114 protein-coding genes, 1 pseudogene and 2 riboswitches (2 of these 117 cut by a window edge) are annotated in these 110,492 nt (G+C 72.0%); of the genes and pseudogenes, 45 read left to right on the forward strand and 70 right to left on the reverse strand.

All coding sequences use genetic code 11. From position 1 onward, the window contains the following. The 11 genes from ftsW to O3S82_RS10315 form a co-directional block, all read right to left on the reverse strand. A protein-coding gene (ftsW, locus tag O3S82_RS10265) for a putative lipid II flippase FtsW (RefSeq protein WP_179424102.1) crosses the window boundary here: on the reverse strand, positions 1 to 246 show its start. Its footprint begins 972 nt before the window's first position; only the first 246 of its 1,218 coding nucleotides appear in the window; the start codon lies at positions 244 to 246; the stop codon falls past the left edge of the window. A gap of 232 nt (positions 247 to 478) precedes the next feature. Further along, a complete protein-coding gene (gene murD, locus O3S82_RS10270; RefSeq protein ID WP_269302623.1) occupies positions 479 to 1,927 on the reverse strand; it encodes a UDP-N-acetylmuramoyl-L-alanine--D-glutamate ligase in 1,449 nt (482 codons plus the stop codon). Continuing rightward, the gene (mraY, locus tag O3S82_RS10275; protein ID WP_179424101.1) at positions 1,917 to 2,984 is read right to left on the reverse strand and encodes a phospho-N-acetylmuramoyl-pentapeptide-transferase; all 1,068 of its coding nucleotides are present in this window, start codon (positions 2,982 to 2,984) and stop codon (positions 1,917 to 1,919) included. Before mraY ends, murD begins: the two co-directional genes overlap by 11 nt. Positions 2,985 to 3,011: 27 nt before the next feature. Further along, complete coding sequence (locus O3S82_RS10280) at positions 3,012 to 4,370, reverse strand: UDP-N-acetylmuramoyl-tripeptide--D-alanyl-D-alanine ligase (RefSeq protein WP_269302626.1); 1,359 nt, start codon at positions 4,368 to 4,370, stop codon at positions 3,012 to 3,014. Beyond that, positions 4,367 to 5,851 carry a UDP-N-acetylmuramoyl-L-alanyl-D-glutamate--2,6-diaminopimelate ligase gene (locus tag O3S82_RS10285; RefSeq protein ID WP_269307054.1) on the reverse strand — a complete coding sequence of 495 codons (1,485 nt, stop codon included), beginning with the start codon at positions 5,849 to 5,851 and terminating at the stop codon, positions 4,367 to 4,369. The genes O3S82_RS10280 and O3S82_RS10285 overlap by 4 nt, the downstream gene beginning before the upstream one ends. Before the next feature lie 38 nt (positions 5,852 to 5,889). Then, positions 5,890 to 7,632 carry a peptidoglycan D,D-transpeptidase FtsI family protein gene (locus O3S82_RS10290; RefSeq protein ID WP_179424099.1) on the reverse strand — a complete coding sequence of 581 codons (1,743 nt, stop codon included), beginning with the start codon at positions 7,630 to 7,632 and terminating at the stop codon, positions 5,890 to 5,892. Then, positions 7,632 to 8,093 (reverse strand): hypothetical protein, encoded by a 462-nt coding sequence (locus O3S82_RS10295; RefSeq protein WP_179424098.1) that lies wholly within the window; start codon positions 8,091 to 8,093, stop codon positions 7,632 to 7,634. The genes O3S82_RS10290 and O3S82_RS10295 overlap by 1 nt, the downstream gene beginning before the upstream one ends. Positions 8,094 to 8,115: 22 nt before the next feature. Next, the gene (rsmH, locus tag O3S82_RS10300; RefSeq protein WP_269302629.1) at positions 8,116 to 9,063 is read right to left on the reverse strand and encodes a 16S rRNA (cytosine(1402)-N(4))-methyltransferase RsmH; all 948 of its coding nucleotides are present in this window, start codon (positions 9,061 to 9,063) and stop codon (positions 8,116 to 8,118) included. Between the two features lie 121 nt (positions 9,064 to 9,184). Further along, positions 9,185 to 9,637, reverse strand: coding sequence for a division/cell wall cluster transcriptional repressor MraZ (mraZ, locus tag O3S82_RS10305; protein WP_179424096.1), 453 nt, complete (start codon positions 9,635 to 9,637; stop codon positions 9,185 to 9,187). Positions 9,638 to 9,919: 282 nt separating this feature from the next. Further along, positions 9,920 to 10,300 carry a DUF3040 domain-containing protein gene (locus O3S82_RS10310; protein ID WP_269302632.1) on the reverse strand — a complete coding sequence of 127 codons (381 nt, stop codon included), beginning with the start codon at positions 10,298 to 10,300 and terminating at the stop codon, positions 9,920 to 9,922. Positions 10,301 to 10,313: 13 nt separating this feature from the next. Beyond that, positions 10,314 to 11,063: a class I SAM-dependent methyltransferase gene (locus O3S82_RS10315; protein ID WP_179424094.1), complete on the reverse strand. Its 750-nt coding sequence runs from the start codon at positions 11,061 to 11,063 to the stop codon at positions 10,314 to 10,316. A 54-nt stretch (positions 11,064 to 11,117) separates the two neighbouring features. On the opposite strand from O3S82_RS10315, the gene O3S82_RS10320 reads away from it, so the two are divergent. Beyond that, positions 11,118 to 11,693 (forward strand): DUF4126 domain-containing protein, encoded by a 576-nt coding sequence (locus O3S82_RS10320; RefSeq protein ID WP_269302634.1) that lies wholly within the window; start codon positions 11,118 to 11,120, stop codon positions 11,691 to 11,693. A 2-nt stretch (positions 11,694 to 11,695) separates the two neighbouring features. Continuing rightward, positions 11,696 to 12,871: an FAD-dependent oxidoreductase gene (locus O3S82_RS10325; RefSeq protein ID WP_269302636.1), complete on the forward strand. Its 1,176-nt coding sequence runs from the start codon at positions 11,696 to 11,698 to the stop codon at positions 12,869 to 12,871. A gap of 87 nt (positions 12,872 to 12,958) precedes the next feature. Here O3S82_RS10325 and metF read toward each other — a convergent pair whose 3' ends face one another. Further along, on the reverse strand, positions 12,959 to 13,867 hold the full coding sequence (metF, locus tag O3S82_RS10330) for a methylenetetrahydrofolate reductase [NAD(P)H] (protein ID WP_179424091.1): 909 nt from the start codon (positions 13,865 to 13,867) through the stop codon (positions 12,959 to 12,961). 24 nt (positions 13,868 to 13,891) lie between these two features. On the opposite strand from metF, the gene O3S82_RS10335 reads away from it, so the two are divergent. Further along, a complete protein-coding gene (locus O3S82_RS10335; RefSeq protein WP_269302638.1) occupies positions 13,892 to 14,920 on the forward strand; it encodes a polyprenyl synthetase family protein in 1,029 nt (342 codons plus the stop codon). Positions 14,921 to 14,982: 62 nt separating this feature from the next. Beyond that, on the forward strand, positions 14,983 to 16,959 hold the full coding sequence (gene pknB / locus O3S82_RS10340; RefSeq protein WP_269302640.1) for a Stk1 family PASTA domain-containing Ser/Thr kinase: 1,977 nt from the start codon (positions 14,983 to 14,985) through the stop codon (positions 16,957 to 16,959). A 33-nt stretch (positions 16,960 to 16,992) separates the two neighbouring features. Here pknB and O3S82_RS10345 read toward each other — a convergent pair whose 3' ends face one another. Both O3S82_RS10345 and O3S82_RS10350 read right to left on the reverse strand, forming a co-directional pair. Next, positions 16,993 to 18,330 carry a class II 3-deoxy-7-phosphoheptulonate synthase gene (locus O3S82_RS10345; protein ID WP_395487640.1) on the reverse strand — a complete coding sequence of 446 codons (1,338 nt, stop codon included), beginning with the start codon at positions 18,328 to 18,330 and terminating at the stop codon, positions 16,993 to 16,995. A gap of 64 nt (positions 18,331 to 18,394) precedes the next feature. Continuing rightward, on the reverse strand, positions 18,395 to 19,186 hold the full coding sequence (locus O3S82_RS10350; RefSeq protein ID WP_179424087.1) for a lysophospholipid acyltransferase family protein: 792 nt from the start codon (positions 19,184 to 19,186) through the stop codon (positions 18,395 to 18,397). A 16-nt stretch (positions 19,187 to 19,202) separates the two neighbouring features. Here O3S82_RS10350 and O3S82_RS10355 point away from each other — a divergent pair, with 16 nt between their 5' ends. Then, the gene (locus O3S82_RS10355) at positions 19,203 to 19,982 is read left to right on the forward strand and encodes an alpha/beta hydrolase (RefSeq protein WP_269302643.1); all 780 of its coding nucleotides are present in this window, start codon (positions 19,203 to 19,205) and stop codon (positions 19,980 to 19,982) included. A gap of 28 nt (positions 19,983 to 20,010) precedes the next feature. Continuing rightward, entirely contained in the window at positions 20,011 to 20,433 is a 423-nt protein-coding gene (locus tag O3S82_RS10360; RefSeq protein ID WP_269302645.1) for a hypothetical protein, read from the forward strand. On the opposite strand, the gene O3S82_RS10365 is transcribed toward O3S82_RS10360, so the two are convergent. After that, positions 20,336 to 21,373, reverse strand: coding sequence for an ROK family glucokinase (locus O3S82_RS10365; protein ID WP_179424084.1), 1,038 nt, complete (start codon positions 21,371 to 21,373; stop codon positions 20,336 to 20,338). The genes O3S82_RS10360 and O3S82_RS10365 overlap by 98 nt on opposite strands. Next, complete coding sequence (locus O3S82_RS10370; protein ID WP_269302648.1) at positions 21,366 to 21,815, reverse strand: SRPBCC family protein; 450 nt, start codon at positions 21,813 to 21,815, stop codon at positions 21,366 to 21,368. Before O3S82_RS10370 ends, O3S82_RS10365 begins: the two co-directional genes overlap by 8 nt. A gap of 72 nt (positions 21,816 to 21,887) precedes the next feature. Between O3S82_RS10370 and O3S82_RS10375 the strand changes: the two genes are divergently transcribed. Further along, positions 21,888 to 23,630, forward strand: a complete 1,743-nt coding sequence (locus tag O3S82_RS10375) for an AMP-dependent synthetase/ligase (RefSeq protein WP_269302649.1) — start codon at positions 21,888 to 21,890, stop codon at positions 23,628 to 23,630. A 61-nt stretch (positions 23,631 to 23,691) separates the two neighbouring features. Here the strand turns inward: O3S82_RS10375 and O3S82_RS10380 are convergent, their stop codons facing one another. Continuing rightward, on the reverse strand, positions 23,692 to 24,648 hold the full coding sequence (locus O3S82_RS10380) for a C40 family peptidase (RefSeq protein WP_269302651.1): 957 nt from the start codon (positions 24,646 to 24,648) through the stop codon (positions 23,692 to 23,694). Positions 24,649 to 24,658: 10 nt separating this feature from the next. Continuing rightward, a riboswitch (cyclic di-AMP (ydaO/yuaA leader) is annotated at positions 24,659 to 24,806 on the reverse strand. 42 nt (positions 24,807 to 24,848) lie between these two features. Continuing rightward, the gene (locus O3S82_RS10385) at positions 24,849 to 25,085 is read right to left on the reverse strand and encodes a hypothetical protein (protein ID WP_179424082.1); all 237 of its coding nucleotides are present in this window, start codon (positions 25,083 to 25,085) and stop codon (positions 24,849 to 24,851) included. Between the two features lie 89 nt (positions 25,086 to 25,174). On the opposite strand from O3S82_RS10385, the gene O3S82_RS10390 reads away from it, so the two are divergent. After that, positions 25,175 to 26,893, forward strand: a complete 1,719-nt coding sequence (locus O3S82_RS10390) for a DEDD exonuclease domain-containing protein (RefSeq protein ID WP_269302653.1) — start codon at positions 25,175 to 25,177, stop codon at positions 26,891 to 26,893. Positions 26,894 to 26,914: 21 nt separating this feature from the next. Next, positions 26,915 to 27,193 carry an Lrp/AsnC family transcriptional regulator gene (locus tag O3S82_RS10395; protein WP_179424080.1) on the forward strand — a complete coding sequence of 93 codons (279 nt, stop codon included), beginning with the start codon at positions 26,915 to 26,917 and terminating at the stop codon, positions 27,191 to 27,193. 146 nt (positions 27,194 to 27,339) lie between these two features. On the opposite strand, the gene O3S82_RS10400 is transcribed toward O3S82_RS10395, so the two are convergent. The 3 genes from O3S82_RS10400 to O3S82_RS10410 are packed head-to-tail and all read right to left on the reverse strand — an operon-like array spanning position 27,340 to position 29,499. Then, entirely contained in the window at positions 27,340 to 28,002 is a 663-nt protein-coding gene (locus tag O3S82_RS10400; RefSeq protein WP_269302654.1) for a GOLPH3/VPS74 family protein, read from the reverse strand. A 34-nt stretch (positions 28,003 to 28,036) separates the two neighbouring features. Continuing rightward, the gene (gene trpD, locus O3S82_RS10405; RefSeq protein WP_269302655.1) at positions 28,037 to 29,089 is read right to left on the reverse strand and encodes an anthranilate phosphoribosyltransferase; all 1,053 of its coding nucleotides are present in this window, start codon (positions 29,087 to 29,089) and stop codon (positions 28,037 to 28,039) included. Then, on the reverse strand, positions 29,086 to 29,499 hold the full coding sequence (locus tag O3S82_RS10410) for a hypothetical protein (RefSeq protein WP_269302656.1): 414 nt from the start codon (positions 29,497 to 29,499) through the stop codon (positions 29,086 to 29,088). Before O3S82_RS10410 ends, trpD begins: the two co-directional genes overlap by 4 nt. A 24-nt stretch (positions 29,500 to 29,523) precedes the next feature. Between O3S82_RS10410 and ctaE the strand changes: the two genes are divergently transcribed. The 4 genes from ctaE (at position 29,524) to qcrB (ending at position 33,913) form a co-directional block, all read left to right on the forward strand. Further along, on the forward strand, positions 29,524 to 30,129 hold the full coding sequence (gene ctaE, locus O3S82_RS10415) for an aa3-type cytochrome oxidase subunit III (protein ID WP_078700705.1): 606 nt from the start codon (positions 29,524 to 29,526) through the stop codon (positions 30,127 to 30,129). Between the two features lie 153 nt (positions 30,130 to 30,282). Next, positions 30,283 to 31,122, forward strand: a complete 840-nt coding sequence (gene qcrC / locus O3S82_RS10420; RefSeq protein ID WP_179424077.1) for a cytochrome bc1 complex diheme cytochrome c subunit — start codon at positions 30,283 to 30,285, stop codon at positions 31,120 to 31,122. Next, the gene (qcrA, locus tag O3S82_RS10425; protein WP_179424076.1) at positions 31,119 to 32,210 is read left to right on the forward strand and encodes a cytochrome bc1 complex Rieske iron-sulfur subunit; all 1,092 of its coding nucleotides are present in this window, start codon (positions 31,119 to 31,121) and stop codon (positions 32,208 to 32,210) included. Before qcrC ends, qcrA begins: the two co-directional genes overlap by 4 nt. Then, positions 32,207 to 33,913 (forward strand): cytochrome bc1 complex cytochrome b subunit, encoded by a 1,707-nt coding sequence (gene qcrB, locus O3S82_RS10430; RefSeq protein ID WP_269302658.1) that lies wholly within the window; start codon positions 32,207 to 32,209, stop codon positions 33,911 to 33,913. The genes qcrA and qcrB overlap by 4 nt, the downstream gene beginning before the upstream one ends. A 165-nt stretch (positions 33,914 to 34,078) precedes the next feature. Here the strand turns inward: qcrB and O3S82_RS10435 are convergent, their stop codons facing one another. Further along, positions 34,079 to 34,861, reverse strand: a complete 783-nt coding sequence (locus O3S82_RS10435) for an alpha/beta fold hydrolase (RefSeq protein ID WP_269302660.1) — start codon at positions 34,859 to 34,861, stop codon at positions 34,079 to 34,081. Positions 34,862 to 34,908: 47 nt separating this feature from the next. Here O3S82_RS10435 and O3S82_RS10440 point away from each other — a divergent pair, with 47 nt between their 5' ends. Then, positions 34,909 to 36,216, forward strand: coding sequence for a condensation domain-containing protein (locus O3S82_RS10440; RefSeq protein ID WP_269302662.1), 1,308 nt, complete (start codon positions 34,909 to 34,911; stop codon positions 36,214 to 36,216). Between the two features lie 7 nt (positions 36,217 to 36,223). Here O3S82_RS10440 and O3S82_RS10445 read toward each other — a convergent pair whose 3' ends face one another. The 8 genes from O3S82_RS10445 to pstC all read right to left on the reverse strand — a co-directional run bounded on the left by O3S82_RS10445 (position 36,224) and on the right by pstC (position 46,975). Beyond that, the gene (locus tag O3S82_RS10445) at positions 36,224 to 36,973 is read right to left on the reverse strand and encodes a lytic murein transglycosylase (RefSeq protein ID WP_269302664.1); all 750 of its coding nucleotides are present in this window, start codon (positions 36,971 to 36,973) and stop codon (positions 36,224 to 36,226) included. Then, on the reverse strand, positions 36,970 to 37,767 hold the full coding sequence (locus tag O3S82_RS10450) for a phosphate ABC transporter ATP-binding protein (RefSeq protein WP_269307056.1): 798 nt from the start codon (positions 37,765 to 37,767) through the stop codon (positions 36,970 to 36,972). Before O3S82_RS10450 ends, O3S82_RS10445 begins: the two co-directional genes overlap by 4 nt. 128 nt (positions 37,768 to 37,895) lie before the next feature. Next, positions 37,896 to 39,743, reverse strand: coding sequence for an Ig-like domain repeat protein (locus tag O3S82_RS10455; RefSeq protein WP_269302666.1), 1,848 nt, complete (start codon positions 39,741 to 39,743; stop codon positions 37,896 to 37,898). A gap of 123 nt (positions 39,744 to 39,866) precedes the next feature. Then, a complete protein-coding gene (locus tag O3S82_RS10460) occupies positions 39,867 to 40,772 on the reverse strand; it encodes a sortase domain-containing protein (RefSeq protein ID WP_269302668.1) in 906 nt (301 codons plus the stop codon). After that, the gene (locus O3S82_RS10465; protein WP_269302670.1) at positions 40,769 to 43,279 is read right to left on the reverse strand and encodes a hypothetical protein; all 2,511 of its coding nucleotides are present in this window, start codon (positions 43,277 to 43,279) and stop codon (positions 40,769 to 40,771) included. The genes O3S82_RS10460 and O3S82_RS10465 overlap by 4 nt, the downstream gene beginning before the upstream one ends. Continuing rightward, positions 43,276 to 44,880: a substrate-binding domain-containing protein gene (locus tag O3S82_RS10470; RefSeq protein WP_269302672.1), complete on the reverse strand. Its 1,605-nt coding sequence runs from the start codon at positions 44,878 to 44,880 to the stop codon at positions 43,276 to 43,278. The genes O3S82_RS10465 and O3S82_RS10470 overlap by 4 nt, the downstream gene beginning before the upstream one ends. Next, positions 44,877 to 45,965: a phosphate ABC transporter permease PstA gene (gene pstA / locus O3S82_RS10475; protein WP_269302674.1), complete on the reverse strand. Its 1,089-nt coding sequence runs from the start codon at positions 45,963 to 45,965 to the stop codon at positions 44,877 to 44,879. Before pstA ends, O3S82_RS10470 begins: the two co-directional genes overlap by 4 nt. Beyond that, positions 45,962 to 46,975, reverse strand: a complete 1,014-nt coding sequence (gene pstC / locus O3S82_RS10480) for a phosphate ABC transporter permease subunit PstC (RefSeq protein WP_269302676.1) — start codon at positions 46,973 to 46,975, stop codon at positions 45,962 to 45,964. The genes pstA and pstC overlap by 4 nt, the downstream gene beginning before the upstream one ends. Positions 46,976 to 47,108: 133 nt before the next feature. Here pstC and O3S82_RS10485 point away from each other — a divergent pair, with 133 nt between their 5' ends. After that, a complete protein-coding gene (locus tag O3S82_RS10485; protein ID WP_269302678.1) occupies positions 47,109 to 47,675 on the forward strand; it encodes an HhH-GPD-type base excision DNA repair protein in 567 nt (188 codons plus the stop codon). Between the two features lie 3 nt (positions 47,676 to 47,678). Here O3S82_RS10485 and O3S82_RS10490 read toward each other — a convergent pair whose 3' ends face one another. From O3S82_RS10490 to O3S82_RS10525, 8 genes are all read right to left on the reverse strand, one after another. Then, positions 47,679 to 48,869 carry a L,D-transpeptidase gene (locus O3S82_RS10490; RefSeq protein ID WP_269302680.1) on the reverse strand — a complete coding sequence of 397 codons (1,191 nt, stop codon included), beginning with the start codon at positions 48,867 to 48,869 and terminating at the stop codon, positions 47,679 to 47,681. A gap of 92 nt (positions 48,870 to 48,961) precedes the next feature. After that, the gene (locus O3S82_RS10495) at positions 48,962 to 49,357 is read right to left on the reverse strand and encodes a cytochrome c oxidase subunit 4 (RefSeq protein WP_179424065.1); all 396 of its coding nucleotides are present in this window, start codon (positions 49,355 to 49,357) and stop codon (positions 48,962 to 48,964) included. A gap of 3 nt (positions 49,358 to 49,360) precedes the next feature. Beyond that, on the reverse strand, positions 49,361 to 51,109 hold the full coding sequence (gene ctaD / locus O3S82_RS10500; RefSeq protein WP_269302682.1) for an aa3-type cytochrome oxidase subunit I: 1,749 nt from the start codon (positions 51,107 to 51,109) through the stop codon (positions 49,361 to 49,363). Further along, positions 51,109 to 51,942 (reverse strand): aa3-type cytochrome oxidase subunit II, encoded by an 834-nt coding sequence (gene ctaC / locus O3S82_RS10505; RefSeq protein ID WP_269302684.1) that lies wholly within the window; start codon positions 51,940 to 51,942, stop codon positions 51,109 to 51,111. Before ctaC ends, ctaD begins: the two co-directional genes overlap by 1 nt. A 106-nt stretch (positions 51,943 to 52,048) precedes the next feature. Continuing rightward, positions 52,049 to 53,053 (reverse strand): carbohydrate kinase family protein, encoded by a 1,005-nt coding sequence (locus O3S82_RS10510; RefSeq protein ID WP_269302687.1) that lies wholly within the window; start codon positions 53,051 to 53,053, stop codon positions 52,049 to 52,051. Between the two features lie 79 nt (positions 53,054 to 53,132). Then, entirely contained in the window at positions 53,133 to 53,498 is a 366-nt protein-coding gene (locus O3S82_RS10515; protein WP_179424062.1) for a HesB/IscA family protein, read from the reverse strand. 124 nt (positions 53,499 to 53,622) lie between these two features. Beyond that, positions 53,623 to 54,732, reverse strand: coding sequence for a glycerate kinase family protein (locus tag O3S82_RS10520; protein ID WP_269302690.1), 1,110 nt, complete (start codon positions 54,730 to 54,732; stop codon positions 53,623 to 53,625). 1 nt (position 54,733) lies between these two features. Beyond that, positions 54,734 to 55,999 (reverse strand): aminotransferase class I/II-fold pyridoxal phosphate-dependent enzyme, encoded by a 1,266-nt coding sequence (locus O3S82_RS10525; protein WP_179424060.1) that lies wholly within the window; start codon positions 55,997 to 55,999, stop codon positions 54,734 to 54,736. 77 nt (positions 56,000 to 56,076) lie between these two features. On the opposite strand from O3S82_RS10525, the gene O3S82_RS10530 reads away from it, so the two are divergent. The 3 genes from O3S82_RS10530 to O3S82_RS10540 are packed head-to-tail and all read left to right on the forward strand — an operon-like array spanning position 56,077 to position 57,970. Next, complete coding sequence (locus O3S82_RS10530; protein ID WP_269302693.1) at positions 56,077 to 56,721, forward strand: hypothetical protein; 645 nt, start codon at positions 56,077 to 56,079, stop codon at positions 56,719 to 56,721. Continuing rightward, a complete protein-coding gene (locus tag O3S82_RS10535) occupies positions 56,718 to 57,326 on the forward strand; it encodes a hypothetical protein (protein ID WP_179424058.1) in 609 nt (202 codons plus the stop codon). The genes O3S82_RS10530 and O3S82_RS10535 overlap by 4 nt, the downstream gene beginning before the upstream one ends. Beyond that, positions 57,323 to 57,970: a hypothetical protein gene (locus tag O3S82_RS10540; protein WP_179424057.1), complete on the forward strand. Its 648-nt coding sequence runs from the start codon at positions 57,323 to 57,325 to the stop codon at positions 57,968 to 57,970. The genes O3S82_RS10535 and O3S82_RS10540 overlap by 4 nt, the downstream gene beginning before the upstream one ends. Here O3S82_RS10540 and O3S82_RS10545 read toward each other — a convergent pair. From O3S82_RS10545 to O3S82_RS10560, 4 genes are read right to left on the reverse strand one after another with little or no spacing between them, the layout of a single operon-like run. Next, on the reverse strand, positions 57,934 to 59,235 hold the full coding sequence (locus tag O3S82_RS10545; protein WP_269302696.1) for a hypothetical protein: 1,302 nt from the start codon (positions 59,233 to 59,235) through the stop codon (positions 57,934 to 57,936). The two genes, O3S82_RS10540 and O3S82_RS10545, sit on opposite strands and share 37 nt — an antisense overlap. Before the next feature lie 25 nt (positions 59,236 to 59,260). Then, positions 59,261 to 59,830: a PspA-associated protein PspAB gene (gene pspAB, locus O3S82_RS10550; RefSeq protein WP_269302698.1), complete on the reverse strand. Its 570-nt coding sequence runs from the start codon at positions 59,828 to 59,830 to the stop codon at positions 59,261 to 59,263. A 2-nt stretch (positions 59,831 to 59,832) separates the two neighbouring features. Next, positions 59,833 to 60,726: a zinc metalloprotease HtpX gene (gene htpX / locus O3S82_RS10555; RefSeq protein WP_179424054.1), complete on the reverse strand. Its 894-nt coding sequence runs from the start codon at positions 60,724 to 60,726 to the stop codon at positions 59,833 to 59,835. Next, entirely contained in the window at positions 60,701 to 61,426 is a 726-nt protein-coding gene (locus O3S82_RS10560; RefSeq protein ID WP_269302700.1) for a PspA/IM30 family protein, read from the reverse strand. Before O3S82_RS10560 ends, htpX begins: the two co-directional genes overlap by 26 nt. A 56-nt stretch (positions 61,427 to 61,482) precedes the next feature. Between O3S82_RS10560 and O3S82_RS10565 the strand changes: the two genes are divergently transcribed. Beyond that, the gene (locus O3S82_RS10565) at positions 61,483 to 62,031 is read left to right on the forward strand and encodes a DUF3043 domain-containing protein (RefSeq protein WP_179424052.1); all 549 of its coding nucleotides are present in this window, start codon (positions 61,483 to 61,485) and stop codon (positions 62,029 to 62,031) included. A gap of 9 nt (positions 62,032 to 62,040) precedes the next feature. Here the strand turns inward: O3S82_RS10565 and O3S82_RS10570 are convergent, their stop codons facing one another. Together O3S82_RS10570 and gcvT are read right to left on the reverse strand one after the other, a co-directional pair. Further along, positions 62,041 to 62,235, reverse strand: a complete 195-nt coding sequence (locus O3S82_RS10570; protein ID WP_179424051.1) for a hypothetical protein — start codon at positions 62,233 to 62,235, stop codon at positions 62,041 to 62,043. A gap of 1 nt (position 62,236) precedes the next feature. Next, a complete protein-coding gene (gene gcvT / locus O3S82_RS10575) occupies positions 62,237 to 63,337 on the reverse strand; it encodes a glycine cleavage system aminomethyltransferase GcvT (protein WP_179424050.1) in 1,101 nt (366 codons plus the stop codon). A gap of 33 nt (positions 63,338 to 63,370) precedes the next feature. On the opposite strand from gcvT, the gene O3S82_RS10580 reads away from it, so the two are divergent. After that, on the forward strand, positions 63,371 to 64,786 hold the full coding sequence (locus O3S82_RS10580) for a leucyl aminopeptidase (protein WP_269302703.1): 1,416 nt from the start codon (positions 63,371 to 63,373) through the stop codon (positions 64,784 to 64,786). Positions 64,787 to 64,791: 5 nt separating this feature from the next. Continuing rightward, on the forward strand, positions 64,792 to 66,102 hold the full coding sequence (locus O3S82_RS10585) for a serine hydrolase domain-containing protein (RefSeq protein ID WP_269302705.1): 1,311 nt from the start codon (positions 64,792 to 64,794) through the stop codon (positions 66,100 to 66,102). 110 nt (positions 66,103 to 66,212) lie between these two features. Here O3S82_RS10585 and O3S82_RS10590 read toward each other — a convergent pair whose 3' ends face one another. Beyond that, positions 66,213 to 66,761 carry a hypothetical protein gene (locus O3S82_RS10590; RefSeq protein ID WP_218845736.1) on the reverse strand — a complete coding sequence of 183 codons (549 nt, stop codon included), beginning with the start codon at positions 66,759 to 66,761 and terminating at the stop codon, positions 66,213 to 66,215. A gap of 145 nt (positions 66,762 to 66,906) precedes the next feature. Here O3S82_RS10590 and lpdA point away from each other — a divergent pair, with 145 nt between their 5' ends. From lpdA to O3S82_RS10605, 3 genes are read left to right on the forward strand one after another with little or no spacing between them, the layout of a single operon-like run. After that, on the forward strand, positions 66,907 to 68,283 hold the full coding sequence (lpdA, locus tag O3S82_RS10595; RefSeq protein WP_179424047.1) for a dihydrolipoyl dehydrogenase: 1,377 nt from the start codon (positions 66,907 to 66,909) through the stop codon (positions 68,281 to 68,283). Between the two features lie 20 nt (positions 68,284 to 68,303). Beyond that, positions 68,304 to 70,061, forward strand: coding sequence for a 2-oxoglutarate dehydrogenase, E2 component, dihydrolipoamide succinyltransferase (sucB, locus tag O3S82_RS10600; protein WP_269302708.1), 1,758 nt, complete (start codon positions 68,304 to 68,306; stop codon positions 70,059 to 70,061). 2 nt (positions 70,062 to 70,063) lie between these two features. Continuing rightward, positions 70,064 to 70,957: a TIGR01777 family oxidoreductase gene (locus O3S82_RS10605; RefSeq protein WP_269302710.1), complete on the forward strand. Its 894-nt coding sequence runs from the start codon at positions 70,064 to 70,066 to the stop codon at positions 70,955 to 70,957. A gap of 1 nt (position 70,958) precedes the next feature. Here the strand turns inward: O3S82_RS10605 and O3S82_RS10610 are convergent, their stop codons facing one another. Further along, positions 70,959 to 71,354: a hypothetical protein gene (locus tag O3S82_RS10610; protein WP_269302712.1), complete on the reverse strand. Its 396-nt coding sequence runs from the start codon at positions 71,352 to 71,354 to the stop codon at positions 70,959 to 70,961. A gap of 68 nt (positions 71,355 to 71,422) precedes the next feature. Between O3S82_RS10610 and O3S82_RS10615 the strand changes: the two genes are divergently transcribed. The 4 genes from O3S82_RS10615 to O3S82_RS10630 all read left to right on the forward strand — a co-directional run bounded on the left by O3S82_RS10615 (position 71,423) and on the right by O3S82_RS10630 (position 74,320). Then, the gene (locus O3S82_RS10615) at positions 71,423 to 71,920 is read left to right on the forward strand and encodes a GNAT family N-acetyltransferase (RefSeq protein WP_269302713.1); all 498 of its coding nucleotides are present in this window, start codon (positions 71,423 to 71,425) and stop codon (positions 71,918 to 71,920) included. Positions 71,921 to 71,925: 5 nt separating this feature from the next. Continuing rightward, complete coding sequence (gene lipB, locus O3S82_RS10620) at positions 71,926 to 72,624, forward strand: lipoyl(octanoyl) transferase LipB (protein ID WP_425545977.1); 699 nt, start codon at positions 71,926 to 71,928, stop codon at positions 72,622 to 72,624. A gap of 76 nt (positions 72,625 to 72,700) precedes the next feature. Next, positions 72,701 to 73,597 (forward strand): lipoyl synthase, encoded by an 897-nt coding sequence (gene lipA / locus O3S82_RS10625; RefSeq protein WP_179428015.1) that lies wholly within the window; start codon positions 72,701 to 72,703, stop codon positions 73,595 to 73,597. Positions 73,598 to 73,612: 15 nt separating this feature from the next. Then, positions 73,613 to 74,320: a DUF4191 domain-containing protein gene (locus tag O3S82_RS10630; RefSeq protein WP_179424043.1), complete on the forward strand. Its 708-nt coding sequence runs from the start codon at positions 73,613 to 73,615 to the stop codon at positions 74,318 to 74,320. Positions 74,321 to 74,405: 85 nt separating this feature from the next. On the opposite strand, the gene O3S82_RS10635 is transcribed toward O3S82_RS10630, so the two are convergent. The 9 genes from O3S82_RS10635 to O3S82_RS10675 all read right to left on the reverse strand — a co-directional run bounded on the left by O3S82_RS10635 (position 74,406) and on the right by O3S82_RS10675 (position 79,742). After that, the gene (locus tag O3S82_RS10635; protein ID WP_179424042.1) at positions 74,406 to 74,789 is read right to left on the reverse strand and encodes an RDD family protein; all 384 of its coding nucleotides are present in this window, start codon (positions 74,787 to 74,789) and stop codon (positions 74,406 to 74,408) included. Between the two features lie 50 nt (positions 74,790 to 74,839). Beyond that, the gene (locus tag O3S82_RS10640; RefSeq protein ID WP_269302717.1) at positions 74,840 to 75,295 is read right to left on the reverse strand and encodes a hypothetical protein; all 456 of its coding nucleotides are present in this window, start codon (positions 75,293 to 75,295) and stop codon (positions 74,840 to 74,842) included. A gap of 132 nt (positions 75,296 to 75,427) precedes the next feature. Beyond that, positions 75,428 to 75,829, reverse strand: coding sequence for a pilus assembly protein TadG-related protein (locus O3S82_RS10645; RefSeq protein WP_269302719.1), 402 nt, complete (start codon positions 75,827 to 75,829; stop codon positions 75,428 to 75,430). Beyond that, entirely contained in the window at positions 75,826 to 76,242 is a 417-nt protein-coding gene (locus O3S82_RS10650; RefSeq protein ID WP_269302721.1) for a hypothetical protein, read from the reverse strand. The genes O3S82_RS10645 and O3S82_RS10650 overlap by 4 nt, the downstream gene beginning before the upstream one ends. After that, entirely contained in the window at positions 76,239 to 76,622 is a 384-nt protein-coding gene (locus O3S82_RS10655; RefSeq protein WP_269302723.1) for a TadE/TadG family type IV pilus assembly protein, read from the reverse strand. The genes O3S82_RS10650 and O3S82_RS10655 overlap by 4 nt, the downstream gene beginning before the upstream one ends. 2 nt (positions 76,623 to 76,624) lie before the next feature. After that, the gene (locus O3S82_RS10660) at positions 76,625 to 76,798 is read right to left on the reverse strand and encodes a hypothetical protein (RefSeq protein WP_269302725.1); all 174 of its coding nucleotides are present in this window, start codon (positions 76,796 to 76,798) and stop codon (positions 76,625 to 76,627) included. A 15-nt stretch (positions 76,799 to 76,813) separates the two neighbouring features. Beyond that, positions 76,814 to 77,725 (reverse strand): type II secretion system F family protein, encoded by a 912-nt coding sequence (locus O3S82_RS10665; RefSeq protein ID WP_269302727.1) that lies wholly within the window; start codon positions 77,723 to 77,725, stop codon positions 76,814 to 76,816. Further along, a complete protein-coding gene (locus tag O3S82_RS10670) occupies positions 77,722 to 78,576 on the reverse strand; it encodes a type II secretion system F family protein (protein WP_269302729.1) in 855 nt (284 codons plus the stop codon). The genes O3S82_RS10665 and O3S82_RS10670 overlap by 4 nt, the downstream gene beginning before the upstream one ends. Continuing rightward, complete coding sequence (locus O3S82_RS10675; protein WP_269302731.1) at positions 78,564 to 79,742, reverse strand: CpaF family protein; 1,179 nt, start codon at positions 79,740 to 79,742, stop codon at positions 78,564 to 78,566. The genes O3S82_RS10670 and O3S82_RS10675 overlap by 13 nt, the downstream gene beginning before the upstream one ends. A 223-nt stretch (positions 79,743 to 79,965) precedes the next feature. Here O3S82_RS10675 and O3S82_RS10680 point away from each other — a divergent pair, with 223 nt between their 5' ends. The 8 genes from O3S82_RS10680 (at position 79,966) to O3S82_RS10715 (ending at position 89,585) form a co-directional block, all read left to right on the forward strand. Continuing rightward, positions 79,966 to 81,300, forward strand: coding sequence for a CHAP domain-containing protein (locus O3S82_RS10680; RefSeq protein ID WP_269302734.1), 1,335 nt, complete (start codon positions 79,966 to 79,968; stop codon positions 81,298 to 81,300). A gap of 225 nt (positions 81,301 to 81,525) precedes the next feature. Beyond that, complete coding sequence (glnA, locus tag O3S82_RS10685) at positions 81,526 to 82,947, forward strand: type I glutamate--ammonia ligase (RefSeq protein WP_179424031.1); 1,422 nt, start codon at positions 81,526 to 81,528, stop codon at positions 82,945 to 82,947. 150 nt (positions 82,948 to 83,097) lie between these two features. Next, a complete protein-coding gene (locus tag O3S82_RS10690) occupies positions 83,098 to 83,736 on the forward strand; it encodes a M23 family metallopeptidase (protein ID WP_269302737.1) in 639 nt (212 codons plus the stop codon). Further along, positions 83,733 to 84,599, forward strand: a complete 867-nt coding sequence (locus O3S82_RS10695; protein ID WP_269302738.1) for a PhzF family phenazine biosynthesis protein — start codon at positions 83,733 to 83,735, stop codon at positions 84,597 to 84,599. The genes O3S82_RS10690 and O3S82_RS10695 overlap by 4 nt, the downstream gene beginning before the upstream one ends. Before the next feature lie 44 nt (positions 84,600 to 84,643). Continuing rightward, positions 84,644 to 86,209: a peptide chain release factor 3 gene (locus tag O3S82_RS10700; protein WP_269302741.1), complete on the forward strand. Its 1,566-nt coding sequence runs from the start codon at positions 84,644 to 84,646 to the stop codon at positions 86,207 to 86,209. A 64-nt stretch (positions 86,210 to 86,273) separates the two neighbouring features. Further along, positions 86,274 to 87,839, forward strand: coding sequence for a hypothetical protein (locus O3S82_RS10705; protein WP_269302743.1), 1,566 nt, complete (start codon positions 86,274 to 86,276; stop codon positions 87,837 to 87,839). Positions 87,840 to 87,918: 79 nt separating this feature from the next. After that, positions 87,919 to 89,460 (forward strand): sodium-dependent transporter, encoded by a 1,542-nt coding sequence (locus O3S82_RS10710; RefSeq protein WP_269302745.1) that lies wholly within the window; start codon positions 87,919 to 87,921, stop codon positions 89,458 to 89,460. After that, positions 89,457 to 89,585 (forward strand): methionine/alanine import family NSS transporter small subunit, encoded by a 129-nt coding sequence (locus tag O3S82_RS10715; RefSeq protein ID WP_179424019.1) that lies wholly within the window; start codon positions 89,457 to 89,459, stop codon positions 89,583 to 89,585. The genes O3S82_RS10710 and O3S82_RS10715 overlap by 4 nt, the downstream gene beginning before the upstream one ends. 26 nt (positions 89,586 to 89,611) lie before the next feature. Here O3S82_RS10715 and O3S82_RS10720 read toward each other — a convergent pair whose 3' ends face one another. After that, entirely contained in the window at positions 89,612 to 90,190 is a 579-nt protein-coding gene (locus O3S82_RS10720) for a dihydrofolate reductase family protein (RefSeq protein ID WP_269302748.1), read from the reverse strand. A gap of 183 nt (positions 90,191 to 90,373) precedes the next feature. Between O3S82_RS10720 and O3S82_RS10725 the strand changes: the two genes are divergently transcribed. Both O3S82_RS10725 and O3S82_RS10730 read left to right on the forward strand, forming a co-directional pair. Then, on the forward strand, positions 90,374 to 90,664 hold the full coding sequence (locus O3S82_RS10725; protein ID WP_179424017.1) for a hypothetical protein: 291 nt from the start codon (positions 90,374 to 90,376) through the stop codon (positions 90,662 to 90,664). A gap of 13 nt (positions 90,665 to 90,677) precedes the next feature. Further along, positions 90,678 to 91,679, forward strand: coding sequence for a 5'-3' exonuclease (locus O3S82_RS10730; protein ID WP_269302750.1), 1,002 nt, complete (start codon positions 90,678 to 90,680; stop codon positions 91,677 to 91,679). On the opposite strand, the gene O3S82_RS10735 is transcribed toward O3S82_RS10730, so the two are convergent. The 5 genes from O3S82_RS10735 to O3S82_RS10755 are packed head-to-tail and all read right to left on the reverse strand — an operon-like array spanning position 91,676 to position 97,728. Continuing rightward, entirely contained in the window at positions 91,676 to 92,416 is a 741-nt protein-coding gene (locus tag O3S82_RS10735) for an NUDIX hydrolase (protein WP_269302752.1), read from the reverse strand. The two genes, O3S82_RS10730 and O3S82_RS10735, sit on opposite strands and share 4 nt — an antisense overlap. A gap of 17 nt (positions 92,417 to 92,433) precedes the next feature. Further along, entirely contained in the window at positions 92,434 to 93,231 is a 798-nt protein-coding gene (locus tag O3S82_RS10740; RefSeq protein WP_269302755.1) for a DUF1295 domain-containing protein, read from the reverse strand. Then, positions 93,225 to 94,493 carry an SAM-dependent methyltransferase gene (locus tag O3S82_RS10745; protein ID WP_179424013.1) on the reverse strand — a complete coding sequence of 423 codons (1,269 nt, stop codon included), beginning with the start codon at positions 94,491 to 94,493 and terminating at the stop codon, positions 93,225 to 93,227. The genes O3S82_RS10740 and O3S82_RS10745 overlap by 7 nt, the downstream gene beginning before the upstream one ends. Then, the gene (locus O3S82_RS10750) at positions 94,490 to 95,737 is read right to left on the reverse strand and encodes an SAM-dependent methyltransferase (protein WP_269302757.1); all 1,248 of its coding nucleotides are present in this window, start codon (positions 95,735 to 95,737) and stop codon (positions 94,490 to 94,492) included. The genes O3S82_RS10745 and O3S82_RS10750 overlap by 4 nt, the downstream gene beginning before the upstream one ends. Continuing rightward, complete coding sequence (locus tag O3S82_RS10755) at positions 95,734 to 97,728, reverse strand: FAD-dependent oxidoreductase (protein WP_269302760.1); 1,995 nt, start codon at positions 97,726 to 97,728, stop codon at positions 95,734 to 95,736. Before O3S82_RS10755 ends, O3S82_RS10750 begins: the two co-directional genes overlap by 4 nt. On the opposite strand from O3S82_RS10755, the gene O3S82_RS10760 reads away from it, so the two are divergent. After that, positions 97,727 to 97,945, forward strand: a complete 219-nt coding sequence (locus O3S82_RS10760) for a hypothetical protein (RefSeq protein ID WP_269302762.1) — start codon at positions 97,727 to 97,729, stop codon at positions 97,943 to 97,945. The two genes, O3S82_RS10755 and O3S82_RS10760, sit on opposite strands and share 2 nt — an antisense overlap. Here O3S82_RS10760 and O3S82_RS10765 read toward each other — a convergent pair. The 3 genes from O3S82_RS10765 to thiM all read right to left on the reverse strand — a co-directional run bounded on the left by O3S82_RS10765 (position 97,942) and on the right by thiM (position 100,867). Further along, a complete protein-coding gene (locus O3S82_RS10765) occupies positions 97,942 to 99,414 on the reverse strand; it encodes a bifunctional hydroxymethylpyrimidine kinase/phosphomethylpyrimidine kinase (protein ID WP_269302764.1) in 1,473 nt (490 codons plus the stop codon). The genes O3S82_RS10760 and O3S82_RS10765 overlap by 4 nt on opposite strands. Further along, positions 99,411 to 100,061: a thiamine phosphate synthase gene (thiE, locus tag O3S82_RS10770; RefSeq protein ID WP_269302766.1), complete on the reverse strand. Its 651-nt coding sequence runs from the start codon at positions 100,059 to 100,061 to the stop codon at positions 99,411 to 99,413. Before thiE ends, O3S82_RS10765 begins: the two co-directional genes overlap by 4 nt. Beyond that, positions 100,058 to 100,867, reverse strand: a complete 810-nt coding sequence (gene thiM, locus O3S82_RS10775; protein WP_269302768.1) for a hydroxyethylthiazole kinase — start codon at positions 100,865 to 100,867, stop codon at positions 100,058 to 100,060. Before thiM ends, thiE begins: the two co-directional genes overlap by 4 nt. After that, positions 100,858 to 100,951: riboswitch (TPP riboswitch) on the reverse strand. It overlaps the preceding gene by 10 nt. A 55-nt stretch (positions 100,952 to 101,006) precedes the next feature. On the opposite strand from thiM, the gene O3S82_RS10780 reads away from it, so the two are divergent. Then, positions 101,007 to 102,047, forward strand: a complete 1,041-nt coding sequence (locus O3S82_RS10780; protein WP_269302771.1) for a hypothetical protein — start codon at positions 101,007 to 101,009, stop codon at positions 102,045 to 102,047. A gap of 3 nt (positions 102,048 to 102,050) precedes the next feature. On the opposite strand, the gene O3S82_RS10785 is transcribed toward O3S82_RS10780, so the two are convergent. The 3 genes from O3S82_RS10785 to O3S82_RS10795 all read right to left on the reverse strand — a co-directional run bounded on the left by O3S82_RS10785 (position 102,051) and on the right by O3S82_RS10795 (position 104,819). Beyond that, the gene (locus O3S82_RS10785) at positions 102,051 to 102,698 is read right to left on the reverse strand and encodes a response regulator (protein WP_269302773.1); all 648 of its coding nucleotides are present in this window, start codon (positions 102,696 to 102,698) and stop codon (positions 102,051 to 102,053) included. Between the two features lie 47 nt (positions 102,699 to 102,745). Continuing rightward, complete coding sequence (locus O3S82_RS10790; protein WP_269302775.1) at positions 102,746 to 104,032, reverse strand: sensor histidine kinase; 1,287 nt, start codon at positions 104,030 to 104,032, stop codon at positions 102,746 to 102,748. Positions 104,033 to 104,180: 148 nt separating this feature from the next. Further along, positions 104,181 to 104,819, reverse strand: coding sequence for an alpha/beta hydrolase family protein (locus O3S82_RS10795; protein WP_269302777.1), 639 nt, complete (start codon positions 104,817 to 104,819; stop codon positions 104,181 to 104,183). A gap of 81 nt (positions 104,820 to 104,900) precedes the next feature. Between O3S82_RS10795 and O3S82_RS10800 the strand changes: the two genes are divergently transcribed. From O3S82_RS10800 to O3S82_RS10815, 4 genes are all read left to right on the forward strand, one after another. Further along, complete coding sequence (locus O3S82_RS10800) at positions 104,901 to 105,863, forward strand: alcohol dehydrogenase catalytic domain-containing protein (protein WP_269302778.1); 963 nt, start codon at positions 104,901 to 104,903, stop codon at positions 105,861 to 105,863. 46 nt (positions 105,864 to 105,909) lie between these two features. Then, positions 105,910 to 106,959, forward strand: a complete 1,050-nt coding sequence (locus O3S82_RS10805) for an FUSC family protein (protein ID WP_179424001.1) — start codon at positions 105,910 to 105,912, stop codon at positions 106,957 to 106,959. Between the two features lie 107 nt (positions 106,960 to 107,066). Next, positions 107,067 to 107,414, forward strand: a complete 348-nt coding sequence (locus O3S82_RS10810) for an STAS domain-containing protein (protein WP_269302781.1) — start codon at positions 107,067 to 107,069, stop codon at positions 107,412 to 107,414. After that, on the forward strand, positions 107,411 to 108,148 hold the full coding sequence (locus O3S82_RS10815; RefSeq protein ID WP_218845733.1) for an ANTAR domain-containing protein: 738 nt from the start codon (positions 107,411 to 107,413) through the stop codon (positions 108,146 to 108,148). Before O3S82_RS10810 ends, O3S82_RS10815 begins: the two co-directional genes overlap by 4 nt. Positions 108,149 to 108,232: 84 nt before the next feature. Here the strand turns inward: O3S82_RS10815 and O3S82_RS17355 are convergent. The 3 genes and pseudogenes from O3S82_RS17355 to O3S82_RS10825 form a co-directional block, all read right to left on the reverse strand. Next, positions 108,233 to 108,451: pseudogene (locus O3S82_RS17355) on the reverse strand (uracil-DNA glycosylase family protein); the annotation flags it as partial. Positions 108,452 to 108,527: 76 nt separating this feature from the next. After that, positions 108,528 to 109,217 carry a DUF981 domain-containing protein gene (locus tag O3S82_RS10820; RefSeq protein WP_269307057.1) on the reverse strand — a complete coding sequence of 230 codons (690 nt, stop codon included), beginning with the start codon at positions 109,215 to 109,217 and terminating at the stop codon, positions 108,528 to 108,530. A gap of 139 nt (positions 109,218 to 109,356) precedes the next feature. Further along, positions 109,357 to 110,190, reverse strand: a complete 834-nt coding sequence (locus O3S82_RS10825; RefSeq protein WP_269302784.1) for a sulfurtransferase — start codon at positions 110,188 to 110,190, stop codon at positions 109,357 to 109,359. A gap of 70 nt (positions 110,191 to 110,260) precedes the next feature. Between O3S82_RS10825 and O3S82_RS10830 the strand changes: the two genes are divergently transcribed. Further along, positions 110,261 to 110,492, forward strand: the 5' portion of a protein-coding gene (locus O3S82_RS10830; protein ID WP_269302786.1) for an MBL fold metallo-hydrolase. It continues 557 nt past the right edge of the window; 232 of the gene's 789 nt are visible here — the first part of the coding sequence; its start codon is at positions 110,261 to 110,263; its stop codon lies off the right edge, out of view.

Here is a 110,492-nt window from a genome sequence, read left to right on the forward strand (position 1 = left end):
CATCGCGATGACCATGCCCACGAGCCCGACGACCGCGAAGATCGCCTGGCGGCTGAAGATCTCGAAGGAGTTGCCGTAGACGCGCAGCGCGAACACCGAGCTGGCGCTGAGGACCATGATGAGGCCGAGCCCGAGCAGCAGGCCGGTCGTGCCGAGCACGAGCTGGTACGACGCGAGCGGTCGCTCCAGCAGGTTCCGCACGGTCTCGAGCGTGCTCGACGACCGCCGAGAAGCGGTGGTACTCATGGCGTTCCTTCGGGGAAGAAAGGGAAACTGCTCCCCAGTGTGGCCCGTGGGACGGCGTGCCGCGTGGACCTCCGGGCGCGTGTCGCCGCGTCGGCCGCGGGAGCGGTGAGCGGGGAACCGAACCCGGGGTGGGGCGGTGAGCCCTCAACCTGAACGGAGCCCCGAAGGGTTGACCGGTCACCGGCGGTCACCGGGAGTGGTTGACCACTCACCGCCTCCGAGCGGACCGGGGTCAGCCGAGGCGGTCGACGGCCTGCGCGAACGCGTCGCCGCGGTGGGCGTAGTCGCGGAACTGGTCCATCGAGGCGGCGGCGGGGGCGAGGAGGACGGTGTCGCCCGGACGGGTGTGGCGCCGGGCAGCAGTCGCGACGGCGTCCATCAGCGCGTCGGCGTCGTCGCCGTCGGCGAGCTCGACCGGCACGTCGGGCGCCTGGGCGGCCAGCTCGGCGGCGATGAGGTCGCGGTCGGCGCCGATGAGCACGGCGGCCCGCAGGTGCTCGCGGACGTCGCGGACCAGGTCGCCGTACGTGGCGCCCTTCGCCAGTCCCCCGGCGACCCAGACCACGTGGTCGAAGGCGCGCAGCGAGGCGCGAGCGGCGTGCGGGTTGGTGGCCTTGGAGTCGTCGACCCAGCGGACGCCGTCGCGCTCGGCGACCGTGCTGATCCGGTGAGGTCCGAGGCGGAAGGCGCGGAGGCCGTCGCGGACCGCGACCGGGGCGACCCCGTGGGCCCGCGCGAGCGCGGCGGCCGCGAGCGCGTTCTGCACGTTGTGCGGCGAGTCGTCGTCGAGGTCGGAGATCGAGGCCATCTCGGCGGCGCTCGTGGCGCGGGAGTCCACGAAGGCCCGATCGACCAGCAGGTCGTCGACGATGCCGACCATGCCGGGCTCGGGGATGCCCAGGGTGAACCCGATGGCGCGGGCGCCCTCGACCACGTCGGCCTCCTCGACCAGGTGCCTCGTGGCCTCGTCGGCCACGTTGTAGACGCACGCGCGCCGGACCTGCTCGTAGACCTTGCCCTTCGCGGCCGCGTAGGCCTGCGCCCCGCCGTGCCAGTCGTAGTGGTCGGGTGCGAGGTTCAGCACGGCGGCGGACTCGGCCGCCATCGACCGCGTCCAGTGCAGCTGGAAGCTGGAGAGCTCGACGGCCAGCACGTCGCGGCCCTCGGGGTCCATCACGGCCTCGAGGATCGGGGTGCCGACGTTGCCGACGGCCTGGGCGCGCAGCCCCGCCGCCTGCAGGATCGCCTCGAGCATCTGCACCGTGGTGGTCTTGCCGTTGGTGCCCGTGACGGCCAGCCAGGGCGCGGGATCGGCGCCCCGCAGGCGCCAGGCCAGCTCGACCTCGCCCCAGACCGGGATGCCCCGGCCGGCGGCCTCGGCCAGCAGCGGCACGGTGGGGCGCCAGCCGGGTGACGTGATCACGAGGTCGACGTCCCGCGGCAGCTCGGCGGTGGTGCCGGGGCCCAGGCGCACGTCGGCGCCCAGGACCTCGAGCAGCTGCGCCTGCTCCTGCCGGTGGGCGTCGCCCTCGGACTCGTCGAGCACGACGACGCTCGCACCGAGGTGGTTCAGCGTGTCGGCGGCCGCGAAGCCGCTGACGCCGAAGCCGGCGACGACGGCGCGGACGCCCTCCCACGAGGAGTCGCGGTGCAGCGACGAGACGTCGCGCTCAGAAGGCACCGACGACCCATTCCCAGTAGAAGAGGCCGATGCCGGAGATCACGCAGATGCCGCTGATGATCCAGAACCGGACCACGATCGTGATCTCGGCCCAGCCCTTGAGCTCGAAGTGGTGCTGCAGCGGCGCCATCCGGAAGATGCGCTTGCCGCCGGAGAGCTTGAAGTACCCGACCTGCAGGATCACCGAGAAGGTGATGATGACGAACAGGCCGCCCAGCACGATGAGCAGCAGCTCGGTGCGGGTCATCAGCGCGAAGCCGGCCATGAGGCCGCCGAGGGAGAGCGAGCCGGTGTCGCCCATGAAGATCTTGGCGGGCGAGGCGTTCCACCACAGGAAGCCGAAGCACGCGCCGGTGACGGCCGAGGCGACCACCGCGAGGTCGAGCGGGTCGCGCACCTCGTAGCACTTCGGGCCGGGGTCGAGCATGAAGCAGCTCTGGTTGGACTGCCAGACGTTGATGAGGATGAACGCGCCGAAGACCATCACGGCGGCGCCGGTGGCCAGGCCGTCGAGGCCGTCGGTGAGGTTCACGCCGTTGCTGGCACCCGCGATCATCAGCAGCACCCACACGATCAGCAGCACCGTGGGCAGCTCCCACGACAGGTCGCGCGTGAACGAGATCGCGTGGGTGATCGGAGTCTGGCCGTTGTCGTTCTCCCAGCCGATCGCCAGGACGGCGAACACGAGGCCGACGAGGATCTGGCCCACCATCTTGGCCTTGCTGCGCAGACCCAGGTTGCGCTGCTTCGCGACCTTGATCCAGTCGTCGAGGAAGCCGATGGCGCCGAGGCCGACGAACAGGAAGAGCAGCAGCACCGCCGAGGCGCTGGGCTCGTAGCCGGTGACCAGCTTGGCGATGGCGTAGCCCAGCACCGTGCTGATGATGATGACGAGGCCGCCCATGGTGGGCGTGCCGCGCTTGACGTGGTGCGAGGTCGGACCGTCGTCGCGGATGAGCTGTCCGTAGCCCTTGGCCACGAGCACGGAGATCGCGAAACGGGTGCCGACGAGTGTGCCGACGAGTCCCACGACCCCTGCGATCAGTACGGCCAGCATCGCTTCCGTTCGTTCCTTCCGTGCGTGTCAGTTGCGCAGCAGCGCTTCGACGACCCGCTCCAGGCGGGCGCCCCTCGATGCTTTCACAAGCACCACGTCACCGGCATCCAGGCTCGCGGAGAGTGCGTCCACCGCTGCCTCGACATCGTCCACCTGGAGACCCGCCGACCCGGCTCCCCGGGCGATCTCGGCGGCTCCGGCACCGACCGCGATGACCCGGGCGATGCCGAGGTCGGCGGCGAGCCGGCCGATCCTGTGGTGCTGCGCGGGCGAGTCCTCGCCCAGCTCAAGCATCTCACCGAGCACGGCGACGCCGCGTCCCGGGGCCAGTCCTGCGAGGGTGCGCAGGGCCGCCGCCATGGACTCGGGGTTGGCGTTGTACGCGTCGTTGACGACGACGACTCCCCCGGCCGTCTCGTGGCGCTCCATCCGCATGGGCGAGGTGGCCGTCGCGGTGGTCAGCGCGTGCACGGCGGCCTCGACGGGCACGCCCAGGGCGGAGGTCGCGGCGACGGCCGCGACGGCGTTGATCGCGTGGTGCGCGCCCAGCTGCGGGACCGTGGCGTCGAGCGTGAGGCCGTCGGCCTCGACGACGAAGCGCGGGTGCCCGGCGTCGTCGAGGGTGACGTCGCCGACGAGGCGGACCTGCCCGGCCCGCCCGAAGGTCAGGACGCGACCGCGCGTGCGCGACGCCATCGCCGCGACGCGCTCGTCGTCGGCGTTGAGGACGGCCGTGCCGTGCTCGTCCAGCGCCTCGACGAGCTCGCCCTTGGCCTGGGCCGTGCGGTCGAGACCGCCGAACTCGCCCGCGTGGGCCGTGCCGACGTTCAGGACGACGGAGACGTCGGGCGGCGCGATCTCGCACAGCGTGGCGATGTGGCCGATCCCGCGGGCTCCCATCTCGAGCACGAGGTGGCGCGTGCCGGCGTCGGCGCGCAGCACGGTGAGCGGCACGCCGAGCTCGTTGTTGAACGAGCCCTCGGGCGCGACCGTGGCGCCATCGGTCCGGAGGACGTGCGCGACGAGGTCCTTGACCGAGGTCTTGCCCTGCGAGCCGGTGATGGCCACCACCTGCAGGTCGGTCTCGGACCTCAGCGACGCGAGCCGGTCGGCGGCGAGCCGGCCGAGCGCCCGGACGGGGTCGTCCACGATCACGTGGGGACCCGGCACCGCGCGCGTGGCGAGCGTGGCCACGGCTCCGGCGTCGAGGGAGGCCTCGACGTAGTCGTGCCCGTCCACGTGCTCGCCCGGGATCGCCACGAAGAGGCAGCCGGGCGTCACCCGGCGGGAGTCGATGACGACCGGGCCCTCGACCGAGAGCGCGTCGTCGCCCTCGACGCGGCCGTCGGTGGCGACGGCGACCTGGGCCAGGGTGGTGGGGGTCACGAGGCGCCTCCGATCAGCTCGACGAGGACCTCGCGGTCGTCGAACGGGTGGACCACGTCGCCGACCTGCTGGCCGCGCTCGTGGCCCTTGCCCGCGACGACGACCGTGTCGCCGGTGCGCGCCTGTCCGACGGCCACCGCGATCGCCTCGCGTCGGTCGCCCACCTCGAGCACCTCGGCGGTGCCCCGCTCGGCGCCGGCCAGGACCTCGGCGCGGATCCGCGCCGGCTCTTCGCTGCGCGGGTTGTCGTCCGTGACGACCACCAGGTCGGCGAGCCGCGCCGCGACCTCGCCCATCAGCGGTCGCTTGCCGCGGTCGCGGTCGCCGCCGGCGCCGATCACGACGATCAACCGACCCGCGGTGACGGGTCGCAGCGCGGCCAGGACGGCCTCGACCGCCTCGGGCTTGTGGGCGTAGTCGACGACGGCCGTGAAGGGCTGGCCCGCGTCGACGCGCTCCATCCGGCCCGGCACGCCCCGCGCGGAGGCGACGCCGCGGACGAGCTCACGCAGGTCGTGGCCCTCCCCCGCCAGCGCCACGATCGCGGCGACGGCGTTGGAGACGTTGAAGGCGCCGGCCAGCGGCACGGACAGCTCGGTCTCGGTGCCGTCGGGCGAGATCAGCGTGACGTCGCTGCCGAGGCGGTGCGACCGCACGTTCACCGCACGCCAGTCGGCGGGCGCCCCCTCGGTGGAGAAGGTCGTGACCGGGAGCACGGTCTGCTGCGCGAGCCGGCGCCCGTGCGCGTCGTCGAGGTTGATCACGGCGCGGCGGGCGTGCTCGGGCGTGAAGAGCTCGGCCTTCGCGGCGAAGTACGACTCGAGGTCGTGGTGGAAGTCCAGGTGGTCGCGACCGAGGTTGAGGAACACCGCGGCGTCGAGCACGAAGCCGTCGACGCGTCCCTGCACGATGGCGTGGCTCGAGACCTCCATCGCGCACGCGGCGACCTGCTCCTCGGCCATGACGGCGAACAGCGCCTGCAGGGCGGGGGCCTCGGGGGTGGTCAGGCTGCTGGCCGCCGGGCGTCCCGCGATGCGGGTGCCGATCGTGCCGATGACGGCCGAGCGCGACTCCCCCAGCGCGGCCTCGGCGAGGTACGTGGTCGTGGTCTTGCCCTGCGTGCCCGTGACGCCGACGGTGGTGAACCGGCTGCTGGGCCGGTCGTAGAACCGCGCGGCGAACGCGGCGAGGCCGCGTCGCGGCTCCTCGACGACGACCCGCGGGACGTCGCCCGGCAGCGACGCGGCGCCCTCGGCGTCGGTGAGGATCGCCACGGCCCCGGCCTCGAGCGCCTGGGGCGCGAACCGGGCGCCGTGCGTGCTGGCACCGGGCAGCGCGGCGAACAGGTCGCCGGCCACGACGTCGCGGGTGGAGAGGCTGATCCCGGTGACGCTCGCATCGCCTTCGGCCTTCGCCCCGGACCACGCCGCGGCCACCTCGGCGAGGGACCACGTGGGCGTGTCGAACGGCCTGACCCTCATCTCGTCCACCCGCCCCAACCTACCGGGCGGCACGACGGCTACCAGTCCTGCTTGATCTTGGGCGGCTTGGCGCCCGTGGGCGTCACGCCGAAGCGCTCCAGGGCCATCGACATGATGTCGTGGAACACCGGGCCGGCCATCGAGCCACCACCGGCGTTGCGCGGGGGCTTGTCGATCACGACGTAGGTGATGAAGCGCGGGTTGTCCGCCGGCGCGAAGCCCATGAACGAGATCGTGTTCTGGCCCCGCACGTACTTGCCCGTGGTGGGGTTGACGCGCCAGGCGGTGCCGGTCTTGCCGGCCACGCGGTAGCCCTCGATCTGCGCGGCGGGCGCCGTGCCGTCGTCGGCCGTGACGGCCTCCATCATGCGGGTGACCTCGGACGCGGCCTCGCGGGAGACGACCCGGCGCGACTCGCCCGGATCGGTCTTCTCGACCGAGCCGTCGGCCTTGGTCAGCGAGTCCACGACCCGCGGCGTGCACATGACGCCGCCGTTGGCGATCGCACCGACCGCGCGGATCATCTGGATCGCGTTGACCGAGACGCCCTGTCCGAACGAGGTCGTGGCGTGCTTGGCCTTCGTCCAGTCGCGCGCCGGGGAGACGATGCCCACCGACTCCTCGGGCAGGTCGATGCCGCTGTGGGCGCCGAAGCCGAACTTGCGCAGGTAGGAGTAGAACGTCGAGTCCGACATCTGCTCGGCCGCGACGATCGTGCCGAGGTTCGAGGACTTCGCGATGACGCCCGCAGCCGTCAGCCGGATCGCGCCGTGCTGCCAGTAGTCGCCGATCGGGAAGCCGTCGATGACCATGCCCGACGGCACCTTGATCCTGGTGTCGGCGGTGACCTTGCCCTGGTCGGCCAGCGCCGCCATGGTGATCGTCTTCATGACCGAGCCGGGCTCGAAGACGTTCGACACCGCGCGGTTGACGAGCGTGCCGTCGTTGACGCCGGCGCGACTGTCGGGGTTGAACGTGGGCGCCTGCGAGAGCTGCACGATCTGGCACGTGCGGACGTCCATCGTGATCGCCAGGCCGTAGTCGGCACCGGCGGAGCTGACGACGTCGCGCAGGCGCTGGTCGGCGTACCACTGCAGGTCACGGTCGATCGTGGTGTTGACGTTCGCGCCCGGCACCATCTCCTCGACCGTGGAGTCGGCCATCGGGATGCGCTGGCCGGTCGTGGAGACCTCGTACGTCGACGAGCCGTCCTTGCCGGTGAGCTGCTGGTCGTACTGCATCTCGAGGCCGGCGATGCCCTTGCCGTTCTCCTCGGTGATGCCCAGGACGTTCGCCGCGAGCGAGCCGCCCGGGTAGCTGCGCAGGCTCTCCGTCTCGGTGAACACGCCGGTGTAGCCGGCCTCGGCGACGGCCTTCACCGCCTTGCGGGCCTCGTACGCCGGCAGGTCCTTCGCGAGGAAGACGTAGCGCGACTTCGGCGTGCGCAGCTTCTGGATCGTGTCGAAGTAGTCGATCTCGTCGCCGAGCTTCTCGTGCAGGATGCGCGCGATCTCGGGGGCCTTCTCGGCCGTCATCGACGGATCGCCCGTGATCGTGAGTCCGTCGGTGCTGGTGACCAGCTCCTCGCCGTTGCGGTCGACGATGTCGCCTCGGGGCGCGGGCACGACGGCCTTGCGCGTGCCGGCCTCGACGGCCATCGCCGCGTATGCCTTCGAGTCGACCGCCTGGATCTGGAACAGGCGGCCGGCGAACAGCAGGAAGAGGCCGAGCACGCAGACCACGAGGACCCGCAGCCGGTTCCGGGTGACCGAGACGGGCATCAGCCGGCCCTCCTGACGTTCGTGTCGGGCTCGGCCGGGACCGGCTCGCCGATGACCTTGCCGTCGGCGAGGCGCAGGAAGACGGGGTTGGCGTTGGGGACCATGCCCTCGCTCAGGGCGCGGTCGGCCAGGCCCGAGGGGCTCTGCATGCGGTCCACCTCGGCGGCGAGCTGCTCCTTCTGCGCCTGCAGGAGGGTGGCGCGCTGCTGCAGGTCGTCGATCTTGAACGACTGGGCCTGCATGGCGGTGCTCAGCAGGATCAGGCCGACGAGGCCCGCGGCCAGGACGGACAGCACGACGACGACGAAGGGCGCCCGGCGCGCGCGGACGCGGACCGGGCCGACCAGCTTCAGCCCGACGTCACGCGCGTCACGACCGCGCGCGGCGATGCCGGACGCGAGCGCGGACGATCGCGCGGCGGCCGTGCGACTGAGGGCACGGGGGGAGGTGGCGGTGCTCATCGGGTCTCTCGCTGGGCGTCGTTCATGCGGCGATCCGTTCGACAGCGCGCATCCGGACCGAACGCGCGCGGGGGTTGTCGGTGATCTCGTCCTCGCCGGCCAGCTCGGCTCCCCGGGTCAGGGAGCGGAAGCGGGCCTGCATGGACTCGGGCACCACGGGAAGGTCCCGCGGAGCCGTGCTCGTGGTGGCGGAGGTGAACACGCGCTTGGTGATCCGGTCCTCCAGGGAGTGGTACGACAGGACGACGACGCGCCCGCCGACCGAGAGCAGGTCCAGCGCCGCCGGCAGCGCCCGCCGGTAGACGCCGAGTTCGTCGTTGACCTCGATCCGCAGCGCCTGGAACGTGCGCTTGGCGGGGTTGCCGCCCGTGCGCCGCGCCGGGGCCGGGATGCAGCGGCGGATCAGCTCGACGAGCTGCTCGCTGCGCTCGAACGGACGCTGCTCGCGCTCGGCGACGATCTCCCTGGCGATGCGGCGGGCGAACTTCTCCTCGCCGTACTCGCGCAGGATCCGCGCCAGGTCGTCCTCGGCGTAGGTGTTGAGCACGCCGGCCGCCGTGAGGTCGTCCTCGGAGTTCATCCGCATGTCCAGCGGCGCGTCCTGCGCGTAGGCGAAGCCGCGGTCCGCCAGGTCGAGCTGCATCGAGGAGACGCCGAGGTCGAACAGGACCCCGTCGACGCTCGTGCGGCCCGAGTCGTGCACGACCTCGGCGATCTCGTCGTAGACCGCGTGCGCGGCCTCGAAGCGGTCACCGAACGGAGCCAGTCGCTCCCCCGCACGGCGCAGGGCCTCGGGGTCACGATCGATGCCGATGACGTGCAGGCTCGGGTAGCGGTTCAGGAGCGCCTCGGTGTGCCCGCCCAGTCCGAGCGTGGTGTCGACGACGACCGGCCGGTCACGTCCCTCCACGACGGGGGCGAACTCCGACACGACGCGGTCCAGCATCACCGGGACGTGCCGCGCGCTCATGCCAGCGTCCCGGTCACCGACGGCGCGCCGATGGGGCCCGATCCCCGCCTGCAGAGTTCTGACGCCGGGGAAGTGACGTCAGAACCCCTCAGGCGGGCATCGCGCCCCACCGCGGGAGTGCTCAGAAGATCCCGGGGAAGATCTCCTCCGACAGGTCGGCGAAGCCCTCCTCGTGCTCGTCGGAGAAGTCGTTCCACTTCGCCGAGTCCCAGATCTCGAACCGCTCGCCCGTGCCCACGACCGTGCAGTCGCGGTCCAGGCCGGCCCAGTCGCGCAGCAGCTGCGACACGGGCACGCGTCCCTGCTTGTCCGGCGTCTCGTGCGCCGCACCGCCGAAGAGCATGCGGATGAAGTTGCGCGCCTGTCGGTTCGTGAACGACGCCTGCCGCGCCCGCTCGGAGAACTCGTCGAATGCCTCGGGCGTCCAGCCGTAGATGCAGTGCTCCTGACCACGCGTCAGCACCACGCCGTCCGTCAGCAGCGGTCGGAACTTCGCCGGCAGGAAGAGCCTGCCCTTCTCGTCGAGGCGAGGCGTGAACGTGCCGAAGAAGTGCGTCGATGCCGGTGCGGCCATCGCGTCCTCCCTGCTCCACGTCGCTCTCCCTCGAGGTCGAAGTCCGGTGTTTCCACCACTACGCCCCACCTTAACCCACAACGCTCCACCATCCACCCTGATTTCGTCAAGAGTCAGGCGTGTCGCGTGGGACGAGAGCGCAAAAGACCCGCCATCTCAGCGATGGCGGGTCGGTGGAGGGAAGTGGGGGAGTTCAGCCGCTGGTGGAGCGAAGGGGGGCGAGAACGACGAAGACCCCGCCGATCGGCGGGGTCTCGTGGACGGTGGGGCGCGGTGGAGCGATCAGATGCCGTCGTCCTGACGGCGCTGCCAGCGCTCCTCCATGCGCTCGACGAACGAGCCGGAGCCCTTCGGCGAGCTGGCCGCGGGGCCGCTGGGCTCCTGGGCGCCGCTGATCCCGCGTCGCCAGGCACGGACGAAGAAGTAGGCGGCCGCCACCATGGCGACGAAGCCGAGTGCGCCGACCCAGGTCATCTTGGACACGGCTCCGCCCAGCAGCATGGCGATGCCGGCGAGGAAGCCCACGACACAGATGGCCGCGACACGACGGTTGTGCGCGATCAACTTGGAGCCGCGCAGCGTGGACGCGAACTCGGGATCCTCTGCGGCCAGCGACTGCTCCAACTGGGCGAGCAGCCGGGCCTCTTCGTCCGACAGTGGCACGGTGACTCCTTGGTCAGGGGTGTGAGGTCGATTCTAGGCGGGCCATGGTCTGCAAACCAGCCGAACGTCCAGCGAACTGCGGAATCCGGCGGATCGAGCGCTCGAGGGCGAAGAGCTCCTCGCGGGCACCGGCCGATCCGTCGACCACGACCCCCGGCACGTCGTCGCTCAGGGCCCGCACGCCCTGGCTCAGGACCGGGGTCAGTCCGTGGTCGACGAGCAGGTCCTCGAGCTCCTCGGCGAACCAGCGCCGCGGGCCGAGCCCTGCGAGGTCCCACGAGGCGTCGGGAGCGGCCTCGACGAGGGCGGTGGCACCGGCGAAGTCGCCCGCCGCGGCTCGCGCCGCGACCGCCGCGACGCGTCCGGGGACGATCACGCTCAGCCAGCCGCCGGGGCGCAGCACCTCGCGCGCCGCGGCCACGGCCTGGCCGGGATCGTCGACGTGCTCCAGCACGCCGTGACAGATCACGACGTCGACACTGGCGGCCGCGACGTGCTCCGCCAGGTCGGCGGAGTCGCCGAGTCGGCCCTCGACCTCGACGCCGGCCTCGGCTGCGCGGCGGGCGGAGGCGGCCAGGGCGTCGGGGCTGGGATCGACCACGACGACGCGATGACCGAGCGCGGCGACGCGCACGGCGTCCGAGCCGGTGCCGCCACCGAGGTCGAGCACGTCGAGGGATCCGGAGCCGTCAGGGGCCGCGCCGGCCTGCACCAGCGCGTCGAGCACGGACTGCCACGCCAGCACGCCACGGATCGGACCCATGACGTCACCTTCCCACAGGGCAGGTGGCGCAGCGCCTCGCGGTACGGTCGCGGCATGGATCTGGCGGCCCTCGTCTTCGCCACGGGATGGGCCAGCGGCGTCAACGCCTGGGCCACCGTGGCGGTGCTCGGGATCGTGGCGCGCGCCGGCGGCTCGGAGTGGGTGCCGGCCGGATTCGGCGACTGGTGGGTCATCGGGCTGAGCCTGGGCATGTTCGCGATCGAGTTCGTCGTGGACAAGGTGCCGTGGCTCGACTCGGCCTGGGACGGCGTCTCCACGATCGTCCGTCCGGCGATCGGCGCGGTCGTGGCGTGGAAGCTGGCCGAGCACGGCGGCACGCTCGACCCGGCGCTGCTCGCGGCGCTCGGCGGCGGCACCGCGCTGGCCTCCCACGGAGTGAAGGCCGGCGTGCGCGCGGCGGCGAACACCTCCCCCGAGCCGTTCTCCAACGCCGCGCTGAGCACCGGCGAGGACCTGAGCGCCGTGGCCGTCGTGCTGCTGGCGCTCGCGCACCCGTGGGTCGCCCTCGTCGTCACGGCGGTCGCGCTGGTCCTCGGCGTCTCCCTCTTCCTGTGGCTGTGGCGCGCGATCAGGCGCTCCCGCGCCCGGCGGCGCGAGCGGAGGGGCTGAGCGTGGCCCGGATCATCGTCGTCGGCAGCGGCTTCGCCGGACTGTCCGCCGCCGCCCGGCTGGCGAAGCTGCGGCACCAGGTCACCGTGCTCGAGCGCGACGGCGAGGCGGGCGGGCTGCTGCTCGGCCGCCCGATCGGCGGCGCCCGGTGGGCCGCCGGGCCCGACGGCGTGACGCTGCCCGGCGTCTTCCGCGATCTCTTCCGCAAGTCCGGCCGACCGATGGACGCCCTCATCGCGATCTCCCCCACGGGACCGCGCCGTCACGTCGTGGCCGGCCGCTGGCCCGGCCGGGGCCTCGAGCTCGACCTGCCCTTCGGTACCCGGGGCGCCCAGCACGACGCGGTGACCACGGCGCTCGGCTCGGACCTTTGGTCACCGTGGGTGGACGAGCTCGCCGACCCGTGGGACGCCGTCCGCCGCACCGTGTTCGAGGCGGCGCACCCGTTCGGCGCGCCCGCCCCGGAGGTGCCGCTCGCGGACGTCTCCCTCGAGCGGCTGGTCCGTCCCGTGCGCGACGCACGGCTGCGTCGCGTGGGTGCCGAGCTCGGGTGGGTCGAGCCGTCGGGCCCGTCGGTGCTGGCGGTCTGGCACTACGTCGAGCGCAACTTCGGCCGGTGGCGGTTCGACGGCGGCAGCGCCGGACTCGCGGCCGCGCTGTTGAAGCGGCTCGGTGAGCGACGGGTCACCGTCGAGACCGGCGTCGAGGTGGTCGAGCCCGCGGCGGCCTCCGGTGTCGTCGACGGCGTCGTGCTCGCCGACGGATCCGTGCGCGAGGCCGACCTGGTCGTGTGGGCCGCCGGCTCCGAGACCTCCGGCGCGCGCACCCTCACCGCCGTGCGGCTCGACGGGGCCGTGGCGGCCGACGACCTCGTCGTGCACGGTCGCGACGTGGTGCGCGGCTGGCGCTCGGGCGACGACGGCTGGGTGCTCGAGGCGCCGACCGGCACGGACCCGCTCGAGGTGCTCGCCCGGCACGGCCACGACCTGCGGCCCCACGTGACATGGCGCGAGAGCGTGCCCGCTCCCCCGGCCGTCTCCGACCTGCCCCTCCCGGCCCGCAGCCCGCGCGAAGGCCTGTGGCTCGTCGGCGCGGCGGCCGCGCCCGGCGCCGGCCTCGAGATCACCGGCATGGGCACCGCCGCCCTGGCGGCCCACCTCGGCGCCGTGCCGCGCTAGGCGAGGATTCCCCGGTCAACCGGGGAATCCATCACCTTGCGGGGAGAACTTCCCCCGCATCGTGACGGGAAACCCCGCTCGGTCGGCTCAGACGAGGCCGTCGGCGCGGAGCTGCTCGAAGATCTCGCGCGTCGCGGGCGAGCGGTTGAGCGTCATGAAGTGCAGTCCGGGGGCGCCGCCGGCGAGCAGATCGCGGCACAGCTGGGTGGCCAGCTCGATGCCCTTGGCGCGCACGGCGGCGCGGTCGTCGGCGATCGGCTCGATCTGGTCGAGCACCTCGCGCGGCATGTCGGCGCCGGAGAGCTCGGCCATGCGGGCCACCTGGCCGAAGTTCAGGATCGGCATGATGCCCGGCACGATCGGCAGGTCGCAGCCGCGGTCGCGCACGCGGCGGACGAGGCCGAAGTAATCGTCGGCGCGGAAGAACAGCTGCGAGATCGCGAAGGACGCGCCGGCGCGGGACTTGGCCACGAGCACGTCGGCGTCCTCGTCGAGGCCGCCACAGTCGGGGTGACCCTCGGGGAACGCCGCCACGCCGACGGAGAGGCCGCCGACCTCGCGCACGAGGTCGACCAGCTCGATCGCGTGGCTCATGCCGTCGGGATGCGGCTCCCACGGAGCGCGCGGGCCGCCGGCCGGATCGCCGCGCAGGGCCAGCACGTGCTGGACGCCCGCCGCGACGTACTGCTTGAGCACCGTCTCGATCTCGCCGCGGCTCTGCCCCACGAGCGTGAGGTGACCGACGGGCGGCATCGACGCCTCGCGGGCGATCCGCTCGGTGATCCGCACGGTGCGGTCCTGGCTGGTGCCGCCGGCGCCGTAGGTGACCGAGACGAACGTCGGCTCGAGCGGCGAGAGGTCGTCGATCGTGCGCCACAGCTGCGCCTCGCCCTCGTCGTCCTTCGGCGGGAAGAACTCGAACGACACGGCCGGCCGGTCCGAGGCGAGCGCCTGCAGGATCGGGTCGTGGGACGCGGCGTCGGGGGAAGCGGGCATGGTCCCAACGGTATCGTCACGGACGTGAACAGCCCGGCAGCCGATTCCACCTTTCGGACAGCTGTCGCTCGACAGCTGGACTCCTTCGTCGGCGAGCAGCGGCGACTGCTGACCGATCTCGATCCCGCGGTGGGCGACCTCGTCGACGCCGCCGTCGACTTCACCGCCGGTGGCAAGCTGCTCCGGCCCACCTTCTGCCACGCCGGCTGGCTCCTCGCCGGCGGCGCCCCCTCGGACGAGCGCATCGCCGCGGCGGGCGCGGCGTTCGAGTGGCTCCAGGGCAGCGCGCTGGTCCACGACGACCTGATGGACGGCTCCGACACCCGGCGCGGCCGCCCCAGCGTGCACCGCGACTTCGAGGCGCGGCACGTCGCGGCCGGCGGTCACGGCGAGGCCCACGAGTACGGGGCCCGCGTGGCGATCCTCGTCGGCGACCTCATGCTGTCGTGGGCCGACGAGCACCTGCGTCGAGCCGAGCCCGACGCCCGCGCCGCGCGACTGTGGGACGCGTGCAAGTCCGAGGTCGTCTCGGGCCAGTTCCTCGACGTCCTCGCGCAGACCCGCGACCGGCTCGACGTCGCCAGCGCGATGCACGTGATCCGCTTCAAGTCCGCCAAGTACACGATCGAGCGGCCCCTCCACGTGGGCGCGGCGCTGGCCGGCGGCGACGATGACCTGCTGGGCCGGCTGACCGAGGTCGCGCTGCCGCTCGGCGAGGCGTTCCAGCTGCGCGACGACGTCCTGGGCGTCTTCGGCGACCCGGCCGACACCGGCAAGCCGATCGGCGACGACCTGCGCGAGGGCAAGCGCACCGTCCTGGTCGCCCGCACCGCTGACGCGGTCGGCCACGAGCGCGTCCTGGCGCTCCTCGGCACCGAGGAGGGCGTCGCCGAGCTGCACGACCTCATCGAGTCCAGCGGGGCCCTCGAGCAGGTCGAGGCCGACATCGACCGGCTCGTCGAGCAGTCGCTGCGCGCCATCGCCCGGATCGGCCCGTCGGCCGGTCCGGTGCTCGAGCCGCTGGTCGACGCGGCCATCCGACGCGTCCGCTGATCCGAGGGAGCACGGGTGCTGGGGGCCCAGCCCTTAGAATCGAGGTGTCCCAGGAGGCGAGCATGACGGTCACGGACGACGACGCACTGGTCGGGCGCACGCTCGACCAGCGTTACGTGATCCATGAGCGCATCGCCCGGGGCGGCATGGCGAGCGTCTTCCGCGCCACCGATCTGCGGCTCGACCGGATCGTCGCGGTCAAGATCATGCACCCCGACACCGACCTCGAGGACACCCCCGAGCGGTTCGTGCGCGAGGCCCAGTCGGCGGCGAAGCTCAACCACCGCGGCATCGTCTCGGTCTACGACCAGGGTGTCGACGGCGAGACGATCTACCTCGTCATGGAGTACGTCCCGGGTCGCACCCTGCGCGACGTGCTGCGCGAGGAGGCGCCGATGGCGCCACGGCGGGCGCTGTCCTACCTCGAGCCCGTGCTGATGGCGCTCTCGGCGGCCCACGACGCCGGCCTGATCCACCGCGACATCAAGCCCGAGAACGTGCTGATCTCCACCACCGGCGAGGTCAAGCTGGCCGACTTCGGGCTGGCCCGCGCGATCTCCAACGACTCGACCTTCGACGGCGTCCTCGTCGGCACCGTGTCCTACCTGGCGCCCGAGGTCATCACCCACCAGGGCGCCGACGCCCGCACCGACGTCTACGCGTGCGGCGCGATGCTCTTCGAGATGCTCACGGGCTCCAAGCCCCACACGGGCGACTCGCCGCTGGCCGTGGCCCACCAGCACGTCAACGAGGACGTCGCGCCGCCCTCCACGCTGCAGCCGGGCATCCCGCCCTACCTCGACGCTCTGGTGCGTCGCGCCATGACGCGCGACCGCGAGCGCCGCTCCCCCGACGCCCGCGTCCTGCTGCACCAGCTGCGCCAGGTCCAGCGCGCCCTGGCCGCCGGTCTCGCCGACGATCCCGAGCTGACGCAGGACCTGCTCCCGGGCTCGGGGCCCACGCCGGTCGTCGCGCCCGTCCTCGACGGCCCACCCGCGGACGTCGAGATGACCGCGCCGGTCACCTCGCTGTGGGACGTCGGCCAGGACCAGCCCACCACCGCCGTCACCGAGCCCACCACCACGTTCGGCGGTCCGGTCGCGCCTGCCGCGGTCGACCGTCCTTCCGAGGCCGAGCCCGCCCCGGCGGGCCGGCGTCGTCGCGGTCCGGTCCTGCTCCTCGTGGCGCTCGCCGCGCTGGCCGCCACCGCCCTGCTCGGCTGGTACCTGGCGATCGGCCGCTACGAGACCGTGCCGAACCTCGTCTCGCTCGACCAGGCCGAGGCCGTCAAGACCGCCGAGGCCGCCGGCTTCACCACCGAGCTGGGCGAGCCCGCCTTCTCCGAGGTCGTCGAGAAGGGCGCCGTGGTCTCGTCGGACCCCGACGCCGGGTCGCGTGCCCTGCCCGACGACGTGATCACGCTCGTCGTCAGCAAGGGCAAGGAGCGCTACGAGATCCCGAACATCCAAGGCCGCTCCCTGTCCGAGGCCGAGACCATCCTCGGCTCGCTGAACCTGCGCGTCGGCGAGGTCACCCAGGCCTTCAGCGACAAGGTCCCCACCGACGGGATCATCAAGTCCTCGAGCCACAAGGTCGGCGACCAGGTGAAGCGCGACACCGCCGTCGACCTCGTCGTCAGCAAGGGCCCCAAGCCCATCACGATCACCGACTACACCGGCCGGGCGGCCGACGACGCCTCCGCCGCCCTCGAGGACGCCGGCTTCGTCGTCCGCGAGGTCGAGCAGTTCAGCGACAGCGTCAAGAAGGGCGTGGTCATCTCGCAGACCCCGTCGGCAGGCACTGGGGTGCGCGGCGACACGATCGCGCTCACGGTCTCCAAGGGACCCGAGCTCGTCGCGGTGCCCGACCTGCGCGGCATGACCGAGGACGAGGCCCGCGCGGCCGTCACCGCGCTCGGCCTGAAGCTGAACGCCGCGAAGAACCCGTTCTCGGGCGACGACGCCCGCGTCCAGTACCAGATGACGACCGTGGGCAAGAAGGTCAAGCCCGGCTCGACCGTCACCGTGTTCCTCTCCTGACCTCGCGCCGGGGCGCGAGGTCAGGAGCGAGGATCAGGAGCGGCCGGCGAGCATCTCGGCGACGAGGAAGGCCAGCTCCAGCGACTGCGCCCGGTTCAGGCGCGGGTCGCACAGCGTCTCGTAGCGGTGCTCCAGGTCCTGGGCCGACAGGCGCATGCCGCCGCCGAGGCACTCGGTGACGTCGTCGCCGGTGAGCTCGACATGCAGGCCGCCGGGCCACGTGCCGAGGGCGCGGTGGACCTCGAAGAAGCCCCGGACCTCGTCGATGACGGCGTCGAACTCACGCGTCTTGTAGCCGTTGTCGGTGGCGAACGTGTTGCCGTGCATGGGATCGGTGACCCACGCGACCTGCGCGCCCGCGGCCGTGACCTTCTCCACGAGCGTGGGCAGCAGGTCACGGATCTTCTCGGCGCCGAAGCGGGTGATGAACGTGATCTTGCCCGGCACGTGGTCGGGGTTGAGCTTCTCGTAGAGCGCGAGCGCGTCGTCGGCCGTGCTGGTGGGACCGAGCTTCACGCCGATCGGGTTGGCGATGCGGCTCAGCAGCTCGACGTGGGCTCCGTCCAGCTGGCGCGTGCGCTCGCCGATCCACACGAAGTGGCCCGAGACGTCGTACGGGCGGTCGGTGCGCGAGTCGATGCGCGTCAGCGCGTGCTCGTACTCCAGCACGAGGGCCTCGTGGGAGGAGTAGAAGTCCACGGTGTGCAGCTCGTCGGGATCGGCGCCGATGGCCTCCATGAAGGCCAGGGCGCGGTCGATCTCGTCGCCGATGCGCTCGTAGCGCTCGCGCACGGGGCTGTTGCGCACGAAGTCCGTGTTCCACGAGTGCATCTGGCGCAGGTCGGCGTAGCCGCCGGTGGTGAAGGCGCGCGCGAGGTTCAGCGTGGCGCTCGAGGCGTGGTAGACGTCGAGCAGGCGCTGCGGATCGGGGTGACGCGCCTCGGGGGTGAAGTCGAACCCGTTGACCGCGTCGCCGCGGTAGGCCGGCAGCGTGACGCCGTCGCGCGTCTCGGTGTCGCTCGAGCGCGGCTTGGCGTACTGGCCGGCCAGGCGGCCGACCTTCACGACCGGGACGCTCGCGGCGTAGGTCAGGACGACGGCCATCGACAGCAGCACGCGCAGCTTGTTGCGCACGTTCTCGGCGGTGACGCCCTCGAACGTCTCGGCGCAGTCGCCGCCCTGGAGCAGAAAGGCCTCGCCGCGTGCCACGGCCGCCATCTTGTCGCGCAGCGAGTCGCACTCGCCCGCAAAGACCAGCGGGGGCATCTTCCGCAGCTTCTCGACGGCGGCGTCGCGCGCATCGAGATCGGGGTACGTGGGCTGCTGCGCAGCACCGATCGCACGCAGTTCTTCAAGGCTGGGAATGCTCACCAAGAAAGGATACGCGACCGGTTCCCGCGCCCCCGACGACGTCCGCATGCAGGACGGGACCGCCCTACTCGGCGATCTCCTCCCAGACCTCGTCGGCCTCGGCGCGGTCGCGCTCCTTGGCGGCCTGGCGCTCCAGCTCCTTGTCGCGCTTCTTCGCGTCGGGCGCGTAGAGGTCGACGTACTCCTGGCCCGAGAGGTTCATGATCTCGTAGAGGATCTCGTCGGTGATCGCGCGCAGGATGTAGCGGTCGTCCTGCATGCCCTCGTAGCGGCTGAAGTCCAGCGGCTTGCCGAAGCGCACCCCGGGCCGGGCGTAGCGCCCCACGATCTTCCCGGGAGGCGCGACGACGTCGGTGTTGATGACGGCGACGGGGATGACCGGGACCTTGGCCTCGAGGGCGAGGCGGGCCACGCCGGTGCGGCCGCGGTAGAGCTTGCCGTCGTGCGACCGGGTGCCCTCGGGGTAGATGCCGCAGACCTCGCCCTCGGCGAGCAGGCGCAGCTGGGTGCGGATCGCGCCGGCGGCGGCGCTGCCGCTGCTGCGGTCGATCGGGACCTGGCCCGAGCCGGAGAAGAAGGAGCGCTGCAGGAAGCCCTTGAGACCGGTGCCCTCGAAGTACTCGGCCTTGGCCACGAAGGTGACGCGGCGCGGGATCACCAGCGGCATGAACAGCCAGTCGCTGTACGACAGGTGGTTGCTGGCCAAGATCACCGCGCCCTCGCGCGGGACGTTCTCGGTGCCCTCGGCCCACGGCCTGAAGATCAGCTTGAGCACCGGACCCAGAGCCAGGAACTTGAGGAACCAGTAGAACACGCACGAGACATTACCGCGCCGCTGTCCGACCGGACGTGACATGGGGCACCATGGCGTCATGTCCGAGTCCCTCGCCCCCGGCACGTCACCCGTCCGTCCCGGTGCCGAAGCGTTCTTCTCCCCCGGCGGCCGTGTGGGCGTCCTGCTGAGCCACGGCTTCACCGGCTCGCCCGCGTCGATGACGCCGTGGGGCCGGCTGCTGGCCGAGGCCGGACACACGGTGTCGGTGCCGCGGCTGCCCGGGCACGGCACCACGTGGCAGGAGATGAACACGACGACGTGGCGTGACTGGTACGGCGAGGTCGACACCGCGCTGACCGACCTGCGCGAGCAGTGCGACTGGGTGGCGGTGTGCGGGCTGTCGATGGGTGGCGCGCTGGCGCTGCGGCTGGCCGAGCAGCGACCCGACGAGGTCGACGCGCTCGTGCTGGTGAACCCCGCGATCGCGCTCAAGCGTCTCGACCTCAAGCTGGTGCCCCTGCTGAGCCGCGTGCTGCCGTCGATCGGCGGCGTGTCCAACGACATCAAGAAGCCGGGCCAGGACGAGATCGCCTACAGCCGCACGCCGCTGAAGGCGCTCGCCTCGCAGCTGCAGCTGTGGCGCGACGTGCGCGAGAACCTCGACCGCGTCACCGCTCCCCTGCTGGTGTTCCGGTCCGCCGACGACCACGTGGTCGACGAGACCACCGTCGGCCTGGTCATGGAGGGCGTCTCCTCCGGCGAGCGCGAGCTGGTCGAGCTGAACGACAGCTTCCACGTCGCGACGCTCGATCACGATGCGGAGTTCATCATGGAGAGGTCGGCACAGTTCATCGCCGACCACGCGCCCGGCGCGTGAGCCGCTCCACCGTCCCGAGGAGGTCGCCATGACCGACCCCGCATCACCGCGCGACGACTTCGACCGGATCGTCGAAGGCCTCGAGCTCGACCTCAGCGGACTCGACGACTTCGACCGCTCGGCCGCGCGGGCCGCCGCGGCACGCGAGCGCGAGGAGCTCGAGGACGAGCAGCGGCGCGCCGCCGAGCCCGAGGAGCAGGACGACCAGTTCTACCGCGACGTCGGTCCGGCGGACCTGCCCACCGACAAGCGCACCAAGACGGCCTGGCTCGTCATCATCGGCGGCCCGGCACTGCTGATCCTGGCGCGCCTCGCCGACATGACCCCGCCGCCCGTGCTGGTGGCGGCCGTGGTCATCGCCGCGGTCTGCGCCGTCGCCTACCTGATCGCGCGACTGCCGGACCGCGGACCGAGTAACCCGGACTGGCCGGACGACGGCGCCGCGCTCTGAGCCGGGCGAGGTCGGCCGCCCCGACGAGGCCGGCGTCGTTGCCCAGGTGGGCCGCGACGATGCGCGCCTCGGAACGGTAGCCGCGTCCCGTCAGGTGGTCGTGGAAGGCGAACCGGGCCGGCCGCAGCAGCGTCTCGCCCGTCTGGCTGACCCCGCCGCCGATGACGAAGATCGCGGGGTCCAGCGAGGCCGCCAGGTTGGCCAGCCCGATGCCCAGCCAGCGGCCGACGTCGCCGACCCAGGCCTGGGCCTCCTCGTGGCCGTCGGCCGACAGGCGTCCGACCGTGGCGCCGTCGACGCGGTCGGCTCCCCCGGCCGCCTCGACCAGGGCCCGGCCGATGTCCGATCCCTCGGCCACCGCGGCCTGCGCCCGGCGCTCGAGGACACGGCCACTGGCGTACTGCTCCCAGCACCCCCGGTTGCCGCACTCGCAGGGGCGGCCGTCGTCGACGACCCGCTGGTGGCCGAACTCGCCGGCCATGCCGGAGTGGCCGCGGTAGAGCTTGCCGTCGAGCACCATCGCGCCGCCGATGCCCGTGCCGAGGTTCACCAGGACGACGTCGGGCAGGTTCTGCGCCGCGCCGAAGCGCCACTCGGCCCAGCCGGCGGCGTTCGCGTCGTTGTCCACCAGGACCGGCAGGCCCGTGCGGCGGACCACCGCGTCGCGCAGCGGCTCGTTGCGCCACGCCAGGTGCGGCGAGAACACGACGGTGGAGCCCGTGACGTCGACGTAGCCGGCCGCGCCCACGCCGACGGCGCGGACGACGTACTGGTCGCGGAACTCCTCGACCAGGTCGGCGATCGCGTCGAGCACGGCGGACGGGTCGGTGCTGGGAGTGGCGCGACGCGACCGCGCCAGGATCCGGCCGTCCTCGTCGACGACGCCCCCGGCGATCTTCGTGCCGCCGACGTCGATCCCGACGGCGAGGCGCTCAGCCACCGGCGTGGCCCTCGACGCGGCGCTTGAGTCCCTTGAGCGCCGTGTCGACGATGACCTTCTCCGCCTTGCGCTTGAGCATGCCCAGCAGCGGCAGCTTCAGGTCGACCGCCAGCTGGTAGGTGACGCGGGTCTTGTCGTCGGCCACCGAGTCCAGCGAGTAGGAGCCGTCCATGCCCGACAGCATCGTCTCGTCGGCGGGCACCAGGCTCCAGGTGACGAGCCGCTCGTCGCGCCAGTCGTAGCGCAGCGTGAACGTGTCGCGGATGGGGGCGGAGTCCACCACGAAGCGGACATCGAGCGGACGCCCCGCGTCGTCGGTGGCCAGCACCGTGACCTCGCGCATTCCGGTGGCCCAATCGGGGTAGTCGTCGAACGCGGCGATGACCGACATCACATCCCCGGCCGGAGCCTCGATCACGATGTCGCTGACCGTGCGCGCCATGTCCACCTCCTCGACTGGCGACCAGCCTATCGGCGCAGAGGCACGGCGTGGCGGGACGGTACGGTGCTGTCTGTGACCACGGAGAATTCGAACCCCGTCCCTGCCTCCTGGGGCACCCTGAGCCTCGACGTCCTGGACCGCCTCGACGCCCAGCGCGACCGCGTGTCGCTGCGCCGCGTCGTCGACGGCGAGTGGATCGACGTCACGCTGGGCCAGTTCCACGAGCAGGTGACCGCGGCGGCCAAGGGCCTGCTGGCCGGTGGCGTCGGCCACGGCGACCGCGTGGCCCTGCTGGCCAAGACGCGCTACGAGTGGACCGTCCTCGACTACGCCAACTGGTGGATCGGCGCCGTCACCGTGCCGATCTACGAGACCTCGTCCGCGCCGCAGATCGCCTGGATCCTCGCCGACTCCGGCTCGACCCACATCTTCTACGAGAACGACGAGCACCGCGCCCGCATCGACGAGGCCCGACCCGAGGCGCCCGAGCTCGTCTCCAGCCGTCCCATCGAGGACGTGCTGACGCTGCTCGCCGCCGAGGGCGCCGCGATCGACGACGAGACGCTCGAGGCCCGCCGCGCCGCCGTGGTCGAGGGTGACCTCGCGACGCTGATCTACACGTCCGGCACCACCGGCCGCCCCAAGGGCTGCGAGCTCACGCACGCCAACTTCCGCGCCGAGCTGTGGGGCGCCAACGAGCGCCTCGAGGTGATGTTCGCCCCCGACGACGCGGCCACCCTGCTGTTCCTGCCGCTCGCGCACGTGTTCGCGCGCATCGTCCAGGTCGGCGCGATCCGCTACGGCTCGGTGCTGGGCCACACCGCCGACATCGCCAACCTCGTCGAGCACCTGGGCCAGTTCAAGCCCACGTTCGTGCTCGCCGTCCCGCGCGTGTTCGAGAAGGTCTTCAACAGCGCCAGCACGAAGGCGTACGCCGAGGGCAAGGGCAAGATCTTCGACGCCGCCGTCCGCACCGCCATCGCCTACAGCCGCGCCACCGAGTCCGGCAAAGCGTCGCTCGCGCTGCGGGCCAAGCACGGGCTCTACAGCAAGCTCGTCTACGGCAAGCTGCGCGACGCCCTGGGCGGTCGCGCCACGCACGCGATCTCCGGCGGCGCGCCCCTCGGCGACCGTCTCGGCCACTTCTACCGCGGCGTCGGCCTCAACGTGTTCGAGGGCTACGGCCTCACCGAGACCACCGCGGCCCTCACCGTGAACCACCCCGGCGCCCAGCGCATCGGCACCGTCGGCCCGCCCCTGCCGGGCGTCGAGGTCCGCACCGGCGACGACGGCGAGCTGCAGTTCCGCGGCCCGCAGGTGTTCCAGGGCTACTGGAACGCCGAGGGCGCCACGCGCGACGTGCTCACCGAGGACGGCTGGTTCTCCACCGGCGACCTGGGCGAGGTCACCGAGGACGGGTTCGTCCGCATCACGGGCCGCAAGAAGGAGCTCATCGTCACCGCGGGCGGCAAGAACGTCTCCCCCGCGATCCTCGAGGACCGCGTCCGCGCGCACCCGCTGGTCAGCCAGTGCCTGGTCGTCGGCGAGGCCAAGCCCTTCGTCGCCGCACTCGTCACGATCGACACCGAGGCGTGGGAGGGCGACCTGGACGACCCCGAGCTGCTCGCCGAGGTCCAGAAGGCGATCGACGACGCCAACGCGCAGGTCTCGCGCGCCGAGGCGATCCGCAAGTTCGTGATCGTCGAGGACGACTGGACCGAGGAGAACGGCTACCTGACGCCCTCGTTCAAGGTGAAGCGCCACATGGTGGTGCGCGACCTGCACGACACGATCGAGGCGCTCTACGTGCGCTGATCACCCCGAGCACGAGAACGGCCCCCGGCATCGCCGGGGGCCGTTCTGCGTGGAGCCTGGGTCAGGAGACGCGCGCGTAGACGCCGAAGCCGGACGAGAGGCTGGTGATCTCGACGCTCTTGCCGGGTCGCGGCGCGTGGATGACCTTGCCGTCGCCGAGGTAGATGCCGATGTGCGACATGCTCGGGTAGGCGACGAGGTCGCCGGGCGCCAGCTCACCGGCCGAGATCTTGCGACCGGCCGACATCTGCGGGCCGACGACGCGCGGCAGCGAGACGCCCGCGGCGGCGTAGGCCTTCTGCACGAGGCCCGAGCAGTCCCAGCTGTCCGGCCCCGTGCCACCGTAGACGTAGGGGTCGCCGAGCTGGTTCATGGCGAAGGCGATGGCCTTCTTGGCCGCACCGGCACCGGCGTTGCGGACGGCGGTGACGTCGCCGGCGTTCATCTGCGACTGCTGCGCGGCCGACAGGAGGGCGAAGTCGGACTTGGCCTTCTGGTAGGACTCGGTCAGCTTCTTCTTGGTCTTCTCGGCCTTCTCCAGCTTGCCGTCGAGCTCGCGCTGGTGCTCGGCCAGCTGCGCCTGGCGCTTCTCCAGCTCGACGCGGGTACGCGTGAACGACTCGAGCGCGTCGGCGCGGGTGGTGTTGAGCGCGTCGATGGCGCTGAGGCCCTCGATGAACAGGTCGGGGTCCTGGCTGCCGAGCAGGCCGACCGTCGGGCCGAGCGGCTGCTCGAGCTGCTGCTGCACGATGTCGGCGCCCAGCTCGTCGCGCTGGACGCGGTAGACCTTGCGGATCGTGCGGATCTCGGAGCCGACCTCGTCGATGCGCCCGTCCAGGTCCTCGGCGTCGGCCGTGAGCTGGTTGAGCGTCTCGTTGGCGGCCTCGGCGCGGTCGAAGGCCTTCTCGACGTCGGCCTCGGTCACCTCGGGATCGGCGTTGGCCGGGGAGACGGCGACGAACGTGCCGGCCACGAAGGCCGACGCGGCCACGGAGGCCGCTGCGGTGCGAAAGCGCACGAAAGAATCTCCTGCTGTACCTCGACGCCTACCAGGTGAGCTGACGGATTCGGGCCTCGGTCTTGCCCTACGACCGGCGGGCCGGTCGATTCACCCCACGTACTTGGTTCCCCGGTTCGGCGGCCGCGAGCGGCCGGACGATTCGGCGGTGCCGCCGTCGGCGGCACAAGACGCAACAGTAGTTCGCCCGTCCCAGCCGATCAACCTGCGTCGAGGTGTGTCTGGGGATCGGACAGGCCCACGACGAGGCGCAGCGGGGGCACCAGGCCGGTGGCGGCGAGCGTGTCGAGGGCGGCGCGTTCGTCGGCGTCGAAGGCGACGTCGTCGGGCGGTCCGAGCAGGACCGAGACGACGCAGTCGCCGCACACCGCGGGGCAGCGGACGAGGCAGCTGTCGCAGTCGACGACGACCGGTGCCGTGGGTTCCATCTCGTTCATGGCCGCGACGCTAGGTGTGACATCCGACAATTTCGGTCCGCGGCGCCGCCTGCCCGGATTCGTCGGACCGTCGACCTACGGTCACACCCATGGCACCGCACCAACCCGCCTTCGACGATCCCGGCATCGACTGGGGTGGCCGTCCGCTCCACGACACCACGTTCTGCGTCGTCGACCTCGAGACCACGGGCGGCTCGCCGGCGAAGGGCTCGAAGATCACCGAGATCGGTGCGGTGAAGGTGCGCGGCGGCGAGATCCTGGGCGAGTTCCAGACGCTGGTGAACCCCGACCAGCTCATTCCCGCGTTCATCACGGTGCTCACGGGGATCACCGACCAGATGGTCGTCGAGGCGCCCCGGATCGCCGAGGCGCTCCCCTCCTTCCTCGAGTTCGCGCACGGCAGCGTGCTCGTGGCGCACAACGCGCCGTTCGACACCGGCTTCCTCAAGCACGCGGCGCGCGAGCTCGACATCGCCTGGCCCGGCTTCGACCTCGTCGACACGGCCGTCCTCGCGCGGCGCGTGCTGCTGCGCGACGAGGTGCCCAACGTCAAGCTCGCCACGCTCGCGGCGCGCTTCTCCCCCGTCCGGCCCGACCACCGGGCCCTCACCGACGCGCGGGCCACGGTCGACGTCCTGCACGCCCTGTTCGAGCGGCTCGGCACGTGGAACGTGGCCACGGTCGAGGACGTCGCGTCCTTCACGTCCAAGGTCACCCCGCAGCAGCGCCGCAAGCGCCACCTCGCCGACAGCGTGCCCGACGCCCCGGGCGTCTACCTCTTCCGCGATGCCCGCGACGAGGTGCTCTACGTCGGCACCTCCCGCTCGCTGCGCACGCGCGTGCGGTCGTACTTCACCAAGGCCGAGACCCGCACCCGCATGGGCGAGATGATCGCGCTGGCCGAGCGCGTCGACACCGTCGTGTGCGCCACCGACACCGAGGCGCGCGTGCGCGAGCTGCGCCTCATCGACCGGCACCGTCCGCCGTACAACCGGCGGTCGAAGTTCCCCGAGCGCGTGTCGTGGCTGCGCCTCACCGACGAGCCCTGGCCGCGGATCTCGCTCGTCCGCTCGGTCACCGAGGGGGCCGCGACCCACATCGGCCCGTTCCGCAGCCGCCGCCAGGCCGAGGCCGCGCTGGCCACGCTCCACGACGCGTTCCGGATCCGCCAGTGCTCCGGCCGGCTGCCGATCAAGCCCAGCCGGGCCGCGTGCGTGCTGGCCGAGCTGGGCCAGTGCCTCTCCCCCTGCGACGGCGCCGTCACGCCCACCGACTACCTGTACGAGGTGTCGCGCGTCCGCACGGCGATGACCGCCGACCCGGTCGAGGTCGTCACCCACCTCGAGCAGCGGATGGCGCACCTGGCCGAGTCCCAGCGCTTCGAGGACGCCGCGGTCCTGCGCGACCGCGCGGCCAGCCTGATCCGCGCCGTGCGGCGCACGCAGCGGCTCGACTCGCTGGCCTCCGAGCCCGAGGTCATCGCGGCGGCACCACACGACGACGGCTGGCAGGTCCACGTCATCCGCCACGGCCGGCTCGCCGCCGCGGCGATCCTGCCGCGCCAGGTCGCCACCACGCGCGGCGCCACGGCCGGCTGGGTCGACACGCTGCTCACCACCGCCGAGACCGTCGAGCCCGCGCCCCGGCCGATGCCCGCCGCGCTCGTCGAGGAGACCGAGGTGCTGCTGCGCTGGCTCGAGTCGCCCGGCGTGCGCATGGTGCGCGGCTCGTGGGCCTCGGCATGGCCGGCCGCCGCACGTCACGTCGACCGCTTCGACGTCGACCTCGAGGTCGCGCGCCTGGCCTGACACCGCGGCTAGGCTGACCCGGTGATCACCGCCATCGTCTTCGTCCAGGCCGAGGTCTCCTCCATCCCCGAGACCGGCGCAGCGATCGCCGACATCCCCGGGGTCAGCGAGGTCTACTCCGTCACCGGCGACCACGACCTCATCGCGATGGTGCGCGTGCGCACCCACGACGAGATCGCGTCGGTCGTGGCCGACCGGCTCAACAAGGTGCCCGGGGTGCTGTCCACCCAGACGCAGATCGCCTTCCGCGCGTTCAGCCGGCACGACCTCGAGGACGCGTTCAGCATCGGCCTCGACTGAGTCGCCCGCTGGTGAGGCGGTGAGCTGTCAACCCTTCCCGCTCATCGCCGGTGCCCCAGCAACCGAACCCCAGTCCCATTCCGTTGACAGGTCACCGCGAGCTGCGCGGAAGGGTCGACCACTCACCGCGTGGCCTGGACCGAGGCTCACGAGGCGCCGGCGGCCGCCGCGGTCGTGGCGCCGATGATCGCCGCCGTGACGGCGGCCTCGGCACCCGCCACCGCGCGGCGTACCGCCTCGCTCGCCCAGTCCTCCGCCGAGACCTGCTTGGCGCGCACCTTCGCGGCCCTGTGCTCCGACCGCTCCACGACGAGCCGCAGCTGGCTCACCGCCGCCAGCAGCGAGACCAGCGGGCCCGTGGTGGCGTCCGGCTCGGCGCCCTCGACCAGCACGGCGCGGACGTCGCGCACGAGCCGGTCACGCCGCTCGGTGTCCACGACGTCGTGCCGGGTGACCTCGAACAGCAGCACGCGCTCGGTGCGCGAGCGCACCCGGTGCTCCTGCTCCAGGGCGGCGTAGGCCCGCTGACGGCCTTGGTGCCCCATCCGCGAGATGGCCGAGGAGATCGAGACCGGCCTGTCCTTGAGCCGCGACAGCGCGTGGTCGACGTCGGGTCGGCCCGTCGGGGTCCGGTCGAGCACCTGCACCTTCGCGCGACGCCTCTCTCCGATGGTGTCCACGCGACCCAGCTGCACGAGGTCGATGAGGTGCGCACCGGCGAACACGGCGGTCGGGTTCGAGCTCGCCAGCCGGAACGTGCCGGTGACGGGATCGGTGGCCAGGAGTGTGAGGTCGCCGGCGATGCTCATGCCGCCACGCTATCGCCGGCCGGGACGACCGGTGTCAGGCGACGTGGCGCGAGGTCGCCTCGACCCAGCGGGCCAGGGCCGCGCGGGCGGCACCGGAGTCGATCGACTCGGTCGCACGGGCCACGCCGGCGCGCAGCCGCTCGACGAGCGGGCCCTCGGAGCCCGTGTGGGCGGCGATCGCGGCGCCCGCGTTGAGCACGACCGCGTCGCGCACCGGACCGGTCTCGCCGTCGAGCACCCGGCGGAACACGTCGGCGTTGTAGTCGGGCTCACCACCGCGCAGCGCATCGGCTGGCGCGTGGTCGAAGCCGAGGTCGGCCGGGTCGAGCACGTGCTCCTCGATGCCGTCCGGACCGGGCAGCCAGAACCGCGTGGTGGTGGTCACCGTGATCTCGTCGAGGCCGTCGTCTCCGCGGAACACCAGGGCGTCGCTGCCACGGCGCGCCAGCACCTCGGCCATGAGCGGCGCCATGCGCGGGTCGGCGCAGCCGATCGCCGACGCCGCCGGGCGGGCCGGGTTGGTCAGCGGGCCGAGGAAGTTGAAGAACGTGGGCACGCCGAGCTCGCGTCGGGCCGGGCCGGCGAACCGCATCGAGGCGTGGAAGACCGGCGCGAAGCAGAAGGTGATGCCGGCCTCGCGGTAGACGTCGAGAACGTGCTCGGCCGGCACCGTGAGGCGCACGCCGAGGCGCTCGAAGACGTCGGCCGTGCCCGACTGGCTGGAGGCCGCGCGGTTGCCGTGCTCGACGACGCCGACCCCGGCACCGGCGGTGGTGACTGCGGCCATCGAGGAGATGTTGACCGTCTTGGCCATGTCGCCGCCCGTGCCCACGATGTCGACGACGCGGTCGTCGAGGTCGAGCGTGGTGGCCTTGGCGTACATCGCGTCGACCAGGCCCTGCAGCTCGGCGGACGTCTCGCCCTTGGCGCGCAGCGCGACCGCGAAGCCCGCGATCTGGGCGCCGCTGGCGTCACCGGAGAGGATCTCGCCCATCGCCCACGCGGTGGCGTCGGCGTCGAGGTCGTGCCCGGCGAGCAGCTCGGTGAGGACGTGCGGCCAGGACAGCGCCGCGGGGTCGCCGCTCAAGGACGCGCGGCCGGGACGGCGGCACCGCGCAGCAGCGCGATGACCGACTCGGCGAGGCGGAACGGGTCGAGCGGCTGCGGGACCACCGCGTCCGCGCGCGACCAGGTGGCCAGCCACGCGTCCTGCGGGCGACCGGTCAGCACGAGGCTCGGCGGGCCCTGGTAGAGCTCGTCCTTCATCTGGCGGGCGATGCCCATGCCGCCGGCCGGGACGGCCTCGCCGTCGAGGATCGCCAGCGCGATGCCCCCGGCGTCGAGCTGCTGCCATACCACCGGCTCGGTGGCGCACTCGACGAATTCCAACGGCGGCAGATCGGGGTGCGGCCTGGTGCCCAGCGCTGCGACGACGGCCGTTCGGACCTTGACGTCATCGCTGTAGAGCAGGACACGAAGGGGCTGGTGCTGGCTCACGATGGCATCGTACATAATGAGGGCGTGGCAACTACTTCTGCGATCCCCGCGTCCCGGCTCCACGGCGTCGAGGGCCGTCCGTCCTACGTGACGGTCGGCACCATCGTGTGGCTGTCCAGTGAGCTGATGTTCTTCGCGACGCTGTTCGCGGCCTACTTCACGGTGCGCAGCGTCGCGCCGGAGCTGTGGGCCCAGGAGACCGAGCTCCTGAACATCCCGTTCGCCACGGTCAACACCACGATCCTGGTGCTGTCGTCCGTCACCTGCCAGCTCGGCGTCTACGCCGCGGCCAAGGGCAACGCGGCCGGCATGCGCAAGTGGTTCATCATCAGCTTCATCATGGGCGCCGTGTTCATCGGCGGTCAGGCCACCGAGTACGCCGAGCTGGTCCACGAGGGCCTGACGATCCAGAGCTCCGCGTACGGCTCCCTCTTCTACCTCGCCACCGGCTTCCACGGCCTGCACGTGATCGGCGGCCTGCTGGCCTTCCTGCTCGTCATCGGCCGCACCTACGCGGCTCGCAAGTTCACCCACGAGCAGGCGGTCTCCGCGATCGTCGTGTCCTACTACTGGCACTTCGTCGACGTCGTCTGGGTGGCCCTGTTCGCGGCCATCTACATCATCCGCTGACCCCTCGGGGATAGGCGGACCTAACTACACAGGCTGAGCTCGTGCCTCGCTAGTCTGAGGCGAATGCACGGGCCCTCGGAGATGGGACGGAGTCGCGACGCCGACCCCACCTCCGGTCCCGATTCTCAGATTCTCAGGAACGAGGTTCTCTCGGTGCGGAAACTGTCGACACGCCGCCGGCACCCCATGGCGCTCCTGGCGCTGCTGGCCCTGGCCCTCTTGCTGACCGGCGCGGCATACGCGACGGTCGCGCCGGAACCGGCCACCGCCGAGTCCGCCTCCTCGGTCTCGCAGATCGAGGCGGGCCGCCAGCTCTTCGTCGTCGGCTGCGCCAGCTGCCACGGCCTCAACGCCGAGGGCATCACGACCGCCGGCGACGGTGACGAGAAGGGCAACTACGGCCCCTCCCTGATCGGCGTCGGCGCGGCCGCCGTCGGCTTCCAGATGGAGACCGGCCGCATGCCGATGGCGCAGACCGCGCCGCAGGCCCCGCGCAAGCACATCGAGTACACGCAGGACGAGATCGACCAGATCGCCGCCTACGTCGCCTCCCTCGCCCCCGGACCCGCGCGTCCGTCCGAGGAGGACCTCGACTGGCAGAGCGTCGACAAGGAGGGCATCTCCGAGGGCGGCGAGTTCTTCCGCACCAACTGCACCGCGTGCCACAACTCGGTCGGCGCCGGCGGCGCCCTCCCCAGTGGCCGCTACGCCCCGACGCTCAAGGGCGTCGACGCCATCCACATCTACGAGGCCATGCTCACCGGCCCGCAGCAGATGCCCGTCTTCTCCGAGGACGTGCTGACCCCCGAGGACAAGCGCAACATCATCGCCTACGTCAAGACCGTGCAGCAGCAGGGCAACGACGGCGGCATCGGTGGCGGCGGTCTGGGCCCCGTGGTCGACGGCATGTTCGTCTGGATCATCGGCATCGGCGGGCTCACCGCGTTCGCGGTCTGGATCGGCATGCACGGAACGAGGTCGAAGAAGCGATGAGCACGGACATCGAACCCACCGGCGATCCCGTCGCCGATCCGGGACTGGCTCCCCACCAGTACCGCCCGCAGGACGTCGACGTCGACCAGGAGCGCCGCACCGAGCGCCAGATCGCCGGCATGTTCGGCGTGGCCACGCTGCTGCTGCTGGGCTTCTGCGTCGCGTACTTCACGGTCGACGCCGACACGCGCATCTTCGCGTTCGGCGACCCGAACAGCGGCAACGCCTTCGGCGGCTGGTCGGCGCAGAACTTCGCGTTCGGCACGACCCTCGGCGGCGCCCTGCTGCTGATCGGCATCGGCATCATCCAGTGGGCCAAGAAGCTCATGGGCGATCAGGAGATGGTCGAGCTCCGTCACCCGGCGCGCTCCAGCGACGAGGACCGCGCGGCCGTCCTGGCCGACCTCAACGCGGGCGTCCAGGAGAGCGGCATCGGCCGTCGTCCCCTGATCCGCAACAGCCTCCTCGGCGCCGTCGGCGCGATGGGCCTGCCCGCGATCGTGCTGCTGCGCGACCTGGGCCCCCTCCCCCACAGCCAGGACGAGACGGTCTGGAAGAAGGGCATGCGCGTCGTCAACGACGTCTCGGGCGCCCCCATCAAGCCGTCCGACCTCGAGGTCGGCCAGCTCGTCAACGCCGAGCCCGCGATCTTCTTCGAGACCGACGACGAGGGCCACCCGGTCCTGCACGGTCACGACCTGCTGGCCGCCAAGGCCAAGGCCGCGGTCATCGTCGTGCGCATGCGCCCCGAGGACATCACCCCCAAGAAGGGGCGCGAGAACTGGGGTGTCGACGGCATCCTGTGCTACTCCAAGATCTGCACCCACGTCGGCTGCCCCATCAGCCTGTGGGAGCAGCAGACCCACCACCTGCTGTGCCCCTGCCACCAGTCGACCTTCGACCTGGCGGACAACGGCAAGGTGATCTTCGGCCCCGCCTACCGCCCGCTGCCGCAGCTGCCGCTCGCGGTCGACGGCGAGGGCTACCTCATCGCGGTCAGCGACTTCCCCGAGATCGTCGCGCCGAGCTACCCCGAACTCGCCCGCGATCAGAAGAACCTCGACAAGAAGTCCGGTGATGACGCATGAGCCAGAGCACCTTCACCCGGATCGAGGACTCCTCGACCGGCAAGAAGCTGGCCGGCCCGGTCGGCTGGTTCGACGACCGGCTCGGTCTGGCCGCCGCAGGCAAGAAGAACCTGCGCAAGGTCTTCCCCGAGCACTGGTCCTTCATGCTCGGCGAGATCGCTCTGTGGAGCTTCGTCGTCCTGCTGCTGTCGGGCGTCTTCCTCACGCTGTGGTTCGTCCCCAGCATGGGCGAGGTCGAGTACCGCGGCTCCTACGCGCCGCTCTACGGCATCGAGATGTCGCAGGCCTACGCCTCCACGCTCGACATCTCGTTCGACATCCGCGGCGGCCTGCTGATGCGCCAGATCCACCACTGGGCGGCTGCCCTGTTCGTGGCGGCGATGATGGCCCACATGCTGCGCGTGTTCTTCACGGGCGCCTACCGCAAGCCGCGTGAGATCAACTGGCTCATCGGCGTCGGCCTGCTCGCGCTGGGCATGGTCGAGGGCTTCGCGGGCTACTCGCTCCCCGACGACCTGCTGTCGGGCACGGGCCTGCGGTTCGTCGACGGTCTGATCCGCTCGATCCCGCTCGTCGGCTCCTACCTGGAGTTCTTCATCTTCGGCGGCGAGTTCCCCGGCGAGATCATCATCCCCCGCCTCTACATGGCACACATCCTGCTCATCCCGGCGATCCTGCTGGGCCTCATCGGTGCGCACATGCTGCTGCTCGTCTACCACAAGCACACGCAGTGGCCGGGCGCAGGACGCACGCAGGAGAACGTCGTGGGCTACCCCATGCTCCCGGTGTACATGGCCAAGGCCGGTGGCTTCTTCTTCGTCGTGTTCGGCTTCACCGCCCTCATGGGTGCGCTGATCCAGATCAACCCGGTGTGGGCGTACGGTCCGTACAACCCCTCCGAGGTCACGGCCGGCTCGCAGCCCGACTGGTACATGGGTCTGTCCGAGGGCCTCGTGCGCCTCATGCCGCCGCTGGAGACCACGTGGTTCAACCGCACGTGGACGTGGAGCGTCTTCCTCCCCGGCGTCGGTGGCTTGGGCATCCTGTTCACGTCGCTCGCCCTGTGGCCGTTCATCGAGCGCTGGATCACCGGCGACCAGCGTGAGCACCACCTGCTCGAGCGTCCGCGCAACGCCCCGGTCCGCACCGCGCTCGGCGTGGCCGCGATGACCGCCTACGCCTGCGGCTGGATCGCCGGCGGCAACGACATCATCGCGCTGAAGTTCGGCCTGGACATCTTCGCCATCACGTGGGTCCTGCGCATCGGCATCTTCGTGTTCCCGGTGATCGCGTTCATCGTCACGAAGCGCATCTGCATCTCGCTGCAGCGCAAGGACAACGAGACGCTGACCCACGGCTGGGAGACGGGCGTCATCGACCGCTCCCCCGACGGTGGGTACGCGGAGCGTCACGCCCCGCTGCCGGACTCGGCCGCTTACCAGCTCACGTCGTCGCGCGAGCGTCTGCCCGAGATCGAGGAAGTGCACAAGCAGGACGCGTACGGCGTGCGGAACCCCAAGTACCGCAAGCAGTCGCTCCGGGCGAAGCTGCGCCGCTTCTACTACGACGGCTCGGTGGACAAGCCGACCCGTCACGACATGGACCACGCGGCCGAGCACCTGGCCGGCGGCGGCGAGCACCCGGTGGAGCTCGGCGACGACTTCCAGGGCGTCTCCGAGACCGGCGTCCCGCGCGTCCACTGATCGCACCTCACCCACGAGGGCCCCGACCGCTTCGGTCGGGGCCCTCGTGCTGTAGGCGGGGAGGGTCGAGGATTCCCCTGTTCACCGGGGAATCCGTCACCCTGCGGGGAGAACTTCCCGCGCAAGGTGACGGGAAACCTCGCTCGGTGGGACGAGAGGGGCGGCTCAGGCGGTGTGGCGCGCGATGTCCGCGGCCAGGACGCCGGGCCAGCGCCGGACGTCCTCGGGCGTGTGGGCGACCTGCAGGCTCGCCTGCGGCAGGAGGTCGACGAGGGCCTCGGCCGTGGAGAGGGGGTGGGCCGGGTCGTCGATCCACGCGAGCACCGTGGTCGGCAGGTCGATCCGCTCCAGGAGCTCGGGAGCAGGCAGGTCGCTGAGCGCGGCGCCACGCAGCACCGAAGGCAGCAGCTCGCCGCGCACATGAGGGACGGTGTCGGGATGCCCGAGGGTGGCCGGCGGCTTGGGCGCCACCCGGTCGAGCGCGAGGAACGGCTCGACCCCCTCGGTCTCGACGAGGTCGGCCAGCCGCCGGTAGTCGTCGGCGCGCGCCGTACGGGTGGCCCACGCCGTGGGAGGCAGCAGCAGGGTGAAGCCGCTGAAGCGATCGGGCTCGCGCACGGCGGCATGCAGCAGCGTGGCGGTGCCCATCGACGGGCCCACCCCGTGCACGGCCTCGTCGGGGAACCAGAAGTCGAGCAGTCGCAGCAGGTCGTCCGCGAGGTTCGCCCAGCGGTAGTCCTCGGGCACGGGTCGGCCGCTCGAGTGCCCGTGGCCGCGCGCGTCGTAGCGCAGCAGGCGCGTGTCGGACAGTCCGCGACCGAGGTCGAGGTCGAGCAGGCGGTCACGCGAACGGCTGGAGGTCAGGCCGTGCAGCTGCACGACGGGGTGACCGGACTCGTCGCTGAACGCCCAGGCGAGCTCGGCGTCCGGCACGGAGAAACGGTGCACGGGCTGCTCCTGAGTCGTGATGGCGGCGAGGGCAATAGGTTACTGGCATGCGACTGACGCACGTCGCGCACCTGCGCCTCCCCTTCGGGCCCCTGCTGAGTCACGACCCGATCGTGTCCGAGCCGGGCGCCCGGCTGCCCGTGTCGTTCGACCAGGCCCGCCACGTGGGCTTCGGCGACCGTCCCGGCTCGTGGATGGCGCTCGCGATGCGCCTGCCCTCCCCCGTGCCGCGCGACGACCTGGCGGCGGCGTGGTGCGCCGTCGTCCAGGCGCACGGCACGCTGCGCTCGGTCTTCGTGCCGGACGACGACGGGACGCCCGCCCTGCACGAGGTGACCGTCGAGGCCGGGAGGTGGACCGAGCACGAGGTCCTGCCGGGTCAGGCCATGAACGACGCGCTGCGCGACGTCCTCGACGCGACCTGCCGGCCGTACGCACGGCCGTCCCACCGGTTCTGCGTGATCGAGACCGCCGACGGCCCGACCCTGGTGATCGCGGCCGACCACGCCCACGTGGACATGTGGTCGTTGCTCGTCATCGCGCGCGACCTGCTGGCGGCGCTCGGGCGGATCGGCGAGGGCGAGTCGCCCGCGCTGCCTGCCGTGCCGACCTTCGCCGAGCACACCGTCGAGCTCGCGCAGCGTCCCCCGGCGCCCGACGAGATCCGCGAGCGCTGGGACCACGTGATCGAGGCCGGGGGCGGCGCCATGCCGCGGTTTCCGCTCCCCCTCGGCGACCCCACCCCGCAGCCCGAGCGCGTGGTGATCCGCGACGTCCTCGACCTGCGCGAGCTGGCCGACTTCTCGGCGAGCGCATCGTCCGAGCAGGTGTCCACGCTGGCCCTCGCGGTGTCGGCGATGACCGCGACCACGCTCGAGCTGGCGGGCACTCCCCTGCGCACCGTGTTCCCCGTGCACAGCCGCCACCAGGACCGCTGGCACGACTCGGTGGGCTGGTTCATCACGAACTCGGTGCTCGAGTCCGCCGACACCGACCCGCGCGCCTGCTCCGCGGCCGTCAAGCAGGCGATCCGGCTCGGCTCGTGGCCCCTCGCCGACCTCATGGCGCCGTGGGGCGGCATGCCCGAGCAGCCCGGCATGTTCGCCGTCTCGTGGCTCGACCTGCGGCGCCTCCCGGTGCGGATCGACTCGGCCGGCCTGGACGCCCAGTACGTCGGCGCCGCCATCCGCACGCACGGCGTCATGCTGTGGTTCATCATCGACGACTCCGGCGTGCACCTGCGCTGCCGCTACCCCGACACCCACGTCGCCCGCGCCAGCGTCGGCACGTGGCTCGACGCACTCGTCGCCCGCATGCGCGAGCTGGCCGACGAGCGGCCGGACCCGGAGGCCTGAGCCGGACTCAGCGCGCGACCGACTCGGCCGCGGCGAGGACGGCGAGGACGTACTCGTCGGAGTGGTTGTAGGAGTGGATCGCCCGGCTCCATCCGTGGCCCGTGCGCAGATCCTCCCCCGAGGCGCACAGGTAGCGGGCCGCGGCCAGCGCCGCATCGTCGAGGTCGTGGGGGTCCTCGACCCCGTCGCCGTCGCCGTCGGCGCTCCAGCGGTCCCACGTCGAGCCGATGAACTGGAACGGTCCGACCGCGTGGTCCCAGACGGGGTCGCCGTGCCGGGCCGTCGAGGCCAGGTCGGCCGGGATGGCCGCGAGGCCCGGAGAGCCGTCGAGCGCGGGCCCGATGATCGGGACGGTGGTGCGGCCGTGCGCGTCGAGGCCTCCCCCGCCGTGGCGCCCGTGGTCGGACTCGACGGTGGCGATGCCGGCGAGCGTCGTCCAGCCCACGTGGCACGCGGGCTGCTCGGACGCGACGGTGAGCGCGGCGTCGGCGTAGGCGCGCACGGCGACCGCGGGGATGCCCGTGCGCTCGGCGTTCCGCCGGACCCACGCCGGGTCCACGCCCGACACCGGGGACGCACCGGCGCCGGGGCTCGGCGCCGCCACCTCCGCGGAGAGGCCCTGCACCCGGTCGTCCGCGATGGCGAGCGTCTCCACGCCCCCGGTCAGGGCCGCGGCGGCGACCACGGCCACCGCCGACGCCCCGGCCACGGCCACGACGGCCGTGACGGCCAGCCGCAGCCGGGCCGCGCGCCTCATCCGAAGCGGCCGTTGACGTAGTCGTGGGTGCGCTGGTCCTGCGGCGAGCCGAACATCGACGCGGTGTCGCCGTGCTCGACGATGACGCCCGGCGTGCCCTGGGCGGCGAGGAAGAACGCACACTGGTCCGACACCCGAGCCGCCTGCTGCATGTTGTGCGTGACGATCACGATCGTGACCTCCTTGGCGAGCTCGACCATCGTCTCCTCGATGACGCGGGTGGACGTCGGATCGAGGGCGGAGCAGGGCTCGTCCATCAGCAGGACGCGCGGACGGATCGCGAGCGAGCGGGCGATGCACAGGCGCTGCTGCTGGCCGCCCGAGAGGCCGCCACCGGGGGCGTCGAGGCGATCCTTCACCTCGTTCCACAGGCCGCCGCGGCGCAGGCACGACTCGACGAGCTCGTCACGGGTGGAGCGGCTGGCGCGGGTGCCCGTGAGCCGCAGCCCTGCCAGCACGTTGTCCCGGATCGACATCGCCGGGAACGGGTTGGGCTTCTGGAAGACCATGCCGATGCTGCGGCGCACGTCCATGAGCTTGCGGCGCGGGTCGTAGACGTCGTCGCCGTCGAGGCGGACCTCGCCGGCGAACTGGGCGCCGTCGACCAGCTCGTGCATGCGGTTCAGGGTGCGCAGGAAGGTGGACTTCCCGCAGCCCGACGGCCCGATCAGCGCGGTGACGTGACCCGCCGGCATGTCCAGGGAGACGCGGTCGAGCACGTGGTGGCGGCCGAACCACGCCGAGACGCCGACGGCGTGGAGGCCGGCCGGCGTGGGGCCGTCGACGGCCGGGATGACGGTGGTCTCGGTCTCGGCGAGAGGGATGACCGAGGTGTCGGTGGTGACGCTCAAGGGAGTTCCTTCGATGGTGCCGAGGGCCGGGGCGGGCTCGTGGGAGCGCCGCCCCGGCCTCGGTGGGGGTGTTAGCGGGTGACCTTGATCGTGAGGACCTTGGCCTTGGCGCCCGTGACGTTGCCGTTGCCGCCGTAGGCGACGACCAAACGGTGCGTCCCCTTCTTCAGCTTCGCCAGCTTCACGGTGACCTTGCCGTTGCGGACGACGCCGCGGCCGACGACCTTCTTGCCGGCCTTCACGGTGACCTTGCCGGTGACCGGGACGCCCGCGGGCTTGACCGTCACGCGGAGCACGCCGCGCTGCGAGGCCTTGACCTTCGCCTTCACGAGCTTCGCGGTGACGACGCCCTTCGCCTTGGCGATCCGGACGGTGACCGCGCCGCTCGCGGCGTCGACCGAGGCTGAACCGGGCAGCGAGGCGGTGACGCGCAGGCTGCCCGCCGGCGTGGCGGCCGCGACCGGCACGGTGGCCGTGCCGCGCGACAGCGTGTAGGCCCGGGCGGCCCCGCTGCCGACCGCGACGCGGACGGTGCCGGTGGCCGCGGCGCCGCCGACGGTTGCCTTCACGGTGACGGTCTTGGCCTTGCCGTACGGCGCCGAGACGCCCGTGACGCTCACGGTGGCGGGCGTCTTGACGACGACCTGCTGGACCGTGGACTGCGACGGGGCGAAGTCGTTCACGCGCGTGGGCACGAACGAGGCCGTGTACTGGTGCGTGCCGACCGAGACGCCGGTGAGCGTCAGGGAGGCGACGCCGCCGGACGTGAACGCGGTCCCGACGAGGGCGTCGCCCTCACGGAACTCGACCTTGCCGGCCGCGGGGGCGCCGCCACCGGTGCCGACCGTGGCGCGCAGGCTCACGGTGCGCTGCCCCTGCGCCGAGGCCGCGAGCGTCGTGGTGGTCACGACGGCATCGGCCTGGTCGGAGGTCTTGAGGTTGGAGACCGGGTCGGTGACGAACTGGCCGCAGGCGCCGCCGTCCTCGGTCGAGGCCAGCTGCTCGAAGCCCGCCTTCTCGATCACCGCGCGGCCGTCGGGACCGCAGATCCAGCCGTCCTCGCCGAAGACGTTGGTGAGGCGGGCGCCCACGGCTGCGTTCGCGAGGTCCGCCGTGCGCACGACGTTGTACACCGCGCGGGTGGCCTTCCAGCCGCCGAGCGCGTCGACGGTGGAGGTGATCGTGGCGCGGGCGCTGGAGAACGGCGCGATGGCGTTGGGGTCGCCCTTCACGTCGGCGTCGCTGTGCTCCTGCGTGGAGGTCGCGACCGGCGTGAACGGGATGCCGCCGTTGGCCGCGGTCAGCTGCGAGGTGAAGAAGCTGAGCGTGCCCGAGCCGGACTGCGGGATGAGCGCCTTGATGGTGCCCGGCCTGCCGCCGACCTGGCTCCAGTTCGTGACCTCGCCCTTGTAGATCTTGAGGATCTGGTCGATCGTCAGGTCCGCCGGGGCGTTCGTGGCGGTCGCGCTCACGGCCATCTGGAGGCCGTCCACGGCGAAGGCCGCCTGCTTGAGGCCGCCGGTGATCTCGGCCGGACTGAGCGTCGACGAGGACCGGGCGAACGAGACGCTCGCGTTGTTGTCCGGCGAGTAGAGGAGCTTCTTGCCCGCGCCCGAGCCGTTCGGGCGGGTGATGGCGGCGAGGCCGCTGCGCAGCGTGACCGTGGCGGGTGCGCCGTCGGCCGCGAACGACGCGAGCCGGCCCGAGGCGCGGCCGGCGTTGTAGGCGACGGCCAGGTCATGGGTGACGATCTGGGTCGTGTCCGAGCCGACACCGACCAGGTCGTCGGTGGTGTTCGGGACGAAGGTCGGATCGAAGGGGTTCACGTCGGCCGCGACGGCGGGCGACATGAGGGTCAGCGTCGAGCCGACCACGAGGGCCGCACCGGCCGTGATGGCCGATACACGGTTTCGCTTCATCGGGGGTTCCCTTTCCTCGAGCCGGCGATCTGCCGGGTCTCGTGCGGCACGCTATGAGTGAGTGCCCCGGACTCGGGGCGCTTGCGGTGAACGGCAGGTGAAACCCGGAGGGCCATCTGGCGCTCACACCAGGTTCGGCAGCAGGCTCATGCCGAGATCGGTTGCGATCCAGGCCAGGGCCACGACCGGGGCGGACAGCAGGACCCACGCTCGGGCGCGCCCGAGCCGGGCTCGGGCGTACGTCGCGACGCCGGCCAAGACCCCGAGACCGGCCAGCACGAGCGCCAGCAGCGGCAGCACGGCCGTGTCGCGCCCCATCGGCTGCTCGGCCGCGGGCACGGACGTCATCCGGGCCGGACCGGCCTCGTGGGGCTGCGAGACCAGCTCGGCGTCCACGTAGATCACGGCCCCCGGGGACAGCGCGGCCAGTCGGCCCTGACCCTCGGCGCCCACCAGGACGAGGCGGCCCTTGCCGGGAGCGAGCGGCTGGGGCAGCGGGTCGCCCGCGCGTCTCACGCCGCTCACCTCGTACGCGGCTCGGCCCTGTCCGGTGACCGTGGTGATCGTGTCGCCGACCCGCAGGTCCGCCAGTCCCCCGAACGGCGCGCCGAACGTACTGCTGCGGCCGTAGACCACCGAGGTGCCGGGCTGGCCCGGCAGGACCGTGTCCCGCCGGTGACCCGGTCCGTCGAGCGTCTGGCTCGAGGCGGTGCCCTCGACGACGACCTCGCTGATCCCGTGCCGCTTCACCGTCAGGGTGGACACCGCGGTCCCCGGCTCGATCACTCCCCCGACCGGGGCGGTGGCCGAGGCGAGGTCCGTGCGGAACTGCGCGTGGAGCACGTGCTGGGCGCGGTCGTGCGCGACGCCGCCCAGCACGAGCAGCTGCAGCACGACCCACGCGCACACGACCGCGACCACGGTCAGCGCCTCGGTCACCATCGCGATCTCGGCCGGCAGCGTGACCGGCTGGGCGGCGACCCGCGGCTTGGCGCGCCGTCCCGGCACGCGCACGGTCCAGGCGCTCACCGGCGTGCCCTCGCCGTCGCGATCCCGCGGAGCACCGGTCCGACGGAGGCGGCCGCCAGCCCGACGCACAGCAGCAGCGGCAGCAGCATCCGGCCCGAAGTCGACGTGATCGCCCCGGTGGGCGCGGTCTCGACCAAGGTCACCTTGGTCGCGCCGGACGCCCTGACCTGCTCCTCGGGGACGTCGCCGCCCGGCGCGGAGACCGGCGCGTCGGAGGATCCGCCGCCACCGCCGGACGGCGGAGACGTGCTGGGGGTCGTGTCGGGTGCCCGCTCCGGGCGCTGCGCCGCGATGAGGTCGGCGGCGTGCCGTGCCGCGTCGTACAGGCGCTTGGTGACACCGGACGCGACGATCGGGACGTAGCCCGCGGGCAGGGTGCCGTTCGCCGACCCGGGCCGCTGGCCCTCGGTCGTGGCGACGCGGATGAACTGCGCCACGTGCTTCGCGTCCTTCGCGGCCAGGCCGCGCGTGCGCGCCACGGTGTAGACGATCATCGTCCCGGGGTACGCCTTCGGACGCTTCGCCAGCGCCTTCTGCGTGATGGCGAAGGCGCCGGTGGTGCCCTTCACCTCGGTGGCGGCCGCGACGGCCGCAGCCATCGAGGACGGTGTCGGCGCGACCCACGTGCTCGCCGAGGTGCGGACGGCCGCGGTCCTCAGACCGAGTCGCTCGGCGTCGCCGAGGCTCACCACGCCCAGCATGAAGCGCGCGCCGACGCCCTGGCGGTCCGCCCGACCGAACTTGTACGGGTCGGAGCTCGAGGGTCGCTCGCACTTCGTCTGGACGTTCGGCCACGCGTCGAGCACGGCCTCCGCGATCGTGCGCAGGCTTGACACCGGCGCCGCGAGCTGGGTGAAGTACGGCGTGCTCAGCTGCTGCTGGCAGTCGAGGTCGTACTCGGGCACGAACGTGTCGAGCAGCGGCCACTCCGCCACCGGCAGCCTGATCCGCCGGTAGCTCGGGTTGACGACCATGCCCCACGGATCGGCGGTGCCGTTCACGAACGCGCGCGCGTCCGCGTCGGCCGCGATGTAGGACGTCAGGGACGTCATCACGTCCGAGGACTCCGAGAGCGACAGCACCGTGGCGGCCGCCTCGCGCGTCGTCGTGTCGAGCCCGGGGTTGAGGGCGATGAACTCCGGATCCTGGTTGAGCGACTGGGGGTTGCGCCCCATGCCGGGGTGCTGGGCCCCGTAGGCCGATCCCGTGTACGACTGCGTGAGCAGCTTGGCCAGCAGGCGCGGTGTCAGGCGGAGTCGCTCGTACTCCCCCGCGTTGTCCGGCCGGTCGATGACGTACGAGATCGCGAACCCGGTGACGGCCGTCGGCGCGTAGGCCACCGGCGTCTCGTCCTCCTGCTCGCGGCGACCGGACACCAGCGCCGCGGGCGCGACGTTCTTCTCCACGAGGGCGAAGGCGGCCTCGTCGGACATCCGGTTGTGCTGGAACTTGAAGCGCTTCTTCGACAGGCAGTAGGCCGGCGCCCACTGCAGCGCGGCCTGGGACATCAGCTCGGAGCCGTAGAAGGCCGTGGGCGCGCGCGAGTCGAGCACGTCGCACACGTTCGGCGCGGTGCCGAACGTGACGGGGACCGTGATCCGGTTGCGCCAGTTCGAGCCGGCCCACCAATAGCCGGCGGACACGGCGTCGTCGACGCCCTCGCCGGCGAAGTTGCTGGAGCCGGGCGCGAACCGTCCCGTGCGGGTGCACTCGTCGTCGCCGTCCACGCAGCTCAGCCCCATGATCGGGATGACGACGATGGAGCACGCCACGGTGTCGCTGCAGCCCAGCGACTCGTTCTCGGTCGCGGTGCGGACCTCGAAGCTCACCGAGCCGGTGCCGTCGGTGTCGGTGAAGGCGGCCTGCTCGGCGGCCGGGAGGGCCGCGTCCACGGCGGCCTCCGGGGCCATCGTCTCGGCGCTGCACGACGTGTACGTCTTGCCGCTGGCCGCCACGAACGGCACGGCGTGCGCCGAGAAGCTCGGCACGTCGTCGCACCCGCTCGTGGGGAACGGCTCGATGCCGCTCTTCTGCTCGGTGTCGCCAGGCCTGGCATGCAGGTCGCGCCGCCAGATGGCCTGGCGGTCCGACGTGGAGCGGAAGCGCTGCTGGGCCGTCGAGGTCCAACACGTCTCGGGCGAGACCCGCCGGGCGGCCGGGAGGCCCGCGTCGTCGCGACCACGGCACTGCAGGATGACCACGGGGTACTCCTGGCGCAGGCCGGCGGCACCGAACGGGCTGGCAGCGCGCCCGCCGCTGGGGTGGGCTCCCCTCCAGCTGACCCGCACGCGCTCGCGGCCGCGCAGGTTCTCGGTGTGGTCGACGCTCACCGTCACGCGGCGCTTCTCCACCGAGATCGTGTCGCCGTCGTCCTCGAAGGCGCGGTCGACCTCCTTCGTCCGGGTCAACGCGGAGCTCGGGGCGGCCTCGGCGTCAGGAGCCGCGGTGAGGGGCAGGCCGGCGGCCAGCACCAGCAGGGCGGGCAGGAGCAGCATGAGGCGCTTCATCGGAGGTCTCCTCGCCTGCGCAGGAGCGCCGCCACGATGCCGGGGATCAGGACGATCGCGAGCAGCTCCAGGACCGCCACGGTCCCGAAGACCCGCGAGTCGCCGGGCCGCGACGAGGTCAGCTCGACCGGCACGGCCTGGGCGCTCCCTCCCACCTGGCCGGACGCCTGGACCGCGTCACCCGTGACGGGGTCCACGGCACCGCCCTCGGGCGCGGTGTCGACCGCGCCCGACGGGTCGGTCCCGGCGCCCGCCGGGGTGTCCGAGGCGGCCTTGTCCGTGCTGGACTTCTGGGCCTCCTCGAGCGTGGTCGGGGCCGATCCGGTGCCACCGTCGCACGGGCCCGCGCCGACCTTGTCGCACGCAGCGGGCTTGGGCGCGATCTCGGCGAGCTTGTTCTTCGACAGGTCACCGGCCACGAAGGTCGGGTTGTTGCACGACTTCACGTCGCGCCCCGCGATCTCCACCCTGGGGTCGGCGGTCTTGAGGCGCTTGAGCTGGTCGAAGCCCGCCTTCACGAGGTTGAGCGGCAGCGGCGAGTAGCCGTACGCGCCGGCCTTCGACTGGCCCTCGCACAGCGAGTAGTACATGAAGTCCGCGAGCGTCTGCCGCTTGGTCGTCGACATCCGCCGGTCCGACGCGCCGGTGGGCAGCAGCATGTAGGAGTACGAGCTCAGCGGGTAGGCTCGCGGGTCCTTCGCGTTGTAGACGCCGTCGAGGATCTGGGTCAGGTAGTCCTGCGAGCCCTTGTCGGTGTTGATCCGCGCCTTGGTCAGCGCCACGGCCACGTTGTACTGGGTGGGCTCGACGAAGAAGCCCGCCTCGTTGAGCACCTTCACGACCGGGAACTTCTTGTTCACCGGGTACGAGTACTCGACGTAGCCGATCGTGCCGTTGCCCGCGGCGCCGGCGATCGTGTTCATGACCTGGTCCGAGCCGGCCGCCGCGATCGTGTCGCCCCGGCGCGGGTAGTACGACGTGAGACCGGACGTGCCGAAGAACCCGCGCCAGACCTTGGGGTGCTGGGCGTCCATCCAGCGCGTGAACTGCGCCGTGGTGCCCGAGCCGTCGGAGCGGACCACGGGGATGATCTTGAGCGAGGGGAGCTTGCGCCCGTTGTTGTCCTTCGCGATCGCCGGGTCGTTCCAGTTGGTGATCTGATTCGTGAAGATCTTGGCCAGCGTGTCGCCCGACAGCCGCAGGTTCTTGACCAGCTTCCCGCCGACGCGGATCTGGTAGGAGAACGCCGTGCCGCCGGCGATGATCGGCATGTACGCGAACTCGCGGCTGCCCGCGGTGTCGGCGTTGCCGCTCTCGTCCTTGCCCTGGTACGGGATCTCGGTGATGCCGAAGTCGGTGACGTGCTGGGCGAACGCCTTGCGACCCTGGGACGAGCCGCCGCCGTTGTAGGTGACCTTCATGCCGTTGGCGTTCACGTCGGCGATCCACTGCTGGACGATCACCTCCGACCAGGTGGAGCCCGAGCCCTCGATCTGGGCGTACGCCGCGTGGGCGGGGCGGATCGACGACAGCGTCACGATCGTGAGCGCCGCCAGCACGAGGACCAGGCGGTTCCGCGTGCGCAGGGGGGACAGGGTCATCGGGATCCCTTTCGAGGACGGGCGAGGCGGCGGGCGATGGCGAACAGTACGAGCACCAGCAGGAGGAGGACGGTGGCGGCGGCGAAGGCGCGCTCGATGTACATCGGCTCGCCGCTGCGCACGGTCGAGTAGATGAACAGCGGCAGCGAGTTCATCACGCCGTCGGTGGGGTCGAGCACGAGGAACGAGGCGGCGCCGGAGGTCAGCAGCACCGGCGAGGTCTCGCCGATGCCGCGGGCGACGCCGAGGATGAGCGCGGTGGCCAGGCCGGGGCGTGCCGTGGGCAGGACGACGTGCCAGACCGTCCGCCACCGTGACGCGCCGAGGGCGAGGCTCGCCTCGCGCAGGCCGCCCGGCACCACCCGCAGCACGACGTCGGCCGCACGGGCGATGATCGGCAGCATCATGACACCGAGCGCCATGGCGGCCGCGAACCCCGACCGGTCGATCCCGAGCGCCACGATGAGCGTCGTGTAGATGAACAGGCCGGCCACGATCGACGGCAGCGCCGTCATCGCCTCGACGACCGTGCGGACGATGCGCGCGTAGCGCCCGCCCACCTCGGTCATGAACACGGCCGTGCCGATGCCGAGCGGCACCGTGACGAGCACGGCGATGCCGACCTGGATGAGCGACCCGGCGATCGCGTGCAGGATGCCGCCGCGGTCGAAGGAGTCCCGCGGGCCGACCCCGGACATGTCCTGCGTGAGCAGCGAGAGGTGGAACAGTGCCTCCGCGCCGCGGTAGACGATGAACGCCACGGTGGAGAGCAGTGCGACGGCGACCGTGAGCGCCGCGACGTGCACGAGGGCCGCGACCACCCGGTCGACGACGACGGGCCGCGGCTCGGTCATGGCGGTGGCCACCGCGAGCACGGCGAGGCCCGCGACGACGGTCGAGAGCACGAGGGGCAGCAGGCCCGTCCACGGCAGCAGCCGCGCGTTGACGATCCACGCCAGAGCGAAGCCGGCGACCCACGAGCCGATCTCGACGAACCGGTCCTCGGACGTCACGGTGGACAGGCGGCGGGTGCCGGTGGGCGGCTGGGGCGTGGCCAGGTCCGGCCGGGCGATGGTGGTGCTCATGCGTCGGTCCCCGCTCCGGATCGGCTCCGTGAGACCACGACCGCGGCGGCCGTGTTGATGACGAGCGTGATGACGAACAGGACGAAGCCCGCCGTCAGCAGGGCCTGGAGCTGGCCGCCGCTGGCCTCGCCGAACCGCCCGGCGATGAGCGCCGAGACGGTGTTGGTGCCGATCTCCAGCACGCGGGGCTTGAGCTCGAACGCCGGGGAGATGATCAGCAGGACCGCGATGGTCTCACCGAGGGCGCGGCCGAGGCCGAGCATCGTGCCGCCGATGATGCCGCCCCGCCCGAAGGGCAGGACGACCCAGCGGATCATCCCCCAGCGGGTGGCACCGAGGGCGTAGGCGGCCTCCCGCTCCCCCAGCGGCGCCTGGCTGAACACCTGGCGCATCACGGCGCACGCCATCGGGATCACCATCATGGCCACGGCGAGGCCGGCGATGAACGCCGACGCGGTGTAGCGGCTCTGCTCCCAGATCGCGGCCTGCGGATCGGCCTGCACCTCGAAGAACGGCAGGAAGCCCAGGTACTCGTGCAGCCAGCGGGCCACCGCGCTCGCGTGCGGCTGGAGCAGGAAGAAGCCCCAGAGCCCGTAGATGATGCTCGGCACGGCCGCCATGAGGTCGACCATCGACACCAGCAGGCCGCGCAGCCGCGCCGGCGCGTACTCGCTGATGTACAGCGCCGTGGCGAGCGCCAGCGGGAACGCCACGACGAGCGCGACGGCCGCGACCGAGAACGTGCCGACCAGCACGGCACCGATGCCGACGACGTCCGCGTCGGGCTCCCACTGCGTCTCGGTGAAGAACGAGGCACCGTAGTGGCGCAGCGTCGGCACCGCCTGCAGCGCGAGGAACAGGCCGATGCCGCCGGTGATCAGCAGGACGGTCGTCCCGGTGGCCCTCATGGCGACGGCGAAGACCCGGTCGGCGCCGGCCTGGCCGCCTCGGATCGTGCGGGGGACGTCCGGTGCGTCGGACGACACCCGGGTGGGCAGGACCGTGGTCACACGACCTCCAAGCTCTCGACCCCGAACAACGACGGCTGTGACTCTAGGGACGCTGCGGCGGAGAGATGAGCACCTGCGATGAACGCGGCATGAACGTTGGGAGGCACCTCGGTGGGGATGCGACGATGGGGCCATGAGCCTCTCGATCACCGGTGATGCCACCGCCGACCAGCTGCTGACGGACGACCCCTTCGCCCTCCTCGTGGGCATGCTGCTCGACCAGCAGATCGCGATGGAGGCGGCCTTCTCCGGGCCGGCGAAGATCCTCGAGCGCGTCGGCACGCTGGACCCGGCCGAGATCGCCACGCAGGATCCTGAGGGCTTCGAGGCCGTCTTCCGGCAGACGCCCGCCGTGCACCGCTACCCCGGCTCGATGGCCGGGCGCGTGCAGACGCTCGCGGCCGCCGTGCGCGACGAGTGGGGCGGCGACGCCGCGGCGATCTGGACCCAGGGCTCCCCCGACGGCGCCGAGGTGCTCAAGCGGCTCAAGGCGCTGCCCGGCTTCGGCGAGCAGAAGGCCAAGATCTTCCTGGCCCTGCTCGGCAAGCAGTACGGCTTCGACGGCGCCGGCTGGCGCGAGGCCGCCGGCGACTACGGCCAGCCCGGTCACCGCAGCGTCGCGGACATCACCAGTCCCGAGTCGCTGGCGAAGGTGCGCGAGTTCAAGCGCGAGCAGAAGGCGGCGGCGAAGGCGCGCTGAGGCTCAGGCGTCCTCGGCGTCCGCGCCCAGCGCGGAGCCCTCGAGCCACTCGTCCCACGAGCGGTTCCAGTCGGTCCACCCGTTGGCGGGCTCGAGGCGACGCGGGCTGCCGACATAGCTGACGATGTCGCCGCGCTTGCTCTGCGCGAACACCCACGCGGCGTCCTTCGTGCTCATGCCGACGCAGCCGTGGCTCACGTTGGCGTTGCCCTGCGAGGCGGCGGACCACGGGGCAGCGTGGAGGAACTCTCCCGAGTTCGTCACGCGCATCGCGTACTTGACGCCCTTGAGGTTGTAGTAGTTCGGGTCGTCGGAGTCCACGCCCGTCGTGGCCGCGTCCATGTCGATCGAACGGTGCTTCTCCATGATCACCTTGATGCCGTTGCGGCTGCGGTGGTCGGCGTCGCCGGTGGAGACCGGGATCGTCCGCCGGGCCTTGCCGTCGATCTTCACGGTCATGCGGTGGCGCCGCGTGTCGACGACGCTCACGACCGAGCGACCCACCGTGAACTCCACGTGCTGGTCCTGCTGGCCGTAGATGCCGTTGCCGGCGTGGACGCTGTTCAGGCCGAGGTCGACCGTGACCTTCGTGCCGGGCTTCCAGAGCTTCTTCGGCCGCCAGTGGGCGGTGTTGTCGCTGAGCCAGTACCAGCCACCGTCGGTGGCCGGCTGGGCGGTGACCTTCATCCGCTTCTCGAAGGCGGCCCGGTCCTTGACCGCGATGTCGAAGCTGACGATGACGGGCATGCCGACGCCGACGGTCTCGCCCTGGAGCGGGGCCACGGCCGGGTACGTCTGCTCGTCGAGGCTCAGGGCTCGCGTGGTGAACCGCGAGGTCTCGGTGACCTGCCGGCCGTCGTCACCCGTTCCGGAGGCGGTGAGCACGTATGTGGTGGCGGGCTCGAGCAGCTGCCCGGCGGTCCAGCGGACGCCGTGCACCTCGCCGGGGATCGTCGTCGCGCCGTCGGCGCTCGCGAGTGTGACGTCGGCCAGCTGGCCGTCGAAGCCGTCGACCGTGACCACCGAGTCGACGGGGACGTCCGCGGCACCGTTCTCGACGCTCGCGGTGATCGTCAGCGGATCCTTGGCCTTCTCCTGCTCGGCGGGGTCACCGCTGCCGCCGCCACTCGTGCACGACGACGCCAGGACCATCACGACCAGGGCACCCACGGCCCGCATTCCCCACCTGCTCACGCCTGGAAGTCTAGGCAATCGCACCCCACGGCCCGGACAGCGAAACGCCCCCGGTGTCGGAACACCGGGGGCGTGACGTGCGGGGATCGGGCTCAGTGAGCGTGGATCCCGCGGTAGTACTCGAAGATCCAGCCGCAGACGCAGATCGCGCCGAACGGCAGGGCCAGGATGAACATCCACCAGCCGAAGACGACGCCCAGGACCAGGAAGCCGAACGACATGGCGGCGAACAGCGGCCACCAGGAGAAGGGCGGGAAGAAGCCGAGCTCGCCGGCGCCCTCCGCGATCTCACCGTCGAGACGGTCCTCGGGACGCTCGGGGATGGCCTTGGCCACGAACCAGAGGTAGAAGCTGATCATGAAGAACAGCAGCATCGCCATGATCAGCGCGACCGTGCCGGTGACCTCGTGCGCCACGGCCCAGTAGACCGGGGTGACGATCACGAAGAAGATCGCGCAGCTGAAGAACAGCCAGAATTCCTTGCGCATCGATCACTCACCAGCCTTGGGGTTCTTGCCGCCGAGCGCCTCGCCACGACCCTCGAGGTCGGGGGTGTCGGCCAGCGGCTCGTTGGCGTCGGGGTTCTGGGCCATCTCCAGCTCCACCACGTCGGGGTGGTGCAGGTCGAAGGCCGGGCTCTCCGAGCGGATCCGCGGCAGCGACACGAAGTTGTGACGCGGCGGCGGGCTGGACGTGGCCCACTCGAGCGTGCGGCCCCAGCCCCACGGGTCGTCCTGGCGGACCAGGGGCGACTTGCGGGACTTCCACACGTTGTAGATGAACGGCAGCGTGGAGGCACCGAGCAGGAACGCACCGATCGTGGAGATCTCGTTCAGGCGGGTGAAGCCGTCGCCGGGCAGGTAGTCGGCGTAGCGACGCGGGAAGCCCTCGACGCCCAGCCAGTGCTGCACCAGGAACGTCAGGTGGAAGCCGACGAACAGCAGCCAGAAGTGGATCTTGCCCAGCTTCTCGTCGAGCATCCGGCCCGTGATCTTCGGCCACCAGTAGTAGTAGCCGGCGAACATCGCGAACACGACCGTGCCGAACACGACGTAGTGGAAGTGCGCCACGACGAAGTAGGTGTCGGAGAGGTGGAAGTCCAGGGCCGGCGAGGCCAGGACGATGCCGGTCAGACCACCGAAGAGGAAGGTCGTGAGGAAGCCCAGCGAGAACAGCAGGGGTGTGTCGAACGAGACGGACCCGCCCCACATCGTGCCGATCCAGTTGAAGAACTTCACGCCTGTCGGCACGCCGATCAACAACGTCATGAAGCTGAAGAACGCCAGGTTCACCGCTCCGGTGACGAACATGTGGTGGGCCCACACCGCGGCCGAGAGGACCGCGATCGCCAGGGTCGCGCCGACCAGACCGACGTAGCCGAAGACCGGCTTGCGGCTGAAGACCGGCAGGACTTCGGTGATGATGCCGAAGAACGGCAGGGCGATGATGTAGACCTCGGGGTGACCGAAGAACCAGAACAGGTGCTGGTACATGATCGGTCCGCCCGTGGAGGGGTCGAACACGTGCGCCCCGAGCATGCGGTCGGCGCCCAGCGCGAGCAGCGCCGCGGCGAACACCGGGAACACGATGATGATCAGGATGCTGGTGACCAGCGTGTTCCACACGAAGATCGGCATCCGGAACATCGTCATGCCGGGAGCGCGCATGCAGAAGATCGTGGTGATGAAGTTGACCGCGCCCAGGATCGTGCCCAGACCCGACATGTACAGGCCCATGACCCACAGGTCGCCACCGACGCCGGGGCTGTGGATCGAGTCCGACAGCGGCAGGTAGGCGAACCAGCCGAAGCTGGCGGCGCCGCCGGGGACGATGAAGCCCGAGACGGCGATCAGCGAGCCGAACAGGTACAGCCAGTAGCTGAACATGTTCAGGCGCGGGAACGCGACGTCGGGAGCACCGATCTGCAGCGGCATGATCATGTTGCCGAAGGCGAAGAACAGCGGCGTCGCGAACATCAGCAGCATGATCGTGCCGTGCATCGTGAACAGCTGGTTGTACGTCTCGTCGCCGACGAACTGGCCACCCGGGCGAGCGAGCTCGGCACGGATGATGAGGGCCAGGATGCCACCGAAGATGAAGAAGAAGAACGTCGTCACGGCGTACATCTGACCGATGACCTTGTGGTCGGTGGTCGTCAGCAGCGTGAAGGCCTTCGTCCCGAGGGAGCGCTCCCTGACGGGTCGGCGCGGTTCGGACGCGTCGAAGGTTGCGGTGGCCATCAGTCCTCCGGTTCGCTCTCGCCGCTGGCGTCCAGCCCGGCGACGGTGTCAGCTGTGGTCGAGCCCTTCGGATCGCCGACCTGGCCGGCGGCCTCGAGCTCGGCGAGGTGGGCGCGGTACTCCTCGGGGGAGACGACCTTGACCTTGAACAGCATGCGGGTGTGGTAGACGCCGCAGAGCTCGGCGCAGCGACCCGTGAAGGTGCCCTCGCGGTTCGGCGTCATCGTGAATGAGTTGTTGCCGTCCTTGCCGGGGATGTTGCCCGGGACGACGTCCATCTTGAAGTAGAACTCGGGGACCCAGAAGGAGTGGATGACGTCCGGCGAGATGAGCTCGAACTTCACCGACTCGCCCTTGGGCAGCCACAGCTCGGGCAGGTTCGCGGTGTCACCCTGGTCGAAGACCGACTCCCCACCGGGGGCGCCCTCGAGGTAGTTGAAGGTCCACTGCCACTTGCTGCCGACGACCTCGATCGTGTGATCGGGGTTCTCGACCTCCTCGAGCTGCGCGTTCTGCGACTCGACCGTGTGGAAGAAGAACACCGCGACGATGATGACCGGGGCGATCGTGTACAGCGCCTCCAGCGGGAGGTTGTAGCGCACCTGGACCGGCGCGGGATCATCGGCGTTCTTGCGGCGGTAGCGGATGGGCGCGTAGAGGATCATGCCGAACACCAGCAGGAACACCACGAGCACTGCGATCCACGTACCGAGCCACAGGTTCCACATGTAGATGGATCGGTCAGATCCGGCCACGGGGAGCGCGAGCCGGTTCAGGTCCGACTCGTCCAAGGGCGAGCAGCCGCCAAGCATGACAGCGGCCAGGGCGGTCAACGCCGCCAGTTTCATTCGACCCACGGAGCGCCTTTCTCAGAAGATCTCGACCACACAGGGTTTTGATGAACAGTAACGCAGGCGACCGGTCGCCCAGCGGGTTAGGTCAGCCTGACTTGACGACCGTGTCATGGGTGATCGACAGCGCCGTGCCGATCTCGTCGCAGGCCTCGTCGCCGTACGTCGAGCGCACCCGATCGAGGAACGCCGAGCGTTCCAGCACGTACTCCTGGGTGCCGATCGTCTCGACCACGCTGGCCGCGATCGTGCAGCCCACCTGGGCCGCGCGGTCGAGCGAGAGCCCGGCGGCGACGCCGGCCATGAATCCCGCCCGGAAGCTGTCGCCGACGCCCGTCGGGTCGACGGCGGTGACGCCCTCGATGGCCCCGATCCGGTGGCGCGTGCCGTCGGCCTCGTGGACGACGCAGCCGTCCTTGCCGTGCGTGACGACGCGGACGCCCACGCGCTCGGCGATGTCGGCGTCGCTCCAGCCGGTCTTCTTGGCGATCAGGGCCGCTTCGTAGTCGTTGCTGAACAGGTACGCGGCACCGTCGATCAGGTCGCGGATCAGCTCTCCCCCGGCCCAGGCCAGCTGCTGGGAGGGATCGGCGGCGAACGGGATGCCCAGCTCGCGGGCGGTGCGCGTGTGCCGCAGCATGCCGTCGGGGTCGTCGGGGCCGATGAGGAGCAGGTCGATCGGGCGCTCGGCATGCAGCGCGGCGATGTCGATCTCGCGCGCCTGGGCCATCGCGCCGGGGTAGAACGTCACGATCTGGGCGTGCGCCTCGTCGGTCGTGATGGTGCACAGCGCGGTGTGCAGCGTGGGCGACACCAGGACGCTCGAGCAGTCGACGCCGGACTCCTGGAGCCACTCGCGGTAGCCGAGGTCGAAGTCGCGACCGACGGCGGCGACGAGCGTGGGGTGCAGCCCGAGGCTGCCGAGCCCGAAGGCGATGTTGGCGGCGCATCCGCCGCGGCGGACGTCGAGGTCCTCGACCAGGAACGAGACCGCCAGCTTGTCCAGCTGGTCGGGGACGAGCGAGTCGGAGAACTTGCCGGCGAAGGTCTGCAGGTGGTCGGTGGCTACCGACCCGGCGATGGCGAGGTGCACGGCCGCCACCATATGCGATCGGGGCACGCCGCCGGAAACCCCGGTGGCGTGCCCCGATCGACGTGGGCTGCTGGACGACTCAGTGGAAGGAGTCACCGCAGGCGCAGGAGCCGGTGGCCATCGGGTTGTCGATGGTGAAGCCCTGCTTCTCGATGGTGTCGACGAAGTCGATCGTCGCGCCGTGGAGGTACGGCAGGCTCATGCGGTCGACGACGACGTTGACGCCGTCGAACTCGCGGATCTCGTCGCCGTCGAGCGTGCGCTCGTCGAAGAAGAGCTGGTAGCGCAGTCCCGAGCAGCCGCCGGGCTGCACGGCGATGCGCAGCGCGAGGTCGTCGCGGCCCTCCTGCTGCAGCAGGCTCTTGACCTTCCCGGCCGCGCCGTCGCTCAGGGTCACACCGTCGGCGGGCGTGGTCTCGGTGGTGGTCTGGTCCGTGGCGGTCATCGAGGCTCCTCGGTCTACGGATGGATCATGCCGTCAGGTGCAACACGGCGCGATCGGATTCGATTCCCATGGTACGCGGCGGATCGAACTCGTCGAGCGGCACCGGCCGGTCGCGCGCGCCGTCTCAGGCCGACCAGGACCGGGCGACGCGCTCTGCGAGGTCGACCAGGTGCCGGTGGGGCTCGCGCAGCGCGGCCTCCTCGCCCACCCGGTCGACCATCCCGTAGGCCGACTCGACGCCCAGGGCGCGCATCTCGCGGCTGCCGACGTCGACGCGACCGGCGAGGACGACACAGGGCGTGGCGTGCTCCATGGCGATCGAGGCGACGCCGTGCACGACCTTGCCCGCGCGGGAGGAGTAGTCGAAGGCCCCCTCCCCCGAGATCACGAGGTCGGCGCCCGCCACGAGGTCGGCGAGGCCCGCCTCCCGGGCGACCAGGCCGATGCCCGACGTGACCTCGGCGCCCAGGACCAGCAGCGCGAACCCGAGACCACCGGCGGCGCCGGCACCCTTCTGGTCGGCGACGCGTCGCTCGGCGGGCGCGCTGCCGCAGGCGGCCTCGACGAAGCGGTCGAGACGGTGGTCGACGGTGATGACCTGCTCGTCCGTGAGGCCCTTCTGGGGACCGAAGGTGCGCGCCGCGCCGAACATCCCGAGCAGGGTGGTCTCGACGTCGGCCGCGACCACGAGCTCGATCCCCTCGAGCCGCGCACGTGCCGGGGCCAGGTCGACCTCGGTGGCGCCGTCCAGCCCGGAGGGGCCGGCGTCCAGGGGGACGTCGGACGTGGCGCCGAGGGCCGCGAGCAGTCCCGCTCCTCCGTCGCTGGTGGCGCTGCCGCCCAGTCCCACGACGATGCGCCGCGCTCCCCCGTCGACGGCCGCGGCGATCGCCCGGCCGACGCCGACGGTGGTGGCGTCCATCGGACGCCGCTCGGACACCAGGTGCAGCCCGCACGCCTGCGCGGACTCCAGGTAGACCGTGTCACCGGCGACCAGCAGCCCGACCGGCGCCGGCTCGCCCAGCGGGCCGGGCACGGTGACGACCTCGAGGCGCGCGTCGGCTCCGAACGCGCCCTGCAGGGCGTCGAGGAAGCCCGGTCCACCGTCGGCCATGGGTGCCTCGACGAGCTCGTCGCCGGGCGCGGTGCGCCGCCACCCCTCGGCGATGGCGCGCGCGGCCTGGGGTGCGGTAAGAGTGCCGGCGAACTTGTCCGGGGCGACGACGATGCGCACGTCAGGCCGAGGCGGCCTTCTCGGCCGCGGCGAGCAGCACGCACGTGGCCAGGCCCTCCATCGCGAGCGTCAGCTCCTGCAGCGGCGGGAACGACGGCGCGATGCGGATGTTGCGGTCGCGCGGGTCCTTGCCGTACGGGAACGAGGCGCCGGCGGGCGTGAGCGAGATGCCGGCCTCCTTGGCCAGCTGCACGACGCGCGAGGCGGTGCCGTCGACGACGTCGAGGCTGACGAAGTAGCCGCCCTTGGGCGTGGTCCACGTGGCGACCTCGTGCGGGCCGAGACGCTCGGACAGGATCCGCAGCACCGTGTCGAACTTCGGCGCCAGGATCTCGCGGTGGCGCGCCATGAGGTCGAGCACGCCCTGCGGGCTGCCGAGGAACTGCGCGTGGCGCAGCTGGTTGACCTTGTCGGGGCCGATCGTGCGGATCGCCGTGTGCGACAGGTACCAGGCGATGTTGTCGGGCGAGCCCGCGAGGAAGCTGACGCCCGATCCGGCCAGCGTGATCTTCGACGTGGACGCGAACATCAGCGGGCGGTCGGGGTGCCCGGCTGCCGAGCACAGGCCGAGGATGTCGGCCGACTTCGCGTGCTCCTCGGTGAGGTCGTGGACCGCGTAGGCGTTGTCCCAGTAGATCCGGAAGTCGTCGGCGGCGGTCTCCAGCGAGGCGAGCTCGGCGGCGACCTGCTCGCTCACGACGGCACCGGTGGGGTTGGAGTAGGTCGGCACGATCCAGATGCCCTTGACCGCGGGGTCGGCGACGTGGGCGCGCACGGCCTCCATGTCGGGGCCGTCCTCGCGCATCTCGACCGGGATCATCTCGATGCCGAGGTGCTCGCAGATCGCGAAGTGGCGGTCGTAGCCGGGCGCGGGGGCCAGGAACTTGACCGGGCCGTCCTTCCACGGGGCCGATCCGCCGGGGACGCCGTGCAGCATCGCGAACACGATCGAGTCGTGCATCATCGACAGGCTCGCGTTGTTGCCGGCGAGGAGCTGGCCCACGGGGACGCCGAGCAGCTCGGCGAAGATCTCGCGCAGCTCGGTCAGGCCCGTGCCGCCGCCGTAGTTGCGGACGTCGACGCCGCCGGACACGTGAGCCTCGACCGGCGTCGTCAGCAGGCCCTCGGAGAGGTCGAGCTGGTCCGAGGACGGCTTGCCGCGCGTGATGTCGAGCTTCAGGCCGGCCTGCTGGAGGTCGGCATAGGCCTGCTGCTGCTCGGCCAGGAAGGCGTCGAGCTGGTCACGGGAGAGGGAGTCGAGGGTCACGGACCCAAGGTATCGCGCAGCACGGTCGTGCCTGCTCCGGCATCGCGGCCCGCTCGGGCTGCCCTACCATCAGGGCCATGACGGGGGACGAGGGCGGACGCGTGCGCCGGTGGCTGCGCCAGCTGAGCCGCACGATGACGCTGCGCCAGGTGCTCGCCGCGGGCGCCACGGTGGTCGTGCTGGCCTCGGGACTGTTCGGCGGGCTCGCCACCGCGAGGACGGCCGGACCCACCGAGATCGTGGCCGGCGAGCCGTTCCACGCCGAGCCCTTCGACCTCACCGTCGAGCGGCTGCGGTGGTCGGACGACCTGGGCCTCGACGAGGACGTCCGCGGACGCTACCTCGTGGCCGTCGCGACGGTGGAGAACACGTCCGACCACCCCGTCTACACCAGCACCATCCGCGACTCCGTGCGCTTGAAGGGCCTCGACGGCTTCTACACGGGGCTGCTCGGCGAGGAGACCGGGCGGAGCGACGACGCCGCGCCGCAGGTGCTCGTGCTGGCCGACGCCAGCCCGCTCAGTGCCGTCGCGCCCGGGCTCGAGTACGAGGTCGCCTTCGTGTGGGAGCAGGCGGCGTCCGAGCCGTTGCCGACCGAGGCCACCGTGGCCGTCTCGGCCTGGACTTGGCGCCGCAGCTCGCTCGACGACCAGCTGATGTGGTTCGACCCGACGGTCACCCACGCGGGCACGCTCGCGGTGTCGCAGGGGCGTGCGTCATGAGCGTGCTCGGCCTCCGACGGCCTCCCGCGACCGCCGGCGTCCTCGTCGTGCTCGCCCTCGTGCTCGGGCAGTGGCTGCACCAACAGCTGCCGGAGCGTGCCCAGTCCTCACGCCCCTTCGAGGAGCCGGTCGCGGTCGGCGGCACGGCCGCGCTGCGCAGCGGTGACCTCGAGGTGCTGTCGGTCGACGGCGCGCGCTCGGTGGCGCCCGCCGGCGGCGCGACCATGGTCTCCCCCGGCGTCTTCGTCGCGGTCGAGCTCGCCTGGACCCCGCGGGGCGAGTCCTCCGACCTCACCTACGCCGCCCTGCGGGACAACGCCGGACGCGTGCTGCCGTTCTTCGGCACCAGCGGCCGCAGCTCCGTCTCGTGCACCGGCCTCATGGTCGACCGGCCCGCGCGGTGCGTCGCCGTCGTCGAGGCGGATCCGCGCAGCGTCCCCGGCGCCTCCGTGGCACTGGCCCCCCTCGGCCTCGACGAGCGCTGGGACTCCATGGCCGTGGTCGAGCTCGGAGTCGACGCGAGCGACGTCGAGCGCTGGCAGGAGCGCGAGGAGCCGCTCGAGCTGCCGGCCCCGCGCGAGCTGATTCGGACGGAGGCGTCGTGACGAGCACGATCGAGCACCGCCGCACGTGGTGGCAGCGCAACCGCTGGGGACTCGTGGCTCTTCCTCTCGCTCTCGTGCTGGCGCTGGCGGCGGGCAGCTCGCGGCTCCAGGACTACTGGTGGGCGAAGGGGTTCCACTCACCCGCGCCCGTCGAGGCCTCGCAGGCGCACCTCGTCGACGAGTACGACGACGGTCACCTGCGCTACCCGATCGAGGCGCGGTACACCGTCAACGCGTTCGAGCCGGCGGACGACGTGACCCTGATCGGCGGGGATCCGCTCCCCGACGGCGTGCGCGCGTGGCGACTGCGGCTCGACGTGAGCGCCGACCCCGACGTGTCGCTCGTCGGCTGCACCGTCGCGGTGGTGGACGCCGCCGGCAACCTGCACGGCGAGTCCGACTCGGGCCTGCCGCTGGACGGCGCCCGGTTCTCCAGCTGCGTCCCGAACGCGACGCCGGGTCCGCAGGCGGAGCTCGGCAGCACCGAGGAGCCCCGGCTGCGCGAGGGCGACGAGCCGCGCCCGGCCTCGTTCACCACCGAGACCCTGTTCGTGCTGCCCGCGGAGGCCGAGCCCACCGCGGTGCGGCTCTGGTACTTCCTCCCGCGCTACGTGGAGCTGCCGGTGGACGGCTCGGCCGCCTGATCCGGCTGCGTCCAGCGCCGCTGGTTCGACAGGATCCGTCCGATCGCCGCGGCCAGCAGGCCGGCGAGGACGACGTACTCGACGCCCGATGAGATGATGTCGAGCCACGGCGAGAACGCCAGCGCGGTGTCCCGGTCGCGGGGGCCGAGGACCGCGCGCCAGACCTCGCTCGCCAAGGCGTTCGCCTGGTCGGCGATGACGAAGACGAGGCAGAACATCACCATCGGGACGAGCCCGCCGAGCGCCAGCACCCGGAACCCGTCGCGCAGGCCGCTGAACCGGCCGCGGAAGCCCGAGGTCGCCTCTCCCGCCCAGCGCTTGACGACGGCCGGGGTCCGTGAGCCGACGACGGCCAGCGGTCGCACGCGGGAGAGTCGGGACGGGCGCTCGCGCGGCGCGGGCGGGGCGATGCTGCGGCCGAAGACGACGGCCGCCACCGTGAGCCACGCGAGCGGCACCAGCACGACGTCGTCGGCGTTGTCGATGAACGTGCCGATCCAGCCCACGACCGTGGCGACCGGGTCGCCGATCGGGCCGAGGAACGCGATGAGGTCGGCCCACGTGTCCTGGACCCAGTGCACGAAGCGCCGGTCGGCGACCCACGCCCAGACGCGGTCCTGGTAGGCCGCGAACGAGACACCGAGCGTGACGATCCACAGCGTCTCGACGTAGGCGGCTCCGAACGCGAGCGCCCGGCTGCGCGCCGGGAGGTTGAAGCGGTCGAACAGGAACCGCAGCACCAGCGCCAGCAGGACGATCCCGACGAGCAGCCAGCCCGTGGCGATCGCGGTGCGGTCGAGGTCGGCGGCCTCACCGTAGAAGGATCCCGCGCTGCCGTACAGCTCGTCGTAGGTGGCCTCGTTGACGTACGCGCGCACGTCCTCCTTGAGCAGTCCCTGCGCGGCGTAGACCGTGAGGAACGGCAGCAGGGCGCCGGCGAGCACGCCGAGCCAGCCGTCGGTGCGGGGTCCGGTGCCGGGCTCCGGAGCCGACGTGTCGGCGACCAGTCCGGTGACCGACGACGAGACGACCAGGAGCATGACGATGATCGCCACGAGGGTGGACAGCGGCGCCAGCGGAACGATCAGGCCGGCGAGCGTGGAGTGCTCGTCGCTGAGCACGACGGCGAGCCACAGGAACCCCCACCGCCCGGCGGCGCCGAGCAGGTAGATCGTGGCCAGCACCGGCCAGTGCGCCCCGACCAGCCGGAATCCCTGCCACACCACGGCGATCGCGTCGCGCAGCACCCGGCTCAGCTCCCCCATGGGCGCTGAGTCTAGACCGAGTCCGTCACAGTCCCGGGGCGCCCCAGATCGCGAGCCAGCGGCCGAGGTCGGCCTCGATCGGCACGTCGTTCTCCACGAGCGCGCGCATCCTCAGCTCGGTGTGGTTGTCCCGGCGACGCGCTGCGGAGGGGTCGGGCACGAACGGGTAGAACGTGCCGCGCTTGAACAGGTAGACCAGCGCCGACCGGTGGCCCTCGTGCTCGAAGACCACCGTGGAGCACAGCATCGACGCGTCGAAGCCCTGGGCGGCCATCGTGGAGTTCACGGCGTGCAGGTCGGTGACCAGGCCCGACACGTCACCGGACGGCCGGATCACCTCGAGCCACGTGAAGCCGAACTCGTCGTGGTGCATCTCGACCGTGGCGGTGGGGTCGGTGCGGATCATCTCCTGCGCCGAGGCGATGACCTCGTCGTCGGCGCGCCCCTCGGCGTCACGGAAGCAGACCGCGCCGTGACCGCTGAACGCGAAGCCCTCGGCCTCGAGCGTGAGCGCCGCCTGCGGCACCGCGAACAGGACGTCGAGGTTGGCCTTCGGCGGCTTGCTGCGGCCGAGGATCCCGTCGAGGAACCCCACGCTCAGCGCCGCTCGGTGAGGTCGGCGCCGATCCGGGCGAGCTGGTCGAGGCGCGTCTGCAGCGGCGGGTGCGTGGAGAACAGCGCCTGTGCCGTGTCGCCCTTGAGCGCCGGGGCGATGAAGAAGGCGTTCATCGACTGCGCCTCGCGCAGGTCGGACGTGGGGATGCGGCCCATGTCGCCCGAGATCTTGACCAGCGCCGAGGCCAGCTTGGACGGGCGGCCGGTGAGGTAGGAGCCCGAGCGGTCGGCGCTCAGCTCGCGGTAGCGCGACAGCGCCCGCGTCAGGAAGAAGCTGACGGCCGTGACGACGAGGCTCACCAGGATCACGACGATCATCGCGGGGCCGCTGTTCTTGTCGCGGCTGCCGCCGCCGAACCACATGCCCCAGCGGGTGAGGAAGCCGGCGAGCAGGCCGAGCGACGAGGCGACGGTCATGACCGAGACGTCGCGGTTGGCCACGTGCGCGAGCTCGTGGGCCAGCACGCCCTCGAGCTCGTCGGCGTCGAGGCGCTGCATGATGCCGGTGGTGACGCACACCGCCGAGTGGTTCGGCGAGCGCCCGGTGGCGAAGGCGTTGGGCATGTCGGTGACCGCGACGGCCACGCGCGGCTTGGGCATGTCGGCCAGGGCGACGAGCCGGTCGATCATCGCGTGCAGCTCGGGGGCCTGCTCGGGCGTGACGACGTGCGCGCCCATCGACTTCAGCGCGAGTGAGTCGGAGAAGTACCACTGACCCCACGCCATGCCGAGCGTGATGATGACGGCCACCCACAGGCTGCCGGCGACCGAGATCAGCATCGCGCCGAACAGCACGTAGAGCAGGACCAGTCCCAGGCCGACCCCGCCCATGCGCAGGGTCAGCCCGCGGTCACTGCGAAATCTGGTGCGGGCCATGTCCGTCTCCCTCCACGGCGCGCGGCTCGGGGTCGATCGAGCCGAGGGCCTCGTCGAAGCGCCGCAGCAGCGCCTCGTCCTGCGACTCACCCGGTCGGGTGAGGATGCCTTCGTTCATGAGCTCGTCGACGGCGTCGGCCGTGGCCTCGAGCTCGCGGGTGTGCCGCTCGGCGTCGGCCATGACGCGACCGACGTCGCCCGCAGCGGCGCCGATGCCGGCCGTGGCGCCCTGGATCTCGGTGCGCGCCTGCGCCGCGGAGTACCGCGCGGCCAGCGTGTCCTTGCGGACGCGGAAGTCCTCGATCTGGCGCTCGATGCCCGCGGCCGAGCCGATCAGCTGCTGCTCCTCGGAGCGCAGCTGGGAGCGACGGTCGTCGAGCTCGGTGGCGGCCTTCTCCAGCGCGACCTGACGCTCCAGCGCCAGGCGGGCGGAGGCGTCGTCGCCGCGGTCGACCGCGGCCTTGGCCTCGGCACCCGCGGACTCGATCTCGCGGCGCAGCGACGCCAGCTGGATCTCGACGCGCTTGCGGCTGGTGGCGACGTCGGCCACGCCGCGGCGCACCTGGGCCAGCAGTCGCGACTGGGTGCGATAGGCCTCGTCGAGGCGCTCGCGCACCTCCTCGGGATCGGCTCCGGCGTCCTTCGCGGTGTGCGAACGGAACAGCCGCTTCGTCCGTGTCCAGAACCCGCCCTCAGCCATGGCACCACCCTAGCCGTGCACACCAGCACGAGGCCCGGCCTTGTAGGGTCGTTCGCGTGAACGACGCACCCGAAGGCACCCCCCAGCGCAAGGGTGGACCGACCCGCAGCCGCAAGGAGGCCGAAGCGGCTCGCCGGCAGCAGATGAAGCGGCCGCTGACCCGCCGCGAGCAGGCCGAGCGCGAGCGCCGTCGCCGCTCCGCCGCCCGTGACAAGCAGCGCGAGGCGCTCATGGGCACGGGCTCCACGGCCGACCTGCCGCCCCGCGACCGCGGGCCCGCGAAGGCCCTCGCCCGCGACGCCGTCGACCGTCGTCGCACCGTCGCCGAGTTCATGCTCCCCCTGCTCGTCGTGATCCTCGTGCTCAGCTTCTTCCCCGCGATGGCGTCGATCGTCTTCTCGCTGTGGACGGTCACGATCTTCGCCACGATCCTCGACGAGATCTGGCTGGTCGCCACGATCAAGCGCGAGCTGAAGAAGCGCTTCACCAAGGCCGAGAGCCGCGGCGCGGTGCTCTACGCGGTGCTGCGCAGCACGCAGCTGCGTCGCATGCGCCTGCCGAAGCCGGCCATCGAGATCGGCCAGCCGCTGCGCGAGCAGTACTGACGGCGGAGGTCACTCCGGGCGCAGTGACATCGGGCCGTAAACCTCGGCCCCGTCCTCGAGCAGGCGGACCTGCTCGACGCCGTCCTCCAGCAGGTCCTCGAAGGCCGTGCCGATCCACGACTCGGCCTCGCCTCGCTGGTCGAACTCCTCCGACGTGCCGACGGCCTCGCCGGCGCTGTTCTCGTACTGCCACGTGAAGCCCATGTCAGCTCTCCTTGGTCGACGGTTGGACGAACGGCGGCTTGGTCACCGTGAAGGCCTGGACGCGGCCGCGGACGTCGACCGAGACGGTGTCGCCGTCGGCGACGGTGCGGTCGAGCAGCGCGAGGCCGATCCCCTGGCGCAGCGTGGGCGAGAAGGTGCCCGAGGTGATCTCGCCGAGCACGTGGCCGTCGGCGTCGTGCACGGCCATGCCCGGGCGCGGGATGCCGCGCCCCTCGGCCAGCAGGCCCCGCAGGGTGCGCACGGTCTTCTCCTCGCGCTGGCGCTCGAGCGCCGCCTTGCCCCAGAACTCGGGCTTGGACCAGCCCACCGCCCAGCCCGCGCGTGCCATGACGGGGCTGACCTCGGCCGACAGCTCGTGGCCGTGCAGCGGGTAGCCCATCTCGGTGCGCAGGGTGTCGCGGGCGCCGAGGCCGCATGCGCGGATGCCCAGTGACTCGCCGGCGGCCATGACCGCGTCCCAGACCGGGACGGCGTCCTCGGCGGCGACGACGAGCTCGTAGCCGCGCTCTCCGGTGTAGCCCGTGCGGCAGACCGTCAGCTCGACGCCGTCGATCGTGCCCTTCGTGAAGGACATGTACTCATGGTCGGCCGGCAGGCCGAGCGCCTCGAGCAGCTCGTCGCTCAGCGGGCCCTGGATCGCGAGCACGGCGTAGTCGCGGTGCTGGTCGACGACCTCGACGCCCTCGGGGGCGGCGGCGCGCAGCCGGCGCACGACCTCGGCGGTGTTGGCCGCGTTGGGGATGAGGAAGACCTCGAACTCGCTGCGCAGGTAGGCGATGAGGTCGTCGACGGTGCCGCCGTCCTCGGAGCAGCACAGCGTGTACTGGGCCTTCCCGGGCGCGATGCGGCCGAGGTCGTTCGTCAGGCAGCGGTTCACGAATCCGGCCGCTCCGGTGCCGCGGACGAGCGCCTTGCCCAGGTGGCTGACGTCGAACAGGCCGACGGCCTCGCGGACGGCCTTGTGCTCGGCCAGGACGCCGCCGCCGGCGTACTCCAGCGGCATCGACCAGCCACCGAACTCGGAGAACTTGGCGCCGAGCGCCTCGTGGCGCTGGTGCAGGGGCGACAGCAGCAGGTCCATGCGAGCCAAACTACCGCTGACTACAGTGGCGGCATGTCCACGGTCCAGTTGCGTGCCACCCTGCCCACCGTCGATGCGATCGTCGCGCTGATCCCCTCGGGCTCAGACCTTCCCGACGACGTCCCCTGGGCGGCCTTCGGCTTCACCGGGGAGGCGGGCGACGTGGCCGTCGTGGCCAGCGGCGACGCCCAGCTGACGGCGTGGGTCGCCACCGCCGCCGAGCCCACGGCGGAGCAGCAGCGTCGTGCCGTCGCCAAGGGCCTGCGAGCCGTGCCCAAGGCCACCCGCGTGGGCATCGATCCCAGCCGCGTGGCCGGCGCCGACCTCGCCGCGATCGCCGAGGCCGTCGTGCTGACCTCGTACGCGTACCTGGACTACAAGGGCGACGACGCCCGCCAGACGACCACGGTCGTCGAGACGGCCACGATCCTGAGCCCCGACGCCCGCAAGGCCGCGACCAAGCGCCTCGTCGACGAGGCCGTCGTCGTGGCCGAGGCGACGTGCGTGGCCCGCGACTGGGTCAACACTCCCCCGGGCGACCTGCGCCCGCCGGCCTTCGCCGACGCGATCAAGGCCGCCGCCCCGTCGGGCGTGCGCGTCACCGTCTGGGACGAGAAGCGCCTGGCCAAGGAGCGGTGCGGCGGCATCGTCGGCGTCGGCGCCGGCTCGGACGCCCCGCCGCGCCTGGTCCGCCTCGAGTACAGCCCCGACGGCGCGAAGACCCACCTCGCCCTGGTGGGCAAGGGCATCACGTTCGACTCGGGCGGCCTGTCGCTCAAGCCCGGCGCCTCGATGATGACGATGAAGTGCGACATGGGCGGCGCCGCCGCCATCGTGGCCGCCACCCACGCGATCGCGCGCCTCGGCCTGCCGATCCGCGTCACGGCCTTCGCGTGCATCGCCGAGAACCTGCCCAGCGGCACCGCCACGCGTCCCGGCGACGTCCTGCGCATGCGCTCGGGCGCCACGGTCGAGGTCCACAACACCGACGCCGAGGGCCGCCTCGTGCTGGCCGACGGCCTGGCGCTCGCGGTCGAGTCGAAGGCCGACCACGTCATCGACGTCGCCACCCTGACCGGCGCCGCCATGGTGGCGCTCGGCACCCGCACCACGGCCGTGCTGGGCAACGACGACGAGCTCCAGGACCGCGTGCTCGCCGCCGCCGAGCTCACCGGCGAGTCGATGTGGCGCCTGCCCATCACCGAGGAGATCGGCGCGGCGGTCACGACGTCGTCGATCGCGGACCTGCGCCAGCACAACCCGAAGCCCTACGGCGGCACGCTCTACGCCGCGGCGTTCCTGCGCGAGTTCGTGAAGGACGCCTCGTGGGCGCACCTCGACATCGCGGGCCCGGCGTTCAACGAGGCCGGCGTCTTCGACTACACGCCCGTCGGCGGCACCGGCGCCGGCGTGCGCACGCTCGTCGCGCTCGCCCGAGACCTGGGCTGACCGCGATGTCGGCGTTCGACGACCTCCTGCGCGCCGAGCACGAGGAGTCGGGCTCCGCGTCCGTCGCCGCCGCGGTGGTGCGGGACGGCAGCCTGTACTGGTCCGGCGCCGTGGGCACGCTCGACGGCCGTGGCGGCGCGCCCGCCACCACGGCCACCCCCTACCGGATCGGCTCGATCACCAAGACGTTCGTCGCGGTCGAGGTCCTGCGCCTGCGCGACGAGGGCCGGCTCGACCTCGCCGACCGGATCGACCGGCACCTGCCGGACGTGCCGTTCTGGCACGTCACGATCGCCCAGCTGCTGACGCACACCTCGGGGGTGCAGGCCGAGACCAACGGCCCGTGGTGGGAGCGCACCCCCGGTGGCGACTGGGACCGGCTGGTCGGCTCGGGCCTGCGGCTCGTGCACACCCCGGGCACGCGGTTCCACTACTCCAACGTGGGCTTCGCCGTGCTGGGCCGCCTCGTCGCGGTGCTGCGCGGGACCTCGTGGTTCGAGGCGATCCGCACGGGCATCCTCGACCCGCTGGGCATCGGCGCGATCTCCGAGCACCCCGGCGAGGGCGCGGCCACCGGCCTTTCGCGGCACCCGCGCGACGGGCGGCTGCTCGTCGAGCCGCACCACGACGCCGGCGCGATGGCCCCCGCGGGTCAGCTGTGGTCGGGCGTCGAGGACCTGGCGCGCTGGGCGGCGTTCGCCGCAGGCGACACCGGCGACGTCCTCGCCCGCTCCACGTGGGACGAGATGGTCGTGCCGCTCGCGGTGGACGACCGCCCCGACGCCCCGTGGGCCACGGCGCAGGCACTCGGCTGGCGCATCTGGCCCGGCAGCGGCTCGGGTCGCCGCGTGGGTCACGGTGGATCGATGCCCGGCTTCCTCGCCACCGTGATCGCCGAGCCCGCCACCGGCTGGGGCGTCGTGGTGCTGGCCAACGACACGCTGCACCTGGGCGACCTCGCCACGAGCCTGCTCGACGCGGCCGGCGCCCTGCACCCGTCCTCGCCCCGTCGCGAGACGGTCGAGCCCGCCCCCGACGTCGCCGCGCTCGTCGGCGACTGGTTCTGGGGCGCGGTGCCGTACCGGCTCGAGGCCACGCCCGACGGCTTCCAGCTGAGCGACGTCAACGGGAACCGGCGCTCGCGGTTCGTGCGCGACGGCGACGGCTGGCGCGGGCTCGACACGTACTTCGCGGGCGAGCGTCTCGTGGTGCGACCCGACGGCGCGCTGGACCTGGCCTCGTTCGTCCTCGGCCGCGAGCCCTACGACCCGACGGTCGAGCACCCCGGCGGCCTGGATCCCCGCGGCTGGCACTGACGCCCCCGCAGGAGGGAGCGGTGAGCAGTCAACCCTTCCCGGCTGAGGGCGGTGAGTCATGAACCGAATCGGCACGCCATCCGGTTGACTGCCCACCGCCCGGCCAGGGCTCACAGACCGAGCTTGCGCGCAGCCTCCTCGACCTTGTCCCAGCGGGCGCGGTCACCGCCCGTGCGGTCGGGGTGCGCCTTGCTGCGCGCGGCGCGCAGCACCCGCTCGAGGTCGGACCTCGAGGGGTTGCGCGGCAGCGGCTCGGTGCCGGCGATCGTCTCGAGCGTCATGATGGCGGCGAACTGCGCCGGGCTGTAGTCGCCCCGCTCGACCTCGACGCTGGTCTTCTTGGCCGTGGCGCGGGCGTTGTAGTCGCGCATCCGCTGGGGGTAGCCCACGCGGTTCGCGTCGTACAGCGGGATCTTGAGGCTGCGCGCGAGGTCGGAGGCGACCTTCTCGTTGGCGACGCGGCGCCGGGTCCACTCGCCGTCGGCGGCGACGAACACCACCGTGGTCTGCGTGACGGTGGTCTTGGGCTCGACGTACGCCTCGACCCCCGACCGCGACGTGGCGAACTCGCGCAGCGCGGCCAGGTCGGCCTTGCTGGCGTCGCGATCGGACACGACGGCACCCGCAGCGGTGCGTCGACGGCGCTTGAACAGTCCCACGCGGCAATTCTGCCGGACCGCGCCCACTCCCCGCGGGAACCTCGCGGAACCTACGCCGAAGTCACATCGACACGGGCCCTCCCCGGTGGCAGCCCTCACCGGACAGGTGACAAGATGACAGCAGACCACCTACCCGGAGGACATCGTGCCCGACGACGCACCCCATTCGTTCGACATCGTCATTCTCGGAGCCGGCAGCGGAGGCTACGCGTGCGCCCTGCGCGCCGTGCAGCTCGGCAAGACCGTCGCCATGATCGAGAAGGCCAAGGTGGGCGGCACGTGCCTCCACGAGGGCTGCATCCCGACCAAGGCGCTGCTCCACGCCGCCGAGGTCGCCCACGTCGCCAGCGAGGGCGACTCGATCGGCGTCCACACCAGCTTCGACGGCGTCGACATGACGAAGGTCAACGCCTACAAGCAGGGCGTCATCGACCGCCTCTACAAGGGACTCACCGGTCTGGTGAAGTCCGGCGGCATCACCGTCGTCGAGGGCGAGGGCCGCCTGGTCGACGCCAAGACCGTCGAGGTCGACGGCCAGCGCTACACCGGCACGAACGTCGTCCTCGCCACCGGCTCCGAGCCCCGCACCCTGGGCATCGAGATCGGCGGCCGCGTGATGACCAGCGACCAGGCCCTCCAGCTCGACGAGGTCCCGAAGCGCGCCGTCATCATCGGCGGCTCGGTCATCGGCGTCGAGTTCGCCTCCGTCTGGAACCACTTCGGCGCCGAGGTCACGATCGTCGAGGCGCTGCCCACGCTCGTGCCGCTGGAGGACCCGATCCTCAGCAAGGGCCTCGAGCGCGCGTTCCGCAAGCGCAAGATCGCCTTCAAGACCGGCGTGAAGTTCACCGGGGTCGAGCAGAACGAGAACGGCGCCGTCGTCACCCTCGAGAACGGCGACACGATCGAGACCGACGTGGTCCTGGTCGCCGTGGGCCGCGGCCCCCGCTCGGCGGGCCTGGGCTTCGAGGAGGCCGGCGTCACCGTCGAGCGCGGCTGGGTGCCCACCGACGAGCGCCTGCGCACCAACGTCGACGGCGTCTTCGCCGTGGGCGACCTGGTCCCGGGCCTGCAGCTGGCGCACCGCGGCTTCGCCCACGGCATCTTCGTCGCCGAGGAGATCGCGGGCCTGAGCCCGCAGCCCGTCATCGACTCCAACATCCCGCGCGTCACCTACTGCGAGCCCGAGCTCGCGTCGGTGGGCCTCACCGAGGCCCAGGCCAAGGAGAAGCACGGCGAGGTCGAGACCGTCGAGTACAACCTCGGCGGCAACGGCAAGAGCCAGATCCTGCAGACCGCCGGCGTCGTGAAGGTCGTGCGAGAGAAGGACGGCCCCATCGTGGGTGTCCACATGCTCGGCGCTCGCATGGGCGAGCAGATCGGCGAGGCGACGCTCTGGGTCGGCTGGGAGGCCTACCCCGACGACGTGGCCGAGTTCATCCACGCGCACCCCACCCAGAACGAATCCCTCGGCGAGGCCGCTCTCGCCCTGGCCGGCAAGCCGCTGCACTCGCACGCCTGAGAACGGAACAGGACACCCACATGGCAACCGAAGTCACCCTTCCCGCGCTCGGCGAGTCCGTCACGGAGGGCACGGTCACGCAGTGGCTGAAGTCCGTCGGCGACACGATCGAGGTCGACGAGCCGCTGCTGGAGATCTCCACCGACAAGGTCGACACCGAGATCCCCTCCCCCGTGGCCGGCACGATCCTGGAGATCAAGGCCGAGGAGGACGACACCGTCGAGGTGGGCGCCGTCCTGGCGATCATCGGCGACGAGGGCGAGAGCAGCTCCGACAGCGGCGCCGGCGACACCAACCAGGACGCGCCGGCGGCCGACCCCGAGCCGCAGCCCGAGGACCCGCCCAGCGAGGCCGAGGAGCCCGCCACCGAGCCCGACGAGGAGGCGCCCGCCCCCGAGCCGGAGGCCAAGCCCGCCTCGTCCGGCAGCACGAGCGGCCAGGCCGTCACACTGCCCGCGCTCGGCGAGTCCGTCACCGAGGGCACCGTCACGCAGTGGCTCAAGTCCGTCGGCGACACCGTCGAGGTCGACGAGCCGCTCCTGGAGATCTCCACCGACAAGGTCGACACCGAGATCCCGTCGCCGATCGCCGGCACGCTGCTGGAGATCAAGGTCGACGAGGACGAGACCGTCGAGGTCGGCGCCGAGCTGGCCATCATCGGCGAGGAGGGCGCCGCGCCCGCCGAGTCGTCCGAGCCCGAGCAGCCGAAGGCCGAGGAGCCCGAGCCCGAGCCCGAGCCCGAGCCCGAGCCCGAGGAGCCGAAGCAGGAGGAGGCTCCGAAGGAGGAGCCGAAGGCGGAGGAGCCCCAGGCCGAGGAGCCGAAGGTCGAGGTCTCCGCCTCGTCCGACTCCGGCTCGTCCGAGGGCTACGTGACCCCGATCGTGCGCAAGCTCGCGAAGCAGCACGGCGTCGACCTGGCCACCGTCACCGGCTCCGGCGTCGGCGGCCGCATCCGCAAGCAGGACATCCTCGACGCCGCCGAGAAGAACAAGGCGTCCGAGGCGCCCGCCGAGGAGAAGCCCGCTGCCGCCGCTCCCGCGCCGGCCGAGACCTCGCCGCTGCGTGGTCGCACCGACAAGCTCACCCGCCTGCGCAAGACCATCGCCACCCGCATGGTCGATTCGCTGCAGGTCGCGGCCCAGCTCACGCAGGTGCACGAGGTCGACGTCACCGAGGTCGTCCGCCTGCGCGCCCAGCACAAGAACGCGTTCCTGGAGCGCGAGGGCGTCAAGCTGACGTACCTGCCGTTCTTCGCGAAGGCGGCCATCGAGGCGCTCAAGCAGTACCCGCAGGTCAACGCGGCACTCGACCTCGAGGGCGGCACCGTCACCTATCCCGACGGCGAGCACCTCTCGATCGCGGTCGACACCGAGCGCGGCCTGCTGGCGCCCACGATCAAGGATGCCGGCGATCTCAACATCGCCGGACTGGCCCGCAAGATCGCGGACATCGCCGATCGCACCCGGAACAACAAGATCCTTCCGGACGAGCTCTCCGGCGGTACGTTCTCGATCACGAACCTGGGCAGCAACGGCGCCCTGTTCGACACGCCGATCATCAACCAGCCGCAGGTCGCGATCCTCGGCGTCGGCTCGATCGTCAAGCGCCCGGTCGTCATCACCGACGCGAACGGCTCGGAGTCCATCGCGATCCGCTCGATGGCGTACCTCGCGCTGACGTACGACCACCGGATCATCGACGGTGCCGACGCCGGTCGCTTCCTGACCGCCATCAAGGAGCGCCTGCAGGCCGGCGCCTTCGAAGGCGAGCTGGGCTGACCATGCGTGTGGTGATCGGGGGCGCGTCGGGGTTTCTCGGCGCGCCCCTGGTCGTCCACCTGCGCCAGCGCGGGCACGACGTCACGGCGCTCGTGCGGCGCACGGCCGGGCAGGGCGAGTCGTGGTGGAAGCCCTCCGAGGGCCTCATCGACCAGACGCTGATCGACGAGGCCGACGCGGTCGTCAACCTCTCGGGATCGCCGATCTCGCAGTGGCCCCGCACTCCCGCACGCAAACGAGAGATCCTCGCGTCGCGCCTCGACGCCACGTCCACGCTGGCGCGGGCGATCGCGGCGGCTCCCACTCCCCCGGCCTTCCTGTCGGGCTCGGCGATCGGCTGGTACGGCACCGACCGCGGTGACGAGGAGCTGACCGAGGACACCGCCGCCGGTCCGGGCTTCCTCGCCGAGGTGGCCCAGCGCTGGGAGGAGGCCGCCGCCCCGGCGGTCGACGCCGGCGCCCGCGTGGCCTGGCTGCGCACCGGGATCGTCATGGACCGCTCCGGCGGCGCGCTGAAGCTCATGCTGCTGCCGTTCCGACTGGGCCTCGGCGCACGCCTCGGTGACGGCCACCAGTACTTCTCCACCATCTCGCGACGCGACTGGATCGCCGCGGTCACCCACGTCCTCGAGGGCGAGCTCAGCGGTCCGGTGAACCTGGCCATCCCCGACGACGTCACCAACCGCGACTTCACTCGGACCCTCGCCACCACGGTGCACCGGCCGGCCGTGCTGGCCGCCCCGGCGTTCGCGATCCGGCTCGCGCTCGGCGGTCTGGCCGACGACCTGCTCGGCTCGCTGCGCGTGCGGCCGCAGGCGCTGATGGACGACAAGTTCTCCTTCGCCGATCCCGGCATCGACCGGGTGCTGCGCACGGCGCTCGGTCGCGGCGCCTGATTCAGCGCACACGCTCGATCCGCCACCAGCCGCCCCGGTGGCCCAGCGCGACGACCCTGCGGTCCCAGGCGTCGGTGGGCAGGGCCTGCCGCGAGCCGTCGGGCAGCACGGCCACGGTGGGTCCCAGCCGCTCCACGACCTCGACCTCGTGTGCCCCGCGGTCCCGGCACGACGCCCGCAGCGTGCGGGCTCCCTCCACCCGGATCCCTCGCTCGTTCCAGGCCCTCAGGCGGTCGGTGTCGTCGACGCCCGAGCCGGGCGCGTAGGCGGCCGCCAGCAGCCGCCGGTCGCCCGAGGTCCATGCGAGCGCCCGCACCACGTCGAGGGCCGCCAGCGCGTCGCAGCCCGCTGTGGACGGCACGGCGAGGGCGACGAGAGCCGCGATCCACTCCCCCATGGCCGCAGCCTCGCGGCCGGGGTGCGCCCGTGTCGACTCGTCGTCCACAGCCCTGCCACGATGGACCCGTGGCGACCATCCGCGCGGCGACCCCCGCCGACCTCCCCGCGATCCTCGAGATCCACAACGAGGCCATCGTCAACACGACGGCCATCTGGGACGAGACGCCGGTCGATCTCGCCGACCGCGTCCGCTGGTACGAGACCCGGATCGAGGCCGGCCACCCCGTGCTGGTGGCCGAGGCGCACGGCGAGGTGGCCGGCTACGCCAGCTACGGCGTCTTCCGGCCGCGCGAGTCGTACCGCCACACGGTCGAGAACGCCGTCTACGTGCACCACGACCACCGCCGCCGCGGGATCGCCCGCCAGCTGATGGTCGCGCTCCTCGGGCACGCCTGCGACAACCCCGACGTGCACGTGGTGCTGGCACTGATCGAGTCCGGCAACACCGTGTCGATCGAGCTGCACGAGGACCTCGGCTTCGAGCAGACGGGGCGCCTCGCCGAGGTCGGCCGCAAGTTCGACCGCTGGCTCGACCTGACGATCCTGCGCCGCGTCGTAGGCTGATCCTCGTGCGCTACCTCCAGGACTGGTACGGCGACGCCGCCCTCGACTACACGCAGGCGTGGCAGCTGCAGCGCGACCTGCACGCCGACCGTGTGGCCGACCGCATCGGGGACACCGTGCTGCTGCTCGAGCACCCGCCGGTCTACACCGCCGGCCGCCGCACCGAGCCGCACGAGCGCCCGCAGGACGGCACCCCCGTCGTCGACGTCGACCGCGGCGGCAAGATCACGTTCCACGGTCCCGGCCAGCTGGTGGGATACCCCATCGTGAAGCTGCCCGGCCACGTGCTCGTCGTCGACTACGTCCGCCGGATCGAGGAGGCGCTCATCCGCGCCCTCGCCGACCAGGGCCTCGCCACCGGCCGCGTGCCCGGCCGCTCGGGCGTGTGGCTGCCGGAGTCCGCCGGACGCCCCGAGCGCAAGATCGCCGCGATCGGCATCCGCGTCTCGCGCGGCGTCGCGATGCACGGCTTCAGCCTCAACTGCGACGTCGACCTCGACTGGTACGACCGGTTCGTCCCGTGCGGGATCGCCGACGCGGGCGTGACGTCGCTCGACCGCGAGGTCGGCCGCGACCTCCGTCCCTCGGACGTGGCGCCCAGCGTGATCACGCACCTCGACGACCTCCTGACCTGGCGCACCTACGAGCCCTCGCCCGACATCGAGCGCGTGCAGCACGCTTCGGTCCCGCTGCTGCAGCCGTAGGGCGTCGCCCGAGCGGGCGCGGTGGGTCCCGCGGCGTAGGGTGGTCACCGTGACCATCGCTCCCGAAGGACGCAAGATGTTGCGGCTCGAGGTCCGCAACGCCGAGACCCCCATCGAGAAGAAGCCGGCGTGGATCAAGACGCGCGCCAAGATGGGCCCCGAGTACCAGGAGCTCATGAAGCTCGTGAAGGGCGAGGGCCTGCACACGGTGTGCCAGGAGGCCGGCTGTCCCAACATCTTCGAGTGCTGGGAGGACCGCGAGGCCACGTTCCTCATCGGTGGCGAGCAGTGCACGCGCCGCTGCGACTTCTGCCAGATCGACACCGGCAAGCCCGCCGACCTCGACCGTGACGAGCCGCGCCGCGTCGCCGAGAGCGTCCGCACGATGGAGCTCAAGTACGCCACGATCACCGGCGTCGCGCGCGACGACCTGCCCGACGGCGGCGCCTGGCTCTACGCCGAGACGGTGCGCAAGATCCACGAGCTCAACCCGGGCACCGGCGTGGAGAACCTCATCCCCGACTTCAACGGCATCCCCGAGCTGCTGACCGAGGTCTTCGAGTCGCGTCCCGAGGTGCTCGCGCACAACGTGGAGACGGTGCCGCGCATCTTCAAGCGCATCCGTCCGGCCTTCCGCTACGAGCGCTCGCTCGATGTCCTGACGCAGGCGCGCCAGTTCGGCCTGGTCACGAAGTCGAACCTGATTCTCGGCCTGGGCGAGACGCGCGAGGAGGTCTCGCAGGCGCTGCGCGACCTGCACGAGGCGGGCTGCGAGCTCATCACGATCACGCAGTACCTGCGTCCGTCGGCGCGTCACCACCCCGTCGAGCGGTGGGTGAAGCCCGAGGAGTTCGTCGAGCTGCAGCAGGAGGCCGACGAGATCGGCTTCTCCGGCGTCATGTCCGGCCCGCTGGTCCGCTCGTCGTACCGCGCCGGAAGGCTCTACCAGCAGGCCATGGACGCACGGGCCTGACGTAGAATCGGGGTCATGTCCAGCCCCGCCCCCGCCGCACCCACCGGACGCATCGCGCAGCTGCGCTCGGCGTACACGATGACGAAGCGGACCCAGCCTCGTCTCGGTCTGCTCCTCGTCGCCGTGTTCGTGCTGTCCGCTGCCGCCATGGCGACCGTCTCGCTGCTCATCCTCGGGGTCTGGTGGCTGGGCATCGTCATCTCCGCCATCCTGGCGCTGACCACCGCGCTGCTGGTGACGATGATCGTGTTCGGCAAGCGCGCCGAGAAGTCGATGTACCAGCAGGCCGAGGGCCAGCTGGGCGCCGGTGCGGGTGCGCTGCAGATGCTGCGTCGCGGCTGGGACGTGAAGCCGGCCGTGGCGTTCACGAAGCAGCAGGACGTCATCCACCGCCTCGTCGGCCGCCCGGGCGTCGTGCTCGTGGGCGAGGGCCAGCACGCGCGCGTGAAGAACCTGCTCGGCGCCGAGGTGAAGAAGCACCGCCGCATCGTCGGCGACGGCGTCCCGATCACCACGCTGATCGTGGGCCGCGGCGAGGGCGAGGTGCCCCTGCCCGACCTGGTGAAGCGGGTCAAGAAGCTGAAGAAGGCCATCAAGCCGGCCCAGCAGACCGACGTGCTCTACAAGCTCAAGGCGCTCGACGCGATGCGTCCGGCCGCCCCGATGCCGCGCGGCCCGGTGCCCACGAGCATGAAGGGCGCCCGCAAGATGATGCGCGGCTGACCCCACCCCAGCCGTCGCCACCCGCTCCCCGCGAGTGGCGCAGGAACGCCCGCCACTCGTCGAGTGGCGGGCGTTCCTGCGCCAGTCAGGCCTTGACGACCTTGCTGCCCGCTGCGAGGTCGTGGAGGCCGCGCTTGTCGTCGGTCATGACGATCGCGGGGATGACGACGCTGAGCAGCAGGGTGCGCAGCAGGGCGCGTGGGATGCCGATGGGCATGCCGTCGGGGTTGATGAGCCGCAGGCCCATGATCCGCTTGCCGATCGAGAAGCCGGTGAGGCCGACGAGGATCGCGACCTCCACGATGAACACGGCGTTGATGATCAGCTGGTCGCGGATGCCCTCGGGCGGGAAGGTCACGCCGGCCCAGGCGAACATCGCCACGGCGGAGAGCGAGGCGATCACCCAGTCGATCAGCAGCGCCACCAGGCGCCGGCCCAGGGACGGCTCGTCGTCGAAGGTCTCGGTCACGCCCACCAGCCTAGGCAGCCGTGCCCCTGTCCCCCGGGCCGGGTCGCCGGTCAGGACCGGCGCAGCCGGGTGACCGCCGGGGCCTCGTCGAACTGCTCGCCGCCCGCGCCGAACGCGATGGCGAACTGCGCGAAGACGTGCTTCGTGGCGTGGCCCTTCAGGCACGACCGCGGCACCTTCAACCGGACGACCTCGGGTCCCCAGCTGCCGGAGATGCCCTTGCAGGTGCGCTTCCTCAGGCTGAAGTGGTCGTAGTACAGCAGCGAGACCTTGGCGGGCTGGCCCCGGTGCTGGCGGATCCGCACGACATAGCCCGCCTCGAAGATCTCGTGCCGGGAGACCAGGAAGTCAGCGGTGCCGGACGGGCCGAGGTCGGGGATCTTCGCGGCGACGCGCACGCGGTCGGACAGGTGCGTGTAACGGACCTTGGTGATGTCGATGCGCGCCGGGGCGTCGCCGGCAGGGTCGTTCCGGTCGACCGTCTGGGCCGAGGCCGGTGCGGCCACGCCGCCCACCAGAAGTGCGGCTCCGCAGAGTGCGGGAACCAGGTGTGAGCGTCTCATCGTCGGCCTCCTTCGGCGCGGGCACGGTGCCCGCCCTCCCTCACCGTGAGCGCCGAGCAGCGTGACGGATACGTCTCAGGGCGCGATCTGCAGCCGGGCGGACGCCTCGGCACGGACGGTGGCGGTGTCCGGGAAGCCGGGCGGGACCAGGGGCAGCCGCGTCTGTCGCATGACGCGGACCTCGACCCGGTCGTCGCTGGTCATGAGCCTGAGGCTGACGTCGTCGGGGACGATCCCGGCGGTGAGGGCCCGGGCGTCGGCGGAGTCGAGCGTCGCCTCGTCGGTGATGCCTCGCAGGTAGACCCGGTCGCGATCGAGTCCGTCCGCCGCGTGCAGGGCGACGCGGTCGGCGAGGTTCATCAGCTCGCGCCGCTCGAGGAAGGCGGCCGAGGCGTTGACGACCACGACGACGAGCAGGCCGAGGATCGCGAGGAACCCGACGGTCAGGACGGTGACGTTGCCACGCTCGGATCTCATGGTGCCACCCGGTAGCGGCCGAAGGGCTCGGCGTGGGTGGACGCCACGTCGAATGCCGCGATGGGATCACCGAAGAGGTCGGGGGCGAGTGGCAGCCGCTGGCTGGAGCGCACGCGGACGACCACGGTGGAGCCGGGCGCGAAGCACGTCGGCCGGCACTCGGTGGACACGACGGCACCGACCACGTCGTGGTCGGCCAGCACGAGGCGAGCTGCCAGAGCGGCGCGTGCCCGCCCCTGCTCGGGAGTGTCCGCCTGCATGAACGCCCGCGCCGCCGCCTCGCTCGCGGCGGCCACGCCGTACGCCGCGCGCTGGGTCTGGAAGACCGCCACCACGATGTAGACCAGGGGCACGAGCAGCAGCAGCGTCAGCCACGTGAACTCCACGGTGGCGCTCCCTCGCTCGCGCCTCACGGCGCCTCCTGCCGAACGGCGCGGCCGACCGCATCGACCTCGACCCGTGGACCCCACAGCCCGAGGGGCGGAACCGATCCGCTGACCCGCACCTCGACGACGCTCATCCCGTCGACTCGCGTCTCGCGGGCGGTGACCCCGTCGGCGTAGCGGTCGGCCAGCGTCGTGCTGAGCACGTCGCGTGCGCGGGTGCGGGCATCGTCGACAGAGCCGTCGAGACCCGCCGCCGCCCGCGCTCCGTCGGACGCGGCGGCCGTCATCGTGTTGCGGACGTGCATCACGAGGGCGACCTGCGCGATCCCGAACACGAGCGGCACGAGCACGAGGAGCACCATCACGAACTCCGGGACGGCCGCTCCGTGCTCGTCGCGCGCCCGCACCGTCAGCCGCCGACGGACGACAGCGCCTGGTTGAGCATCGAGGTCAGCCGCGGTCCCGCGATGACCGTCAGGCCCGCGACGACGCCGGCCGTCATCAGCGTGATCATCACCCACCCGGGGACGTCGCCGCGCTCGCGGTGCCGACGAGTCCTCAGTCGCTCGATCCATGTCGTCATCTGGTCTCCTTCATCTCAGCCACCCGAGGTCAGGTGGAGTCCGGCCAGGCCCGGGAAGAATGCGTAGGCGATCGTGACCGGGAGGATCAGGAAGACGACCGGCACCATCATCGCGATCTCGCGACGTCCGCCCGACTCGATGAGCTCGCGGCGAGCGGTCTCGCGGACGTCGGCCGCTTGGGCGTGGAGCACGTCGATCAGCGGTGTCCCCCGGTCGATCGCGACCGCGAGCGCCTCCGCGAAGCGCGCCACGCTCAGGACTCCCGTGCGCGCTGCAAGCACGTCGAGGGCATCGACGACCGTGGCGCCGGCACGAACGTCGGCCAGCACGCGGCCGAGCTCCAGTGACAGGGCGCCGTGGCTGACGCGGCTCACGCGCTCGATCGCGGCGACGGGGCTCTCCCCTGCGGCGACCGACAGCGCGAGCAGGTCGGCGATGGTCGGGAACTCGGCACGCATCCGGGTCTCGTGCCGGCGGACCTGCGAGGAGAGCGCTTGGTCGCAGGCGAGGCAGCCGCCGACGAGTCCGGCTCCGCACCACAGCAGCAGCGCCACGACCGGCGGGTGCGCCGCCGACCACGCCAGCAGCGAGACGGCGACGGCGATCGCGAGCCCGATCGCGCCCCACGTGGCCTGGCGGACCCGGAAGTCCTCGACGTCGTCATCGCTCGCGCAGCGACGCAGCCGGCGAGTGATGGCGGCGTTGCTGCCCAGCGACTCGCCGATGGAACGAGTCAGCCGCCGCCACGTCGGGCCCACGAGCTGCTCGATCAGACGACCCGTCGGGACCTCTGCCGCAGCCGGGTGGACATCCCTGACGTACGGCACGACGCGATCCGCGAGGGAGGGACGGCGAGCACGCCGCCACCCGTCGACGACGAGCAGGAGGCCGGTCGTGAGCATTGCCGCCACGACGGCGCCGGTCACGCGAGGATCCTCTGCTCGGTGGGCAGCCGGCCGAGGCGCAGCATGAGCCGGTAGGCGACGAGGCACGTGCCGGCCCCGGCCACGAGCAGTGCGACCCCCGACGGCGTGGCGAACCTCGCGATGACGTCGCGCTGGAGGCTCATGGTCAGCAGCACCAGCCACGGCGCGGCGACGGCCAGCCGGGCGGCGCCGATGGTCCAGGACTGCCGCGACTCGATCTCGCCGCGGGTGCGCAGGTCGTCGCGCAGGAAGCCCGAGAGCGACCGCAGCAGCCGTCCGAGATCTCCCCCGCCAACCTCGCGCGCGATCCGGAGTGCCTCCACGACGCGGTCGCCGACGGGATCTGCGAGCCGTGCCTTCAGCCGGTCGAGGCTCTCGGCGAACCGCCCTGACGAGCCGTAGTCGCGGCCGAACTGGGTGAACGGGTCCCGCAAGGGCTCGGGACCGCGCTGCCCCAGCTGGATGAGCGCCTCGGGGAGAGACAGGCCCGCGCGCACGGCCGAGGCGAGATGGTCGACGGCATCGGGCCAGGCCTCCGCATGCTCGCGCTGCCGTCGGGCGGCTCGCGAGCGGACCACGGCGAACGGCGTCCACGCGGCCGCGGCGCCGGCGAGCAGGGCCATGACCGGAACCGACGTGACCGCACCAGCCGCCGTCCCGGCGACCGCTGCCGCGGCGACGGCGGCGACGACGACCGTGCGCGGGGCGACATCGGGCATCCCGGCGCGGAGCAGCAGCGACTCGAGCGGGTGCCGCCGCACGGCGCGCTGGGGCCGGCTCGGCCTCGGGTTCCAGCTCTCGGCCATGAGGAGCAGGCCGATCCCGAAGGTCAGCCCGATCAGCGTTCCCACAGCGCTCCCGGGTCGATCCCAGCGGCCTCGAAGGCCTCGCGGCGCTGCGGCGTGCCGGCACCCCTCTCGAGCACCCCGGCTCGGCGGACGAAGATCGGCTCGGCCTCGATGATCCCGTTCTCGGAGCGCCCGGTGGTGGCGACGATCTCGCGCACCGCGCGGCGGCCCGACGTGTCGATCCCGGTGTGCACGACGATGTCGACCGCGGTGGCGACGGTGGGAACGACGAAGCCGGCGGAGACGTTCTCGCCGGCGAGCAGCGGCAGCGTGCAGAGCTTGACCAAGGCCTGCTTCGCGGAGTTCGCGTGGATGGACGCCATGCCGGGCAACCCGGAGTTGAGGGCGAGAAGCAGGTCGAGCGCCTCCTCGGCACGGACCTCGCCGACGATGATCCGGTTCGGCCGCATCCTCAGTGCCTCCTTGACCAGCATCCGCAGGGTGATCTCGCCGGTTCCCTCGAGGCCCGCCTGACGGGTCTGCATCGCGACCCAGTCGGGGTGCGACGTCTTGAGCTCGAAGACCTCCTCGACGGACACCAGTCGCTGGGTGCCGGGGATGGCTGCTGCGAGGCAGTTCAGGAGGGTGGTCTTGCCCGCCTGGGTGCCTCCGCTGACGACGATGTTGAGCCCTGCCTGGACGCACGACGTGAGGAACGCCGCCGCGCGGTCGTCGATGGTGCCGAGCGCGACGAGGTCGTCGAGCCCGCCGGCCTTCGCGACGAACTTCCGGATGTTGACGGCCGTGAAGCCGCGCGTGATGCCGTCGAGCACGACGTGCAGGCGGTGCCCGCCCGGCAGCATGGCATCGACGAACGGCTGGCTGAGGTCGAGGCGTCGTCCACTGGAGGACAGCATCCGCTCGACGAGCTCGCGGACCTGCGGTGCCGTGAGCATCACCGAGGTCAGCTCATGACGCCCGGCGCGGGCGACGAAGACGCGCTCGGGCTCGTTGATCCAGAGCTCCTCGACCTCGGGATCGTCGAGGAAGCGCTGCAGCGGCCCGAAGCCGACCAGGTCGGCCACGAGCTGGCCGACGACGTGGTCGGGCTCCTCGAGCGCCCGGACGGCTCCCGTGAGACTGCGCTGCTCGTGCTCGGCGACCGCCTCCGCGGCCGCGTGACGCACGGCGTCGATGTCCGTGCGTGGGTCGATGCGCCGTTCGCGCACCAAGGCCCTCACACGGTCCCCCAAGACATCCATGCTTCCCCCCCGAAAGCCGTCCAGACTGCGCCGCATCCTGCCGGGCTCGCCGTGACCGGCGCAAGGGGTCGTCCCACCGCTGTGGACAGACGCTCTTCTGAGCGGGATCGAGGGGGCGGCAGATGCGGATGGGCCAGAAGTGTTGCACCCTTTTCGCATGGTGCGCGTTGCTCGTCGGGGAAGCACGGCCATGGCCCTCGCCCTCGTCCTCTCACTGATCGCCCTGCCCAGTCATGCCGAGTCGGTGGAGCCCGAACCCGAGGTCGCGCCGTCGGCCGAGGTGACGTCGGAGCCCGCCGAGCCGGAGGACGTGGCCGAGCCGGAGACCGGGTCGCCTGAGGCGTCCGAGCCAGCCGCAGAGCCCGCCGCAGCGGCATCCGCCGCGCCCGCCCGCCGAGTCACCGCGTCCCGCGCCCCCGCCGCCACCGCTGCCTCCGCGCCCTCGGTGAACGCCCCCGCGAAGTCCGGCCGCTGGGTCAGCATCCGCATCAACAGCGGCGCCGACACCCGCGTGCTCACCCGCGAGAACTTCTGGCTCCGCGGCCGCGTCCTCACCACCAGTGGCAAGCCGCACGCGCGCACTAAAGTCCGGATCTACCGCGACACGAAGAACGGCCGCGTGAAGGTCGCCACGGTGCGCACCTCGGCCAAGGGCTGGTACTCGTGGATGCCGAAGGTGCCCAAGAGCGGGACGTACCGCGCCATCGTCAGCCGCCACCGCTACTCCCCCAAGATCACGGTGAAGCGCACGTACGGGAAGCGCTCGCTCGCGAGCCGCGAGAAGGCGATGTCGTTCCTGCTCGGCTCGCCGAAGGGCGGCGTCAAGCGCGCCAGGAACTACGTCTACCGCGAGTACACGAAGGCCACGCTCGTCCAGTACGGCGGCCGCACGTCGGTCGTGCGCACCCACGCTCTCAAGCAGATGCGCGCTCGCGGGGGCGCAGGCGGATCGCTGGGCGCCCCGACCGGCGACCTGCGCTGCGGCCTGCCCGAGGGCGCCTGCCTGCAGCAGTTCCGCACCGGCGCGGTCTACGTGAACAAGAAGGCCAAGAAGACCGTCACGTCGGCCGTCTCGCCCAAGCTCGGCGCCGCCGACCTCGTCGCCGTCGCCCGCTCACAGGTGGGCTACCGCGAGCCAAAGCCGCGCAAGAGCAAGTACAACCGGTGGATCAAGCGCACGGGCGCCTACGACCCGTGGTGCGGCTTCTTCGTCTCCTGGCTCGCGTACGCGGCCGACAAGCCCGGCTCGGTGATCAAGGCCAAGTCCTTCGGCTCGCTGCTCAAGGCGGAGCGCAAGCGCGGCCGCACCTCGCAGACGCCGCGCGTCGGCCGTCTCGCCTACATCGGCTACTTCAGCAAGGGCACCGCCTCGCACGTCGGCATCGTGGCGAAGCACCAGGGCGACTACGTGTGGACGGTCGAGGGCAACGTGTCCTCCGGCGGCGGGATGGCCCATCCGCGCGGCGTGCACATCGTGAAGCGACACAGGTCGAACGTCGTGTTCTACGCCGACCCGAAGTACTGAGCCGCGACGTCGCGACCGATTCCGACCGGATTTCCAGCCCGCGAGGGTCCGTCGGCGTGCCCTTCGGGCCTCACACCCGGCGCCTCGGCACCGACCTGCAAACGCGTAACCTGCATGTAACAATCCGGTGATGGACGGGAAACTGCCCCGACCTAGCCTCTAGGTGGACGCAGGGAGATGCTGTCCGCACCGATCTACCAGCCGCACCGCGGTCGAGGAGGCCCAATGTTCGGCAATGCCGACGAGTTCTTCAAGTTTGTCCGGGACGAGGGCGTCGAGTACATCGACATCCGATTCACCGACCTCCCGGGCATCCAGCAGCAGGTCACGATGCCGATCTCGGCGTTCGACGAGGGAACCGCCGCCGAGGGCGTCGCGTTCGACGGCTCGTCGATCCGCGGCTTCCAGACCATCGACCAGTCGGACATGAAGCTGCTGCCGGACTACGGCACGGCGTACGTCGACCCCTTCCGCAACCCCAAGACGATCGCGATGGACTTCTTCGTCCACGACCCGATCACCGGCGAGGCCTACTCGCGCGACCCGCGCAACATCGCCCGCAAGGCCGAGGCCTACCTGAAGACCACCGGCATCGGCGACACCGCGTTCTTCGCGCCCGAGGCCGAGTTCTACATCTTCGACCGCGTCTCCTACGGCACCAGCGCCCACAAGAGCTACTACGAGATCCAGTCGGCCGAGTCCGCCTGGTCCACCGGCGACGAGCTGCACGAGAACCGCGGCTACAAGGTGCGCTACAAGGGCGGCTACTTCCCCGTCCAGCCCACCGACCGCTTCGCCGACCTGCGCAACGACATGATGACCCACCTGTCGAACGCAGGCCTGGTCCTCGAGCGCGGCCACCACGAGGTCGGCACCGCCGGCCAGGCCGAGATCAACTACAAGTTCGACACGCTGCTCAAGGCCGCGGACGACACGATGAAGTTCAAGTACCTCGTGCGCAACACCGCGTGGGCGAACGACAAGACCGTGACGTTCATGCCGAAGCCGATCTTCGGCGACAACGGCTCGGGCATGCACGTGCACCAGTCGATCTGGAACAACGGCGAGCCGCTGTTCTACGACGAGTCCGGCTACGGCGGCCTGTCCGACACGGCCCGCTGGTACATCGGCGGCATCCTGAAGCACGCCCCGTCGCTGCTGGCGTTCACCAACCCGTCGGTGAACTCCTACCACCGTCTGGTGCCGGGCTTCGAGGCCCCGATCGCGCTGGTCTACTCGGCCCGCAACCGCTCGGCCTGCGTCCGCATCCCGATCACCGGCGCCAACGCCAAGGCCAAGCGCATCGAGTTCCGCTGCCCCGACCCGTCGAGCAACCCGTACCTGGCGTTCTCCGCGCTGCTGCTCGCCGGCATCGACGGCATCAAGAACAAGATCGAGCCGCCGGCCCCGATCGACAAGAACATCTACGAGCTGCCGCCGGAGGAGTACGCGGAGATCGACATGGTCCCGACCTCGCTCGGCGCCGTGCTCGACGCGCTCGAGGCCGACCACGAGTTCCTGACCGTCGGCGACGTGTTCACGCCCGACCTCATCGAGACGTGGATCGACTACAAGCGCAACGAGGAGATCCTCCCGATCCAGCTGCGCCCGCACCCGCACGAGTTCGAGCTGTACTACGACATCTGAGTCGACCTGCTCGACGGACGGCCCCCGACCTGAGAAGGTCGGGGGCCGTTCGCGTACCCGCGTCGGAGGGGACGAACGATGAGGCATTCGTCCCCGCTGGGGTACCCGAATGCATCATCCTGAGTATGGAGCGGGTGGGAGGCTCACCGGATGGTCGTCGATCTGGAATACCCGTTCACGGGGCGGTGGCAGGTGCGGAACAGCCCGGCGAACCGGGTGCCGAGCCATGGGACCGCGCTGTTCGCGTCCTCGTTCGCGATCGACTTCGTTCCGGTCGACGTGGCGGGAAGGACGGCGCCCGTCAACACCCGATCGCTCTTCACGCCGGAGCCGCCGGGCAGGTTCCCGGGGTTCGGCCGCCCGATCCTGGCGCCGGCCGCGGGGACCGTCGTCGGGATGCACGACGGAACGCCCGACCACGACGCGTACCGCGGGCTGCCGTCGGTCGGCTACGCGCTCACGCAGCGCAGGCGAGCCACCGAGGGCTGGGTCGCACTGGCGGGCAACCACGTGATGATCGAGACGCCGGACGGCGTCGTCGCCGCGGTGTGCCACCTCCAGCAGTCGAGCGTCCGGGTGCAGCTCGGCCACACCGTGCGGGTCGGTGAGCCGCTCGGACGATGCGGGAACTCGGGCAACAGCACCGAGCCGCACGTCCACGTGCAGGCCCTCGACCGCGCCGACGTGCCGAACGCCACGGCCGTGCCGATCGCGTTTCGTGGCCGGCTGCCCCGCAACGGCGAGATCATCGACGCGGAGCAGACGCCCGAGGAAGAGGAGCCACGATGACCGAAGTGCTGCGGTACGCCGCGTTCACGACCGACCAGGGCGGCGGGAATCCTGCCGGCGTCATCCTCGACGCGCGCGGCCTGTCCGACGCGGAGATGCTCGCGATCGCGCAGGACGTCGGCTACTCCGAGACGGCCTTCCTCGTCGCGGGCGAGCCGACGAACGGCGAGGTCGCGGCGGACATACGCTACTTCAGCCCCGTTGCCGAGGTCGCCTTCTGCGGGCACGCCACGGTGGCCACCGCGGTGGCGTGGGCGGAGCGCCACGGCCCCGGGTTCCTCCGGCTGAGCACCCCCGCGGGGCCGGTGAGCGTCGACACCCGGCTCGAGAACGGGCACCTCGTCGCCACCCTCACCTCTCCCCCGGCGCAGACGCGCCCTGTGGACCCCGACGTCCTGGACGAGGCGCTGAACGCGCTCCGATGGAGCCGCGACGACCTCGACCCGGCCTACCCCGCACACGTCGCGTTCGCCGGCAACGACCACCTCATCGTGGCCGTCCGCGACCGCGCGACGCTGGCCGCGCTCGACTACGACTACGCCGCCCTCGACGCGCTCATGGCGCAGGAGCGGTGGACGACGGCGCACCTGTTCTGGGCCGAGGACGCGACCACGTTCCACGCCCGCGACCCGTTCCCGCCGGGCGGCGTGGTCGAGGATCCGGCCACCGGTGCGGCCGCCGCCGCGTTCGGCGGGTACCTGCGCGACCTCGCGCTCGTGCCGCTGCCCTCGCGCGCCACGATCCACCAGGGCCACGACATGGGCCGCCCGAGCGAGCTGCTGGTCGACCTCGACGAGGACGTGGAGACCGTCGCCGTCAGCGGCCGCGCCGCGCCGATCGACGAGTCCGGCGCCGACACCTGACCCGTCCCGACCCTGCCCCCAGGGTCGCCGAGTAGATTCGATTGGTGTCCGACAAGCGCCCCCGGCGTACCTTCGCAGTGATCAGCCACCCCGACGCCGGCAAGTCCACCCTGACAGAGGCGCTCGCGCTGCACGCGCGCGTCATCAACCAGGCCGGTGCCGTGCACGGCAAGGACGACCGCAAGGCGACCGTCTCGGACTGGATGGACATGGAGAAGGCGCGCGGCATCTCGATCACGTCCGCGGCGCTGCAGTTCGTGTACCGCGACCACGTGGTCAACCTGGTGGACACGCCCGGCCACAGCGACTTCTCGGAAGACACCTACCGCGTCCTGTCGGCGGTCGACTCGGCGGTCATGCTGGTCGACGCCGGCAAGGGGCTCGAGCCCCAGACGCTCAAGCTGTTCCGCGTGTGCGCGCTGCGCGGCATCCCGGTGATCACCGTCATCAACAAGTGGGACCGGCCGGGCCTGTCGCCGCTGGGGCTCATGGACGAGATCGAGCAGCAGATCAAGCTGCGCCCCACTCCCCTCACCTGGCCGGTGGGCGAGGCCGGCGACTTCCGGGGCGTCCTGGACCGCCGCACGGGCGAGTTCGTGAAGTACACCCGCACCGCCGGAGGAGCCGAGCGCGCACCCGAGCGCCGACTGGCACCGAGCGAGGTCGAGGACATGGACGCCGACGTCTGGTCCGCGGCGACCGACGAGAGCGAGCTGCTCTCCCTCGACGGTTACGACCACGACCAGGCCACCTTCCTCGCCGGCGAGACCACGCCCGTCATGTTCGCCTCGGCGCTGCAGAACTTCGGCGTCGCGCAGCTGCTCGAGCTGCTCCTCGAGCTCGCCCCCGGGCCGAGCGCGACCACCGGGGTCGACGGCACGGTCCGCGAGGTGGGCGACGCCTTCAGCGCGTTCGTCTTCAAGGTGCAGTCCGGGATGAACACCTCCCACCGCGACCGGCTGGCCTACGCGCGCGTGGTCTCGGGGACCTTCGACCGCGGCATGATCGTGACCCACGCCGCCACCGGGCGTCCCTTCGCCACCAAGTACGCGCAGGCCGTCTTCGGCCGGACCACGTCCGCGGCCGAGCACGCGTCGCCGGGCGACATCATCGGCTTCGTCAACGCCCAGGCGCTGCGCGTCGGCGACACGGTGTACGACGGCGACCCCATCGACTACCCACCGGTGCCGAGCTTCGCCCCCGAGCACTTCATGACGGCCACCGCGGTCGACATCGGTCGGTACAAGCAGTTCCGCCGCGGGATCGAGCAGCTCGACCAGGAGGGCGTCGTCCAGGTGCTCCGCTCCGACCTCCGCGGCGACCAGAGCCCCGTCCTGGCGGCGGTGGGTCCCCTGCAGTTCGAGGTCGTCGAGGAGCGCATGAAGAACGAGTTCTCCTCGCCCATCCGCCTCTCGCGCCTCGAGTACCAGGTGGCCCGACGGACCGACGCCGACGGCGCCCGGGCGCTGGCTGGCACGCGCGGCGCCGAGGTGCTGCAGCGCGCGGACGGCACGCACCTGGCGCTCTTCACCGACAAGTGGCGAGCCAGCAAGGTCGCCCGTGACAACCCCGACGTCATGCTCGACGAGCTGCCGGCCGGCGGCAGCTGAGACCTCGTCCTCCCCCCGATTCCAGGGGCTCCGCTGCGGCGAGCGGGTCAGTAGGTTCAGCACCATGCGTCTCCTGCGTCCCGTGCTGCTCGCCGCTCTGGCCCTCGTGCTCGTCCCCCTGTCCGCCGTCGCTCCGGCACACGCCGCGACCGGGACCATCACGGGCGTCGCCGTCGGCCCCGACGGCAAGCCGCTCCCGAACGTGAACTGGGAGATCTACGAGCTCAAGGACGGGTCGTGGCAGACCTACCCGTTCGGTCCGAAGCTGACCGACGCGAAGGGCCGCTTCTCCTGGAACGTGCCGGTCGGCGGCAGGTACCGCGTGTGCTTCTCCGACAGCTGGTACGGCCCCGCGTCCTCGACGAGCTTCTGGCAGCCCGAGGTCCGCCACCGCGACACCTGCTGGCCCAACGCCACCTCGCACCAGACCGCGACGACGTGGACCTCGACGACGGCCGCGCCGTCCAAGACCTTCTCGGTGACGCTGCCCCAGCAGGGCCTGGGCATGGCGCCCGTCGAGCCGTTCTTCGTCGGCTCCTTCCGCACCGGCGAGCCGATCACGATCGTCGGCCAGGAGGGCTGGCGCCCGACGCACGCCACGTTCACCTACCAGTGGATGTCGCAGCGCGACAACGCCCTCGCGGCCCCGATCGCGGGCGCGACCTCGGCCAGCTTCACGCCCACCCCGGCACAGGAGGGCGCGTGGATCTTCGCCCGCGTCACGGCGAGCCGTGCGGGCTACAAGCCGGCCACCCTGACCACGCCCACCACCAAGGTCGGCGGCACGCAGCACGTTCAGCCGACGTCGCCGCTGCAGATCTCCGGCACGGCCTCGCCCGGCTCGACGCTCACCGCGAGCTTCGGCAAGCCCGCCAGCACGTACAGCGAGATCAGCTGGTTCGTCGACGGCGTCCCGCAGCCGGCCGCGACCTCGTACGACGCCGCCAGCTCGCGGTTCACCGTGGCCGCCGCGCACGCCGGCGCCCGCATCGACGCGCGCCTGAAGATCTACAAGAAGGACGCGCAGGGCAACTACGTCGACGGCAGCGACGCGTACCAGCGCGCCCAGGTGCAGGTCGCGGGCAGCCGCCCCGTCCAGGCCCTCAAGGCTGCCCCGGCGCCCCGGGGCACGGCCACCGTCGGTCGCACGCTGTACGGGCCGACCGGCCTGACCGCCGACCCCAACGCGACCGTCAGCTACCAGTGGGTGCGCGGCTCGACCGCGATCTCGGGGGCGACCGCCCGCACCTACACCGTCCGCTCCGCCGACGTGAACCAGCGCCTGAAGGTCCGCGTGACCGTCCGTCGCCCCGGCTGGTGGAACGCCTACGTCAGCAACTCGAGCACCACGGTCGCGAAGCGCGCCCTCAAGCCCGGCACCGTCAAGGTCGTCGGCACCGCGAAGGCGGGGAAGAGCCTCAAGGCCAAGACTGCGAAGTGGGGACCCAAGCCGGTCCGGATCCGCTACCAGTGGCAGCGCAACGGCAAGGCCATCCGCGGCGCCACGAAGGCGACCTACAAGCTCAGGAAGGCCGACCGCGGCAAGGTCGTCCGGGTCCGCATCACGGTCTCGAAGTCGAGCCACCTGACGGTCGCCAAGGTCAGCAAGGGACGCAAGGTCAAGCGCTGACCCCGGGCGGCCGGTCCGCCGCGGGATGACAGGATGAGGTGATCCAGCACACCCGACGCCTCAGCCCGAGAGGATCCCGATGACGACCGAGGTCACGACCGAGAAGGCCAGGCGGGGAGCGTTCTCCTCACGCAAGGTCTTCATCTTCGCCGCGATCGGCTCCGCCGTCGGGCTGGGGAACATCTGGCGCTTCCCGTACGTCGCCTACGAGAACGGCGGCGGCGCGTTCCTCGTCCCCTACCTCGTCGCGCTGTTCTGCGCGGGCCTGCCGTTCCTGTATCTCGACTACGCCCTCGGTCACCGCTTCCGCGGGTCCGCGCCCCTGTCGTTCGCGCGGCTGAGCCGCCCCGCCGAGGCCATCGGCTGGTGGCAGGTCGGCGTCTGCTTCATGATCGCCGTGTACTACGCCGCCGTGATCGCGTGGGCGCTGCGGTACACGTTCTTCTCCGTCAACACGGCGTGGGGCGACGATCCCGAGACGTTCTTCATGAAGGACTTCCTGCAGACCGGAGACCTCACGGTCGACCTGACCGTGGTGGCGGGCGTCCTGGTCCCGATGGCGATCGTGTGGCTCGCGGTGATCGTCGTCATGGTGGTCGGCGTGGAGAAGGGCATCGGCCTGACCTCCGTGGTCGCGATTCCCATCCTGGTGGTCGCGTTCCTCGTCCTCGTGGTCCGCTCGCTGTTCCTTCCCGGCGCGACCGAGGGCCTGGAGGCCTTCTTCACGCCCGACTGGAGCACCCTCACCCACGCGGGAGTCTGGGCGGCCGCCTTCGGACAGATCTTCTTCTCCCTGTCCATCGGCTTCGGCATCATGATCACCTACGCGTCCTACGTCGGTCGCGACACCGACATGACCGGCTCCGGCACGGTCGTGGGACTGGCGAACTCCAGCTTCGAGCTGCTCGCCGGCATCGGCGTGTTCGCCGCCCTCGGCTTCATGGCACAGGCCCAGGGAGTCGCGGTCGACGAGGTCGTCGGCGGCGGTGTCGGGCTGGCCTTCATCACCTTCCCGACGATCATCGGCGAGGCCACCGGAGGCGCGCTCATCGGCGTGCTCTTCTTCGGCTCGCTCGTGGTCGCGGGCATCACGTCACTGGTCTCGGTGCTCGAGGTGGTCGTGTCCGCCGTGCGGGACAAGTTCGAGATGTCGCGCCCGATGGCCGCCGCCGTCGTCAGCATCCCGGCGGCCGTCATCAGCCTGGTGTTCTTCTCCACGGCCAGCGGCCTGTACGTGCTGGACATCCTCGACCACTTCATCAACCAGTTCGGGATCCTGCTGGTCGCGATGGTGTCGATGGTGGTCGTCGCCTGGTCCCTGCGGGCCCTGCCGCAGCTGGCCGACCACATGAATCAGCACGGATCCGTGAAGCTGCTGCTGTGGTGGCGACTGCTGGTGGGCGTCGTCGTCCCGATCGCGCTGGCGTACCTGGCGTTCGACTCGTTCCGCGCCGTGGTGGAGACGCCGTACGGCGGCTATCCCGCCTGGATGATCGCGCTGTTCGGCTGGGGCGCCGCGGCATCGGTCATGGTCGCGGGATACCTGCTGGCCCCCATCCCCTGGCGCGCGGGGACGACCCTGCAGGTGCCCGCCGAGGACACGGAAGGAGGCGAACGATGAGCGCCGACGCCATCATCATGATGATCGTCGCGATGGTCGCCCTCTGGGGCGGTCTCGTGGCGGCGATCGTCAACCTGAACCGCAGCGGTCCCGGCCGCGTCGAGGACGTGCACCGCGACCTCTGAGCGACCGCCCCCGACGTCACCGGGGCTCAGCGCGACGGCTCCGATGCAGGCGGTCCGTCGAGCACGGTCGGGACGTACTCGAGCAGCTGCATCCCACCGTCGAAGGCCCGTGACGCGACGAGCTCGAGCCGGACGTCCGGCCAGCCGTCGTAGACGCGATCGCGTCCCGTCGCTCCGGTGACGACCGGAAACACGACGACGCGGTAGCGGTCGACGAGTCCCGCGGCGAGCAGGGCGCGGCACAGGCTCAGGCTGCCGATCGTGCGCAGCGGGACCTCGCTCGCGTCCTTGAGAGACCGCACGTGCACGACCGCGTCCGCCCGGACGAGCGTCGAGCCCTCCCATGCGAGCGGCTCTCGCAGCGTGCGGGAGAAGACCAGCTTCGGCGTGCCGCTCAGCCCGCTCATGTCCTCCTCGCCCGACTCGATGAAGCCGGTGAACAGCCGGTAGGTCGTCGCACCCATCAGCAGCACGTGGTCCTGCGCGCCCTCCTGCCCGACCCAGTCCAGGTAGTCGGCGCTGTGCATCCCCCACAGCCCCGGCCAGCCCTCGGCCGCGCCGAAGCCGTCGAGCGAGGTGATGAAGTCCACCGTCAGGTCCGCCATGTCCGCGCCTCCTCGAGTGCCGGGCACCTCCGGCCCGTCCTCCCATCGTCGTCCCGGGCGGGCAGAGAACAACCCCTCCCGATGTCCGAAGACGCGGTCCGCCCGACTCTCGTACCCCGTGACGGAGCACGACGACAGGACGAAGGACATGCACCACCACTCACGCGCGACGGGAGCGACCTCATGAGCGCCTCCATGCCGATGCTGGCCGGGATCGTCTCCACGGTGATCTTCGCGTCCAGCACGCTGCCGATGCTCGTGAAGGCGCTCCGCACGCGCGACCTGACCTCCTACAGCCTGGGCAACCTCGCCCTGGCGAACGTCGGCAACGCGGTGCACTCGCTGTACGTCTTCAGCCTGCCGCCGGGCCCGCTGTGGGCGCTGCACTCGTTCCACCTGGGCAGCACGGTCTTCATGCTGGTCTGGTACCTGCGCTTCGGGCTCGGCCGGACGCTCGCGGAGCCGCGTCTATGATGGCGAGCACTCCATGGCCGCCTCAGACGCTCGTCCCCGCCAGCTGTTGCTCGTGGTCGACGCACCCTCGCTCCTGCACCGCAACCACCACGCGCGGGCGCACACGCGGCTGATGGACCGGGCGGGACGGCCCGCGTGGGCGCTGCACGGCATGCTGCGCCAGATCATCGAGGCGATCGAGCGGTTCGCCCCCGACGCCGTGATCTTCGGGCTCGACGACCGGACCGCGTCCGAGCGCGCGGACCTCTACCCGGACTACAAGGCCGGCCGGGCGCCCAAGGACGCGGCGCTCGTCGAGCAGCTCGATCGCTCGGGCGCGTTCCTCGACGCCCTCGGCCTGGCGACGCTGACTCCCCCGGGGCTCGAGGCCGACGACGTCAGCGCGTCCGGGGCGAGGTGGGCGCGCGACCACGGCTGGAACTGCGTGATCATCACGTCCGACCGCGACGCGTTCGCCCACATCAGCGAGCACACCCAGGTCCTGCGCCTCATCAACGGCGGCATCGACGGCTCGCCGCTGCTCAACCCGACGCGACTCCTGAGCATGTACGGCGTCGCCGCCGAGAGCTACCTCGACTTCGCCGCCCTGCGCGGCGACCCCAGCGACAACCTGCCCGGCGTCTCGGGCATCGGCGAGAAGACCGCGGCCACCCTGCTCACGCAGGCCGGCTCGATGCAGGCGGTCTGGGCCGACATCGAGCACAACGAGGGTCGCGTGCTGGCCGCCACGCTCGACGCCTGGGCCGTGGAGACCGGCTCGCGCCGCATGGGCGCCACCGTCGTCCGCCGGCTCGCCGTCCCCGAGGCGCGCGAGCGCTACGACTTCAACGTGCGGATCATGTCGGGGCGCGACGACCTCGACCTCGGACTCACCCCGGAGGTGCCCGGCACTCCCGGACTGCTCCCGCTCGAGCTCGGCCACGTCCACCGGGTCGTCGGCTTCCTCGGCGTCGAGTCGACCACGACCCTCGCCGTCCGCGTGCTCAGCACCGACCCGGCGTCCGCGCGGGACTAGCGCCAGGCGAAGGTCGGCTGCTCGAGGTCGTCCACGCGGGTCGGGTCGCCCTCGAGCCCGAGTCGCCGCAGCTGCAGCAGGACGGCTCCGGTCGGCGCGTGGACGCGGTCGGTCTCGCCGAGCGGGATCTGCACGACCGGCCGATCGCTCTCGGGGATGTCCAGGAACCGCGGCGAGTCCGATCGCAGCAGCTCGTGCAGGCCGACGCGGAAGGCCGCGAGGACCTCGTCCGGCGACGGCCGCAGGTCGAGCCGACCCCCGCCCCACAGCACCACCGGCGTGATCACGTAGCCCGAGCGCGTCGGGTAGTCGTCCATGAGACCCAGGACGTGGTCGGGCGTCAGGCGCACCCCGAGCTCCTCGTCCGTCTCGCGGATGGCCGCGGTGACGGCGTCCTCGCCCTCGTCGATCCGACCCCCGGGCAGCGCCCACTGCCCCGAGTGGGTGCGGAGCCGGCCGGAGCGACGGCTCAGCAGGAAGGCGGCTCCGCCCGACACGTCCTGCATGCGGCCGTCGAGCTCGTGGACGACGTCCTCGTCCGGCGCGAGCTCGGGGTCCCCCGGGAGCGGGTCGATCCGGCCCTCCCCCACCTCGGAGTCGACCAGGACGACGGCCACCGCCGCGTGCCGCCGGCCCTCGTCGGCCACCACCCGCCGCTCGTGCCCGGCCAGGTGTCCGGCGATGCGGTCACGCAGCGCGAGGTCGTAGGGCAGAGGCGCAGGGACGGTGGGACTCACGTCACCAGTGTGGCGCGTCAGCTCCGACGGGGCGGGAGCGGGACGAACACCGAGGTCCGGGCGGCGTACTCGTCCCAGCCGGTCCGGCCGCGCATGCGTCGCTCGGCGATCCGGACGCCCGAGACCACCGTGACGATCGCGGTCAGCACGATCGGCGCGGGCAGCGTCCACAGCAGGGGCCCCCACCCGCTCGCCGCGCCGGCCGAGAGCCAGATGCCCCACCACGTCACGGCCTCGCCGAAGTAGTTCGGGTGGCGGCTCCACGACCAGACGCCCGAGGACAGGACCGGCTCGCGCTCCTGCTTCGGCGTCGCACGGTAGACCGCGAGCTGGCGGTCGGCAATGGCCTCGAGGACCACGCCGGCCACCGTGACCAGCGCGCCGGCGACCGCGACGGCCGGCCAGCGAACCGACAGCGAGACCGACACGAACGCCGCGTAGCCCACCGCGAGCACCAGCACGGCCTGGAGCCCGTAGACCTTCGTCAGGAGCGCGAAGAACGGCACCTCCCGCGCCGAGCCGCCCATGTACTCGAGGTACCGCGGGTCGTCCTCCTCGGCCGCGAAGGTCCGCGCTCCGAGGTGCGAGGCCAGCCGTCCCGACCACAGCAGCACCAGCACGAGCACGAGCACGCCTCGCCAGGCCTCCCCGAGATCGCCTGCGAGGCCCACCGTCGTCGCTGCCGCCATGCCCACGCCGAAGGCCACCGGCCAGGCGACGTCCACGATCGCGAACGTGTTCCTGACGCGGGACGCCACGGCGCCGGCCGTCATCACCAGGACGACCCCCGCCAGTGCCGCCAGGACGGTCACCATGCGCGCGGCTCGCGGTCGAGACCGTGCGGCGCTCCGGGACGCACCGCCAGGATCTGGTCGACGCCCATGCGACCGTCGCGGAACGCCGCGGCGCCTCCCGCGAGGTAGAGCCGCCAGACGCGCACGACCTCCTCGCCGACCAGCTCGGTCAGGCGGTCGGTGTGGGCCTCGAAGTTCTCGATCCAGCCGGCGACGGTGCGCACGTAGTGCTCGCGCAGGGCGTGGACGTCGCGCACCTCCAGACCGGACTGCTCGAGCAGGTCGACCGTCTGGCCCACCGGACGCATGTGCATGTCGGGAGCGATGAAGCTCTCGATGAACGGGCCCCCTCCGGGCCAGCGGCCCGTGCGCGACATCTGCTGGATCAGGACCCGCCCGCCCGGGCGCACGCGGTCGCGCAGGACGCCGGCGAACACCGGGTAGTTCTCGGCACCGACGTGCTCGCCCATCTCGACCGACGCGGCGGCGTCGTACACGCCCGCGGCGTCGCGGTAGTCGCACAGCTGCACGTCGACGAGGTCCTCGAGACCAGCGCGGCGCACGCGCTCGGCGACGAAGTCCCGCTGTTCCGCGGCGATCGTGACCGCGTTGACCTGCGCCCCGAACTCCCGGGCGGCGTGGATGGTCAGCGATCCCCAGCCGCAGCCGACGTCGAGCAGCCGGCTGCCCGGGCCGAGCCCCAGCTTGCGACAGATCAGCGAGAGCTTCGCCTCCTGCGCCTGCTGCAGCGTGGCGTCGTCAGAGGTGTAGTAGCCGCACGAGTAGGCCATCGTCGGGTCGAGGATCTGCTCGTAGAACTCGTTCGACAGGTCGTAGTGGTGCGAGATCGCGGCACGGTCGCGGTCGCGCGAGTGCAGCCGTCCCTTGACGACCGCCTGGGACGCCGGGGGCGCCGGGCGGCGACCGATCGCCCCGGCCCTGATCAGCAGCGGCAGGGCGCGCGCCATCGTCCTCGCGGTCCGCGCGGGCGGAACCGGTCCTGCCTCGCGCCCCGCGGCCAGCAGCGTCGTCAGGGCGGCGTCGAGGTCGCCCTCGATCTCGGCCTCGCCCGAGACGTACGCCTGCGCGGCGCCGAGCTCGCCCGGGCTCCACAGCAGGCGTCGCAGGGCCGCCGGCGACGTGATGCGCACGATCGGGCCGCGCGCCGGCCCGACGACCGACCCGTCCCAGAACTCCAGGCGCACGGGGATCTCCCCCACGACCGGCTCGAGCACGGCCGCGGTCTGCCCGGCCAGTCCGTCGATGCGCTGTCGATGGCTCATCGTCCGCTCTCCTTCGTGAAGACGAGGTGGTGGTCGTCGAGGTAGCCCGAGCTGAACCCGGCTCGCGAGTACTGCAGGTAGAAGTGCCACATCCGGCAGAAGGTGTCATCGAACCCGAGGGCCCGCACCTCGTCGGCGCCGGCCAGGAAGCTCTCGTCCCACTGGCGCAGCGTCTCGGCGTAGTGGGCTCCGATCGCCTCGGTCGACGTGAGGCGCAGCGACGTCCCCGCCGTCGCCTCCTCGAGCGCCCGGACCGACGGCAGCGACCCGCCGGGGAAGATGTACGTCGTGACCCAGGTCTGGGTGTTGCGGGTGACCCGCATCCGGTCGTGCGGCATCGTGATGGCCTGGATCGCGGCCCGTCCCCCGGGCGCGAGCACCCGGTCGATCGTCGCGAGGTAGGTGCCCCAGTGGCGCCAGCCGACGGCCTCGATCATCTCGATCGACACCACGGCGTCGTAGCGGCCCTTCACGTCGCGGTAGTCGCACAGGTCGACGTCGATCCGGTCCTGCAGGCCGGCCGCGGCGATCCGCTCGCGGGCCAGCTGCTGCTGGGCCACCGAGAGGGTGATCGTCCGGACCCGCGCGCCGCGACGGGCGGCCCGCATGGCCAGCGAGCCCCAGCCCGACCCGATCTCCAGCAGGCGGGTGCCCTCGCCCACACCGGCGAGGTCCAGCAGGCGGTCGAGCTTCCGCTCCTGGGCCTGCTCCAGGTCACCGCCGACCACCGGGGTGCCGTCCGAGGTCTCCTCGAACAGCGCACTCGAGTACGTCATCGTCGGGTCCAGGAAGGTCTCGAACAGGTCGTTCGAGAGGTCGTAGTGATGCCCGACGACGCGCTGCGTGTCGGCCTTGTCCCCCCGCTCGTCGCGCGGAGGCCGCGGCATGACGGCACCGCGCATGACCTGCAGCGACCGCGGCACGAGCGTGCGGATCCCCGAGGCCAGCACCGTGAGGAACGCCCCGAGGTCGTCCGCGTCCCACGCTCCCGTCATGTAGGACTCGCCGAAGCCCGTCGAGGGCCGGGCGCCCAGACGCTGGAAGAACTCGTCGGGACGGTGAATCGTCATCAGCGGGCCGCCCGCTCCGAGGGTGCGGCCCTCGATCCTCACGCTCACGTCGAGCCGCTCCACGGCCGATTCGAAGAGGCGTCGCGCCAGGGCGGCCCTGACGTCGGTCGCGCGCGAGGGGGACGGCAGGTCCAGGGTCGGCCAGTGCGAGGCCGAGAGGCTGAGGGTCGTCATCGGACACCTTCCTGGTGATGGGTGGGACGAGGGTGGATCGGCAGGCGCCGGGCCCACAGGACGAGGCCGTGCGCGGTGATGGCGAGACGGTCGACGAGTCCGGAGACGGCGGCCCGGCGGTGGCCGGACGTCCGCCGGCCCCGGATCGAGGCCTGGAACGCCCCGCCGTGGGGCAGGTCGAGCTCGACGCGGACGTCGAGAGCGTCCGTCGGCACGGGGGCCGACACCCGGTACGAGCCCTCCACGCCGTGGAACGGCGAGACGTACATCGCCTTGTCGACCCGGCGCTCCGTCTCGGTGCCGCCGTCGAACAGGTAGGCATGGCGGTCGCCGTAGGTGTTGTGGACCTCGACGACCGTGGCCAGCGCAGTGCCGTCGGGCGTCGTGCACCACCACACGCTGATCGGGTTGAAGCAGAAGCCGAAGGCTCGGGGGTGGGCCATCAGGCGCACGGTCGCGTCGCCGAGCTCGAGTCCGTTCCGGGCCAGGAACGCCGCCAGGTTCTGGCGCAGCGTGGCCTTCGGGTCGCCGAGGTGGTCGCGCGACTCGATCGTGCCGCCGGTCACCCGGCGCCACCGCGACTGTCCCGCCTGCCGTGCGGCCTGCTGGTCGATGTCGACGACCCACGTCGAGGACCGCTGCTCGAACGACCGGGTGAACGGGTGCGTCCGGCGATGGCCGACGGTGGTGCGGAAGACCTCCGGGGCGCGGGCTGCGGGGGCGGGGGCGCCCAGCCCGAGCCTCCGCACGGCCTCGGCGCCCGACCGAGCGCCGTCCTCGTGGAATCCCCAGCCGTGGTAGGCACCGGCGAAGACGATGCGATCGGTGTCGATCTCGGGAAGTCGTCGCTGGGCCGCGACGGTCTCGGCCGTGTAGACCGGGTGATCGTAGTCCATCCGCGCGATGACCGTGGCGGGATCGACGAGATCCTCGCCGCCCAGGGTCACCAGGTAGCGCCTGTCAGTGGGCAGCCGCTGCAGCCGGGTCATGTCGTACGTGACCGTCACGCGTCCGTCGGGCGAGCTCGGCAGGCGCAGGTTCCACGCGGCCTGAGCCCCGTCCGAGCGCGGCAGCAGGCTCTCGTCGGTGTGCAGCAGGGCCGGGTTCGGCGAGTACGGCATCGCGGCCAGGACCTCGCGCTGTGCCGGCGTCGGCGCGGAGAGCATCGCGAGCGCCTGGCGGGGATGGGTGGCGACGACGACGCGGTCGAAGCGCTCCCGGCCTCCGCCGGCGTCGAGCACGGTCACGCCGTCGACGTCCTCCTCGATGCCCGTCACCGGGGTCGAGACCCGGATGTCCGGGAGCTCCTTGGCGATCCGTCGCACGTAGTCGTGGGACCCGCCGACGACCGTCCGCCACCGCGGGCTGCCGAACACCGCGAGCATGCCGTGGTTCGCGAGGAACGCGAACAGGTGACGCGCCGGGTACCGCCCCGCGATCTCGGGATCGCAGGACCAGACCGCCGCCACGAGCGCGCGGATGAAGTGCCGGCGGAGCCGGTCGCTGAACCGGTGCCGGTCCAGGAACTCGTCGAGGGTCGGGTCGCCCGCCTCGGGCGGCGACGCCAGCAGGCGGCGGGCTGCCCGGTGGAAGCGCGGGATCTCGGCGAGCATCCGCCAGTGCCCGACGTCGAGCACGCGACGCGGCTCGGGGAACAGCCCGCGCCGTCCCTTGGCACCCGCCCACTCCAGTCCGGTCGCCACGTCGTGCACCGACAGGGACATCTCCGACGGCTGCGTCTGCACGCCGAGCTCGTCGAACAGACGGCACAGGACCGGGTACGTGTGGCGGTTGTGGACGATGAAGCCCGTGTCGATCGCCAGCTCGCGGCTGCCCTCGGCGACCACATGCGTGTCGGCGTGCCCTCCCAGGCGGTCGTCGGCCTCGTAGAGCACCACGCGGGCGCCCGCCTGGGTGGCGAACCAGGCCGCGCTCAGCCCGGAGATCCCGGAACCGATGACAGCGACCCGGGTGTTCTCCGGTGCATCCATGCGAGTCATTCGGAACCGAGGCGTCGTCGGATGGGTCCCGCGCGGAGTTCGGCGAAACGTCGACCGTCTGCACGGCGACCGGGTCGAGGTGCCGGGCGGGATGGTCCTCGAGCACTCGTCGGACACGGTGCCGCCCGGACCGCTCTCGATCGCAGGCGTCACCGTGCCCGAGTCGTGCGCGGAGCACGACGTCTTCCTCGCGCGACGAGGCGGCTAGACCGTTCCGTCCGGCGGAGCAGCGAAGAAGGCCAGCTCGTGCTCGCACGAGGCGCGGAACGCCCGCCACATCGCGTCCCGGGTGGCGTCGTCGGCCTCGGCGGCGAGCCGGGTGACGACGACGATCGCCTGCTCGGTCGCGGACTCGAACGCGGGATCCCCGTACGTGAGCAGCCAGTCGCGGTAGGGGTGCCCGTCGGTCGCGAGCCCGCGGAGGCGCTCGCCGAGGTCGGCGTAGATCCAGTAGCAGGGCAGCACCGCCGCCGCGAGCACACGGTGGTCGCCCCGCGCCGCGGTGGCCAGCAGGTGGTCGAGGTACGCCGTGGTCGTGGCGCTCGGCGCGGCCGGCTCCACGCCACCCAGCCAGTCCGTGTGCAGGGCCAGCTCGGTGACGAGGGCGCCGTGGGCGCCGGACGCCCAGAACGCCTGCTCCCCCAGCGTCGGCGCCAGCCGGCTCGCCTCCGCCAGCACCCGCGCGTAGTCCCGCAGGTACAGCGCGTCCTGGGCCAGGTACCAGCCGAACGCCTCCTTCGACAGCGTCCCGTCCCCCAGTCCCCGCACGAAGCCCAGATCGTCGATCGCCGCCCGGACGTCCGCCACGGCGTCCCACCAGTCGCGCTCCACCTCGGCGGCGGTGGGCCGGGTCGTGAGGCCTCCGCGGGCCCACAGCCCGGCGAAGTGGCTGACCGGGCCATGGCCCGAGCCGACGCGCAGATCCTCGCCGTGGGCGATGCTCTCGGCCAGCCAGCGCTTGGCGTCGGCCGTCGCCTGCTCCCACGAGCCGGTGCGCGCGACGATCGTCGCGACGGCGGACGAGAGCGAGCATCCCGTGCCGTGGGTGGACGTGGTCGTGATCCGGGCCCCGGTGAACTCGACGACGCGACTCCCGTCGACCAGGGCGTCCGGGACGGACTCGCCGTCGAGGTGGCCGCCCTTCGCCAGCACCCGCACCCCGTACGCCGCCGAGACGCGGGAGGCCTGCGCCAGCACCTCGCCCCACGAGGTCGCGGGAGCCTCCTCGGCGAGGACCGCCAGCTCGGGCACGTTGGGCGTGATGAGGTCGACCCGCGGCAGCAGGCCCCGCAGCGCCTCCTCGGCGTCCGCGTCGAGCAGCCGATCACCGCTCGTCGCGACCATCACGGGGTCGAGCACGACCACCGGCGGTCGTGCGCGGTCGAGCCACGCGCTCACGGTCTCCATGACCTCGCGGCCGGCCAGCATCCCGATCTTCACCGCGTCGATCTCGACGTCGTCGCTCACCGCGTCCAGCTGCTCGGCGAGGAAGGCGACCGGCGGCACGTGCACCGACCGCACGCCGTGCGTGTTCTGCGCGACCAGCGCGGTGACCACGGCCATGCCGTAGCCGCCCTGGGCCGCGATGCTCTTGAGGTCGGCCTGGACGCCCGCGCCGCCCGTCGGGTCGGTGCCGGCGATGGAGAGCACCCGCGGCACCTGCACCGGGGCGCTCACGCCAGACCCCACGCGTCAGCGTGCTCGCGCGCAGCCGCGCGAGGGTCTGCCGCACCGCAGATCGACGAGACGACGGCTGCTCCGGCCGCACCCGCGGCGCGCAGTGCCGGCAGGTCCGCGCTCGTGATGCCGCCGATCGCGACGGCGGGCAGGGAAGTGCTCCGCGCGAGCCGCTCGAATCCCTCGATACCGAGCGGCGGCGGCGCGTCCGGCTTGGTCGTCGTCGCCCGCAGCACCCCGATCCCCACGTAGCCGACCCGGCCGGGATCCAGTTCGGCGGCGGTCAGCTCCGCAGGCGTGGCGGCGCTCAGGCCGATCAGCGCCTCGGGGCCGACGAGCTCGCGAACCACCGCAGACGGCAGGTCCGCCTGCCCCAGGTGCACGCCCGTGACCCGGGCGCCGCGGGCCCGGGCGGCGAGGAACACGTCGACGCGGTCGTTGACGATCAGGGCGACGTGCTCCGGCAGGACCTCCGACACGGCGACGACGGTGGCGAGGAAGTCGGCGGCCGGTGCCTCCTTCTCGCGCACCTGCACCGCGGTCACTCCCCCGGCGGCCGCCTCGGCGACCACCTCCACGACCTCCCGTCCGCGCGACGCGGCGACCGCCGCGTCCGTGACGAGGTAGACCGACAGGTCGGCGCTCACGACAGCCGCGCCCGCGCGTCGAGGTCGGCTGCGTCGATCGAGGCCAGCGCGTCCAGGAAGGCCGGGCCGAAGGTGCCGGGGCCGGCGCTCTGCTTCGCGGCGAGCTCCGCGGCGACGGTGTAGACGGTGACCGCGGCAACGGTCGTGGCCAGACGGTCGTCGTCCACCGCGGCGAACGCCGCCATCAGCGCGCCGAGGGCACAGCCGCCACCGGTGATCCGCGTGAGCAGCGGGTCGCCGTTGGCGATCCGGACCAGGCGCTCGCCGTCGGTCACGACGTCGACCGCTCCGGAGACCGCGACGACGCCACCTGTGCGGACGGCCAGAGCGCGCGCCGACTCGACGGCCCCCTCGACGTCGTCCGTGGCGTCGACGCCGCGGCCACCGCCCCCGGATCCACTGACGGCGATGATCTCCGATGCGTTGCCGCGGACCACGGTCGGCCCGAGGTCGCGCAACTGCTCGGCGAGCGCGGTCCGCACGGGCAGCGACCCGACCGCGACCGGGTCGAGGACCCAGGGGGTGCCCGCGGCGTTCGCGGCCTCGGCGGCCTCGACCATCGCGGCCCGCTGCTCGGCCGTGGGCGTGCCGAGGTTCACCAGGAGCCCGTCGGCGACGGCGGCGAACGGACCGGCCTCGTCGGGGATGTCGACCATGGCCGGCGCCGCCCCGGCGGCGAGCAGGGCGTTGGCGGTGAAGTTCACCACGACGCTGTTGGTGATGCAGTGGACGAGCGGCCCCCGGGCGCGGACGCGGCCCAGGGCCTCGGAGGTGAAGGAGGACAGGTCTGCAGGCGTGCGCGACATCGCGACATTCCCTTCGCTAGGACGAACTAGATCAGGTTCGACGGGTGTGATCTCAGCCCCGGTGGGGCACCCCGTGTCTCGCCTGCAGGCTAGCCCGCGCGTCCGACGTGCTCGCGGGCGGCCGTGTGATCATGGCCCGGTGGGCATCCGAGGCACGATCGTGGCGCTGCTCGCCTGCGTCGTGCTGGCGGGGTGTGCGGGCTCGACCGAGGGGTCGGCGGTCACGCCTGCGTTCACGCTGCCCGTGGGCCCGACCACGTGGGACACGACCGCGCCGGCCTGGCTGCTCGACGGCACGCTGCACGTGGGCGACGTGACCGTGGAGCTCGGCGACGACGTGGACCAGTTCGTCCTGGGCGCGACGGGCGTCTACTGGAATCGCGGCGGGACCCTGCTGTTCACCAGCGCCGACGGCGACAGCCGCGAGGTCGCTGACGTCAGGTGGGACAACCTCGCCGTCTCGGCGGACCGCTCCGTGCTCGCCACGGTCGACCAGTCGCGCGGCCCGACCGACCGCTACGGCACGCACGTCATCCAGGTCGCCGCGTTCGACACCCGCACCGGCCAGCAGCTCTACCGCACGCCGGACGAGAAGCCCGACCGCGACGCCGACCTCGCCGACCTCTATGGCGAGATCATGCCGCTGCTGCACGGCGTCAGCCCCGAGCACGTCTTCTTCGACGGCGCCACGATCGACCTCGGGGACGGCTCTCGCGAGGCCGCGACCCTCGATGCCGACGGCCTCGAGGTCTATCCGCACCTGGCCGACACGCTGTTCCCCGCGGGCTACCGCGTCAGCATCAGCGGCGAGGGTCGTCACCGCGAGCTGTCGGACTCCTCGCTGTACGGACCGGGGCTCCTGTCACCCGATCGCAGCACGATCTTCGACACCTCGGCGTGGCCGACCCAGGCCGTCGTCTACGACGCCGCCAGCGGCGACCAGCGCGGGATCGACGCACCGTGGGAGCACTTCACGCTGGCCGGCTGGAGCGACGCGGACACGTTCTTCGGCGTGGCCGAGGAGATCGACGAGGCCCACGTCGACAACATCGTCCGTGCTCGGCAGGTCGTCACGTGCGAGCTGCGCTCCCTGCGGTGCGAACCCGTGAGCCCCGTGGTCCCCACGCCCGAGGAGGGCGACCCGGCGACTCTGCTGGTCGAGGGCACCGCGGCGCTCTGAGCCTCAGCGCGAGGTGGAGCGCAGCCACCCCAGCACGGCGCGCACCCGACGGTGGTCGCTCTCGTCGGCGTACAGGCCGAGCTTCGCGAAGATGCGCTGCGTGTGCTTCTCGACCGCGCCCTCGGTGACGTGCAGGGCCTGCGCGATCGCCTGGTTGGAGCGGCCCTCGGCCATCAGCGCGAGGACCTCGCGCTCGCGCGGAGTCAGCGCCGCGACCGGGTCGGCCCGGCGTCCCATCCACTGCTGGACCACCTGCGGATCGAGCACGGTGCCACCGGCGACGACCTGGTCGAGGGCGCCGAGGAAGTCGTCGACGTCGCTCACGCGGTCCTTCAGCAGGTACCCGACCCCGCCCTCGCCTCCGGCCAGCAGATCGTCGGCGTACGAGACCTCGACGTACTGGCTCAGCACCACGATCCGCGCCTGCGGCCACCGGCCCCGCACCTCGACCGCAGCCCGCAGTCCCTCATCGGTGTGGCTCGGCGGCATCCGCACGTCGACGACGCCGAGGTCGGGACGGTGCTCGGTCATGGCTGCCACGAATCCGGGCCCGTCGGCGACCTGCGCCACGACCTCGTGACCCGCTTCGGTCAGCAACAGCCGCAAGCCCTCGCGGAGCAGGACCGAGTCGTCGGCGATCACGATGCGCACCGCACCAGCATCGTGCATCGGCCCGGTCGCGGTCCCGCCGCCGGTGGTCACCCGGCCGGGATGCGCGCGGTGACGAGCGTCGGACCGCCCACCGGCGAGTCGACCTCGAGCGCGCCGCCGACCGCCGCGACTCGCTGGGCGAGGCCCGCGAGGCCCTGTCCCTTGCCCGGGTGGGCCCCGCCGACGCCCGCGTCACGCACCTGCACCAGCAGGTCGGAGCCGTCGGGCGCGACGCGCACGTCGGCCGTGTCCGCGCCGGAGTGCTTGGCCACGTTGGTGAGCGCCTCCGAGACGGTGAAGTAGACGGCCGTCTCCACGTGCGGCGACAGGCCCGCGGGCAGGTCGTGGACCAGGGTCACCGGGACGGCGCTGCGGACGACCAGCTCGTCGAGCGCGACCCCGAGGCCCCGATCCACCAGCAGCGGCGGGGCGATGCCGCGCGACAGCGCGCGCAGCTCGTCGAGCGTCTCGCGTGCCTGCTCCAGGGCCGACTCGATCGTGACGGAGGCCTGCTCGGGGTCCGCACCGACCTGACGGCGCGCCCGGCCGAGGTCCATCGTCAGGCGGACGAGGCGCTGCTGCGGCCCGTCGTGGATGTCGCGCTCGAGGCGGCGCAGCGCCACGGCCTCGGCTTCCTGCGCGGCGTCGCGCGCCCCCTCGGCACGCTCGACCCGGGCCGACATCGAGCTGCGGCCATTGAGCACGACGTCGGCGAGCGACGCGTGCAGCCACGCGGCTCCGCGGACGACCCACGGCAGGGTCACGAGCGCCGCCAGGCCGATCGCGAGGTTCAGCAGGCTGTCCGCCAGCCGCCCGTCGCCGAGGCCGATGAGCGACGCCAGCGTCTCGTTGCCCTCGCTCTGCGGCAGCCACAGCTGCCAGAACCAGTAGGTCAGCCCGGTCAGCACGACCGCCCACCAGACCACGGTCACGATGAACGCGGCGAGGCCCGTGACGAACGCGAGCGGACCCCACAGCGTGTCGAGCCACATCTGCGGGTCGCGCAGCGGCGCGATCAGACGGGCGACGCGGCCCTCGCGCCCGGTGCCGACGCGGTACGTCGTCGGCCGCGGCTCGCGGCCCTGCATCGCGACGAGCCGCACGCGCTCGAGGCGCGCCAGCCACGACGAGACGACCAGCGTCGCGGCGAGGACCAGGACGCCGACCCACACGATCAGGGTCGCGACGCCGGTGGCGACGCCCACGACCGTGATCACGAAGCCCAGGAGGCCGAGCGGGAAGGCGGTGAGGGCGTACAGGGTGTCCCACCCGACGCGGGCGGCCAGCGGTGACGGGTCGCGCCGTGCGGTGGTGGGGATGCTCATGGTGGTCATGTCTCGATCGTCGTCGTGTCGCGGCCGGGACACGATCCTGCCACCCCGACACCTGGTGTCGGGCCAGCCCGACCCTTCGACCCACCGGCGGACGCGACGGCCACGAGCGGCCGACGGGGTCGCCGCGAACAGTCGACGGACGGTCGGGTCAGCCGATCGCGGCGAGGAAGTCCCGGAGGAAGACCTCGTAGAACGCGTCGGGATCGAGCCGCGGTGTCGGCACCTTGTTCGACGGCAGCGGCGACATGAAGTCGAAGTGGCCGACGCCGTCGTAGGAGTGCAGGTCGAGGCCGGCCGGCGCCGGGCGGAGCAGCTCGGCCGACTCCGGTGGGGTCACGGTGTCCTCCGAGCCGACGAACGCGGTGACGGGGGCGGTCACGGCGTCGAGCGCGTCAGGACCCGCGAACCAGCCGGTCGCCGGCGCCAGCACCACCACGCGCGAGACGCGCGGCTCGGTCGGGACCTCGAACGGCTCCCCGGCCCGCGTTCGGGGACGGGCTCCCGCGAGGCACAGGGCGGCGCACCCACCCAGCGAGTGTCCCGCCGCCACCACGGGCAGGTCGTCGCGGTCGAGCCCGGCGAGGGGCGCGACCAGCGCCTCCACCCTCCGGCGCACCACGTCGTCGGAGAACGTCTCGGTGAGCTCCTGCTCCGGGGCATGGACGAGGAAGCCGGCGTCCGCCGCCGCGTCGAGCAGCCGGCGGTAGCGCGTGGGGTCGCCCCCGGCTCCCGGCGCGAAGAGCAGGATGCCGCGGGGGTCCTCGGGGGTCAGGGAGATCGCGCTCATGCTGGCACCCTACGCACGGTGTGCCCGTGCGGCGAGGCGTTCGCTTGACCTCAACGGCGGTTGAGGTTGTCCGATGGGGTCATGCACGCGATCCGCCACCACGAGTTCGGGCCCGCCGACGTCCTGCGCCTCGAGCGCCTCCCCGACCTGGCCCCTGCCCCGGGGCAGCTCCGCATCGCGGTCGAGGCCGCCGGGGTGCACCTGCTGGACACGTCGATCCGGGCGGGTGACTCCTTCGGCGCGGGCCCGCGGCCCGCGCTGCCGCTCGTCCCGGGCCGTGAGGTCGCCGGCGTGGTCGACGAGGTCGGCGCGGGTGTGGACGCCGGCTGGCTCGGCCGGCGCGTCGTCGCCCACCTCGGGTTCGGCGGGGGCGGCTACGCCGACCAGGCCGTCGTGGCCGCCGACCGGGCGCATGCGATCCCCGACGGCATGGACGCACCGACCGCGGTCGCGACGATCGGCACCGGTCGCACCGCCACCGCGATCCTCGAGCTCGCCGGGCTGCGACCCGACGACGTCGTCGTCGTCACGTCCGCTGCCGGAGGCCTCGGCCCGCTGCTGCTCCAGGGTGCGCGGAGCGCGGGCGCGCGCACCGTCGGCGTGGCCGGCGGTCAGGAGAAGACGGCGCTCGTCGAGCGGCTCGGCGCGGACCTCGCTCTCGACCGCCTCTCCCCCGGCTGGGAGTCGCGGATCGCCGAGGCCGGGACGCCGACCGTGGTGCTCGACGGGGTCGCCGGGCCCGTGGGACGCGTCCTGTTCGGTGGGCTGGCCCCGGGCGGGCGGCTCGTGCGGTTCGGCTGGTCGTCGGGCGAGCAGAACGCCTACGCCGATCCCGAGCGCCGGGTGATCGACGTGCTGGGGCCGCCGATCCTCGACCGCCTGCCCGAGCTCGAGCGAAGGGCACTGGCCGCGGCGGCGGACGGGACCCGGGTGCCCCTCGTGGGCACGGTCCTGCCGCTGGCCGAGGCGGCCGAGGCCCACCGGGCGCTCGAGACCCGGGCCACGGTCGGCAAGGTCGTGCTGACGCCCCACGGGAACGGCTGAGCCAGGACGAGGTGCCGCCGTCGGCGGCTCGTGTCACGGTGAGGTGATGCACGCAGCGACCCGATGGCTCCTCGACCGGTGGATGATGCATCCCCGGATCGCCCTCGCACTGCGTGCGGCCGTCGCCGCCGGGCTGGCGTGGATCCTCGTGCGCTTCGTCCCGGGGTCGCAGGACTATCCGTACTACGCGCCGTTCGGCGCGATCATCGCCACGACATCCACGCTGGCGGGCTCGGTGCGCGAGTCCCTGCAGGCGGTCGGGGCGATCGTCGTCGGCGGCGTGATCGCCTGGCTCGTCGACACGGCCACCGGGGACTACGTCGCGGCCGTCACGCTGGCGCTCGTCGTCGCGATCTCCGTGAGCGTCGCGGGCTGGCGACCCCTCGGCGCCATGGGCGGCTGGGCGCCCACGGCGGCGGTGTTCACGCTGATCATCGGTCACGGCGAGGCCAACTTCATCGCCGCGTACGGCGGGCTGACACTCGTCGGCGCGATGGTCGGCATCGCCGTGAACATGGTCGCGCCGCCGCTGCCGCTCGCCCCCGCGCGACTCGCCGTCGGACGCACCCGAACGGTGCTGGCGGCCCAGCTGCGCGAGCTGGGCGACCTCATGGTCCAGCACGAGCTGCCGACGCTCGACGAGTGGCACCGTGAGCACTCCGAGCTCCGGCGGGCCCGGACCGCGATGCGCGACGCCGTCACCCTGGTCCACGAGTCCCTCACGGCGAACGCGCGCGCCCGACGGCACCGTGACGCGCTGGACGTGCTGACCCAGGAGGCGGACTCGCTCGACCGCGTGTCCCTCCTGGTCTCCGACGTCAGCGACCTCGTGCTGCTGCCCCACGGCGTCCCCGGCGACCCCGAGGGTCGTGCCGCACTCTCCGACGACGCCCGCGAGCCCATCGCCCGCGCGATGCACCGGGTGGCCGACGCCCTCGACGCCTACCAGTACGGCGGGGACACGCAGTCCACGCTCACGGCCGCCGACGCCGAGCTCGAGCAGCTGCTGCGGAACCAGCCCGGCGAGACCCACGAGCAGCTGCTCGTCCACAGCGTCGTGCTCGCCCTGCGCAGGGCGCTCGACACGTTCGGCTGACACGCCCTCCCTGAATTGCTCCGGGCACCCCTGCACTTGTACTTTGGGGCTCTAGCGCGGTGCTTCAAACCCAGGCACTGATCCTCCTCCCCCAGAGGAGGTCTGCCTTGCAGACCGATTTTCAGTTCTCGTGCGATCCACCGCTGGCGCAGGTGCGCATCTTCGGCGAGCTCGACCCGTCGACGACCGCACACCTCGCCGACGTGCTCGAGAGCCTGGCGACGCGCGGGTGCACCCGTGTGGAGGTGGACGTGGAGGAGGTGACGTACGTGGACGAGTCGAACCTGCGGGTGCTGCGGGACGAGCAGCTGCGGCTGCGTGCTCGTGGCGGAGATCTCGAGGTGGTCGGCGACTCCGACTACCACCGGGTGGTCGCGCGCCGTGCCGGCTGCGCCGACCTGTTCCCGTCGTCCCTCGCCGAGGACGCAGAGCCGTGGGAGGGCGTCGGCTCATGAGCGAGGACCTGCCGCTCGCCGAACGGCTCGCCGAGGCCGCACGCAACCTCCAGACCGCGCCGAGCGCGAGCGCCACGATGGAGACCGCCGTGCAGCTGGCGGTCACGAACATCCGCCACTGCGACTCCGCCAGCGTCACGCTCGTGCGACGGCGCGGGGCGCTCGAGACGCCCTCGTCCAGCGACGGCGTCGCGCTGGCCTGCGACCGGCTCCAGTACGACCTCGGCGACGGCCCGTGCCTGCAGGCCGTGTGGGACGAGGCCGTCGTGCACTCGCCCGACCTCACCGACGACGCCCGCTGGGGCATCTGGGGACCGCGGGTCGCCGAGGAGCAGGGGGTGCTGAGCGTCCTGTGCCTGCGCCTGTTCACCGAGAAGGACGACATCGGCGCCCTCAACCTCTACTCGCAGCGCCGTGACGGCTTCAGCGAGGACGACCGCGACGAGGGCACCGCGCTCGCCGCCCACATCGCCGTCGCGCTCGCCGCCGCCCAGGCGCAGGAGAACCTCACCCGCGCGCTGGACGCACGCACGCTCGTCGGACAGGCCGTCGGCATCGTCATGGAGCGCTACGGCGTCAACTCGGCGGCCGCGTTCCAGGTGCTCGTGCGGATCAGCTCGCACAGCAACCTCAAGCTGCGCGACATCGCGCAGGAGCTCGTCGACACGGGCAACCTCCACGGCAGCGACCGCGCCGCGAAGACCCGTCCCGAGCTCGAGTCCGAGCAGCAGTAGTCGCTCACGCGGCGTCGGCGGCGCGTCGCAGGTCGTCGGCGAGGTCCTGCAGCCCGGTGGCGTAGCGCCGCGGTCGCGCAGGCGCAGCAGCGCCGAGGGGTGTGTGGTGAGCACCACCGCGTAGGGCGTGTCGACCTCGAGCACGTGCCCGCGCTCCTCACGGATCCGCACGGTCCGACCCAGCACCGAACGGCCCGCCGTGGCGCCGAGGCAGACGACAACGCGCGGTCTCACCACTTCCAGCTCGCTCTCGAGCCACGGGTGGCAGGCGTCGATGTGGCTCGCGGCGGGCTTCTGATGGATCCGAACTCCGGGCGAACGAACGGGCGGGCGGTGCGCTCACGCGTCACCGCCCGCCCGTTCGGGGTGCCTCAGGCCGTCACCAGTTGTAGTTCGTGCCGTACTCGATGTTGTGATACATCCCGATGTGCGTGTAGAAGTTCATCGCACCGAACAGCAGGAACACCACGCCGCCGATCACGAAGGCCCACACGACCCAGCGCAGCAGCTGCGGGCGGTCGGTCAGCAGCGCGAACGCGAACAGCAGCGCGCCCACCGCGACGATGCCCCACAGGCCGCCGAGGAACAGCGCCTCGAGGATCGGCAGGTGGCCGAAGCGGCCGCTGATGGGCTCCTCCGGGGGCGCGGCACCCAGCTGGAACCGCACGAACGCGATGGCCAGGACGGCCATGCCCAGGCCGAGGGCGCCGACGAAGATGCTCGCGGGCTTCACGGCGGACAGCACCGCGTCCCGGACGAGCTCCTGCTCGCCGGCGAAGAGCTCGCGGTTGCGCCACAGGTAGATCGCGGCGAACAGCAGCAGCGCGCCGAAGGCGGCGGCCGGCTGGCCGAAGGCGATGTTGGCGTACTCGAAGCCCTCCCCGCCGAACGGCCAGGTCACGGTGGTGTGCACGCCCAGGACGAACAGCAGCAGACCGGTCAGTCCGAAGAACGCGGCCCATCCCTCGCTGTCGACGCGCTTGCCCCGCAGCAGGTGGTGCAGGAACATCGCGACGCCGAGGAGACCCGCGCCCGAGGTGACGGCCACGATCTCGTTGTAGACGACCATGTCGCCCACTTCCTCTCTTCTTTGATGGTGGGAGCGCCCTCCGGGCGCTTAGTTGAAGGTTCAACTACCACCCTACGCCTCTCCCCAACCCCGACCCGAGCCAGGGGCCGGCGACGGATCGCCGGCCCCTCCTCATGTCTCAGCCCTGCTCGAGAGGACGCGCCGGGTCTGCGGTCCAGGCGTTGAGCGAGCCGTCGTAGATCGCGACGTCGTCGCGGCCGAGGCCCTTCAGCGCGAACGCGACGGCCGTCGCCGCGATCCCGCCGCCGCAGTACGTCACGGGCGCCACCTCGGGATCGAGCGCGCCGACCGACTCGAAGAGCGGGCGCAGCTCGTCGAGGCTGCGCAGGCGTCCCTGCTCGTCCACGAGCTCGCCGAACGGCACGTTGACACTGCCCGGGATGCGACCGCCGGCGAAGGACTCGCGGTCGAGGGAGTTGATGAGCAGGACCGAGCCGTCGTGCGTCGCGGCCTCCACGTCGGCGGTGCTCGCGATGCGCTCGCTGCTGCGTGAGGGCGTGAACCGCGCCGGCTCGTAGGTCGCGTCGCCCGTCTCCACTGGCAGGCCCGCGTCCTGCCAGGCCTTCAGTCCGCCGTCGAGCACGACGACGTCGGGGTGCCCCTCGAGCTCGAGCTGCCACCACAGCCGCGTGGCCCAGATGCCGTCGACGTGGTCGTAGACCACGACCGTGTGGTCGTTGCCGATGCCGAGGTCGCCGATCACCCGCGCGAACTGGTCGGAGGGCGCGGCCTCGAACGCCGCCTCCCCGTCGTGGACGGTGAGGTCGGCCAGCTGGTCGGCGAACGTGGCCCCGGGGACGTGGGCCTCGCGGTAGGTCGCGCGACCCGACTCGGTGTGCGCGCCCTCGGCGTCGAAGGTGAGGTGGACGGTGGCGTCGACGACGCGGATCGAGGGATCGTCCAGGCGATCGCGGAGCCACTGGACGTCGACGAGGCGGGGGTGGGAGGTCATGCCCTCGAGCCTAGGTCGGGCGAGGTGGTCGCTCCCTCGCGTCTCATCTGGTGTGCGGGCGGCGAGGTGCATGTCCCGCCGTCGCACGGGTACTCCCTTCGAGGAGCGAGCGGAGGACCTCATGGGCATCACCCAGGTGCGCGACGGGATCGTGCGGATCGAGCAGGCGGGGACCAACTGCTACCTCGTCACCAGCGCCGGCGCGCCCTACTTCGTCGACGCCGGACTCCCCCGCACCCGCGAGCTCGCCGAGCAGGCCCTGCGCGAGAGTGGTCACGACTGGGGCGACGTCACCGACGTCC

The sequence above is a fragment of the Aeromicrobium sp. HA genome (assembly GCF_027171405.1).
Classification (GTDB): domain Bacteria; phylum Actinomycetota; class Actinomycetes; order Propionibacteriales; family Nocardioidaceae; genus Aeromicrobium; species Aeromicrobium tamlense.

What these genes read in the sequence shown, in the direction of transcription:
- O3S82_RS10815 (WP_218845733.1), top strand. Translation starts at nt 107,411, where the DNA reads ATGAGCGAGGACCTGCCGCTCGCCGAACGGCTCGCCGAGGCCGCACGC.
- htpX (WP_179424054.1), bottom strand. Translation starts at nt 60,726, where the DNA reads ATGGCCCGCACCAGATTTCGCAGTGACCGCGGGCTGACCCTGCGCATG.
- O3S82_RS10710 (WP_269302745.1), top strand. Translation starts at nt 87,919, where the DNA reads ATGACGACCGAGGTCACGACCGAGAAGGCCAGGCGGGGAGCGTTCTCC.
- O3S82_RS10560 (WP_269302700.1), bottom strand. Translation starts at nt 61,426, where the DNA reads ATGGCTGAGGGCGGGTTCTGGACACGGACGAAGCGGCTGTTCCGTTCG.
- O3S82_RS10285 (WP_269307054.1), bottom strand. Translation starts at nt 5,851, where the DNA reads ATGAGGGTCAGGCCGTTCGACACGCCCACGTGGTCCCTCGCCGAGGTG.
- O3S82_RS10515 (WP_179424062.1), bottom strand. Translation starts at nt 53,498, where the DNA reads ATGACCGCCACGGACCAGACCACCACCGAGACCACGCCCGCCGACGGT.
- O3S82_RS10760 (WP_269302762.1), top strand. Translation starts at nt 97,727, where the DNA reads ATGCGAGTCATTCGGAACCGAGGCGTCGTCGGATGGGTCCCGCGCGGA.
- O3S82_RS10825 (WP_269302784.1), bottom strand. Translation starts at nt 110,190, where the DNA reads ATGACCTCCCACCCCCGCCTCGTCGACGTCCAGTGGCTCCGCGATCGC.
- O3S82_RS10740 (WP_269302755.1), bottom strand. Translation starts at nt 93,231, where the DNA reads ATGGTGACCGTCCTGGCGGCACTGGCGGGGGTCGTCCTGGTGATGACG.
- pstA (WP_269302674.1), bottom strand. Translation starts at nt 45,965, where the DNA reads ATGAGCACCACCATCGCCCGGCCGGACCTGGCCACGCCCCAGCCGCCC.
- O3S82_RS10390 (WP_269302653.1), top strand. Translation starts at nt 25,175, where the DNA reads ATGGCACCGCACCAACCCGCCTTCGACGATCCCGGCATCGACTGGGGT.
- O3S82_RS10400 (WP_269302654.1), bottom strand. Translation starts at nt 28,002, where the DNA reads ATGAGCATCGCCGGCGACCTCACACTCCTGGCCACCGATCCCGTCACC.
- O3S82_RS10445 (WP_269302664.1), bottom strand. Translation starts at nt 36,973, where the DNA reads ATGAGGCGCGCGGCCCGGCTGCGGCTGGCCGTCACGGCCGTCGTGGCC.
- O3S82_RS10355 (WP_269302643.1), top strand. Translation starts at nt 19,203, where the DNA reads ATGTCCGAGTCCCTCGCCCCCGGCACGTCACCCGTCCGTCCCGGTGCC.
- O3S82_RS10495 (WP_179424065.1), bottom strand. Translation starts at nt 49,357, where the DNA reads ATGCGCAAGGAATTCTGGCTGTTCTTCAGCTGCGCGATCTTCTTCGTG.
- lipA (WP_179428015.1), top strand. Translation starts at nt 72,701, where the DNA reads ATGTTGCGGCTCGAGGTCCGCAACGCCGAGACCCCCATCGAGAAGAAG.
- O3S82_RS10545 (WP_269302696.1), bottom strand. Translation starts at nt 59,235, where the DNA reads ATGGGGGAGCTGAGCCGGGTGCTGCGCGACGCGATCGCCGTGGTGTGG.
- O3S82_RS10360 (WP_269302645.1), top strand. Translation starts at nt 20,011, where the DNA reads ATGACCGACCCCGCATCACCGCGCGACGACTTCGACCGGATCGTCGAA.
- O3S82_RS10570 (WP_179424051.1), bottom strand. Translation starts at nt 62,235, where the DNA reads ATGGGCTTCACGTGGCAGTACGAGAACAGCGCCGGCGAGGCCGTCGGC.
- O3S82_RS10680 (WP_269302734.1), top strand. Translation starts at nt 79,966, where the DNA reads ATGGCCCTCGCCCTCGTCCTCTCACTGATCGCCCTGCCCAGTCATGCC.
- glnA (WP_179424031.1), top strand. Translation starts at nt 81,526, where the DNA reads ATGTTCGGCAATGCCGACGAGTTCTTCAAGTTTGTCCGGGACGAGGGC.
- O3S82_RS10630 (WP_179424043.1), top strand. Translation starts at nt 73,613, where the DNA reads ATGTCCAGCCCCGCCCCCGCCGCACCCACCGGACGCATCGCGCAGCTG.
- O3S82_RS10745 (WP_179424013.1), bottom strand. Translation starts at nt 94,493, where the DNA reads ATGAGCCATCGACAGCGCATCGACGGACTGGCCGGGCAGACCGCGGCC.
- O3S82_RS10605 (WP_269302710.1), top strand. Translation starts at nt 70,064, where the DNA reads ATGCGTGTGGTGATCGGGGGCGCGTCGGGGTTTCTCGGCGCGCCCCTG.
- mraY (WP_179424101.1), bottom strand. Translation starts at nt 2,984, where the DNA reads ATGCTGGCCGTACTGATCGCAGGGGTCGTGGGACTCGTCGGCACACTC.
- O3S82_RS10800 (WP_269302778.1), top strand. Translation starts at nt 104,901, where the DNA reads ATGCACGCGATCCGCCACCACGAGTTCGGGCCCGCCGACGTCCTGCGC.
- O3S82_RS10795 (WP_269302777.1), bottom strand. Translation starts at nt 104,819, where the DNA reads ATGAGCGCGATCTCCCTGACCCCCGAGGACCCCCGCGGCATCCTGCTC.
- O3S82_RS10725 (WP_179424017.1), top strand. Translation starts at nt 90,374, where the DNA reads ATGAGCGCCTCCATGCCGATGCTGGCCGGGATCGTCTCCACGGTGATC.
- O3S82_RS10755 (WP_269302760.1), bottom strand. Translation starts at nt 97,728, where the DNA reads ATGGATGCACCGGAGAACACCCGGGTCGCTGTCATCGGTTCCGGGATC.
- qcrA (WP_179424076.1), top strand. Translation starts at nt 31,119, where the DNA reads ATGAGCACGGACATCGAACCCACCGGCGATCCCGTCGCCGATCCGGGA.
- O3S82_RS10720 (WP_269302748.1), bottom strand. Translation starts at nt 90,190, where the DNA reads ATGGCGGACCTGACGGTGGACTTCATCACCTCGCTCGACGGCTTCGGC.
- O3S82_RS10530 (WP_269302693.1), top strand. Translation starts at nt 56,077, where the DNA reads ATGACGGGGGACGAGGGCGGACGCGTGCGCCGGTGGCTGCGCCAGCTG.
- qcrB (WP_269302658.1), top strand. Translation starts at nt 32,207, where the DNA reads ATGAGCCAGAGCACCTTCACCCGGATCGAGGACTCCTCGACCGGCAAG.
- ctaD (WP_269302682.1), bottom strand. Translation starts at nt 51,109, where the DNA reads ATGGCCACCGCAACCTTCGACGCGTCCGAACCGCGCCGACCCGTCAGG.
- O3S82_RS10805 (WP_179424001.1), top strand. Translation starts at nt 105,910, where the DNA reads ATGCACGCAGCGACCCGATGGCTCCTCGACCGGTGGATGATGCATCCC.
- O3S82_RS10470 (WP_269302672.1), bottom strand. Translation starts at nt 44,880, where the DNA reads ATGACCCTGTCCCCCCTGCGCACGCGGAACCGCCTGGTCCTCGTGCTG.
- O3S82_RS10385 (WP_179424082.1), bottom strand. Translation starts at nt 25,085, where the DNA reads ATGAACGAGATGGAACCCACGGCACCGGTCGTCGTCGACTGCGACAGC.
- O3S82_RS10320 (WP_269302634.1), top strand. Translation starts at nt 11,118, where the DNA reads ATGGATCTGGCGGCCCTCGTCTTCGCCACGGGATGGGCCAGCGGCGTC.
- pknB (WP_269302640.1), top strand. Translation starts at nt 14,983, where the DNA reads ATGACGGTCACGGACGACGACGCACTGGTCGGGCGCACGCTCGACCAG.
- O3S82_RS10705 (WP_269302743.1), top strand. Translation starts at nt 86,274, where the DNA reads ATGCGTCTCCTGCGTCCCGTGCTGCTCGCCGCTCTGGCCCTCGTGCTC.
- O3S82_RS10790 (WP_269302775.1), bottom strand. Translation starts at nt 104,032, where the DNA reads ATGACCACCATGAGCATCCCCACCACCGCACGGCGCGACCCGTCACCG.
- sucB (WP_269302708.1), top strand. Translation starts at nt 68,304, where the DNA reads ATGGCAACCGAAGTCACCCTTCCCGCGCTCGGCGAGTCCGTCACGGAG.
- thiM (WP_269302768.1), bottom strand. Translation starts at nt 100,867, where the DNA reads ATGTCGCGCACGCCTGCAGACCTGTCCTCCTTCACCTCCGAGGCCCTG.
- O3S82_RS10295 (WP_179424098.1), bottom strand. Translation starts at nt 8,093, where the DNA reads ATGAGCACCGCCACCTCCCCCCGTGCCCTCAGTCGCACGGCCGCCGCG.
- mraZ (WP_179424096.1), bottom strand. Translation starts at nt 9,637, where the DNA reads ATGGCCGCACCGGCATCGACGCACTTCTTCGGCACGTTCACGCCTCGC.
- O3S82_RS10660 (WP_269302725.1), bottom strand. Translation starts at nt 76,798, where the DNA reads ATGACGACATGGATCGAGCGACTGAGGACTCGTCGGCACCGCGAGCGC.
- O3S82_RS10730 (WP_269302750.1), top strand. Translation starts at nt 90,678, where the DNA reads ATGGCCGCCTCAGACGCTCGTCCCCGCCAGCTGTTGCTCGTGGTCGAC.
- O3S82_RS10290 (WP_179424099.1), bottom strand. Translation starts at nt 7,632, where the DNA reads ATGCCCGTCTCGGTCACCCGGAACCGGCTGCGGGTCCTCGTGGTCTGC.
- O3S82_RS10715 (WP_179424019.1), top strand. Translation starts at nt 89,457, where the DNA reads ATGAGCGCCGACGCCATCATCATGATGATCGTCGCGATGGTCGCCCTC.
- O3S82_RS10610 (WP_269302712.1), bottom strand. Translation starts at nt 71,354, where the DNA reads ATGGGGGAGTGGATCGCGGCTCTCGTCGCCCTCGCCGTGCCGTCCACA.
- O3S82_RS10750 (WP_269302757.1), bottom strand. Translation starts at nt 95,737, where the DNA reads ATGACGACCCTCAGCCTCTCGGCCTCGCACTGGCCGACCCTGGACCTG.
- O3S82_RS10370 (WP_269302648.1), bottom strand. Translation starts at nt 21,815, where the DNA reads ATGGCGCGCACGGTCAGCGACATCGTGATCGAGGCTCCGGCCGGGGAT.
- O3S82_RS10350 (WP_179424087.1), bottom strand. Translation starts at nt 19,186, where the DNA reads ATGTCACGTCCGGTCGGACAGCGGCGCGGTAATGTCTCGTGCGTGTTC.
- rsmH (WP_269302629.1), bottom strand. Translation starts at nt 9,063, where the DNA reads ATGAGCGCGCGGCACGTCCCGGTGATGCTGGACCGCGTCGTGTCGGAG.
- gcvT (WP_179424050.1), bottom strand. Translation starts at nt 63,337, where the DNA reads ATGGACCTGCTGCTGTCGCCCCTGCACCAGCGCCACGAGGCGCTCGGC.
- O3S82_RS10820 (WP_269307057.1), bottom strand. Translation starts at nt 109,217, where the DNA reads ATGGTCGTCTACAACGAGATCGTGGCCGTCACCTCGGGCGCGGGTCTC.
- O3S82_RS10465 (WP_269302670.1), bottom strand. Translation starts at nt 43,279, where the DNA reads ATGAAGCGCCTCATGCTGCTCCTGCCCGCCCTGCTGGTGCTGGCCGCC.
- O3S82_RS10455 (WP_269302666.1), bottom strand. Translation starts at nt 39,743, where the DNA reads ATGAAGCGAAACCGTGTATCGGCCATCACGGCCGGTGCGGCCCTCGTG.
- O3S82_RS10440 (WP_269302662.1), top strand. Translation starts at nt 34,909, where the DNA reads ATGCGACTGACGCACGTCGCGCACCTGCGCCTCCCCTTCGGGCCCCTG.
- O3S82_RS10580 (WP_269302703.1), top strand. Translation starts at nt 63,371, where the DNA reads ATGTCCACGGTCCAGTTGCGTGCCACCCTGCCCACCGTCGATGCGATC.
- O3S82_RS10485 (WP_269302678.1), top strand. Translation starts at nt 47,109, where the DNA reads ATGAGCCTCTCGATCACCGGTGATGCCACCGCCGACCAGCTGCTGACG.
- O3S82_RS10535 (WP_179424058.1), top strand. Translation starts at nt 56,718, where the DNA reads ATGAGCGTGCTCGGCCTCCGACGGCCTCCCGCGACCGCCGGCGTCCTC.
- O3S82_RS10690 (WP_269302737.1), top strand. Translation starts at nt 83,098, where the DNA reads ATGGTCGTCGATCTGGAATACCCGTTCACGGGGCGGTGGCAGGTGCGG.
- O3S82_RS10585 (WP_269302705.1), top strand. Translation starts at nt 64,792, where the DNA reads ATGTCGGCGTTCGACGACCTCCTGCGCGCCGAGCACGAGGAGTCGGGC.
- metF (WP_179424091.1), bottom strand. Translation starts at nt 13,867, where the DNA reads ATGCCCGCTTCCCCCGACGCCGCGTCCCACGACCCGATCCTGCAGGCG.
- O3S82_RS10645 (WP_269302719.1), bottom strand. Translation starts at nt 75,829, where the DNA reads ATGAGATCCGAGCGTGGCAACGTCACCGTCCTGACCGTCGGGTTCCTC.
- O3S82_RS10315 (WP_179424094.1), bottom strand. Translation starts at nt 11,063, where the DNA reads ATGGGTCCGATCCGTGGCGTGCTGGCGTGGCAGTCCGTGCTCGACGCG.
- O3S82_RS10695 (WP_269302738.1), top strand. Translation starts at nt 83,733, where the DNA reads ATGACCGAAGTGCTGCGGTACGCCGCGTTCACGACCGACCAGGGCGGC.